We start from the raw sequence: 110,438 nt of genomic DNA, 5'->3' as shown, positions 1-110,438 counted from the left end.
CTTCCGCAAGATCACCGACGACGAGCGCGAAGACTGGCAGACCCGGTTTGCAGGCAAGCGGGACTGACGCGCCCCTTCAGCCAGACCAAGGCGGCGTCCCTAGGGGCGCCGCTTCACGTTTCAGACCATGGCAGGGGCCGCTCAACCGCCCTTCTTCTCTTTTCAAATACGCGGATTGCCACGTCTCGACCCTCGCGGCGCAGGGCAATTGACAAACAGCACCGCCCCGCGCTACCTCGCGCGCCTTATCACGAAAGAGGCATCAAGGCATGGCACGCAAGAAGGGCCGCGACATTTCCGGCTGGCTGATCGTCGACAAACCGGCGGGCATCACCTCGACCTCGGTGGTGAACAAGGTCCGCTGGGCGCTGAATGCGAAGAAGGCCGGCCATGCGGGCACGCTGGACCCCGACGCCACCGGCGTTCTGGCCGTGGCGCTTGGCGAGGCCACCAAGACCGTGCCTTACATCACCGACGCGCTGAAAGCTTACACTTTTACCGTCCGGCTCGGCCAGCGCACCAACACCGACGATGCCGAGGGCGAAGTCATCGCGAGTTCGGAAATCCGCCCCTCGGATGACGAGATCAAGGAAGCACTGCACCGCTTCGTCGGCAATATCGAACAAGTGCCGCCGCAGTTCTCAGCGGTGAAGATCGATGGCGAACGCGCGTACAAGCGCGCCCGCGACGGGGAAGAAATGGAGATCGCCGCCCGCCCGCTCTGGGTCGAGGAGCTGGTGCTGACCGGGCGCCCCGACGCCGACCACGTGGAACTCGAGATGACCTGCGGCAAGGGCGGCTACGTGCGCTCCATCGCGCGCGATCTTGGCGAGGCGCTTGGCTGCCACGGCCACGTGCGAGAGCTGCGGCGCATCTGGTCCGGGCCGTTCGATGCCGGCGACGGCATCAGCCTCGAGGAGATCGACGCGCTGGCCAAGACCCCCGAACTTGACTCGAAGCTCCTGCCGCTCGAGGTCGGGCTGTCCGAGGTGACCGAGCTCAGATGCACCCCTGAGGGCGCGGTGCGGCTGCGCAACGGCAATCCCGGCATGGTCATCCCCGGCGACGTGGAATACGGCGACGAAGCCTGGGCCTCGCTTGACGGTCGCGCGGTGGCGGTGGGCGTCTTCAAGGCAGGCGAGCTTCACCCGACCCGCGTCTTCGTGCCCTCGACCGACGGCTGAGCCGCCGCCCAATTTTCTTTTCAAGAAAATTGCCCCTGGGCGGGGCCGTCAGCGCAGCATCTTCAGCCAGCGCGTGAGGGCCCCGACCGAGGCAGGCTCGTCGAGGAACGGCACGTGCCCGCGTCCGGGCACTTCGGCGGCGATCATGTCGGGCCGCCGCACCTTCATCTGCGCGAAGGTTTCCGGCGACAGAAGGTCCGAATTCGCCCCCCGGATGGCGCAGAGCGGCAGTCCGCGCAGCGCGTCGAACAGTGGCCACATGTCGGCCACCGGCTGCGCGCCCGCATCGTCCCCGTCCCCGAGAACCGCCTCGCGCAGTTTCGGATCGTAGGTGATGACGAGGCCCTCTTCGGTCTCGCGGTAGAACTTGCCCACCTCATCGCGCCAGCGCGCCATGGGAACGTCCTCGAAGGCGGTCATCACCTCGGCCCGCCGCACCGCGGCCTCGTCCAGCGTCTTCACCGCCGGGTTGCGCCCGAGATAGCCCTTGATGACATCGAGCCCGGCATCGGCGATCTCGGGGCCGATGTCGTTGAGCGCAACGCCCAGCAGCCTGTCCTTGACCGTCGCCGCCAGCACCATGGCGATGAGCCCGCCCCGCGAGGTGCCAAGCACCGCCGCCTGTTTCAGCCCGAGGTGGTCCAGAAGCTCGACCGCGTCGCGGCCTTCCACGGGAATCGTATAGGTGGCGTGATCGCCCCACGCCGACTGCCCCCGCCCCCGGTAGTCGAGTCGGATAAGCCGCACCCCCTCCAGCAGTGGCGCCACGTAGTCGAAATCGCTGCCGTCACGGGTGAGACCCGCAAGGCATAGCAGCGGCAGGCCGGAGCCCTCGTCGGTGTAATGCAGCGCGAGGCCGTCGGAGGTGGTGAATGTCGGCATCAGAGAAGCTCCGGAATGGAGGTGAGATCGGTCAGTTCATGCTGTGGCCGGCCGGGAAGCCGGTCGCGCGGCAGGCCGTCGCGGTTGACCCAGGCTGTCGTGAAGCCATAGCCCGCCGCTCCCGCTGCATCCCAGCCGTTGGACGAGACAAACAGCACCTCGGAGGCTTCGGTTCCGTAACGTTGCCCCACGAGATCGTAGACCGCGCGGGCGGGTTTGAAGACCCCCACTTCCTCCACGGACAGGATTCCATCGAGAAACCCCGCAAGCCCCGCTGATTCTGCCGCCTCTGCCAGCATGTCCGGGCTGCCGTTCGACAGGATGGCGCAGCGCAGCCCGCGGGCCTTGAGGGTGGCCAGAAGCCTCGGGGCCTCCGGGTATGGCGACAGATGCCAGTAGAGCGCCAGGAGATCTTCGCGCAGGACCGGATCGGCAAGGCCGTGGCGCTCCATCGACCAGTCCAGAGCATCTTCCGTGACCTGCCAGAAATCTACATGATCCCCGGTGATGGCCCGCAGCCAGGTGTATTCCAGCTGCTTGCGGCGCCAGTCCCCGGACAGCGGCTCCCAGCAGGCAGCCAAGGCGTCCTGCCCCGGCTCGGTCGCCTTGCTGCGGGCGGCGGAATTCACGTCAAGCAAGGTGCCATACGCGTCGAAGATGCAGGTGGTGATGGTCATGAAATGGTCTCCTCGCGCGGAGCGTTGCACGTCTTTTGGGCCCGGGAAAGCCGGGTGTTTGCATTCCGCGGGCACAATCCCTAGGTTGGAGGGGATCAGATACGAGGACCCGCATGAGGCGGCCTCGTGAATTCACAACTCCCCACACAGATACAGACAACGGAGATCCCATGACCCAGGTCAAGAGCGGCGACACCGTACGCATCCACTACACCGGCACCCTCAACGACGGCACCACCTTCGATTCGAGCGCGGGCCGCGACCCGCTCGAGTTCGTGGTCGGTTCCGGCCAGATCATCCCGGGCCTCGACAAGGCTATTCCCGGCATGGAAGTCGGCGAGAAGAAGACCGTCGCGATCGAGCCCGAAGAAGCCTACGGCCCGGTCCACGCCGAAGCCAAGCAGAACGTGCCGCGCGGCGAAATCCCCGACCACATCCCGCTCGATCTCGGCACCCAGCTGCAGGTGCAGACCCCGAACGGCGAGACCATGCAGGTCACCGTCGCGGAAGTGACCGAGAACGAAGTGACCCTCGACGCCAACCACCCGCTGGCGGGCAAAGACCTGACCTTCGCCATCGAGCTGGTCGAGATCGCCTGATCCCTGGCGCCCGTGGCCGGAGGCAGGACGCCTCCGGCGGGCGTATTTGGAAAGAGAAGAAGACCCGGGGGCCGCCCATGCCTCCGGGTCTTCCTGTTTCAGCGCGTTGCTGTCCGCAGGTCTTCCTGTTTGCGGGAACGGCGCTGGTTGATAGGATGCCGCCAGAGCGCGAGACGAGGATTTCCATGCCGATTGCCGACCTTGGCGACATTCGCCTGAACTACAGCCTCGAGGGTCCCGAAGACGGGGAGCCGGTGGTCTTCGCCCATGCGCTGGGGACCGACCTGACGGTTTGGGACAAGATGGTGGCTCTGCTGCCGCCGGGGCTGCGTGTGCTGCGCTACGATCTGCGCGGGCACGGGCTGTCGGACGCACCCGGCGGGCCCTATGCCATGGGCACGCTGGTGCGCGACGCAGAGCGGCTGATGGAGCATTGCGGGATCAGCGACGCGGCCTTCGTGGGCCTGTCCATCGGCGGCATGGTGGCGCAGGGACTGGCGGCAAAGCGGCTCGACCTCGTGCGGGCGATGGTTCTGTCCAACACCGCCTGCAAGATCGCCACCCGCGAGGTCTGGGACAAGCGCATCGCCGCGGTCGAGGCAGGCGGCATCGCGGCGCTTTCGGAGGCGACTCTGGAGCGCTGGTTCTCGCCCGCCTTCCGCGCCACACCCGAGCTTTCGCGGTGGCGTGCGATCCTCGAGGGCACGTCAGTGCAGGGCTACCTTGGCTGCTGCCATGCCATCGCGGGCACCGATTTCATGACCCCAACATCGGGCCTGCGCCTTCCGGTGCTGGGCATTGCCGGCGGCCGGGACGGATCTACCCCGGCGGACCTCGTGCGTGAAACTGTTGAGCTGGTCCCCGGCGCGCGATTCGAGCTGATCCGCAAGGCAGGCCATTTGCCCCCGGTGGAGACGCCCGAGGCCATGGCGGCATTGCTGGCCGATTTCCTTGGTGCGCAGGGCCACCTGAAACAGCCGGGCAGCTGCGGCACGCCGGGGCACGTGCACTGATGGCGCGCTTCCTGCTGATCCATGGCTCCTGCCATGCCGCCTGGTGCTGGGACGCCACCATCGCGGCGCTCAAGGCGCTTGGCCATGAGGCCACGGCCATCGACCTGCCCGCCCACGGCGACGGCACGCCCCCCGAGGCCGTGACGCTTGCCGACTACGCGGACGCGATCCTCGGGGCGCTGGACGAGCCTGCCCTCGTCGTGGGGCATTCCATGGCCGGGGTGCCGCTGACCCTTGCCGCCGAGAGTGCGCCGGAACGGTTCGAACGGCTGGTCTATCTTTGTGCCTACCTGCCCGGGGATGGCGACAGCGTCGGCACCCTGCGGCGGGCGCAGGACAGCCAGCCGCTCCTGCCCGCCATCCGGCGCGAGCGTGGCAGCCCGGTGTTCGGCTTCGACCCGGAGCTGGGGCGGCAGATCTTTTACAACGATTGCTCCGATGCGGTGGCCGAGGCCGCAATCGCAAGGCTCTGCCCCGAGCCGATCGCCCCACAGGAAGAGCGTGTCACGCTGCATGGAAAGGCGCAGGCCCTGCCCCGCAGCTACATCCTGTGCAGCCGGGACGGGGCAATCCCGCCGGAGTTCCAGCGCCGCATGGCCGGAGCCTTGCCGCTTGCGGACCTGCATGAGCGGGATTGGTCGCATTCGCCGTTCCTGTCGGATCCGGAGGGCCTTGCCGCGCTGCTGGACAAGATCGCTGGCGCCACGCCCGCGCAGACCGTATAGCGGGCCATCCCAGCCACAGGACACCAGCATGACCGCCACGCCCCATGACAGCGCCGCCCTGCACAAGCTTTTCGCCCCGGGAGAGCTGAGCCGCCTGCTGTCGGACACTGCCGAGGTGCGCGCCGCGATGATCGTGCTGGGTGCGCTGGCCAAGGCGCAGGGCGCTGCGGGCGAGATCCCCGAGGTGGCGGGCAAGGCGATCCACCGCGCGTCCATGGAGCTGCAGATCGACCCCGGCGGCCTTGCCCTTGGTGCCGCACGCGAGGGCACCGCGATCCCGGCGCTCATCGACGCGTTCAAGGCCGAGATGATGGCCCCTGAATACGCTCAGCACCTCGGTCATGGCTGCACCTCGGACGAGATCGAGGACACCGCCCTCATGCTGCGGCTGCGGCAGGCCCTGTCGCGGCTGGGCACGCTGATGGCGCCGCTCCTCGAGCAGCTGGCCGATGCCGGTGCAGAGGAAATCGCCTGCGGCTGGCGGCTGCTTGCGCTGCGCGACGAGTTGCGGGCCATCGAGGCCGAGATGCTTTGCGTTGCCACCGGGGGCGAGGAGCTCGCACGGGCTCTGAACCTCGCGCCGCCGTCGGGTGAGGATGGCGCGCAGGCCATCGCCGACTGGGCCGCGCGGCTGACGCTGGCCCTTGCGCCGCTGGGCCTCGGGCGCAGCGCCCCGCGGGCAGCAGTGCTTGCCGCGCTGGGGGCGCAGGCCAGCGGCCTGTTGGTGACGCTGGATGCCGCCGCCCCCGCCACCGGGACTCCCGCCGCACGCCACACCCTGCGGCTGGTTATGGGTCAGGCTCTGCTGGGCGCCGAATCCGCTCTGATCCACGCATCTGCCCTGCCCGGAAGCCCCCTGCGTGCGGAACCGCACGAGGCAGCGCGCTTGCGCGAGGCGCTGAAGACAGGTCCGGCGACATTCAGCCAAAACGCGAAGTAACGCCATCTGAAGTCTCGATTTCCGCTACGGCGGTGATACATTATGACCAATACAAAAAAGGTCAGAGTCCGTGAACGATCAGCCGAAGTCCATGCTCCCCGACGAGATGGCTCAGAACGCGCGCAATGCCGCCGCGTTCCTGAAGACTCTTGCGCACGAGGGACGGCTTTTGATCCTGTGCCACCTTGGGTCCGGCGAGAAATCCGTGAGTGAGCTGGAACACCTGCTGGGCATGCGGCAGGCCGCCGTCAGCCAGATGCTCGCCCGGCTGCGCGAGGAAGATCTGGTCAGCACCCGGCGCGAAGGCAAGGCCATTTACTACAGCCTTGCCAGCGAGGATACCGGGCGGGTCATCGCCCTGCTCTACGACATGTTCTGCGCCGACAAGCCCGAGGACTGATCAGGTCCCGGCCGGCTCCCATGGCCGGGTGAAGGCCCCGAGACAGGCGGCGATCTGCGCTTTGTCCGCGCCGTTCGCCGTGACCTGTGCCACCAGTCCGCGCTTGCGGTCATCGATCACCTCAGTCACCCGCGCCTCCAGCCCCGCCTCTTCGAGCGCGCCATTGTAGACGCGGGTGATGGCCTGCTTGCGCAATTCCGGCTTGAAGACCTTGCCAACCGCGGTCTTGGGCAATTCGCTCAGGATCGCCAGATGCTTGGGACAGGCGGCACGTTCATGGATGTGGCGGCGCGCATGATCCATCAGCTCGGCCTCGGTGACCTCCGCGCCGTCCACCAGTTCGACGAAGGCGCAGGGCAATTCCCCAGCGTGGGCGTCGGGCTGACCGATGGCCCCGGCAAAGCAGACCGCCGGGTGGGCCAGCAGCGCCTCCTCGATCTCGGCAGGGTCGATGTTGTGGCCGCCCCGGATGATGAGATCCTTGGCACGGCCCGTAATCCACAGGTATCCGTCCTCGTCGATGCGCCCGAGATCTCCCGTGCGCAGGTAGATACCTTCGTGGAAGAGCTCGTGGTTCTTGTCTTCCTCGGTGTAGGTCGAGCCCGCGTAGACGCCGGGACTTGCCACGCAGATTTCACCCACTTCGTCGGGGGCGCATTCGCGGGGGCCGTCCGGGGACTGCTGCACGATCTTCACGTGGGTGTAGGGGAAGGGAATGCCGATCGAGCCGACCTTCTTGACCCCCTCGGGCGGGTTCACGGAGACAAGGCAGGTCGCCTCGGTCAGACCGTAGCCTTCACAGATGGTCACGCCGCAGGTCTGCTCGAACCGCTTAAAGAGCTCGAGCGGCATGGGCGCGGAGCCGGAGAACGCCACTTTCACAGTTGAGATGTCCGCGTCGACCTTGCGCTGCATCAGTGCCGAGACGGCAGTGGGCACGGTAATGACGAAGCTGATCTTCCAGCGCTCGCACAGCTTCCAGAAGTTGTCGAAGACCCCCTCGCCCCGGTAGCCTGCAGGCGTCGGGAAGACCACATGTGCGCCGGAACAGATCGCCGACATCAAGATCACGTGTACCGCGAAGACGTGGAACAGCGGCAGTGGGCAGATGATGTTGTCTTCCTCGGTGAACAGCAGCTTGTGTCCGAGCCATCCGTTGTAGAGCATCCCCGAATAGAGATGCTGCGCCACCTTGGGCATGCCGGTGGTGCCGCCGGTGTGGAAATAGGCGGCGACGCGGTCTTTGTCCGGGTCATCGAAGGCAAGCTGCGTCGGCTGTGCCTTAAGCGCCTTGTTGAAGCAGATGACATCTGCGTGGCGCGTGCCGTCGATCTTCGGGCGCAGCAAGGGCACCAGCCAAGATTTCGGCGGGGTGAGATAGCGGTTGAGGTCGATCTCAAGGACGGTTTGGACCTGCGGTGCGTGGCGGCAGGCCTCAGCCACCTTCTGGGCCACGTCCGTCTTGGGAAAGGGCTTGAGAGTCACAACGACCTTTGCCCCGGTTTCGCGCAGGATGGCGGCGATCTGTTCCGGCTCGAGCAGCGGATTGATCGGATTGACGATGCCCGCGACCATGCCGCCCAGCAGGGCATAGACCGTCTCGTTGCAGTTGGGCAGGATGTAGGCCACCGTGTCCGTCGGCCCCACCCCAAGGTTGCGAAAGAGGTTCGCGGCTTGCACTGTGCGGTCTTTCAGCTGGGACCATGTGACCGTCTCGGCCTTGTCTTTCGGCCCCGAGAGCAGCTGGTAGCTGATCGCCGGACGGTCCGGAAAGGCCGCGGCGGTGCGGCCAAGCTGGCCCAGCAGCGTTTTCGCGATGTCCTGGTCGGCCCAGGGCATTTGCGCTTCGATATTGTTCCTGTCGGCCACTGACGCAAAGGTCATGGTCGGTGCTCCTCCTCATGTGCCGGCGGATGCCGGTCCTCCCGCCCCGTAGTCTGGGAAGGAAGCCGCCGCCACGCAAGCCCGGGCAACGCGACGGCACCTGGCTTGCGACGCAACGTAGCGCGCCGTCACGATGCGACCTTGCCCGTTCTTCCTTTGCCCGTTCTTCCTTTGCCAGCCTTGAGCTGCGCCGCCTGCCTCAGCAGCCCCGAATAAAGCAGCAGACCCCATGGCGCCAGCGCCGCATCCACCTTGGCCCAGAGCGCACCGAAGCGCACGGGATCGAACCGGGTGGCTGCCGCGATGTCCGAAAGGCTGCGCCGTCCGTCGATGGCGGCAAGGATCGGCGCGGCCTCTGTCGGCAGGGAAATGCTGGTCGACACCTGCCCAAGCTTCAGCGGCAGAGCTTTGCCCTGCGCCACGGCCTGCGCCAGCGGGCGGGCCTGCACGCCGCGCAGATGGGGAATGTTGGAGCGGTCCGAGGCGCGCGCCACACCCTGCACCGTTTCACCTGCCGGGCTGGCATAGGCCACGTGCATACGCAGAGTGCCGCGCAGCTTTTCAGCCACCGCCATGCGTTGCGGCAGGGGCATGGTATCGGGGACCGGTGCCATGTGGCCGGGATCGTAGAGCGCAGGCGTGGTGAAGGAGGCAAGCTGCCAGCCGGTAGCATCGAGCGTGTCCAGCAGGTCCGGCACTGAAAAGGCCCGATCCTGCCCGTGCAGCAGCAGATCATAAAAGCCTGCGTCGCTGGCGTGGTGGTCGCCGAGGTTGAGGTTGGCCCTGAACGGATGACCCGCCGGCAGGGCCTCGACGATGGTTTTCGCCTGCGCAAGGCGCTTTCCGGGCGGCAGGCCCTCGAACAGCGCGGCAAAGGCCTCCTGCAGCTGGTAGACGCCGGAGCGGCCATAGGGGGCGTAGACCATGAAGCCCATGCCGCCACCTGGGGTGAGCGCGCCGCGCAGGGCGGTGAAGCCAGCGCCCGGGTCCGGCAGGTGGTGCAGCACACCGCAACAGTCGATGTAGTCGAAGCTGCCGTATTGCGCCGCATCCAGGAGGCTGCCGGTGTGGAAGGTGATGCTCGTGAGCCCGCGTACCTCGGCCCGCTTTTCTGCGATGGCGCGGGAGGCGGTCGACAGGTCAACGTAGGTGATCTCGGCAGGCAGGCCGAGCTGGTCCAAAACCGTGGCCAGCTGGATCAGCCCGTCGCCGGTGCCACCCCCGGCCACGAGCGCGCGCAGGGGCTGCGTCCAGTCGCGTTGCCCCTTCCACAGGAAGTGGTCCATCTCCAGCGGATGGGATGGCGAGCCCGCGATGAGGCGACTGCGTTCATCCTCGGGGTCGCGTTCCGGGTAGGGGAAGGCTTCGTACTGCTGCTTGACCGTGACCATCGTATTCCGCCTTCTGTGCGCCTTGTGGCAATCTGCACCGGACGGCGGGGAAGGGGAAGGCCCGGCGGGTCCTAGCCGCGTTTGCGGGCGATCTCGATGCGGGCCTCAGTGAGGGACATGTCCCTGATGATGCGGCGGCGTTCGGTGCGGTCGGCGGTCTCGTAGAGCTCCTCGCGCAGGCGGGCAAGTTCGCGCGAGAGCGAGACGAACTCGGGCACCGCGCCGTTGTCCTTGAGGATCCGTGTCATCACTGCCTTCTCGGGATCGTCGCAGGGCGGCAGGGGTTTGCCCGCGCCGGGCAGGTTGTCGAAGGCGCCATCCGCCTCGGCCTTTTCGATGCGGGCGTTGATGAGGTCGATGAGCGGATGATCCATCGGGGCACCTGGTGGCGGGGGCGGAAGGGAGGGGGCGCTGCCCCCCGTCCCTGCGGGACTCCCCCCGGCGTATTTGGAAAGAGAAGAAGGAGCGGGCTGCGTGCCCGAGCTGGGTGTCCCCCTGGTTTCAGGGTGATCGGGTTCTTTGTGAGGGAGGCCGGGGTCGCGCAGCATCCCTCATGCGTGTGGCTCGGGGCGGCGGGCCGGGCAGGCCGCCGCATGATGGCAGGCGGCGCGGGCCATTGGGGCCGCGCCGCCCTGTCCGGTTATTCCTTAACCGTGATGCGGCCGTCGGTATAGGGCTGGTAGGGCGCGTTTGCGGCGATGTACTCCGCCGTCACGTCCGCGAGGTCCGGGCCAAAGTCGTAGGGGTTTTGCGCGTCCACGAACATGGCGTAGCCATCGCCACCGTTGCGCATGTAGTCATGCGAGACAACGCCGTAGACCTTTTCCGGCTCGATCGGGGTATCACCCACCATCACATCGGAGATCCGGCTGCCCGGCTCCGCCGAGGGGGTGACCGTATAGCTCATGCCCGACACCTGCGCGAAGCGGCCAGCGCCTTCATCCATCTGGCTGGCACCGTTCTCAAGCGCCTCGACCAGCGTGGCGCCCGTGACCTCGAAGGTGGCGAGGGTGTTCTGGAACGGAAGCACGGTCAGCACCTCGCCCATGGTCACTTCGCCCTCATCGATGGAAGCGCGCAGGCCACCGCCGTTGGTGATGGCGACGTCGATGCCCTGGTCCTTCACCCGGTCGAGCATGGCATCGGCCACGAGGTTGCCCATGGAGCATTCCATCGCCCGGCAAACCTCGCGCGAGCCATCGATGGGGGCGGCGGCCTCGGCCACCACGGTCTGGCGCATTTCTTCGAGCGGGCCGGCAAGCTCGGTCACGCGGGCCTTGGTCGCCTCGTCCTCGGCCACGGAGGCATCGAGCAACATGGGTTGGCCGGACACCTCGGTCAGCGTGCCCTCGTCATCGAAGGTCAGGTCGAGCAGCCCGAGGTACTTGCCATAGGCATAGGCGGTCACCACGGGCACATCATTCGCCATGCTGGGATAGGGGCCTTCGGCACCGTCCATCTCGCCCAGAAGGGTGTGGCTGTGACCGCCGATGATGAGATCGACGCCCGTCAGCTCTCTGCCAAGCCGCAGGTCAGCCTTGTAGCCCACGTGGGTCAGCAGCACGATCTTGTCGACACCCTCTTCGGTCAGGCGGTCGATCTCGGCCTGAGCGGCGTCCACGATGGGCGAAAAGATCACGCCATTGCCGGGCGAAGAGGTCTCGGGCGTGTCCTCGGCCAGCACCGACACGATGCCGATCTTCTCGGAGCCGGGTTCGAGCACCACGGCCTTGGGCACGCGGCCCGACAGGCGCTCTTCACCGCTGACGTCGATGTTGGCCGACAGCACCGGGAATTCCACCTTGTCGAGGAAATCGGCCAGCCCGTCCGGGCCATTGTCGAACTCGTGGTTGCCCACGGCCATGGCGTCGTAGTCGAGCGCGGTCATGAACTCTGCCGCGAGATCACCACCGTACTGGGTGAAGAACAGCGAGCCCTGGAACTGGTCGCCCGCGTCGAGCAGCAGCAGATCGCCCTCAGCCTCGGATCGCTGGCCTTCCACGGCGGTCACGAGGCGGGCGATGCCGCCAAAGCACTCGCCGGCGTCGTTGTCCTCAGCCGAGCAGGTTGAGTTGTACTTGCTGATCGGCTCGAAACGATCGTGGAAGTCGTTGGTGAAGAGAATGGTCAGCGAGTAATCGGCGCTGGCGGCACCGGCGCTGAGCGCAAGCGCGGCGGCGCTTGTCATGAGACGAATGGACATGGGGACCTCTCTGTGGACGTTGTTCTTTGGCAAATCGTGCAACGCTTCCGAGAGCTTGTCAAAGCGCGGTATCACCTGACGTAAGGGCCGCCGTGGCCACAGACCCGATGTTGCCGCGATCTCGCCCAGAGCCCTGGACTTGCGGGGCCGCAGTCCCGGTGCCCCCGCCTTCCGAAGCCGCTGGCCATGATGGCGCCTACCCCGCCCTGCCGGGGATTGACCGGCACGGCGTTCCCCGGCATTGCAGGATCATGCTGATTTACAAGATCCTGAGGTCCGACGAATGGGCCGCCCTGAACGCGGCTTCGCAGACCGCCGGTGCGCCGGTGGACGTGGCCGATGGCTATATCCACTTCTCCACCGCCGAACAGGCGCGCGAGACAGCGGCCAAGCATTTCGCCGATGAGGACGGGCTTTATGTCCTTGCCTTCGACGCGGATGCGCTGGGGGAGGATTTGAAATGGGAGCCGTCCCGTGGCGGCGCGCTCTTCCCGCATCTCTACGGTCCGCTGAAGCTGGCGGATGTTGTCTGGTCGCGCCCGCTTCCGCTGGGCCTTGGCGGCCATGTGTTTCCGGATGACATGACATGACCCTGATCGAACGCGCGGGCCTCGCGGTCCTGCACCGCATGGATCCCGAAGCCGCCCATGGCCTTGCCCTGAAGGCGCTGCAGATGGGCCTCGCCCCCGCCCCCGGAGCGCTGACATCGGACCGGCTGGCATGCGATCTTGCGGGGCTGGCACTGCCCAACCCGCTGGGGCTGGCTGCTGGCTTCGACAAGAATGCCGAGGCGCTGGACGGGCTCGCGAAGGCGGGCTTTGGCTTTGTCGAGGTCGGGGCGGTGACCCCGCGCCCGCAGCCCGGCAACCCCAAGCCGCGTCTTTTCCGGCTGACCGAAGACAAGGGCGTCATCAACCGCTTCGGCTTCAACAACGACGGGGTCGAGGTGCTGGCCGGACGGCTGGCGCGGCGGCCGAAGGCCATGGTGCTGGGGCTCAACATCGGCGCCAACAAGGACAGCAGCGACCGCGCGGACGACTATGCGCGGATTATCCGCCGCTGCGGCGAAATGCTCGATTTCGCGACCATCAACGTCAGCTCACCCAACACCGAAAAGCTGCGCGACCTTCAGGGCAAGGACGCGCTGGCGGCGCTTCTGGTGGGCGCGATGGAGGCCCGCGCGGGCTTGGAAACGCATCTGCCGGTGTTTCTCAAGATCGCGCCGGATCTGGACGACGACGGCCTGCGCGACGTGGCCGAGGTGGCACAGGCGTCAGGCATCGACGGCGTGATCGCCACCAACACCACCCTCTCGCGCGAAGGACTGGCCTCGGGCCACAAGGGCGAGACGGGCGGGCTATCGGGCGCTCCCCTGTTCGACCGTTCGACACGGGTGCTGGCGCGGCTGTCGCAGCTGACCGAAGGCCGTCTGCCGCTGGTGGGCGTGGGCGGTGTCGGCTCGGCCGAGCAGGCCTATGCCAAGATCCGCGCCGGGGCCTCTGCGGTGCAGCTTTACTCCGCTCTGGTCTACGGCGGGCTGAGTCTCGTCCCGCAGATCGTGCGGGGGCTTGACGAGCTGCTGGCTCGCGACGGGTTCGCGACCGTCGCCGAAGCTGTCGGCACCGGGCGCGAGGACTGGCTTTGATCCTTTGGCACAACCCTCGCTGTTCCAAGTCCCGCGCGGCGATGGCCCTTCTGGAAGAGCGTGGCGTACCCGTGAAGGTCCGCCGCTATCTCGAGGACGCGCCGACGCTGGACGAGCTGACGGCCCTGCAGCAGCTGCTCGGCCTGCCCGCTATCGAGATGATGCGCACGGGCGAGGCGGTGTTCCGCGAAATGTCGCTGTCAAAGCACGATGATGACGCGACCCTGCTTGCCGCCATGGCGCAGGAGCCGAAGCTGATCGAACGTCCTGTGTTTATCGCAAGCGGCCGAGCGGTGATCGGCCGCCCACCGGAGCGGGTGCTGGAGCTGCTCTGAGCCGCCAGCCACGGGTGGCAAATTTCCTCGCAGGAAATTTGGCCCCGGCCCCGAGGATGCGCGCCCCTCAGTCGTAGCTGCGCGCGTCCTCGATCACCACGCCATCACGCGGCAACCCTCCGGGCGCGACCAGTTCCACTTCGCCCTTCAGCTTCAGCACATCCGCGATGCTCGCTGCATAAGCGCCGGGATCCTGCGCTTCGGTCTCGATGCGCACGGTCATCACGTCGCGCTCACCTTCGCGGCTGGCGACGACCCGCGCCCGAGCGATCTCGGGATGCTTGCCGACCAGCGCCGCCACCTGCTCGGGGCGCACGAACATGCCCTTGATCTTGGTGGTCTGGTCTGCGCGGCCCATCCATCCCTTGATGCGCATATTGGTCCGCCCGCAGGCGCTGACCCCGTCCATCATGGCGCTGAGATCGCCGGTACCGAAGCGGATCAGCGGGTAATCGGGGTTGAGTGTGGTCACCACCACCTCGCCCACCTCGCCGGGGGCCACAGGATCACCGGTGCCGGGGGTGACGATTTCGACGATGACCTGCTCGTCAACGATCATGCCGTCCATCGCCTCGCTCTCGTAGGCAACCATGCCCAGATCGGCGGTGGCATAGCACTGGCGGCAGGCGATACCGCGCCCTGTGTACCAATCGCGCAGGGAGGGGAACAGCGCCCCGCCCGACACCGCCGCCTTCGTGATCTTCAGCGGCAGACCAAGCTCGTCCGCCTTCTCGATGATCAACTTGAGGTAATCAGGCGTGCCCGCATAGGCCGTCACCCCCGCATCATGCGCCGCCCGCGCCTGCAGTTCGGTCTGACCGGTTCCCGCAGGCAGCACCCGCGCGCCCACCGCCCGCGCGCCATTCTCAAAAATCATGCCCGCGGGTGTCAGGTGATAGCCGAAGCAATTCTGCACGAGATCCCCCGCCCCGATGCCGCAGGCCTGCAGGAAGCGGCCCAGCCGCCACCAATCGTGAGAGGTCCCGCCCGGCTCGTAGATCGGCCCTGGTGACTGGAACACATGCGCGATGTCCCCCACCGGCACGCCGCCGAAAGGCGGGTTTTTGGCCTGCAGCGCCACGAGGTCCGCCTTGCGCAGCACCGGCAAGTCCTTCAGCTCGGACAGTGCGCCGAGCTCCGGCTTGCCCCAGAGCGCAAGCTGGGCGTTCAGTCGCTCCAGCTGCCCCGCCTCACGCGCATCCATGCTGCGAGTCTCGAGCGCGTCGTAATATTCGGTCATTGCAAAGCCTCCCTGCCCTGTCCTGTCACTTGCCCCAGCCGCTTTGCAGGCTGCTCTTCGGGCCCGGTCTCAGACCCAGTCTCAGGCCCCTCCGAGGATCCCTCGTCCGGCGCCGGCAGCACCCGGGCCGATAGCTTGCCGAATTGCGGCACCACCTGCACCGGCACCCCCGACACCTCAATGGCGTCAATGGCGTCCTGCGTGGCTGGCGCAAGCTCAGGTGCCGCATCGCGCAAAATCACCCCGCCGATGCGGCCCGGATGGCGGCTCACCACCCCGGCATAGACCTGCGCGTCCTTCTGCCCGGTGTCCCCCACCAGCCAGAACCGCAGGCAGGGGTTGCCCGCGAGGATGCGGTCGATGCTGCTGCCCTTGTGATCAAGATGCCCTGCCCCGATCAAACCGCGCTCGCTCACCCCAAGATCGCGCAGGAACATCGGCCCCGGTACCAGCCCGGCACGGGCGAACACCCTCTCGAGGAAGGAAAACAGGTTCCAGGGTGACGAGCTGACGTAGAACACCGGATTACGCCCGCCTTCGGACAGCCGCGCCATCAGCGCCACCGCATCGCCATACACCTGCCGGGTCATGGCGTTGCCACTGAACGTGGTCCAGAGATTGCGCCACAGCATATGCGCGCCAGTATGCAGCACCGTGTCGTCGATATCTGAAATCACTCCGAACCGCGCATCGGGGCCGGGCACCAGCACTGGCATGCACACCGGCGGATCCTCGGACCACGGCAGGTCTGCGGGCACCTCGATCCAGCCATGCACCCCCTCGGGGCGGGGCACCCGCAGGGTGACATAGCCCTCGGCATCCGATTGCACCGTCACGCCCGAGGCACGCACGGTCACGCCGTCCACCTCGGTGGTCACGAAGAGCGATACCATCTGCTTGATGTTGGTCCAGGCCGACTGCCCCGCCTGCGCCTCTCCGCGCCGGACCGAGCTCAGCACCCGGCCCTGAAGCACCAGCGCGCCCGGTTCGGCATAGCCCCGGTAAGCGCGCAGGATCGGCGGTCCATCCCGGCGCAAAACCCTCTCGATGCCCCTCTCGAACAGTCGGGCCAATCCATGCAATGCCATCCTCAGCCCTCCTTCAGGCCAGCCAGCGCTTGCGGCGGCGGTACGAGCGCACGTCGCGGAAGCTGCGCCGCCCCTCGTCCGACATGCCGAGGTAGAATTCCTTCACGTCCGGGTTCTCGCGCAGGTCGGCCGCCGGGCCGTCCATCACTACCCGCCCATTTTCGAGAATGTATCCCTGGTGCGCATAGCGCAGCGCCACGTTGGTGTTCTGTTCCGCCAGTAGGAAAGATACGCCCTCACCTTCATTCACCGCCCGCACGATCTCAAAGATCTGCTCCACCAGCTGCGGCGCGAGCCCCATGCTCGGCTCATCCAGCAGGATCATTTCCGGGCGGGACATGAGCGCGCGCCCGATGGCGCACATCTGCTGCTCGCCGCCCGAGGTGTAACCCGCCTGGGACTTCCGCCGTTCCCGCAGCCGGGGGAAATACTCGTAGACCATCTCCAGATCGCGCTCGACCGCCGCCTTGCCGTCGCGCCGCGTGAAGGCGCCGGTCATTAGGTTCTCCTCGACGGTGAGGTGCTCGAAGCAATGGCGCCCTTCCATCACCTGGATGACGCCCTTCTTCACCAGCGCCGCCGGATCGAGATCCTGCACCCGCTCGCCCTTGTAGACGATGGAGCCCTTGGTGACCTCGCCCCTCTCGGAATGCAGCAGGTTCGAGATCGCCTTGAGAGTGGTGGTCTTGCCTGCCCCGTTGCCTCCTAGCAAGGCGGTGATGCCACCCTTCGGCACCGACAGCGACACCCCCTTCAGCACGAGGATGACGTGGTTGTAGATCACCTCGATATTGTTGACCTCGAGAAGGGTCTCGGTACGTCCCGCGTCCAGCATCTTCTTCTCTTTCCAAATACGCAAAATCCCGGCGGCGACACCCGCGTCGCCGCCGGGGAGAATGGATCAGCCGTCACATTCCTGGGTCGGCCACGGCGCGTTGGCGTCGGCGTATTCCTTCGCCGCGGCCACCTCCATCTCGGCCAGCTCATCGGCGTCGGCCATGAGGTGATCGCTCGCCTTCACGAACTGCTCGCCGTCCCATTCAAGCAGCCAGCCGCCCGAATGGCCGGTGTGGTTGCTGCACGAGGTCGAGAAGGGCGCGACCATGCCGGTCATGCCCAGCTCGGCGATGCGCTCTTCGGTGAGGTCGATGTTCTCGAGGCCCCAGCGCAGCTGCTCGGCGTTTATCTCGCCGGTGCCGAACTCTTCCTGCGCCGCCGCGATCGCCTCGGCCAGCGCCGCCGACATCACGAGGCCGCGCTGGTAGAACACCTCCGACCGCTGCTCCTCATCCGATTCCGTCAGTCCCTTGTCCGCCACGTGGGTCTGGATATCGGCCATGACCTGCGCGTCACTCACCGGTGCGTTGAAGCTGATCGACCGGTAGCCGGCGCCGTCCGCGCCCACGACCTGAAGATCGTCGCTGTGGCCGGACCACCAGACGCCGACGAACTGGTCCATGGGATAGCGGGTCTTCACCGCCTCGGTGAGCGCGCCGATGTTCATCGCGCCCCAGCCCCACATGATGACGTAATCGGGACGCTCACGGCGGATCTGAAGCCACTGCGCCGACTGGTTTTGCATCTCCTTGAGGCCGACCGGGATCGGCACCAGTTCAAAGCCGATGTCCTCGGCCTTTTTCTCGAGATAGGGCAGAGGCTCCTTGCCGAACGGATGGTCGAGGTGAAGGAAGGCGATCTTCTTGCCCGACAGCTCGGACATGTCCTCACCGCCGATCCCCTTCAGGATCATCGACGCCGCATCCCAGTAGGACGACGGCAGGTTGAAGGCCCACTTGAACACCGACCCGTCCGCCATGGCCGAAAAGCCGTAGCCGGGCGCAAGGATCGGGATCTCATCCACGTTGGATTTCGGCAGCACCTGAAGCGTGATGCCGGTGGACCAGGGCTGCGTGACAACCGCGTCGCCCTTGGTCTTCTCGTAGCATTCCACACCCTTCTCGGTGTTGTAGCCGGTTTCGCATTCATAGAAGTTGATCTTCACCCCGCCGATGCCGCCATCGCGTTCGTTGAGCATGGTGAAATAGTCGATCTGCCCATTCATCACCGGAATGCCCGTGGCCGCAAACGGCCCGGTCCGGTAGCTGAGGTTGGGTGCCGAGATCTCCTGCGCAGCCGCTCCTCCGGCCAGCAGGGCACCAAGCGCCACGCCCGTGGCGATCCTCCTGAAGTTCCGCATCATGTCTCCTCCCTAGATGCTGTTGCGTGTTGGCCGGCCCTCAGTGCGGGAACGGCCAGATGATGAGCTTCTCCCGGATCAACGCCCAGAGCCGTGCCAGCCCGTGCGGTTCGATGATGAGGAAGAACAGAATGAGCGCGCCGACGATCATGACATTGAGATGCTCGACCGTGGCCGGGCTGATCGGCAGCCCAAACGCAGCGGGTAGCGTGTTGAGCACCACTGGCAGACCCACGATCAGGATCGCACCAAGGTAGTTGCCCATGATCGACCCAAGCCCCCCGATGATGGCGATGAACAGGATCCGGAAGCTGAGCGGGATGTCGAAGAGGTTCGGCTCGGCTGCGCCGCGCCACATGAAGACGAACAGCGCCCCGGCGACCCCCACCATGTAGGACGACACGGCAAAGGCGGTCAGCTTGGAGCGCATGAGGTTGATGCCGATAAGTTCGGCGGCGATGTCCATGTCCCGCGTCGCCTTCCATGTCCGCCCCAACGTGCCGCGTGTGAGGTTGATGCACACGATGGTCAGCAGCGTCACGATGCCCAGCACGACGTAATACTGCACCGTGGAGCTGGCCTGCGGCCCGGCGACGTAGACCCCGAACATCTCGAGGTTCGGCACCTGGATCGCGCCGGACGCGTTGTAATTGTAAAGCCAGCCCCATTTTTCGAAGAGCCACACCAAGAAGAACTGCGCCGCCAATGTTGCGATGGCGAGGTAGAACCCCTTGATCCGAAGGGAGGGGATGCCGAAGGCCACGCCCACCCCGGCGCTGAACACCCCCGACAGCAGGATCGCGACCAGCGGGTTCATCCACGGCATCAGGGTGATCATCTTGTAGCAGGCGTAGGCTCCCACCCCCATGAACGCCGCCGTCCCCAGCGACAGCTGGCCCGCGTAACCAGTCAGCAGATTGAGCCCCAGTGCCGCCAGCGAATAGATCAGGATCGGGATCAGCAGCGTCTGGAAGGTGAACTCGCTTGCCATGAGCGGAAAGACCACCCACGCCAGAATGAGGATCACCCCCAGCAGCACCGCGTCCTGCCGGACCGGGAACAGCGCCTGGTCGGCCTTGTAGCTTGTCTTGAACTGTCCTGCGGTGCGGTAGAGCATCCGTCGTCCTCCCATTCCGGCGCGCTGATGCGCTGCCCGTATTCCCTCAAATGCTGCCGTCGTGCAGCCGCATGTCCTCGTCCGGGTAGGCGCGTTTGGGCGCCTTGGCGTATCCTGTCGCCTCCGTGTGACGCACCAGCCAGAGCCACGCCCAGAGGCCCGCGCCCCCGCCAAGCCCCGCCAGCAGAACCGCCATCGCGGTGCTGCCGCCCCCCGTTCCCGCGCTCAGCGCGACGTAGCCGAAGGCCCAGAAGCTGGCCCAGGCCACCACGTTCAGGATCGCGACCAGCTTGGCCATTGTCGCCGTGCCTGCCTTCTTCGCCATGTCAGTCCCTCCCGTTGCGATACCGGATCTTTCCGGCGGTGCTTGCCGTGCCGTCCTGCAGAGCCGCCTCGACCACGATCGCCGCTCCTTGGAGCCTGCCTCTCCATTGGAGCGGGCGTCGCGGGTCAGACGTGTTCCAAGCGTTGTTCCCTCGATGCCGCGACGCCATGCCCCCTTTGGTCTCCTCCCGCCGCCTGGCCTTGCGCCATCCCGGGGCCTAGCCCGGACAGGCGACTTTCCGGGGCTCCGCCCTTTAGCGCCTCAAACCCTCCCCCGGAGGGTTTGCCGGGCCTAGCCCGGACAGGCGCTAAACCCTTTCGATGATGCGTTCTCCAAACAGGCCCTGCGGGCGGAACAGCAGCACGATCAGCGCCAGGACGAAGGCGAACCATGTCTCGGTGTTGCCGCCCAGAAGCGGCTGCCCCCAGTAGATCTCAAACAGCTTCTCAAGCATCCCGATGAGCAGCCCGCCGATGATCGCGCCGGTGATGCTTTCCAGCCCGCCCAGCATCAGCACCGGCAGCGCCTTGTAGGCGATGACCTCGAGAGCGAACGACACCCCGGCGCGCGCGCCCCAGGCGATGCCGGTCACCAGCGCGATGATCCCGGCGATGAACCACACCAGCACCCAGATCTGCTGAAGCGAGATGCCCACCGACAGCGCCGCCTGGTGATCGTCGCCCAGAGCCCGGATTGCCCGTCCCATGCGCGTCTTGTTGAGGAACGCCAGCAGCGCCACCACCAGAAGCGCCGCCACGACCACCGCCGTGATGTCCTTTTGTTCAAGGATCAGCAGGCCGCCGAAGGGCTCGAACACCACGCTGTCCGTGGGGATGCCCAGCTCTTCGGTGATCATCACCTTGTTCTCCCCGCCAAAGATGATCTCGCCGAAGCCGATCAGGAACAGCGTGATGCCGATGGTCGCCATGAAGAGAATGATGTCAGGCTGGCCCACCAGCGGGCGCAGCACCACCCGTTCGACAGTGACCGCAAGCACGAACATGACACCCAGTGTCAGGATCACGCAGATCCAAGCCGGCACGCCCATGGCATGCAGCCCCACCAGCGTCAGCGCGGCGAACACCACCATGATCCCTTGCGCGAAGTTGAAGATCCGGGAGGACCGGAAGATCAGCACGAAGCCCAGCGCGATCAGCGCGTAGAGGATGCCCGACACGAGCCCCTCCCACAGCACCTGCATCAGGAAGTCGGGCGCGGTGGCCATGTCCACGAACGGCGTGACGAAAATGTCCTTCAGCATGCTCTTGCTCCCTCAACCCCGTTAAAGCCCATGGCCCTACCGCGTTCCCCGGCGGCGCTGCCAACCCGTAAAGACCCTGCCTGTGACCACTCCGAGGCCGCGGCACAGGCCCGGAATGTTCCGATCCGGTCCATCCCCGCGCCCCTCAATGTGCCACCCCGAGATAGGCGTCGATCACGTCCTGGTTCTGGCGCACCTCGTCCGGCGGGCCATCCCCGATCTTCTTGCCGTAATCCATGACCACCACGCGATCCGAGAGATCCATGACCACGCCCATGTCATGCTCGATGAGCACGATGGTCGTCCCGAACTCGTCATTCACATCAAGGATGAAGCGGCTCATGTCCTCTTTTTCCTCGACGTTCATGCCTGCCATCGGCTCGTCGAGCAGCAGCACCTTGGGCTCGGCGGCAAGCGCGCGGGCCAGCTCAACCCGCTTCTTGAGCCCGTAGGGCAGCCGGCCTACCGGCGTCTTGCGGATGGCCTGAATCTCGAGGAAGTCGATGACTTTCTCGACCACCTCGCGGTTGGCGATCTCCTCGTCCCGAGCCTTGCCCCACCACAAAGCCTGGCTGGCAATCCCCGCCTTCATCTGTGTGAGCCGTCCGGTCATGACGTTGTCGAGCACCGACATCCCCTCGAAGAGCGCTATGTTCTGGAACGTCCGTGCCACCCCGTCACGGGCCACCTCGTAGGGCTTCATGGGCCGCCGCTTCGCGCCGCGATACCAGAGCTCGCCCTCGGATGGGGTGTAGAAACCGCTGATGATATTGAGCATCGAGGACTTGCCCGCCCCGTTCGGTCCGATGATGGCGCGGATCTCGCCCTCATGAATGTCGAACGAAATGTCCTTGATCGCCACCACCCCGCCAAAGCGCAGCGTGATGTTCTTCAGCTCCATCAGGGTGCCGCCGATCTGCCGACCGTCCGCAGTCACATACCCGGCGTCCATCACGGGCACCTCCCTTTCGTCCTTGCGATAGTCCGAACCGTCCATCAGATGCTCCCAATTCCGGAACGAGGCCCTGCGGGCTGGCGGGGGGCGCTCCGGGCCGCCATCGGCGTCAATCCGTCCATGAGACGGTTAGAGGCATGAACGGGCGAAGCCCGGCGACTTGTGCAGCAAGCGCGCCCGCCCCTCATTCCGCCGCCATCGCGGGCGCACCCGTGGGCACCACCTTTGCGTCCATCAGCGTAAGCGTCGCGCGGATGCGCCCCTTGCGGCCATCCTCGTAAGTCACTTCGGTTTCGGTGTAGATGCTCTCCGAGCCGTCGTAGAGCGCCGCGATCAGGTCGGCGAACTTCTCGGCGATGATCTTGCGGCGCACCTTGCGGGTGCGCGTCAGTTCCCCGTCGTCCGCATCAAGTTCCTTGTGAAGAACGAGGAAGCGGTGGATCTGGCATCCCGACAACATCGGATCCTCGGCCACGCTGGCGTTTACCGCCTCCACGTGATCCCGCAGCGTCTCGAGTACGCGAGGATGGCCCGCAAGCTCCTGGTAGGACGCATAGGCGATGTTGTTGCGCTCGGCCCAGTTGCCCACTGCCGTCAGGTCGATGTTGAGAAACGCGGTGCAGCGATCCCGGCCCGCGCCGAACACCACCGCCTCGAGGATGTCGGGATAGAACTTCAGCTTGTTCTCGACGTACTTCGGCGCGAACAGCGACCCGTCTGCCATCTTTCCCACGTCCTTGGCCCGGTCGATGATCCGCAGATGTCCGGTGTCTTCCTCAAAGAAGCCCGCGTCGCCGGTGGCCACCCAGCCCTCGGGGTCCTTGGTGTCCGCCGTGCTTTCAGGGTTCTGGTAATATTCCACGAAGGTGCCCGGCGAGCGGTAGAAGACCTCGCCGCTGTCCGCGATGCGAATTTCGACGCCAGGAGACGGCACGCCTACAGTATCGGGCCGCACCTCGTTGTCCGGCTGCTGGGTGATGAACACCGATGCCTCGGTCTGCCCATAGAGCTGCTTGAGGTTGATGCCCAGCGCCCGGTAGAAATCAAAGATCTCCGGCCCGATGGCCTCACCGGCGGTATAGCCCACCCGCACCCGGCTGAAGCCCATCGTGTTGCGCAAGGGGCCGTAGACCATCACCTGCCCCATGCCGTACCGCAGGCGGTCCAGCAGGCCGACACTCTTGCCATCAAGGATGCGCGGCCCAACCCGGCGGGCGATCTCCATGTAATGGCGGAACAGCCTGCGCTTGAGCGGGCTCGCATCCTCCATGCGGATCATGATCTGGGTCAGCTGGGTCTCGAACACCCGCGGCGGCGCGAAATAGTAGGACGGCGCGATCTCGCGCAGGTCCGACAGGGTCGTCGCATCCGACTCCGGGCAGTTCACGCAGAAGCCGGCCCAGTAGGCCTGCCCGATGGAAAAGATGAAATCCCCCACCCATGCCATGGGCAAGTAGGCCAGAACCTCCTCGCCCGGGCCAAGCCTGTCGAACTCGGACGAGTTCTTGGCCGTCTCGATGATGTTGCGGTTGGACAGCACCACGCCCTTGGGCTTGCCGGTGGTCCCAGAGGTATAGAGCATGACGCAGGTGTCGTCGTAGCCAAGACTGCCGGTGCGCAGCGTCAGTTCCCCGACAAGCTCGTCACGCGCGGCGCGGCCCTGCTCCTGAACGTGGGAAAACTCGTGCAACCGGCGGTGGTCATATTTCCGCAGACCGCGCGGGTCCACGTAGATCATGTGTTCGAACTGGTGAAGCTTGTCTTCGATGTCGATGACCTTGTCGACCTGCTCCTGGTCGGCGGCGATGACGAAGCGTGCGCCGCAATGGCCCAGCACGTATTCCATCTCGTCCGCCACTGCGTCCTGGTAGAGCGGCACCGGCACCGCGCCACACATCTGCGCCGCGACCATCGACCAGTAGAGCGTCGGGCGATTGCGCCCGATCACCGCCACATGATCTCCCCTTGCGACCCCGAGGTTCAGCAGGCCAAGCGCCAGCGCCTCGATCTCTTCGGCGGCTTCGGCCCAGGTCCAGCTTTGCCAGATGCCGTATTCCTTCTCGCGATAGGCCGGACGGCCCGCGAACCGCGATGCGTTGCGCTGCAACAGCGCAGGGATCGAGCGCAGACCTTCTGCGCCCTCGGACATGTAAGCCAAGCTGTCTCCTCCCGTGATGACCCGGCTCCTCAACCGGGTTGCCCTGCCGTGGCGGGGCAAATCGCCTCCTCAAACGATTCACGCCCCATTAAGGGTCACTGGAAGGCTGGCGGTCAATCTTTACGTGATGTTTTCCCAATCCTTACGAATTGTAACAGGCACCTGGGACGGCCATGAACGCCCCTCGGCCGCCGTTGCCAAGCCAAGGGCCATGGGGCCGGATCAGGGGGCCTCGAACGGCAGCGGTGCGCCCAGCTCAACAGCCTCGGGGGTGATCTCACAGCCGAAGGCCAGCACCTCCACCCCGCGCGCCACCGCGTCCGCGAAGGCCGCCGCATAGGCCGGGTCGATGTCGGCTGCCAGCGTCACGCGGCTGCAATCTGTGCGCTGCACGAGGTACAGCATCACCGCCCGGTGCCCTGCTTCGGCCATGAGCGCCAGTTCGGCCAGGTGCTTGGCACCGCGCTTGGTCACGCTGTCGGGAAACTCGGCAAGGCCGGGGGTGCGCTTCATGGTCACCGACTTCACCTCGACCCAGGCATCGGAACGCCCCTCACCGGTCAGCAGGAAGTCGATGCGGCTGTTCTCGCCGTACTTCACCTCGGGGCGCACGGCGTCATAACCGGCGAGCCCCGCAACCCGGCCTTCTTCCAGCGCCACCTTCAGCATCCGGTTGGGCAGGCTGGTGTCCACACCCGTGAAGGCGCCGCTATCATGTTCCACCAGCCGCCACGCGAACTTCAGCTTGCGCTTTGGGTCGTCGTTCGGCTCGAGCCAGATGCGCAGGCCCTCGTCCTTCGTGCCCAGCATGGCACCGGGGTTGGCCACATGGGCGGTGATCTCGCGCCCGTCCTCGAGCCGGGCATCGGCTAGGAAGCGTTTGTAACGGCGAAGAAGCACCGCAGGGACAAGGGGGGTTTGAAAGCGCATGGGGGTCGCCCTATACCAAACCACAAGACGCGCCAAGGAGAGCTCTGATGCCGAACCCCACCGCCGCCATGATCGTCATCGGTGACGAGATCCTGTCGGGCCGCACCCGCGATTCCAACATGAATTATCTGGCACGGGAACTGACCAAGGCGGGGATCGACCTGCGCGAGGCGCGAATGGTCTCGGACGACCGCGAGGCCATCATCGCAGCAATCAAGGCCTTGAGCGATGAGGTGGATCACGTCTTCACTTCGGGGGGCATCGGGCCGACCCATGACGACATCACCGCCGACTGCGTGGCCGAGGCCTTCGGCGTCGGCATCGACGTGCGCGACGATGCCCGCGCGCTGCTGGCCGCCCACTACGAACGGCAGGGGTCTGAGTTCAACGAGGCCCGCCAGCGCATGGCCCGCATCCCCGACACCGCCACGCTGATAGACAACCCGGTGTCCATCGCGCCGGGCTTCAGGATCGGCAACGTGCATGTCATGGCCGGGGTGCCGAGCGTCTTCGAGGCGATGGTCACCTCGGTGCTGCCGACGCTGACGGGGGGCGCACCGCTGCTGTCGCAAACCCTGCGGATCGAGCGCGGCGAGGGCGAAATCGCAGGCCCCCTGCGCCAGCTTGCCGAGGCCTTCCCGGAGCTGTCCATAGGCTCTTACCCCTACCAGAAGAACGGCGTTTTCGGTGCCAACATCGTGATCCGCGGACAGGATGGTGTGCAGGTGGATGCCGCCATGAGCAGGCTGGCCGAGCTGTTCCCCGCATGAGGCCGGATCTTCCCGCGCTCTATGCCGCGGTCGACGGCACTTGGCCTGCTGCGCGCATCGTCGAGGCCGGACCTTGGCTGCTGCGCGAAGGCGGTGGCGGCGGCAAGCGCGTGTCCTGCGCCAGCGCCGCAGGGGCATGGACCGCCGACGACATCCCCGCCGCCGCCAAGGCGATGCAGCTGCTGGGACAGGATCCACTGTTCATGATCCGCGTGGGCGACGATGCGCTGGATGCTGCACTGCAGGACGAAGGGTTCGATGTCATCGACCCTGTGAACCTCTGGCTGATCCCCGTGGAACGGCTGACCGACCTCAAGATCCCCCGCCTGACCACCTTTGCCTGCTGGGAGCCGCTGGCCATCCTGCGAGAGATCTGGGCCGAGGCGGGCATTGGCGAGGCCCGCCTGCGGGTCATGGCCCGCACGACGGGGCCGCGCACCGCCATCATGGGGCGGCTGTCGGACAGGCCCGCCGGAGCTGGCTTCTGTGCTGTCTACAACGGCATCGCCATGGTCCACGCGCTCGAGATCCGGGCTGAGCATCGTGGTCAGGGCCTTGGCAAATGGATGATGCGCCACGCCGCCCAATGGGCCGAAGCCGAAGGCGCCGCGTGGATGGCGGTGCTGTGCCTGAAGGACAACGGGCCGGCCAACGGGCTATATGCTTCCCTCGGGTTCGAATGCGTGGGACAGTACCATTACCGCATCAGGCAAGGGAACAGAGATGACTGATACGCCCCCCACCGCGCTCGACCTGCCCATGGCAGACCCGCTTCCCGAACGCACGGCGAAGTATTTTGCCATCTGCGAGGACAAGTTGGGGATGGTGCCCAACGTGCTCAGGGCCCATGCCTTCGACACCAACAAGCTTGACGCCTTCACCGGCCTCTACAACGAGTTGATGCTGGCGGACTCCGGGGTGACCAAGCTCGAACGCGAAATGATCGCTGTCGTGGTGTCGTCGGTGAACAAGTGCTTCTACTGCCTCACCGCCCATGGCGCCGCCGTGCGCGAGCTTTCGGGCGATCCGGTGCTGGGCGAGATGCTGGTGATGAACTGGCGCGTGGCCGAGCTGCCCGGCAAACAGGTGGCGATGCTGACCTTCGCCGAAAAGGTCACCCGCGCCAGCGCCGAGATCACCGAACCCGATCGCGCCGCCCTACGCGAAGCGGGCTGGACCGACCGCGACATCTGGGACATCGCCAACGTGGCTGCGTTCTTCAACATGACCAACCGGGTGGCCTCGGCCACAGACATGCGCCCGAATGCAGAGTATCATTCGCAGCATCGTTGAGGCCGGTGCCCTGCTGCTGGCCCTTGCCGGGCCTGCGGTGGCGATGGACCTGTCGTTGCCCGGCGGGGCGCGGCTGATGCTCGAACGCACCACCGACGCCGGCAGCTACGCCGTGCCGACGGGCCCCTGGACAAGGGACGGCGGCGTGCCCGTCACCCGGGTCGAGGGCGTGGTGGCGCGCGAGGCATGGCGCATTGACGGCAGCGAACTGACGACGCTGCAGGCGCTGGCACCGCTGCGCGACCAACTGCAGGACGCGGGCTACGAGGTGGTCTTCGACTGTGCATCGGCGCGCTGCGGCGGCTTTGATTTCCGTTTCGGCACCGAGGTGCTGCCCGGACCGCAGATGTACGTGGACCTGACGTCGTTCCGCTTCCTGGCGGCGCGCGGCCCTGAAGGCGACTACCTTACCCTGCTGGTCAGCCGCTCGAACGCCGCCGTCCACATCCAGGTGATCCGCGCCGGCGAGGCCCTCACCGGTGAAGAGCCTCTGCGCATCGAGGACAGTGCCCCCGCCATCGAGTCGCCCCTTGGCGACGTGGCGGCGCAGCTCGAGAAGCTGGGCCACCTCGTTCTGCGGGACGTGGCATTCCAGAGCGGATCTTCGGCGCTTGCGGAGGGGGCTGTTGCCTCGCTCGATGCGCTGGCGGACTACCTCATGGCCGATGAAACGCGACGGGTGATGTTCGTGGGACATACGGATGCGGTCGGCTCGCTCGAGACGAACATTGCCCTGTCGCGGGACCGGGCCACCGCAGCCGTCGGCTACCTGCGGGACCTCGGGGTCGGCGCGGGCCAGGTGGACGCGCGGGGTGTGGGGTTCCTTGCGCCAGTGGCGTCGAACCTGACGGAGACGGGCCGCGAAGAGAACCGCCGCGTCGAGGTGGTGCTGCTGCCGCCCCCGGGCTGAGGCCTAGCGATCCAGATCCTCGAGGTAGATGCGCACCGCCTCCTGAACGTGGCGAAAACGGTCACCGCCAAGGTGTTTGCCGCCATACCAGCGGGTGACGACGACGAGATGGTCGGTGAGCCCTTCGCGTTCGAGCATCCGCAGGATCACCATGCCCGCGCCGCTTTCGCCATCGTCGTTCTTAATCGGCGTGCCATCCGAGCCGAGAAGCCCCCAGGTATTGTGGGTGGCCTTGGCGAACTTCTTCTTGCGGCACAGTTCCTTGATGAGCGCCTTCGCCTCGTCCTCAGAGGCGCAGGGGGCGCCCGAGACGGCGTATTTCGAGCCACGGTCGCTGATGATGCTGTCGATGATGCGCAGGGTCATGGGCAAGGGTCTAGCCTGCGCCTTGCGCGGTCACAAGCGGTGCGCCGCGTGGCCAGTGCCGGACGCCTCCGGCGGGCGTACTTGGAAAGAAAAGAAGGGGCGGGCCGCGCCCCTGTCTCAACGTGTTGCCTGTCTGCCGAACCAGCGACTTTCGAAGGGTCAGGAGCGGTTTTCGAGCTGTTTCTCGATGGCGCGCAGGCGGTTCAGCACCTCGTCCCGGTAGGTGTCGGTGGCGGCGTTCGATTCCTCGGCATGGGCGTCCTGCATGGAGTTCACGATGAGACCGACCACGAGGTTCACCACCGCGAAGGTGGTGATGAGGATGAAGGGCACGAAGAAGATCCATGCCTCGGAGTGGACCTCCATCACCGGCCGGACGATGCCCATGGACCACGATTCCAGCGTCATGATCTGGAACAGCGAGTAGAGCGACGCCCCGAGCGTACCGAACCATTCGGGGAAGGTGGCGGCGAAGAGCTTGGTCGCGATCACCGCCGCGATGTAGAAGATCACCCCCATCAGCAAGAACACCGAAGCCATGCCCGGCAGCGCCGAGACGAACCCCTCGACCACACGGCGCAAGGTAGGCGCGACCGAGATCACCCGCAGCAGCCTCAGGATTCGCAGGGCCCGCAGCACCGACAGCGCGCCGGTGGCGGGGACAAGGGCGATGCCCACCACGAGGAAGTCGAAGATGTTCCACGCGTCACGAAAGAAGCGCAGGCCGCGGGCATATAGTTTCACCAACAGCTCGGCCACGAAGATCGCAAGGCAGGCGGTGTCCAGCGCGGTGATCAGCCCGCCGGCACGGGCCATCACCGGCTTCGAGGTCTCGAGCCCCAGAATCACGGCATTGAACAGGATCACCCCCATGATCGTGTAGCGCGTCGCGGGGCGGTCGAGGAACTGGCCAATGGTCTGGCGCATGGGTCTGGGATCTCCGGCTTGGACTTCAGGCATCTGGGGTCGATGGGTGCGATATTCCAGAGCGCTTTCCAAGCGGTAACCCCTCGTCAAAAAAAAGAAGCGCTCCGGGATCTTGTCCGGAGCGCAGGGGGCCTCGTGCCTGAACGAGACATGGGGAATGGGTGTTGCGGAATGAGACAGGCGGCCAGGGAAAGGCGTTCACCAGCCTTGCGGGCCGCGCTCCGCAAAGGAATGGACAAGGAAGTCGATGAAGGCGCGCACCTTGGGCTGGGTGAAGCGGCCCGGCGGGTAGACTGCGTAGATGCCTTGGGTCTCAACCGGCAGGTCGGGGATCGCATCCTCGACGAGACCCTGTTTCATGGCATCGGCATAAAGGTAGGACGGCAGGTAGGCGATGCCGAGACCCGCGATGCAGGCGTTGAGCAGCGATTGCCCGTCGTTCACGGACAGCCAGCCGGCGGTGCGGATCTGGCGTTTCTCGCCAGACGGCGCAGTGACCTTCCACACATTGCCCGACGATTGGTTCGAGTAATGCAACAGCTTGTGTTCGTTGAGATCGTCGATGCGCGCAGGCCGGCCGTATTTCTCGAAATAGGCGGGCGAGGCGATCATCCGTTTGGTGGTGTCAGTCAGCTTGCGGGCGCGCAGGGTGCTGTCCTCAAGCTCGCCGATGCGCACGGCCATGTCGAAGCCTTCCGAGATGAGCTCAACGTAGCGGTTGTTGAGCACCATGTTCACGGTGATGTCCGGGAATTCGGCAAGGAAGTCGCCCAGGACCGGCGACAGGTGGTTTACCCCGAAGTCGGTGGCCACCGAGATCCGCAGCAGCCCGGAGGGCGCAGACTGCATGGAAGTGACCAGTGCGTCCGCTTCGCCCGCGTCATTCAGCACCCGGCGCGCGCGGTCGTAATAGGCAAGGCCGATTTCCGTGGGCGACACGCGGCGGGTGGTCCGGTTCAGCAGGCGGGCACCGAGGCGGGCCTCAAGCGACGACACGTGCTTGGAGACGGCGGACTTCGAAATGCCCATTTTCTTCGCCGCATCCGTGAACCCACCTTGGTCCACAACGGTAGCGAAGGCCTCCATTTCGGTCAAACGATCCATACTCGCATCCTCGTCCAGTCACTTCGTCGAGGAAAACGTATCGTTCCCGAATGGGGCGCAACTTGGACAGGGGCGAGACAATACCGGGAAATCAAGTGGCACTGTCTGTGACGGCGAAACCTGCCGCCGGACATGACAGTGCCGCACCGGGGACGGTGCGGCACTGTGCGATACGCACAAATACAGGCTTATCGTAAGAGATGCTCAGCTCAGGCGGCCTTTTGGTTGTGGCGGCCTTCTTCGACCTCCTCGACGATTTTGGCCACAAAGGCCTTCAGATCGTCCGGGGTCCGGCTGGTGATGATCGCGCTGTCGCAAGCCACCGGCTCGTCCACCACGCGGCCACCTGCGTTGGCAAGGTCGGTGCGGATCGACGTGTAGCCGGTCACTTCGCGACCCGTAACGATCCCCGCTTCGATCAGCACCCAAGGACCGTGGCAGATTGCCGCGATGGCTTTGCCTTCCTTAGCGAACGCCTTGGTGAGCGCGATGACCTCGGGCTTGGTGCGCAGGATGTCGGGGTTGATCTGGCCGCCGGGGATGACCAGTGCGTCATATTGCGTCGGGTCTGCGTCGGCGATCTTCAGATCCGCCTCGGCGTCGCGGCCCCAATCGGTGCCTTCCCAACCCTTGATGGCCTTGCCATCGAGCGTGGCCACGTGGACTTTAGCGCCCTTGGCGCGCAGCTCGTCGCGGGGGAATTCGAGTTCGGATTGTTCAAAGCCGTCGGTGGCGATGATGAGGATCTTCGAGTTGGAAATATTGGGCATTGTGTAGCTCCTTTCCGTTTCCATTTGATGCTACAACGCCCTCCCCCCGGTGGGACGTTCCATGATCGTGGAAAACGGACATTCACAGCGCCGTGAGGCTTAAAGCCGGGCTGCCAGCCGCACCCCCTGGTCGATGGCCCGCTTTGCATCAAGCTCGGCGGCGACGTCGGCGCCGCCGATGACATGGACTTCGCCCGGCAGAGCGGCAAGGTCGCGCAGGCTGTCCTGTCCGGCGCAAAGCACGATGGTGTCGCAGGGGATCACCTCGGAGGTCTCGCCCCGGGTGATATGCAGGCCGGCGTCGTCGATACGGTCGTAAGTGACGCCCGAGAGCATCTTCACCCCCTTCATCTGAAGTCCCGCGCGGTGGATCCAGCCGGTGGTCTTGCCCAGCCGCTTGCCGGGTTTCTCGGCCTTGCGCTGCAGCAGGGTCACCTTGCGGAGCGGCGGTGCAGGCTGCGGGCCATCAGGGGCAAGGCCCGAGCGTGCATCCGACGGGTCAGCGACGCCCCATTCGCGCAGCCAGTCCGGCAGGTCGAGCGTGGGACTGTCATCGGTGACCAGGAACTCCGATACGTCGAAGCCGATGCCCCCGGCGCCGATCACGGCCACGGTCCGGCCAACCGTCGCCCCGCCGCGCAACACGTCCACGTAGGAGACCACCGAGGGGTGATCCTGCCCGGCGATCTGAGGGTCGCGCGGCAGCACACCGGTGGCGACCACCACTGCATCAAAGCCTCTCAGCATGGCGGCATCGGCGCGGGTGCTCAGGCGTTGCTCCACCCCGGTGTCCTCCAGCATTGCAGCGAACCAATCCACGAGGCCGTCAAATTCCTCCTTGCCGGGCACCTTGCGCGCCATGTTGAGCTGGCCGCCGATCTCGGGGGCCTGCTCGAACAGGGTCACTGAATGGCCACGCTGCGCGGCGGTGATGGCAGTGGAGAGCCCTGCCGGCCCGGCACCGACCACTGCGATGCGGCGTGGCTGGTCGGCGGGGGCGATGGTCAGCTCGGTCTCGTGCCCAGCCACGGGGTTCACGAGGCAGGACGACACCTTGCCCGCGAAAGTGTGGTCCAGGCAGGCTTGGTTGCAGGCGATGCAGGGCGCGATGAGATCGGCACGCCCATCCCTTGCCTTCGCCACGAAGTCGGGGTCGGCAAGGAAAGGCCGCGCGAGGCTCACCATGTCGGCGGCGCCACCTGCGAGCAGGTCTTCGGCCACCTGCGGCGTGTTGATGCGGTTCGAGGTGATGACCGGGACGCCCACCTTGCCCATGAGCTTGCGCGTCACCCACGCCCAGCCCGCGCGAGGCACGGAGGTGGCGATGGTCGGCACCCGCGCCTCGTGCCAGCCGATGCCGGTGTTGAGGATGCTCGCGCCCGCGCCTTCAATGGCATGGGCCAACTGCACCACCTCGTCAAATGTCGATCCGCCCGGCACAAGATCCAGCAGCGAGAGGCGGAAGATGACGATAAAATCATGCCCCACCGCCTGTCGCACCCGGCGCATGACCTCGACCGGAAAGCGCATGCGGTTCTCGTAGGATCCGCCCCAGTCGTCCTCACGCCGGTTGGTGCGGGCAGCAAGGAACTGGTTGAGCAGGTAACCTTCGGAGCCCATGACCTCGACCCCGTCATAGCCCGCCTCACGGGCGCGGGCGGCGGCGGTGGCCATGTCGGCGATCTGCTTTTCGATACCCGCCTCGTCCAGCGCCTTGGGCGGGAAGGGCGAAATGGGCGATTTCAGCGCCGAGGGGGCGACGCAATCGGGTCCGTAGGCATAGCGCCCCGCGTGCAGGATCTGCATGGCGATGCGGCCCCCTGCCCCGTGCACCGCATCGGTCACCCGGCGGTGATTGGCGATGTCCTGCGCCTCGAACAGCCCCGCTGCGCCGGGAAATACCCCGCCTTCGGCATTGGGCGCCATGCCTCCGGTCACGATCAGGCCAGCACCGCCCTTCGCCCGCGCCTCGTAGAAGGCAGCGACGCGTCCCCAGTCGCCCCGTTCCTCGAGGTTGGTGTGCATGGACCCCATGAGCACACGGTTGGGCAGCGTGACATGGCCCAGATCGAGCGGTGTGAACAGATGCGGGTAGCTGGTCATTGGCGTCCTCCTAGGGCCGGCAGACTGCCGCAGAGGGGCCGGGCTGTCCTCGGGAACGTGACGTCAAAGCAGCGGCGCCCCGGCGTCATGCAAGCGGCCAAGTGTCATGCGAGCGGCCTTGCACCCCCGATCGCTGCCCCACAGGCTTGGGCGACCATGAGCGCAACAGTGACGTGACCCAGCCCTTGCAGGACTTCACCAGCCTCCGCGTCCGGACAAGCCGCCTCCGCGTCCCATGAACGGGTTGGTCAGGTTGGACGGTCCAAGCAGTCCCGCCGGCGGGCCGGGCATGTCGGGTTGTGGCGCAAGGCGCGCATGATCAGGCGGGCCTTCCCGGACGCTGCCCCCAAAACCCTCATGAAAGGGCGGGCCAGTCACAGGTCGGCTGTGAGCCGCTCCACAGGCGGCGCTTCAGGTCTGCCGGTCGCGGTAGGCCTCCATGAGCGAGCCGAAGTCCTCGGGTTCAGGGAAGCGGTCGAAACGGTGCGCTGCCGGCGTGTTGGCCCAAGGGAGCTTTTCCTCGCACATGGTCTCGATGAAAGGCATTGCCCAGTCCGGCGCGTCGAACAGTGTCGGCCGGACGTTTACCAGACCGTCCATGCCGGTGATGCGGGTAAACAGCCAGCCATGGCAGACCGAGCAGCACATGTGGGTGCAGGGTTCTTCCCCGGCACCGCCGCGCACCGGGGCGACGCCCGACACCTCGAGCCCTTCCGCAGGCAGCATCATCGACAGGGAAAAGGCGCTGGCGCTCATCTTGCGGCAGCCGGTGCAATGGCAGGCGGCGGTCATCACGGGCAGAGCGGTCACAGTCAATGTCACCGCGCCGCAGCGGCACCGGCCGGTGGCGGGAAGCTGGGTCATCCGGTTTCGTCCATGACGCAGCCCACGCCGATCTCGCCCGAGGGAGCAAAGCTTGCCTCGTCACCCTTGGTCCAGAAATTCGCCGTCTCGCCCAGCCAGTCGCCCCTGTAGTGGACGCCGGAGGCCGCCGGCACCTGCGGCATGGTGATCACCCGCTCGCCCCAGTGAAGCACCGCCATCGGGTCATTGGTGTTGATGAAAACCGCCGAAATGGCACCTTCGACACCGTCACAGACATAGGCAAATGGCCCTGTGCTGGCGCCCTCATCGGCGCGGGCATCGGAATAGCCCTGCCGCAGATCGAAGATCCTCATGCCGTATTCAGCGGCAACACAGGATTCGAGACCGTCACCGTCTTTCCAGCACTCGTCGCGGCCCTTGATCCAGCCGCGCTGCATGGCCTTCAGCTCCGACAGCCGCTCCGGCGTCATGTTCGGCCCATTGGCGGCAGCGCTATAGAGCCGCGCCAGCTCGAGGTCCATGGAGGCAAGCGCATCGGAGGCGCAGACTGCCTCTTCGGCAGAGCCGCCCGCCTTGCTGCAATCGAAAGACGGCTCCAGCGCCACCGCAGCACCTGCGCCAAGCACCGGGGCCATGAGAGCAGTGAGACTAAAAGCACGTCGGGCAGAGCGCCCCCAAGAGCTTCGGGCAACAGGCCCACGAGCGCGTAGTGCACCGGCTACGTTGGCTGATTGGCCCGCAGGCGCGCTCACATCCCGCGCGGCAGGCCCGCTGGCGCGCACGGCGGTCATTCGGCCGCGTCGCGCTTGGGCAGCACCCAGCCGGGGCGCGGATAATGGCAGGTGTAGCCGTTGGGGTAGCGCTCGAGGTAATCCTGATGCTCGGGCTCGGCTTCCCAGAAATCGCCCACGGGCTCCACCTCGGTCACGACCTTGCCGGGCCAGAGGCCGCTGGCGTCCACGTCGGCGATGGTGTCCAGCGCCACCTGCTTTTGCGCATCATCGGTATAGTAGATGGCCGAGCGGTAGCTCATACCCACGTCATTGCCCTGGCGGTTCAGCGTGGTGGGATCGTGGATCTGGAAGAACACCTCAAGGATGCGTCGGTAGCTGATCCGCTCGGGGTCGAACAGGATCTCGATGCCCTCGGCGTGGGTGCCGTGGTTGCGATAGGTCGCGTTCGGCACATCGCCCCCGGTATAGCCGACGCGGGTGTCAGAAACGCCGGGCAGCTTGCGGATGAGATCCTCCATCCCCCAGAAACAGCCCCCGGCCAGTACGGCGCGTTCGGTACTCATGCCACGTCCTCCACTTGGTTCAGATACTGGCCGTAACCTTCGGCCTCCATGTCATCGCGGTGCACGAAGCGCAGCGAGGCCGAGTTGATGCAGTAGCGCAGCCCGCCCCGGTCCGTCGGCCCATCCGGGAACACGTGGCCAAGGTGGCTGTCGCCATGAGTCGAGCGGACCTCGGTGCGGACCATGCCGTGGGTCGTGTCACGCAGCTCGGACACATGCGAGGGCTCCAGCGGCTTGACGAAGCTGGGCCAGCCGCAGCCGCTCTCGTACTTGTCAGCCGACGCGAACAGCGGTTCGCCCGAGACCACGTCAACGTAGATGCCCGGCTCCTTGTTCGACAGGTAGGCACCGGTGCCGGGACGCTCGGTCCCGTTCTCCTGCGTGACGCGGTACTGCTCGGGATCGAGCGCCGCGATCACGTCGGGGTTTCGGTCATAGGTGGCCATGGGGATCCTCCTTGATGTCGTCTTGCACTGAAGATGGGGGCATGGGGCGATTTTTCAAAGCCTCTATCGCATTCCCGTGTCGTCACCGCCACCGGTACAGGGATCCTTGCGTGCCGAGGGAACCGGCGATTCCCCGCCTTGCCACGCGCGGCATTCGGCAACGGCCCGCCGCCGCCGGACCAATCGCCGCAACGAAGGGATCCCTATCGCCACCCGCCGACTTATCTAAGCGAAAAGCGCGGTCCCAGCGCAGAAACCCAATGGATCACAGGAGGCTCCAAGATGACCATCCAATCCAACCGCCCGACCCGCCTAATCCTCGCCGCCCTCCTGGGCGCCAGCCTAGGCGGCACCGCGGCCGTCGCACAGGAGGCCAGCGACACCGATCTCACCGCCCAGGTGCAGGAAATGCAGCCTGAGATCGACCCTGCGCCCGAGAACATCTCGGACCTCGTTTCCGACCTGTCTGGCCCCGGCGTTGCGATCCCCATCGAAGGCCTGCCAGAGGATGCCAGCTTCGAGACCCGAACCGTGAGCGAGCTCGCCGAATCCGGAGACGGCTCGGACAATACGCTCGCGCTCGACAGCGCACTGGCGCGGTCTCAAACGCGGCTCGACATGCTGCAGACACAGATCAGCGGCGTGGATGCGATCAACAAGGTACTTTCGGACGCAGGCTACAGCGCCGACGAGGTGATCGGCGTCTACCAGACCGACAAAGGCAGCTTCACCGTACTGATCGACGATCGGGTTTGAGGCGGCCGAATCCCGGAAGTCCGCGGCTTGAACGTCAGAGCTTGGCGACAAGCCGCATCTACTGAAAGGAACAGGCGCACCACGGTTGCCCCAAGGGGCGCTCCTCACGATAACCGGTGCGTCTTGGCCCGGCCCTGCGGCGGGGTCGGGCCATTTTACACAGTATGCTGCGGCCGCCCCGGCTCTCTGCCCTGACTGCACCGGCACCACCGTTGTCGATGAAAGAGCAGGCAGCAGTGTGGCCAAGACCCTGCTTCGGCGCGGGCGATCAGGACAACCGCGCCACTGCCCAGCGCGCCGCGTCCGCCAGCGCCTCGTCCGGCTCGTCTAGCAGCGCCGCCGCCGACGCCTTCAGCGCGGCGTCCCCGGAATTCCCAATGGCATAGCAGACGTTGCGCAGGAACCGGTTCCGCCCGATGCGCTTGATCGGCGAACCCGAGAACCTCTTTCGGAAGGCCGCATCGTCCAGCATTGCAAGCTCCGAGAGCGGCGGAGCCACCAGCCCGTCCCGAGCGTGGTATTTTACCTCCGACGCCTCGCGGGCGAACTTGTTCCACGGACACACCGCCAGGCAATCGTCGCAGCCGTAGATCCGGTTGCCAAGCAGTGGCCGCAGATCTTCGTCCACCGGACCGTGATGCTCGATGGTCAAATAGGAAATACAGCGCCGCGCATCGAGCTTGTAGGGTTCGGGAAACGCCGAGGTCGGGCAGACATCAAGGCACGCGCGGCACGATCCGCAATGATCCACCTCCGGACCGTCGGGCTCCAGCTCGGCGGTGGTGAAGATCGCCCCGAGAAAGAACCACGAGCCCAGCTGCCGGCTCACGAGGTTGGTGTGCTTGCCCTGCCAGCCCAGCCCCGCCGCCTGCCCCAATGGTTTTTCCATCACCGGAGCAGTGTCCACGAAGACCTTGATCTGCGGCGCCTCGCCCTCGCGCCCAGCAGCGTCGATCAGCCATCGGCCCAGCCGCTTCAGCCGCTTCTTGACCACGTCGTGGTAATCGCGCCCCTGCGCGTAGACGGAAATCGCGGCCCGGTCCCGCCGTTCGAGAACCTCAAGCGGATCATGGGCCGGCCCGTAGTTGTCGGCCAGCATGATGACCGACCGCGCCTCGGGCCAGAGCGCCTGCGGATCGCCCCGCCAGCCAGTGCGCTCGGCCATCCAGCCCATCTGGCCATAGTACCCTGCGTCAAGGAACGCCGCCAGCCGCTCGGCGGCCAGAGGAATGTCCCCCGGACGGCACACCCGCACGCCCGAAAAGCCGACCTCCGCAGCCTCTTCCAGAACCCGCGCCTTCAGGTCCATGGCATGGGCGGGGCGCCCGCCCCTTCTTCTCTTGGGACGATACGCCGGGGGGGAATTTGCGTCCCGCGCAAAGGGGAGGCAGCTCCCCCCGCCACGGCCGGCTCAGAAATCGAGATCGGCATAATGCGGCGGCGGCGGGAATCCCGGCACCTGGTCGGCAAGGATCGACCGGAAAGCCGGGCGCGACTTGATCTTGGCATACCAGTCCTTGACCGATGCGCTGCGGTTCCAGTCCACATCCGAGATGTAATCCAGCGCCGAGAGGTGCGCCGCGGCGGCGAAATCCGCCAGCGTCATCACATCACCGGCCAGCCAGCGGCGGTGGTCCAGCAGCCAGCTCATGTACTCAAGATGGTACTTGATCGCCTTGGCCCCGGATTTCACATTGGAGCTGTCGGGGAAACCGGCCTTCATGATCTTCTTGTTGACCCGCTCGTAGAGCAGCTTCGACGTCACCTCGTGGTGAAACTTGTCGTCGAACCACGACACCAGCCGCCGCACCTCGAACCGGGCATCGGCAGAGCGGGGCATCAGCGCGGGCTCGGGGTACTTTTCTTCGATCCACTCGCAGATGGCAGCGCTTTCGGCCATGGTCTTGCCGTCGATCCTCAGCACCGGAACCTTGCCCGCCGGATTGCGGCGCATGAAATCCGCATCCTTTTCCCAGTATCGCTCTTCGATCAGCTCGCATTCGATCTTCTTCTCGGCAAGGCTGAGACGAACCTTGCGGCTGAACGGGGAGAGCGGCACGTGGTAGAGCTTGGCCATGGAGGTGATACGGTTCCAATGTGCGTGAGACGTTGCAAGGGCCTGTTTGCCCCCAATCCTTGAGGGATACAATGGTCCGCAATGCCGCGCTGGCAAGGGGCCGCGCGTTCAGACCACCTCGATTACGGTCTTGTCGATGGCCAGCACATAGCCCTTGCGGGCGATGGTCTTGACCAGAAGCTCGCTCACCAGCTGGTTGCCAAGGCCGTCGCGCAGCCGCTTGATCCGGGTCGCGCCGGCGGCTTCCTCGCAATCGGAGGCATCGCGCCCCGAGATCATCGCCTCGATCTGGGCACCGGACAGCAGCTCGTCATCCATGCGCGCCTCGGCCAGAACCGCCAGCGTCTCGATCATCGCCTCGGTCAGCTTGAAGCCCATGGTGTTGAGATAGACGGTGTTCTCCTCGCGCGACACGACAAGCGAGCTTACCTGGATCCCCGATCGCTCGATCTGCGCCATGCGCCGGTTGAGCACCACCAGCATGACAAGGAAAACCAGCGCCGCCAGCAGAAGAGCGGTGGCAAAGACGAGCAGCACGAAGATCACCATACGGTAGCTGGCAAGCGTGTCGGAAAAGGCGGTGCCCGACTGGGCGAGGATCTCGAGCAGCCGGATCTCGGCCTGCCCCGCAAGGTTGTCGTTCTCGACAAAGATCCGCTCCACCTGCGCGTTGAAGGCGTTGGCGTCGGGCAGGGTCCACATCAGCAGAACACCGGCGCCGGCCAGCAGCACGACGATGGCGGCGATTCCCACACCCACGAGCCGGACCCCGGCCCGGCGCGCGTCAGTAGCGGAGGTAATAGGCACCTGCGTCAGCCCTCTTCTTCTGCCCCGGTTCCTCGGTGGAGGTAGCAACCACGCCGAGCAGCGTCCAGCCGTCCTGCGCAAGGCTCCCACTCAGGGCCTCGGCGGCCTCGCCGCGCGGCGGGCAGGTCACCCCCGGCAGGCGCGAGATGCCGTAGTGCAGCCGCAGGGGATCGTCCTGCTTGGCCTTGTATTCGACATAGCAGTCGGCCCGGGCAAGGCCGGGAACGGCAAGCGCGACGCAAAGCGTGAAAAAAAGCTGTTTCATCCGGCAAAGACTGCGCAAACCCCTGCTGCAATTCAATAGCAGACCAGCGATGCCCTGCCTGTTATGCGATGACAAACGACCGATATTGCCTGAACCCGGCCGCTGGAGGAGTATATCTGCAACACGTCCGTCGCTGCCGCCACCCGCTGCACAATGCCGGACCCGACCGCCAGTCCACGAAGGAGACCGCCCATGTCCGCCAGGTTCATCGCCATCGTTCTTGCCGTATCCGTCACCATCACCGGCTTTGCCGCCGCCCCGGCAAAGGCCGATGACACTGATATTGCCCACGCGCTCGGCACCAGCGTCGCCGCCGCCATCATCGGCCAGAAGCTCCGGGATCACGACGGCGGGCTGGCTGGCGTACGGCGGGTGGACAGCGTGCCCCGTGTCGTCGATCCGCGCCGGGATTACGACAAGCGCCGGGAACTGAGCCTTGTGCTGCCCCGTCACTGCGTGGTCGAGCTGCGCGGCGGACGAGAACGCTTCGCGGTATCGAACCGGTGCCTCAAGCAGGTCAACTGGCGCGGTGCGCGGCTTCCCGACCGCTGCGAATTCAAGATCCGCAACGGCAAATATGAGGAGAAGGCTCTCAGCCTGCGCTGCCTGCAAAGCGAGGGGTTCCGGATCGGCAACCGCCGCCACCCGGGCTGGGGCCGCAATTTTGACCCGCGCTGGCAGGATGGCCGTGGGAATTTTGGTCAGGGGAACTTTGGCCGGGGCAACCGCGGGGACGGCACCTTCGGTCAGGGCTGGGGCCATCGCGGCAACGGCGGAACCTTCTGGCGCCGCGACTGAGACATACCGAGGTCCGACAGGGACCGGGAGGCGGCGGCTCTGACCCGTCGTCCGTCTTCCGAAGGCACGCGTTGGGACCTGAGCGCCCGGCGCGTGCCGCATTTTTGCAAGACCAGCCTTCAGGTCGTGGTTGCAAAATCCGCGCTCGGGCGGCGGATGCACTGTCTTCCTTCAGGCGGTGACGGTCACCGGCTCGGGCAGCCAGTATTCCTCCAAGTTCGGCGTGTCGCCGATACGGTCCACCACCGCGAACATCCCCGGCGCATGCAGGGGCGTCAGCACCCCATGCCACGTGCCGCGATGGAAGTTGATCCCCTGCCCCGGCCCGGCAAGGAAGGCGCGGATCTCGCCTGGCACGTCACCAGCGCCCGCGACGATCACCAGCCACGGGTTCCGGTGCATGGGTATGAAGGCCTGGCTCCCCTCGGGGTGGCGTTCGACCAGTTCAAGCCGGTAGGGCAGCGCCCTCGGCTCTGCATCGAACAGGCTGATGCCCGCCCGCCCCTCGGGGCCGAAATCCAGCGCCGCACGGTCGTGGAACCGCCCGCAAAGGCCCTGATTGATGATCTTGTCCGCCTCCCCGGCCAGCTCGAGCACGTTGCCATAGGGCGCGAAGCCTGCGGCGGTCAGAGGGGCGGCATGGACGGCAGCGCTCATGCGCCGCCGCCGAGGGTCAGGAGCGGATGGCGGTTCACGTCCTTGTAAAGCAGGTAGCGGAAGGTTTCGTCCCCCGTGGCGATGCAGGCCTGCGGGCAGAAGGCGCGCAGCCACATGAAATCGCCGGGGCCAACGTTGACCCAGTCCTTGTTGAGCAGATAGCGCGCAGAGCCCGACAGCACGTAAAGGCCGTGTTCCATCACGTGGGTTTCCGCGAAGGGAATGCGCCCGGCGCTTTCGATGTTCACGATGTTCACGTGCATGTCGTGCCGGATGTCGAGCGGGTCGGCAAAGCGCTGCGTGGCCCAGACACCGTCGCAATCGGGCATGGCAACACGGGTCACGTCGGTTTCGTGGGTGACGATGGCCTCTGGCGGCTTGATGCCCGGCGCCGGTGTCCAGCGCTTGCGCACCCAATGGAAGCCGCAGGGCACGTCACCGTGGTTCCACAGCGTCCAGACCGAGCTTGCCGGAAGATAGGCATAGCTGCCCGCCCGCAGATCATAGGTGTCGCGCCCGAGTGTCAGCTTCGCCTCGCCATGGGCGACGAAGATCACCGCCTGCGCATCATGGTCCGGTTCGGGTTCGTTGCTGCCGCCGCCGGGCGCCAGTTCCACCGCGTATTGCGCGAAGGTTTCGGCAAAGCCCGACAGGGGCCGCGCGAGAATCCAGGCCCGCGTTCCCACCCAGCCGGGCAGGAACGAGGTGACGATGTCGCGCATCACGTTGGACGGGATCACCGCGTAGGCATCGCTGAAAATCGCAGAGCCTTCGGGGTTGCCGGACTGGCCGGGCAGGCCGCCGGGAGGGAAGGCATAGGTGACGATTGGGTCGTGTTTCAAAGCATGGTCTCCAGCCGCAGACGTGCGATCCGTTCGACCTGACGACAGGCTTCGAGAAACTCGGTTTCGGTGTCGTTCTCGATCCGGCGTTCGAACGCCGCGAGGATTCCGGCCTTGTCGTGATCGCGCACGGCAATGATGAAGGGGAATTCGTGCTTGTCCATATAGGCAGTGTTGAGCTGCGTAAAGCGGTCTCTCTCCTCATCGGTAAGCGCGTCGAGCCCCGCACTCGCCTGTTCGTCGCTGCTGCCCGGGGTCAGCTGCTTCGCCGCCGCAAGTTTTCCCGCGAGGTCCGGGTGGGCGCGCAGCACGGCCATCCGCTCCTCGCGCGAGGCGCGGCGCAGGATGCGGGCAAAGGCGTTGGCCAGCCCCGCGGGGGTGTCGTGGGCCGCCCCTAGCTCCAGCGCCCAAGCGCGTTCGGGCACCCACGGGGAATGCTCCACCACGTCCCTGAACCGATCTATGAAGGCGTCCTTGTCCATCAGGCTCGGGCGGTCCTTGCGGACCGGGGGATGGGCGGCGGCCCAGTGCTGCGCGATCTCGATGCGGCGGGGGCACCACACGCCGTCAAACCCTGCGATATAATCGAGGAACCGCATCAGCCCGGCAATCTTACCCGGCCGCCCAATCAGGCGGTTGTGCAGACCGATCGACATCATTGCCGCCTTCCCCTGCTGCCCTTCGGCATAGAGGATATCGAACGTGTCTTTCAGGTAGGTGAAGAACTGCTCGCCCTCGATCCAGCCGGGGCTGACCGAGAAGCGCATGTCGTTGGCCTCGAGCGTGTAGGGGATGATGAGGTGATCCTTGCCCCCGTGCTCGAGCCAGTAGGGCAGATCGTCGTCATAGGTGTCCGAGATGTAGTCGAACTGGCCGGTCTCCGCGACCAGCCGCACGGTGTTCTCGGAACAGCGCCCGGTGTACCAGCCGCGAGGGGCCTGGCCCACGACCTCGGTGTGCAGGGCGATGGCGTCAGCGATGGCCTGCCGTTCGTCCGCCTCGGGCATGTCCTTGTGTTCGACCCACTTGTAACCGTGGCTGGCGATCTCCCAGCCGGCTTCCTTCATCGCCTCCACCTGCTCGGGGTTGCGGGCCAGCGCGGTGGCGACGCCGTAGATGGTCAGAGGAATGCCGCGCCCGGTGAACAGGCGATGCAGCCGCCAGAACCCGGCCCGCGCGCCGTATTCATAGATCGATTCCATGTTCCAGTGGCGCTGACCGGGCCATTGCGCCGCGCCGGGAATGTCCGACAGGAACGCCTCGGAGGCGGCATCCCCGTGCAGGACGTTGTTCTCGCCGCCCTCTTCGTAGTTCAGCACGAACTGCACCGCGATCTTCGCGCCGCCCGGCCAGCCTGCGTCCGGACGGTTCGGGCCGTGGCCGATCATGTTGCGGGGATAACGATGCATTGTCCGCTCCTGCCTCTTGGGGTCGTTGTCTTATTCGGATAATCGCGCTCTAGTCGGGGTGGAACCGCAAAGCACTTCAAGATCGGCGCTTTTATCAGCACTGCCGCGAAAAGGAGCAAGAGAAATGGCCGAAGGCTACCTGACCACCCATGTGCTCGACACCGCCAAGGGGGTGCCCGCCAAAGGGGTGAAGATCGCGCTCTATGCCATCGACGGCGACACGCGCGAGAAGATCGCCGAGACCGTCACCAACGACGATGGCCGCACCGACAGCCCGATCCTGCCCACCGCCGGTTTCGCCACCGGCACCTATGAGCTGGTGTTCTTCGCCGGGGATTACCTGCGCGATACAGGGCAATCGGGGGACGATCCGCTGTTCCTGGACCAGATCCCGCTGCGCTTCGGCATGGCCGACCCCGAGGCGCATTACCACGTGCCGTTGCTGCTGTCGGCCTACGGCTATTCCACCTACCGGGGCAGCTGAGGCCGTCATGCGGGTGCTGATCGTCGAGGATGACGAGGTGCTGTCGGACGGGCTGACCGTCGGACTGCGGCTGCAGGGCTTTTCGCCCGAGGCGGTCGCCACCTGCGCCGATGCGGGTCACGCGCTCGGGGCGGACCGCTTCGAGGCGATGGTGCTCGACCTCATGCTGCCCGACGGATCGGGGCTCGATCTGCTGCGCGACCTGCGAGACCGGGGCAGCGATCTGCCGGTGCTGATGCTCACCGCCCGCGACGGGCTGGGTGACAGGGTGGCGGGGCTGGACGCTGGGGCGGACGACTACCTTGGCAAACCCTTCGAGCTGCCCGAACTGTCCGCCCGCCTGCGCGCCCTGCTGCGCCGGGCGCAGGGCCGGGCCGTCAGTGACATGGCCTGGAACGGGCTGAGGGTTGATCCGGCGCGCATGACCGGGCAGCTGGAGGGGCGCGAGATCGCCTTCTCCCGCCGCGAATTCGGTGTGCTGGCCGCGCTGATGGAACGCCCCGGCGCGATCCTTGGCAAGCAGGCGCTGGAGGAACGGCTTTACGGCTGGCAGGAGGACGTGGGCAGCAACACTGTCGAGGTCCACATCCACCACCTGCGCGCCAAGCTGGGCAGCGCCTTCATCCAGACCGTGCGCGGCGCGGGCTACCGGCTGGCCCCGGAGGCAACATGAACTCGATCCGTGGCCGCCTTCTGCTGATTTTGCTGACCGCCACGGGACTTGTCTGGCTCACGGCGGTGCTGTGGATCCAGCACGCCACCCGGGCCGAGGTGATCCACGTGCTCGACCGCAGGCTCGAGGAGTCGGCGCGCATGGTCGCGTCACTCATGGGCTCGGGCGGGCTCGCACCGGACGACCCTCTCGATGTACCGCTGGGCAGCACGCATCCGATGGAAAAGCGCCACCAGCTGTCCTGCCAGGTCTGGGGTCTCGACGGGCGGTTCATCAGCGGGTCTGCCGCCGCGCCCGAAGGCAGCCTGTCCGACGGCACAGCCGGCTTCAGCGAGAACGAGGTCGGAGGCGAGCGCTGGCGCGTCTTCACCCATATCGACGAAGAGTCGGGGGTGCGGGTCATGGTCGGCGACGCGCAGGCCATGCGTGATCACCTCGTGCGCGGCGTGACGTTGGCTTTGTTGGTGCCCGCGCTGCTGTTGTTGCCGCTGCTGGGCGGTCTGATCTGGTGGACCGTGGGCCGCGGGCTGCGCCCACTCGACCGGCTGGGCGAGGCACTGCACGCCCGGCCCGCCGACGACCTCAGCCCGATCCGCGCCCCCGACATGCCGCGCGAGCTGGCCCCCATGGTCGGCGCGCTCAACGCCCTGCTGCGCCGTGTCGGCCTTGCGCGCGAACATGAACGCAGCTTCACCGCCTTCGCGGCGCATGAGCTCAAGACGCCTCTGGCAGGGCTGAAGACGCAGGCCGAGATCGCCTCGCTCGCGCCCGACGCGCCGACACGCCAGCATGCACTCGACCAGATTGCCCGCGGGGTGCAGCGGACCGACCGCATGGTGAAACAGCTGCTCGAGATGACATCCGTGGAAACCGCCCCCTCCGCCAGCGACGCCCCCCGAGACGGCGCGCTGCTGCTGTCCGAGGTGGTGGCCGACCTTGCCGCGCTGGCCGGGCCGCGTGGCGTCAGCGTCCGAATGCAGGCACAGGAGGGGCTCTGGCAGACCCAAAGCCCGACCCTGCTGCGCGCGGCCCTGCGCAACCTCGTGGAAAACGCCATACAGGTGTCCCCCGCCGGGGCAAGCGTGGACGTGTCGCTGCATAAGGACGGCGAACAGGTACGCTATCGCGTCGCGGATCGTGGCCCCGGCATCCTGCCGCAGGACCGTGCCCACGTCACCCAGCGCTTCTACCGCAGCACCGCCAGCACCGGCGACGGCAGCGGGCTGGGCCTGTCCATCGTCGCGGTGGCCATGGAACGCATGGGCGGTACGCTGGTGCTGTCGCCCCAAAACGGTGGCGGCGAATGCGCAGAACTGGTGCTGCCGTCTTCCTGATATGGACAGGCGGCCCCTGCCGCATTACATGCACGCAATGGCCAAACCGAAGACAGACCCGAACTACAAGGTGATCGCCGAAAACCGGCGTGCCCGTTTCGATTACGCGATCGAGGACGATCTCGAGTGCGGGATCATCCTCACGGGCTCGGAGGTGAAGTCGCTGCGCGAGAACACCTCGAACGTCGCCGAAAGCTATGCCGCGGTGGAAAATGGCGAGTTGTGGCTGGTGAACAGCTACATCGCGCCCTACGAGCGCGCCATGTTCGGTCACGAGGAACGCCGCCGCCGCAAGCTACTGGCCTCGAAGAAGGAGCTTGCCCGCCTGTGGAACGAGACCCAGCGCAAGGGCATGACCCTCGTGCCGCTGGTGCTGTACTTCAACCACAAGGGCATAGCGAAGCTGAAGATCGGCATCGCCAAGGGTAAGAAGAACCACGACAAGCGTGAAACCGAAGCCAAGCGCGACTGGAACCGCCAGAAGCAGCGGCTCCTCAAACAAAGCTGAGGCTCAGGCAAGGGTCACGTTGGGATAGGATCAGGCGGGCGCAAAACCCGCCTGACGCGCCGCGTGAATGAAGGCGCTGCGCGCATCTTCGACCGGGCTCATGCAATCCATCGCCGATTCGACCTGCGCAAGCGCGCGGTCCCTCATGCGACCTGACACCGGCCAGCGGCGACGCAGCCAGTAACGGGCCTTTTCGATCGTGCTGAAGCGTTCGATGTCATCACCCTCGGGCGTGACAAGGGCGATCGGTTCGCCCCAATGTATTTCCATCATTCTGATATCTTTCAATGTTCTGTCGATCCACGCCCCACGCATTGCAGGGCGGTCGCTCCGGCAGATGTGCCAGGCGTCCGGATCGTTCGGGCGGAGCCCCTGCCCCGGGCCCGAGATCAGTGCCACCCGCCGGTCTGGCGGGCGCTGTCGGTCACGCGGACCGACCGTTCGTGTGGCGGACCCGGATGGCCCACCCTTGGTGACGGGCGAAGGCCGTCAGTCGGTTTTGGGGTCCGGTGTCTTGAAATCGGCCTCGGTGGCCGGCTTCACCGGGTTCGTCGGGAACTTGCGATAGCCGAAGCCCTTGGCGCCGGATCGTTTCTTCGCCGGCTTGCTCAGGAAATCCTTGAGGTCCAGCTGCTTCTTGGGGGGCGAATAGCCCATGTCTGTCTCCTCGAGACAATTTCGGGGAACGGATACGGAACACGACAGGGCTCGGCCCGTCGCGGAGGGTCCTGCAGGCACGATGAAAGTGGCGCGCCCCGCAAGGGGCGGCACCGCTGTACGCGCTTGTCTGGATTTTAAGGTATCCTGTGCCCGGTACGGACGAGACTGGACGATTACGCCGTCTTGTCCCGTGCTTCGCGGGCGGCCTTCAGGCGTGCCATCTTCTCGGCGCGCTCCTCGGCTTCCTCCTCCAACACCTGCTTGGCGTTGGCGGACGTTTTTTCGAGCGTGGTCAGCGGCTTTGACGCCTTCTGGGTGGAGGAACCGCGGGGTGTCCCGCCGTTCCCCTCTTGCGCCGGAACACCGCTCAGGAGGTCTTCCAGCGACGGCTTCAAGCGAGGGCCAGGTTGCTGGCGGACTCGCGGCCATCACGGCCGGTCTCGATGTCGAAGGTCACAGCCTGGCCGTCTTCGATGCGGCTGAGGCCAGCGCGCTCAACAGCGGAGATGTGCAGGAAGATGTCCTTGCTGCCGCTTTCCGGTTGAATGAAGCCGAAGCCTTTGGTTGCGTTGAACCATTTCACGGTGCCATTGGCCATATCCGTGTCTCCTTAGTAAATGCTGCCCGCAAAATCGCGGCAGCCCGGCGAAAGTCGATCAAAGCCGATCAACCGAAACCGGGTAAGCGGTAGCAGCATTTCGAAAGAGAAGAACGTTAGCCCCCTCTCTATGAAGCAGTCCGCGAAGTTTTGCAATGATTCTCCGCTGGGTGGTGCGGAAAAGACCTCGCGCCCCTTTTGGTCGAAGACGCGCGGGGGCCGCAGTGGCATGTCGGCGGCCCCCGCGGACACTCAGGCTTTTGACGACAGAAGGCTGCGCAGCTGGCTGGGGAAGAGCTGCATCAGCCACGTTTCGGTCCCCGCGCGGCCATCCACGTCCACGTACATGCGCAGGTCGATGGGATCATCGTCGTCCTCTGGAATCTCCGAGAAGTCGAGATCGAAGATCGCGCGCCAGTAATCCTCGCCCACCACCGGATAGGCGGTCTCGCCCGAGATCTCGCCGCGCGAGGTGGTGACCACCGGGGTGATACCGTCGTCACGGCCAAGCCCGGCAAAACCCATGTCGTCGAAATCGCAGACGATCTTGACCACGCCTTCGGGGCGCGGCTGGCCGGGAACGCCGCCTGCCCCCATCCGTGTGGAGATGAAGCGCGCCGCATTGGGCGGCACCGGTGCGTCCTCGAACCAGGTCAGGCGGTAGCCGAAGTGATGCTCGGCCCCCCGTTCGGCACCCGCGTCGGGAGTCCACATGGCGACGATGTTGTCGTGGATCTCATCATCGGTACGCAGCTCGATCAGCGTCACCGCGCCATCGCCCCAATCGTAGCTGGGCTCGATCCAGGCCGAGGCGCGTTTTTCGTAGAACACGCCGTCGTCCTGATATTCGTCGAACGCGCGCTCGCGCTGCATGAGGCCGAAGCCTTTCACACCGGGCGCGACAAAGCTGTTGGCGGTGGTGCGCGGCGGGTTGTTGAGCGGGCGCCAGATACGCTCGCCGCTGGCCATGTGGATTTCCAGCCCGTCGCTGTCATGCACCTCGGGCCGCCAGTCTGCGGCCACGTGGGCATTGGGCTTGCCGTACCAGTACATCGACGTCAGCGGCGCGAGGCCAAGCCGCTCGACCCCGCTGCGCAGGAAGACATGTGCCTCCACGTCCTGAAGCACGCCGCGCTCCTCGCGCAGGGACGAGATCTTGTAGGCCCCCGTGGCGCTGGGGCTTTCCAACAGCGCATAGGCGGTTAGCTCGCCCGTGCCATGCTCATCGAGCCAGAAGCGGGTGAAGCGCGGGAATTCCTCGGGACCGTCCGGGATCGCGGTATCAAGTGCAAGGCCCCGGACCGACAGGCCGAACTGCCCCGAATAGCCCGAGGTACGCCAGTACGACGCCCCGAGGAAGGCCATCCAGTCGTTGCCGCCCGGTTCGTCCTGCACCCGGAAGCCCGCGAAGCCTTCGGTCTGGGTCAGACGGCGGGCCGGGTTGTCGTCGGGGATGTCGAACAGCTCGGTCGAAAACGGCACCTCGCGGGCGATGCCATCATCCAGCGCGTAGATGTGGACCGGCTCCCGGAAATAGCGGCCCGGGAAGAAGAACTGCACCGGCGAGCGGTTCTCGTCGTTCCACAGCGTCTGGTCAGCACGGTAGCGGATCTGGTTGTGGTAGTCGTAATCCACCTGTTCGAGGATGTCCGCGTCGGCCACCTCCATGGGGAAGTACTCTCCCTCTGCCAAGGCCTTGGCCAGATCCTGAAGCCCTTCGAAGGAAAACTCGCGACCGGGGCCGAGGGCCATGCCCTCTTCGCTCATCTGCTGTTGGGCCCGCGCCACCTCGGGCAGCAGGAAGAACGCCCCGGCACCAAGGCCGGAGGCAAGCATCTGTCGTCGGTTCAATATCGAACGGGTCATCGGCACCACTCTGGCTACATGCATACTTTGGTCTGCATTTGGGTGCCGCCGGGGAAAGGACAAATTCCGATCCCGAGACGTGGCAGTTTCCCGCGCAAGGAACGTGGCGCGACCAGAGCATGAAGCCGCCTCGGCGCATCGCTCACTGCCCCGGCAGCGGACGATACCCCGTTCAGATCCGCCCTCGGCCAGTCATGCGCGGCCCGGTCCCGCGATATGCTGAGGCCGGCCCCGGACGATCCGGGCAATGCGGCGGAAAGCCGCCAGATACCCCTTTGCGGTGAGCCTGTCAGGGTGAATTTTCCAATTTGAAGCAAAGCATCGGCTCAATTCTGACGCAGTCCCGGTGGATTGTGCGGTTAGCGCAGCCTTATGGATGAAAGGTCCCGGCATTGTACGTGTTTGTTCAACGGCCCCGGTTCGCCAGTATGTCGGCAACTGACGGGATTGCAGCCTCCTGCCGCCCCCCATGCGAAACCATGCAAAACGCGGCGCGGTGCGTTCTGAGCAGGCGTTTTGGCAACCTGTTCGCTAGAAACATCGGAACATCCGCATGAGCCAGTCTGGTTCGACCATACACCGCGCCTCCCTGTCCGGTCGGTCACGGTTGTCACGGGCCCTTTGCTTGCGCCCCGTTGGGTTCGCAGCCCTCATGCTGATCTGCCTCGTCGCAATCCTGATTGCCTCTGCGGGGAACTTGTCGGACCCAATGGTTCGCTACGACGATTTTCCTGCGCTGTTCGCCGAACCAGAAGGGTTCTGGGGCAAGACCCTCTCGGAAGGACGCTGGCTGAACTATGCGTGGCACCTGCGAGGCATCGTCACCCCCTCGTGGCTGAACTTCGCCGCCTTCCAGGCATGCTGGGCGGTGCTATGCGCAGCCACCGCGGCTCTTGCATTTCCGGGAACGGATCGACGCTGGTTCGCGGGCGTCGCCGCCCTCACGATGCTGGTGTCACCTCCGACCATGCTGATCGCACCGTGGTTCAACACGCTGATGCCGGGGCTGGCCGTGGTGACGCTCTACGCGGTGCTGGCGCTCTACCTGCCGCAGCGCAGCATATGGCTGCTGCTGCCGCCCTTTACGGTCGCGGGGCTGATGGCCTACACCACGCTTCCGATCATTCTTCTGATCACCTGTATCCTCGCAACCCCGAAGCGCAGCCTGCTCAACCTTGCCGGGCTTGCGGGCCTGTTCGTCGCGAGCATCGGACTGTCACTGCTTTGCATCTATGCCCTGAACTGGCAGGCACATGGCGTTTTCGGGGTGGTGGCCGACATGTCGCGCGCGCCCGAGCCGGCACGTGGTCTGGCCGGCCTGCTGGCCAATCTCGACCGGGCTGGCCAGACATTCTCGTCGTTCCTGCTGCGCACCAGTTACGAATTCCGTCCCCTGGTGTGGTTCCACGTTGCGATGCTGGGCGGGTCTATCATCGTGATGGCCCGGCATGGCCGCGACAGCCGCCTCGAGATGCTCTACCTCGTGACCGCTCTTGCCATCGGCCTTGCACTCGGAGTGGCGCCGTCCCTGAAATACGGCATCTACATCGCCGCTCGGGCCTTCATCTTCGCGTGGCTGATCTACGCGATCCTCATTGTGCGGGCGGCCGAGATCCTGTCCACGACACCCACGCTTGCAGGCCGACTGGCCCGCAATGCCGTCCTTCTCATCACGCTCAGCTATCTCGTGCAGCTGGGTTTCCAGTGGAGCCTTTTTCGCGGCTGGCAGGCAGAAACCCGTGCAATCGCGCAACAGATCGGTGCCGGGCCAGAGCCTGTCTTCGTGATCGGCGATATCATGACCTACCCCGGGGCAGAGGGCGCGGGCATTCAGCACCCGCTGGGGCTGTCAGGACGGCTGCGGCAACTTACAGGCAGGCCGGTTGTATTGTGCGACATCGCCCCCCAAGCCTGCGAGGCGGAGGGTCTTGGTAACGTCCCGCAACCACGGCCCGGCGCCATGCAGGTCGTTCAACATGGCCGCCATCCGGTTGTGCTGATCCCGCTCACCCCAACGCAGTAACCTGAAGGAGAGCTGCGTGGAGCGCGCAGTTCCGTCCGGCCTGTGCCCCGCCCATCCGGTCCTCGGCGCGATCATCCCCCCGAGGGCTTGCGGCGCACATAAAGTTCCAGCCGGTGGCGCACGATCTCGTAGCCCATGGCAGCGGCGATCTCGGCCTGAAGCGCTTCGATCCGTTCGCTGCGGAACTCCACCACCTCGCCGGTTTCGACGTCGATCATGTGGTCGTGGTGGTCGGTCTCGGTGTGTTCGAACCGGGCCGCCTCACCCTCAAACTGCAGGCGCTGGATGACGCCTTGCGCCTCGAGCTCGGTAAGGGTGCGATAGACCGTGGACAGCGAAATGCCCGGCATTTTCTCGACCGCGCGGCGGTGCAGTTCGACCGCGTCAGGATGATCCTCTGCCCCGGCCACGACCTCGAGCAGCGCCTTACGCTGCCGCGTGATCCGCACGCCCGCGGTGCGCAGGGCCTGGGTCAGTTCCTCTGTTCGCTGATCGATCGCCGCCATGCCGTTTTCTTGCGCGAAACCCCCGCCCACGCAAGCCCTTTCCTGCAAATCATTCGCAACTGGCTTGACTGTTGCAAATCATTCCTACATGCATCTGGTGACTGGAGGACTTATGCACACACGTCGTACGATCCTTGCCGCGCTGCTTGCAGCGGGCGTTTTCGCCGGACCTGCCGCCGCGCAGGACCGCATCAAGGTTGCCACGACCTTCACGGTGATCGCCGACATGGCGCGCAACGTGGCCGGCGACGCGGCAGAGGTGGTGTCGATCACCCGTCCCGGAGCCGAGATCCACGGCTACCAGCCCACCCCCCGCGATCTCGTCGGCGCGATGGATGCGGACCTCGTGCTGTGGAACGGGCTGAACCTCGAACGCTGGTTCGAACAGTTCTTCGGCAACCTCGAAGGTGTGCCCTCGGCGGTGGTGTCAGACGGTGTCGAGCCGATCTCGATCTCGGGGGGCGAGTATGACGGCAGGCCCAACCCCCACGCTTGGATGGCGCTGTCCTCAGCCGAAATCTACGTGGACAACATCCGCGATGCGCTGACCGAGGTCGATCCGGACAATGCCGAGACCTATGCCGCCAACGCCGAACGCTACAAGACCGAGATCGCGGACACCATTGGCCCGCTGCGCGACGCGGCGCTGGCCCTGCCCGACGATCGCCGCTGGCTGGTGACATCGGAGGGCGCGTTTTCCTACCTTGCCCGCGATTTCGGCCTGACCGAGCTGTATCTCTGGCCGATCAACGCCGACGCGCAGGGCACCCCATCCCAGGTGCGGGCGGTGATCGACGGGGTGCGGGACAACGACATCCCGGCGGTGTTCTCGGAATCCACTGTGTCTGACCGCCCGGCGAAACAGGTCGCGCGGGAAACCGGCGCGGCCTATGGCGGGGTGCTTTACGTCGACTCCCTGTCCGAAGAGGGCGGGCCGGTGCCCACCTATCTCGACCTGCTGCGGGTGACGTCGGAAACCATCGTAAAAGGTCTGTCGCAATGACCCCCGGCATCCGCGCAGAAGGAGTTACCGTCACCTACCGCAACGGTCACACCGCCCTGCGCGATGCCAGCTTTGCCATCCCCACCGGAACCATCACCGCCCTCGTGGGGGTGAACGGCGCCGGCAAGTCAACGCTGTTCAAGGCGCTCATGGGCTTCGTGCCGGTGTCGAAGGGCACGGTCGAGATCCTCGGACGCCCGGTTGCCGAGATGATGAAACAGCAGGCGCTGGCTTATGTCCCGCAGGCCGAAGAGGTGGACTGGTCCTTCCCGGTGCTTGTCGAAGACGTGGTGATGATGGGGCGCTATGGCCACATGGGCCTCTTCCGCCGCCCCCGCGCCGCCGACCGCGAGGCCGTGGCCAGCGCGCTGGCGCGGGTCAACATGACCGAGTTCCGCCACCGCCAGATCGGTGAGCTTTCGGGCGGCCAGAAAAAGCGCGTCTTCCTTGCCCGCGCGCTGGCGCAGGACGCAAAGGTGATCCTGCTCGACGAACCCTTCACCGGCGTCGACGTGAAGACCGAAGAGCAGATCATCGCCCTTCTGCGCGCCCTGCGGGATGAAGGTCGGGTGATGCTGGTCGCCACGCACAATCTTGGCTCCGTGCCGGAATTCTGCGACCGGGTGGTGCTGGTCAAGGGCACGGTGCTGGCCCACGGCCCGACCCCCGATGTGTTCACTGCGGACAACCTGCGCGAAGCCTTCGGCGGTGTGCTGCGCCACTTCATGCTGGGCGGTGAGCGCCTCCACGACGACGAGGATCCCCGCCAGCTGGGGATCTATACGGACGACGAGCGCCCGCTGGTGGTCTACGACGACCGGGTGCGCACGGTGGCGCCGCGAGGCCGGGCCGCAAAGATCGATGAAACCGGCGCGCCGCCCGCCAAGGCACCGCCTCATGCAACTGCAGGCTCGGCGACGAGCTCCGACCCGACCGATGGCCTTGCGGCCCGACCGGACGGTGCAGCCGAGCCTTCCGGTACCGGCGACATGACCGACCCCACCCCCTCGACAACCGACCGGCCCGTCTCTCCGACCGGTGCGCGGCCGGTTTCTGATGACCCCGACCGACGGCCCTCCTCCGCCGACCAGACCGACCAGAAAACTCGGCAATGATCCTGTTTGAGCCCTTCGCCTACGGCTACATGACCAACGCCATCTGGGTCTCGGCCCTCGTGGGCGGGGTCTGCGCCTTCCTGTCGGCCTATCTCGTGCTCAAGGGCTGGTCCCTGATCGGCGACGCGCTGTCGCATTCGGTGGTGCCGGGGGTGGCGGGGGCCTACATGCTTGGCCTGCCCTTCGCACTCGGCGCATTCCTCTCGGGGGGCCTCGCGGCGCTGGCGATGCTGTTCCTGCGCAGCCGCTCGGGGCTGAAGGAGGACGTGGTGATCGGCCTCATCTTCTCGGCCTTCTTCGGGCTGGGGCTGTTCATGGTCTCGCTCAACCCCATGGCGGTGTCGATCCAGACCATCACCATGGGCAACATCCTTGCCATCTCTCCAGGGGACACGATGCAGCTGGTGATCATCGGCGGCGTGTCCACCGCCCTCTTGCTGGCGAAATGGCGCGACCTGCTGGCGGTCTTCTTCGACGAGGCGCATGCGCGCTCCATCGGGCTGCCGGTGACGCGTCTCAAGCTGCTGTTCTTCACGCTGCTGTCGGCCTCGACCGTGGCGGCCATGCAGACCGTGGGGGCGTTCCTCGTCATCGCGCTGGTGGTGACGCCGGGGGCGACGGCCTACCTGCTCACCGACCGCTTCGGTCGGATGCTGGCACTGTCGGTGGCCATCGGCACCCTCAGCTGCGCAGTGGGGGCGTACCTCAGCTACTTTCTCGACGGGGCGACGGGCGGCATCATCGTCTGCCTGCAGACCCTGCTGTTCCTTGCCGCCTTCGTCTTCGCCCCGACCCATGGCACGCTTGCCGCCCGCCGCCGGGCCCGCGAAGCGCTGGAGGATGCATGACCGACCTGCTCATCCCCTTCCAGTTCCCGTTCATGCAGAACGGCTTTCTCATCGTCACCCTGATCGCCCCCGCCGCCGCGCTGCTGAGCTGTTTTCTGGTGCTCAAGGGCTGGGCGCTGCTGGGGGATGCCACCTCGCACGCGGTGCTGCCGGGGGTGGTGTTGGCCTACATGGCGGGCATTCCGCTGCTGATTGGCGCATTTCTTGCGGGACTGGTCTGCGCCCTCGCCACCGGCGTCATCGGAGACAATTCACGGGTCAAGCGCGACACCGTCATGGGGGTCGTGTTCTCGGGGATGTTCGGGGTTGGGATCGTGCTTTACACCCAGATCGACAGCGCGCTGCACCTTGACCACATCCTGTTCGGCGACATGCTGGGCGTGCAATCCGCCGACCTCTGGACTGCGGGGGCCATCTCTGGCGCGGTGACGCTGGGGCTGATGGCCTTCTGGCGCGACATCCTCGCCCATGCGTTCGACCCGGTGCAGGCGCGGATGATCGGGCTGCGGGTGGGGCTGATCCACTACGGGCTGCTGGTGGCGCTGTCGGCGACAGTGGTCGCGATGCTGTCCTCGGTGGGGATCATCCTCGCGGTGGCCTATCTCATTGCGCCGGGGGCCATCGCCTTCCTGCTGGTACGCAGCTTCGGCGCGATGCTGGTGGCTTCGGTGGTGGTGGCGCTCTTGGCGGGGCTGACGGGCACCTACGCGGCCTTCTGGCTTGACGCGGCGCCCGCCCCCACCATCGTTCTGGTATTGACGGGAATGTTCCTGCTGGCCCTTGCAGGCCGCCGCATCAGGCAGCCCGGCTGACCCGGCACCGGACGGACTTGCCTGTCAGAACGAGCTGCTGGTCATCCGGTCCATGACCCGCCGCCCGAACAGGCTCGCCGTCAGATCGCACAGCAGCTTGGCCGTCTTGCCCCGCTCGTCGAGGAAGGGGTTCAGCTCAACGAGATCGAGCGAAGTCACCAGATCGCTGTCGCAGAGCTCTTCCATGATGAGATGCGCCTCGCGGAAGGTGGCCCCGCCGGGGACGGTGGTGCCCACGGCGGGGGCGATGCCCGGCTCGAGAAAATCCACGTCGAAGGACAGGTGCAGCATGCCGCCCGCCGCCTTCACCCGCGCGAGGAAGGCGCGCAGAGGCGCCAGAACGCCGGTCTCGTCGATGGAACGCATGTCGTGCACCTCGATCCCGATGTCGCGGATGCGGGTGCGCTCGGCCGCATCCACGGACCTGATGCCCATCATGCAGACGTTTCGCGGGTCCACTGGCACGACAAGCGGCGGATAGGCATCAAAGCCCTCCTGCCCGGTGAAATAGGCCACGGGGGTGCCGTGAAGGTTGCCGCTTTGCGAAGTGTGCAGCGTGTGCAGGTCCGGGTGCGCGTCAAGCCAGAGCACGAAGAGCGGCTTGCCCGCCTCCTGCGCCCGGCGGGCCATTGCCGGAACCGTGCCCGCCGACAGCGAATGATCGCCACCCATGAAGATCGGCAGATCCGCCACCTGCCCCGCCTCATGCGCGCGCGCCCCCAGTGCCGCGATCCAGGCCGAGGTTTCTGCGAGGTGGTGCAGCGCCGGGTTGGCGTGCGGCATGGGCGCCTGAGGCGGGATGGTCACATCGCCAAGGTCAGTCACCTCCCAGCCGAGCGAGGCAAGCTCTTCGTCCAGCCCGGCAGTGCGCAGGCTGGCAGGGCCCATGAGGCAGCCCCGTTGCGAGGCCCCGGTTTCGATCGGAGCGCCGAGAAGCGCGCAGGTGTCGGCCATCTGTGGTCATCCTTCGTGGTCGTGGGTCTTTCAAAGCCTAGCACGGCCATCGCGATTGTCAGGGTGGTGATTGCCGCTGCCCGGCCTGCCCCCGACCGGCGTTCAACCGGCGTTAGACGCCAGCCAATCGGCCCTCGCCCTTGTAAAGCGTTCCTGCGCGGCATAGGAAAAGGTCCGACCGATATCGCACGGGAGGACACCACAGGATGCAAGACGACCCCAAGACGCTGGTCTCGACAGACTGGTTGGCGCAGCACCTGAAGGATCCCGACCTGCGCATCCTCGATGCCAGCTGGCACATGCCCGGCTCGGGGCGCGACCCCAAGGCCGAGTACGAGGCCGCCCACATCCCCGGTGCCCGCTTCTTCGACATCGACGAAATCAGCGACCAGCGCTCGGAGCTGCCGCACATGGTGCCCCCGGTCGAGAAGTTCATGTCCCGCTGCCGCGCCATGGGCGTGGGTGACGGCCACCAGATCGTGGTCTACGACAGCACCGGTATCTTTTCCGCCGCGCGGGTGTGGTGGCTGTTCCGGCTCATGGGCCAGTTTGACATCGCCGTGCTGGATGGCGGGCTGCCCAAATGGCAGGCCGAGGGGCGCGAGACCGAAGACATGCCCCCGGTGATCCGCGACCGCCACATGACCGTGCGCCGCCAGAACCAGATGGTGCGGGACGTCACGCAAGTGTCCTCGGCCTCGAAGCTCAAAGACACGGAAATCATCGACGCCCGCGCCGCCGAGCGCTTTGCCGGCGCGGTCCCCGAACCGCGTCCCGGCCTCAGGGCAGGCCACATTCCGGGATCGCGCAACGTGCCCTTCGGCACGCTGCTGCAGGCGGATGGTACGATGAAGCCGGTGGACGAATTGCGCGCCACGTTCGGGGCCGCGGGCGTGGACCTGTCGCGCCCCGCGATCACCACATGCGGATCGGGCGTCACCGCCGCGATCCTCAACCTTGCCATGGAACGCTTGGGCAAGGCCGACCATTCCCTCTATGACGGATCCTGGACCGAGTGGGGGCAATTCCCCACCCTTCCCGTCGCGACCGGAGACAGCTGATGTTCGAGAACCTCAAGGAACAACCCGCCGACAAGATCCTGGAGCTGATGCAGCTCTACAAGGAGGATCCTCGGAGCGACAAGATCGACCTCGGCGTCGGCGTCTACAAGGATGCCAGCGGCAATACCCCCATCATGCGCGCTATCAAGGCCGCCGAGAAACAGCTGTGGGAGGACGAGACCACCAAGAGCTACACCGGCCTTGCGGGCGATCCCGGCTTTGCCGATGCCATGGTGAAGCTCGTTCTGGGCGATACGGTCCCGCGCGAGGCGGTGGCCGCGGCGGCAACGCCGGGCGGCACGGGCGCGGTGCGACAGGCGTTCGATCTGGCCAAGATGGCCAACCCCGATGTGCGCGTCTGGGTGTCCGACCCCACCTGGCCGAACCACCTGTCGATCCTCAAGCACATGGGGATCCCCTTCACCCCCTACCGCTATTTCGACAGTGAAACGCGCGGCGTCGATTTCGTCCACATGATCGCGGACCTCACCGCCGTCATGCCCGGTGACATCGTCCTGCTGCACGGCTGCTGCCACAACCCCACCGGCGCGAACCTGACGCAGGCGCAATGGAAGGCCGTGATCGAATTGCTTCTAGAGAAGGAAGCGGTGCCGATGATCGACATCGCCTACCAGGGCTTCGGCGACGGGCTGGACGCGGACGCCTTCGGCGTGCGCCTCGTGGCCGAGAAGATGCCCGAGGTGATCATCGCGGCGTCCTGCTCGAAGAATTTCGGCATCTACCGCGAGCGTACCGGCCTGCTGATGACCGTGTCCAAGAACACGTCGCGGACCAAGCTGAACCAGCAGTCTCTGGCCTATCTCAACCGCCAGAACTTCAGCTTCCCGCCGGATCACGGCGCGCGGCTGGTGACGATGGTGCTGAACGATGCCGAACTGCGCGCCGACTGGGCCGCCGAGCTGGAAGAGGTTCGTAACTCCATGCTGGGCCTGCGCGAGCAACTGGCCGGCGAGTTGCGCCAGCTTACCAACTCGGACAAGTTCGATTTCATCGCGCAGCACCGTGGCATGTTCTCGCGCCTTGGTGCCACGCCGGAGCAGGTGGCCCAGTTGCGCAAGGACCACGGCATCTACATGGTCGGAGATTCGCGGCTGAACATCGCCGGCCTGAACAAGACCAGCGTACCGGTCCTGGCCCAGGCGATTGCCAAGGTCGGGATCTGATCCCGGAAAGCGGGGCCGGTTTCAGGCCCCGCTTTCCGGACATCCAGCTGCGGTCCTGACGCGGCCAGTGTTGCGAGCTTGGCCGGGGCCTCGAGCCTTGAGAACGGCGCCCCCTGCGGGGCGCCGCTTTCGTTTCTCAGCCATGTTCGGCGAGGCTGTCCCCCGGCGCCTCGGCCCGGTCGGTCATACCGTAGTCGCGCAGAACCTGGCAGACTCTGAGCCGATAGTCCGCAAAGATCCCCTCGCGCCCGGCCCGCTGAGCCCCCCTGTGGGCCGAGAGTGTGCGCCAGCGCTCCACCGCCGCCTCGTCCTCGAAAAAGCTGATCGACAGGAGCTTTTCAGGGTTGGTCAGGCTCTGGAACCGCTCGACCGAAAGGAAACCTTCGACCTCGTGGACCATGGGGCGCATGGCGGCGGCGATGTCGAGATACTCGTCCTTGCACCCCTCTGCGGGGATGACTTCGAATATGATGGCAATCATGTGGGCTCCTCCTTTCTGGGGAGTTTGGTGGGGCCGGCGCGGCCTGCCAAGCGCCGGGTTCGTGTCAGCGCCGGGAGTCTTGCGTATTTTCAAAGAGAAGAAGATACGGTGCGCGCCCGGAATGGACGAAGCCGCAAGGGTGTTCGCCGCGTCAAGAGAAAGCCATGACCGGCAGGTCAGACCCGCCAAAACGGCGTCGCGGGCGGAGCTGGCTCGGCGGGGCAGTGCCACGATACAACCGGCAGCCTTGCAGGTGGGATGGGAGCGCGCCCTGGGGTCAGCCCGCGCAGGCGGCAGCGGATTTACAGGCGCGGCGGGGCGGCGTATCCCGAGGGCTATGGAACAGGAGCCTGTGATGGACGGCAAGACAACACGCGGCGTGGTCTATGTGGCCTGGGGACGCGAGCACGTGGAGGTGGCCCGGCGGTCGGCGGCGACGGTAAAGCGCTGGAACCCCGCCCTTGGGACCGCGATCTGGTGCAAGGACGGCGATGACACCGCGGGCTTCGACCAGGCGTTCTACATTCCCGAAGGGCTTAAACGGCCAAAGGTCAATGTGCTGGGCGAGAGCCCGTTTGACGAAACGCTGTTTCTCGACAATGACACGGTGGTGCGGGCGGATCTGTCGAGCCTGTTCGACCTGCTGCGCAAATACGAGATGTGCGGCACGCAGGTGATCCTGTGGCATCGCAAGCGCCACCAGAAGCCCATCGCACTGGACCTTCCCGACAGTTTCCCCGAGATCAACACCGGCGTGCTTTTGTACCGTAAAACCTCTGGGGTGCTGGCGTTTTTCGAGGACTGGGCAGAGACCTTCGCAGCCTCGGGCATGGGGATCGACCAGCCGTCGTTCCGCGAGGTGCTGTGGCGGTCGCAGATCCAGTTCTACGTCTTCCCACCGCAGTTCAACAAGCGCGTCTTCGAGGCGTCCGAGCTGATCTGGTCTGACGCGCCGCGCCCGCGCATCCTGCATCTCGAGCTGCTGCGGCCCCAGAAGAACCCGGTGATGCGCTGGATTTCCAACCGCATCCGCTGACGCGCCGTTTCTCTTGCCCCTGCCCGGGGCGCATGCCAGCCTTGGCGCGACTTCAGGAGCCTGCCCCATGACCGACACCACGCTTGCCCCCGTCTCACACCTGCTGCCGCAGGTGGCCGAGCCGCGCAATCCAGGTATGGCGCTGGACCTCGATCTGGTGATGCGCTGCACCGCCAACCGCTCCGCCATCGAGCGGCGGGTGGCGGCGCTTCCGGGGCGGCGGTCGGTCAAGAAGGACCACCAGGCAGCGTGGCTGGCACGGGCAATCACCTGCATCGACCTCACTACCCTTGCAGGCGACGACACACCGGGGCGCGTGGCACGGCTTTGCGCCAAGGCGCGTCAGCCGGTACGGGCGGACCTGCTCGAGGCCCTGGAGCTGCCGGGGCTGACCGTGGGCGCGGTCTGCGTCTACCACGACATGATCTCTCCCGCCGTCTCTTCGCTGAAGGGCAGCGGCATTCCGGTGGCCGCGGTGTCCACCGGCTTTCCGGCGGGGCTGTCGCCGTTCCACCTGCGCGTGGCCGAGATCGAGGAAAGCGTCAAGGCAGGCGCCCACGAGATCGACATCGTGATCTCGCGCCGCAAGGTGCTGACCGGCGACTGGCAGGGGCTTTATGACGAGATGCGCGCCTTCCGCGCCGCCTGTGGCGAGGCCCACGTCAAGGCCATCCTTGCCACCGGGGAATTGGGCACGCTGCAGAACGTCGCCAAGGCCTCCATGGTCTGCATGATGGCGGGCGCCGATTTCATCAAGACCTCCACCGGCAAGGAATCCGTCAACGCCACCCTGCCTGTCAGCCTGACCATGATCCGGGCCATCCGCGACTACCACCAGCTGACCGGCTACCGGGTGGGCTACAAGCCTGCGGGCGGCATTTCCAAGGCGAAGGACGCGCTGGTCTACCTGTCGCTCATGAAGGACGAGCTTGGGGACCGCTGGCTGCGGCCCGATCTCTTCCGATTTGGTGCTTCGTCTCTGCTGGGCGACATCGAACGGCAGCTGGAGCATCACGTCACCGGCGCCTATTCGGCCGGATGGCGGCACGCCTCGGGCTAAGCCCCCGGGCACGCTGCCTGTTTCCTGTGCGGATACCCGGCTGCCGTTCGTGGACAAACGGGGGCCAGTGCTGATTTTCTTTGCCAGGCGCGAGGAAACCCTTACCAATTGGTAAAAAATTGGCCACAGGGGGACCACCATGACCAGCCACCGTACCGACGGGCTCAGCCGCCGCGCCCTGCTTATGAGCAGCGCCGGCCTTGCCGCCACCGCCAGCCTGATGCCCGTGCGGCTGATGGCGCAGGAGCCGATCTCGGTCGCAGGGATCTACACCGTGCCGGTGGAACAGCAGTGGGCGGGCCGCATTCACGAGGCCGCCGTCGCCGCCGCCGAAGAGGGGCTGATCACCTACACCTACTCCGAAAACACCGCCAACACCGACTACCCGCGCGTCATGCGCGAATACGCGGAACAGGGCGTGCAGCTGATCCTCGGCGAGATCTTCGGGGTTGAGCAGGAAGCCCGCGAGGTGGTGCTCGATTACCCCGACACCGCCTTCCTCATGGGCTCGTCCTTCATGCCCGATCCCGAGTATTCGAACCTCGCGGTCTTCGACAACTACATCCAGGACGCGTCCTACCTTTCGGGCATCATCGCCGGTGCCATGTCCGAGACCGGCAACATCGGCATGGTTGGCGGCTTCCCGATCCCCGAGGTCAACCGCCTCATGCATGCCTTTATGGCGGGCGTGCGCGAAGTGAAGCCCGAGGCGGAATTCCAGGTGAGCTTCATCGGATCGTGGTTTGATCCTCCCAAGGCCAAGGAAACCGCCTTCGCGATGATCGAGAACGGCGCGGACATGCTCTATGCCGAACGCTTCGGCGTCTCGGATGCGGCGCAGGAGAAGGGCGTGCTGGCCATTGGCAACGTCATCGACACGCAGGCCGATTACCCCGACACGGTCGTCGCATCGGCGCTCTGGGACTTCGGCCCGACGCTGGCCGCGGCCATCGAGGCCATCAACGCGGGCAACTTCGAAGCGGCGAACTACGGGCTTTACAGCTTCATGAAGGAAGGCGGCGCGTCGCTGGCCCCCTTGGGCTCGTTCGATGGCAAGATCCCGCAGGACGCGCTCGACCTCGTGGCCGAGAAGGAAGCCGCCATCAAGGCCGGCGAGTTCGAGGTCGAGATCGACGACAGCGAGCCCACGTCCTCCTGATGACACCCAAGACCCCGGCGCAGGGGCCCGTCCTGCGCCTTTCCGGCATAACCAAGCGCTTCGGCAACCTCACCGCGAACGACGGGATATCCCTGTCGCTTGCACGCGGGGAGGTCGTGGCGCTTCTGGGCGAGAACGGCGCGGGCAAGACCACGCTGATGAACATCCTCTTCGGCCATTATACCGCCGATGAGGGCACCGTGCAGGTGATGGGCCGCGACCTGCCCCCCGGCCAGCCGGGAGCCGCTTTGAAGGCGGGCGTCGGGATGGTGCATCAGCATTTCACGCTGGCGGGCAACCTCACCGTGCTCGACAATGTTCTGCTGGGCACAAGGCCACTGCTGTCGCTGTCCTCGGGCCGCGCCGAGGCCCGCGCCCGCCTTGCCCAGCTGGCGCGGGACTTTGGCCTTGCGGTCGATCCCGATGCGCGGGTGGCGACGCTGTCGGTGGGCGAACGCCAACGGGTAGAGATCCTCAAGGCGCTCTACCGCGATGCCCGCGTCCTGATCCTCGATGAGCCGACCGCCGTGCTCACCCCGCAAGAGGCGGACGCGCTGTTCGAGACGCTGCGCAAGATGACCGCGCAGGGCCTGTCGGTGATCTTCATCAGCCACAAGCTGCACGAGGTGATGGCGATCTCGTCCCGCGTGCTGGTCCTGCGCCACGGCAAGCTGGTCGGAGAAGTTGCCACCACGGACACCGACCGCCACCAATTGGCCACCATGATGGTCGGCGCCGAGATCACCACCCCCGCACCCGCCAAGGCCCGCCCCGGCGCGCCCCTCCTGACGCTGGAGCAGGTCTCCACCGCCCGCCATGGCGAACGCCCCGGCCTCACCGCCGTGGACCTCGAGCTTTGCGCGGGCCAGATTACCGGCCTTGCGGGCGTTTCGGGCAACGGGCAGGGCGCGCTCGCGGACCTGATCTCGGGGCTGGAGACCCCCACCGGAGGCCGCATCCTCCTCGCCGGAGAACCTGTTGCCGACTGGACCCCGCGCGCCGCCCTCGACGGGCGCATCGGCCGCATTCCCGAAGACCGGCACAAAACCGGCACCATCGCCGATTTCACCCTCACCGAAAACGCGGTGCTCGAAAGCTACGCCACTACGGCAACACGAGGCTGGATGAACTGGCGCGACGCCCGGACCTCCACTGAAACCATCATCGACAAGTATGACGTGCGCTGCCCCGGCCCAGACACCCGCATCCGCCTACTGTCAGGCGGTAACATGCAAAAGCTGATCCTCGGCCGCGTGCTCGAGGCCGCCCCCCGCATCATCCTCGCCAACCAGCCGGTCCGCGGCCTCGACATCGGCGCGGTCACCTACGTGCAGGAGCAGCTCATCGCCGCCCGCGACGCAGGTGCCGCGATCCTGCTGATCTCCGAGGACCTCGACGAGATCCTCACCCTCTCGGACAGCATCCGCGTCATCTCCGGCGGCCGCCTCTCGCCCGCCTTCCCGCGCGGCTCGAAAACGCCCGCCGAGCTGGGCCAGTGGATGGCGGGACAAGGCTTCAACCATGCCGCCTGACCCCATGGTTTCCTTTGACCTCAAATATCCCGGGGGAGTCCCGCAGGGACGGGGGCAGAGCCCCCTCCCCCGCCTGTCACACGCACAGCGCAAACCAAGACCAAGAGGCCCCCATGCGCCTTGAACCCATCGCCGCCCCCGGCCCCATGCGCCGCATCGGTCTTCCCGCGCTGGCCCTTGCCGCCACGGTGGTCGTCGCCTGCGCCCTCTCGGCCCTCGCAGGCGCAAATCCCGCCCGCACCTTGGGTCTCATGATTACCGGCGCCTTTGGCTCGAAGTTCGCTCTGCTGGAAACGCTGAACCGCGCCACGCCGCTGATCTTCACCGGCCTCGCCATCGCCGTCGCCTTCAAGGCGAAGCTCTGGAACATCGGCGCTGAGGCGCAGCTCTACGCGGGTGCGCTTCTCACCGTCCTCATCGGCACCCAGCTTGGCCTGCCTGGCCCGCTGGCGATCCCGCTCATGGCGCTTGGTGCCATCGCTGCCGGTGCCCTTGTGCTGCTCGGCCCGGCGCTGCTCAAGACCCGGCTCGGCGTCGACGAGGTGGTGACCACCCTGCTGCTGAACTTCGTCATGGCGCTCTTCATCTCCTACCTGCTCGAAGGTCCGCTCAAGGACCCCATGGGCATGGGCTGGCCCAAATCCCCCTCGATCCCGCGCGATGCCCGCCTGCCGCGCATCGTCGACGGGCTGCGGCTGCACTGGGGCTTTGCCCTCGCGCTGCTCTGCGCGGCGGGGGTCTGGGTCATCCAGACCCGCACCACGCTTGGCTACGAGATCCGCGCCACCGGCCAGAACCCCGAGGCCGCACGCTTTGCGGGCATTCCGGTCACCCGCGTCATCGTCAAGACGGCGCTGCTGTCGGGCGGGCTCGCCGCGCTTGCGGGCTTTTCCGAGGTGGCGGGGCTCGAGGGCAACCTCACCACGGACCTCTCTGCCAGCTTCGGCTATACCGGCATCGTGGTCGCGATGCTGGCGCTGCTGCATCCGCTGGGCGTGGTGGTCTCGGCGCTTTTCGTGGCGGGGATCTTCGTGGGCGCGGACAGCATGTCCCGCGCCGCAGAGGTGCCCACCTACATCGCCGACATCCTGCTCGCCACGGCGCTGCTGTTCATGGTGCTGGCAATCCTTCTGACGAAATTCCGGGTGGTGCGCGGATGACCGAAATCGTCGACATTCTTCTGTCAGCCAGCTTTTGGGCGGCGATCCTGCGCATTGCCTCGCCGCTGATCTTCGCCACGATGGGCGAGCTGATCTGCGAACGCGCGGGCGTGCTCAACCTCGGGATCGAGGGCATCATGGTCGCGGGCGCCTTCGCCGGGTGGATGGCCGTCTACGCGGGCGCGCCGCTCTGGGTCGGGGTCGCCGCCGCCATGTGCGCTGGCATGGGCTTTGGCGCGATGCACGCGCTGCTCACCGTGCCCTTTGGCCTGTCGCAGCACGTCGTCGGCCTTGGCATCACCATGCTGGCCACGGCGGCGGCCTATTACGCCTACCGCCTCGCCCTGCCCGAGGTCACCAACCCGCCGCGCATCACCCCCTTCCAGCCGCTGCACATCCCGGTGCTGTCGGACATTTCGTGGCTGGGGCAGGCGCTGTTCTCGCAGACCGCGCTGACCTGGGCCGGCTTTGCCACCTGCGGGATCACCGCCTTCGTGCTCTCCCGCACGCCACTGGGCCTTGCGGTCCGCGCCGCCGGGGAAAACCCGCAGGCGGTCGAGGCGCAGGGCCTGTCGGTGGGCGCGATCCGCATGGGGGCTGTCATCGTCGGATCAGGCCTCATGGCAGTGGGCGGCGCGTTCCTCACCATGTCGGCCTTCTCGAGCTTCTTCTTCGAGATGGTCAACGGGCGCGGCTGGATCTGCATTGCCCTCGTGGTCTTCGGCACATGGAAGCCGGGCAAGGCGCTTCTGGGCGCGCTGCTTTTCGCGGGCTTCGACGCCCTTCAGATCCGCCTGCAACAGACCGGCCTCGGGCAGATCGTGCCCTATCAGGTCTTCCTGATGATCCCCTACCTTCTGTCGATCCTCGCGCTGGTGCTCATGTCGCGCCGGGCCGAGGTTCCGGCAGCGCTCATGACCCCCTTCAACCGAGGAGACCGCTGATGGCCACCTTTGACATCCTTGTAAAAGGCGGCACGCTGCCCGATGGCACCGTCAAGGACATCGGCATCACCGGCGGGCTGATCGCCGCCATGGGCGATCTCACCGGCTCGGACGCGGGCGAGGTGATCGACGCCGCCGGAGACCTCGTGTCCCCGCCCTTCGTCGACCCTCATTTCCACATGGATGCGACGCTCAGCTACGGCACCCCGAGAATCAACGCCTCGGGCACCCTGCTCGAGGGCATCGCACTCTGGGGCGAGCTGAAGCAGCAGGCCACCGTGGACGAGATGGTGGACCGCGCGCTGGCCTATTGCGACTGGGCGGTGAGCATGGGCCTTCTGGCGGTGCGCAGCCACGTGGACACCTGCGACGACACGCTTAAGGGTGTCGAGGCGATGCTGCAGGTGCGCGAGGCGGTCAAACCCTACCTCGACCTGCAACTGGTGGCCTTCCCACAGGACGGCTTCTACCGCGACCCCACGGCAAAGGCGAACACGCTCCGCGCCCTCGACATGGGCGTCGACATCGTCGGCGGCATCCCTCATTTCGAGCGCACCATGGCCGACGGCGCCGCCTCGGTCCGCGAGCTGTGCGAGATCGCCGCAGACCGTGGCCTGCTTGTGGACCTGCACTGCGACGAGACCGACGATCCCCACTCACGCCACATCGAAAGCCTCGCCTACGAGACCCAGCGCCTGGGCCTTCAGGGTCGCGTGGCAGGATCGCACCTGACCTCGATGCACTCGATGGACAACTACTATGTCTCGAAGCTGCTGCCCCTGATCGCCGAGGCCGAGATCGCTGCCATCCCCAATCCTCTCATCAACATCACCCTGCAGGGCCGCCATGACAGCTATCCCAAGCGGCGCGGCCTCACCCGGGTGAAGGAGATGCAGGCCCAAGGCATCACCGTCGGCTGGGGGCAGGATTGCGTGCGCGACCCGTGGTATTCGCTCGGCACTGCCGACATGCTCGACGTGGCCTTCATGGGGCTGCACGTGGCGCAGATGACCTCCCCCGCGGAAATGCAGCGCTGCTTCACAATGGTCACCGAGGAGAACGCGAAGATCATGCACCTCACGGGCTACGGCCTTGCCCCCGGCAATACCGCGTCTCTGGTGGTGCTGGATGCTGGCTCAGCCATCGAGGCGCTGCGCCTGCGCCCCGACAGGCTCTGCGTGATTTCCAAGGGCAAGGTGGTTTCGCGGCAGGCCCGCAACGACGCACGGCTAACTCTGGCGGGGCGTCCCGGCTCCGTCCGCAGGCGCCACAAGATTTCGGAAGGCTGAAAGCGTCGGATCTCTGGAGAAAAGCGCCAGACAGGTCCGGCCTGCCAAAATGGGCAAGGCATCTTTCATCCGTGGGAGCCCAGATTTCCCTTAAGCTGTGAGTCCCTTTAGAGCAGAGGCTTCGCAAGCAATTAGCAACGGGCAGCACATTTCTCGGTTCCTGAAAGGGCTCCGCGCCTGCCACAAAGGGGCCCCGCCTGAGCATGGAAAGAGGGGGCTCCGCCCCCGGCCTTCGGTCCCCCCCCGGCGCATTTTGAAAGAGACGAAGGGGCGGCGCCGCGCGATGACGGTGCCGCCCCTCATGTTTCCTTTGACCCCAAATATCCCGGTGGGGTGAGGCCGCAGGCCGAGGGGGGCAGCGCCCCCCTTCCCCCGTTCCACCTTACTCGGCGGCGCGGATCGGCGTGTCGTCGGTCACCGGAAGCGACGGATCGCCATGCTCACCGGTTTCGAGCGCGCGGCGCACACCGGCCTCGTAGTCGGGATGCACCTTTTTCAGGACCGTGAGCCAGCGCTCCTTCACGCCGTCAGTGCAGGGCGCCATGCCCCCTGCCATGTTCCTGTGGAGGCGATCCCGCTCCTCGTCGCTGAGCACCCGCTCGTAAAGAGCGCGCGGCTGGACGTAGTCGATGTCGCTTTCTTCCTGGTCGAAGCGGGCGGCAACGGCCTCGGGATCGATGCGCATCGGCGGCTCCTGCAGGCTTTCATCCGCCACGGGGCCATCATACTGGTTCGGCTCGTAATAGGCGTCGGGATTGCCGAAATCGTTCGAGAAGAACCGCATGGCTCCGTCCTTGTGGTAATGCTGCACCTTCGACGCCTTGGGCTGGTTGGCGGGCAGCATCTCGTAGTGGGTGCCAAGGCGGTAGCGGTGCGCATCCGCGTAGGCGAATATGCGGGCCTGAAGCATCTTGTCCGGGCTGAAACCGATTCCGGGCACCACGTTGTTCACGTTGAAGGCCGCGTTCTCGATCATCTGGAAGTAGTTCTCGGGGAAGGTGTCCATCACCAGCTCGCCCACTTCGATCAGCGGGTAATCGCCCTGCGGCCATACCTTGGTCAGATCGAACGGGTTGAAGTCGGTCTCAAGCGCTTCTTCTTCCTTCATCACCTGGATGTACATGGTCCACTTGGGGAACTTGCCCTGTTCGATCATATTCCACAGCGCTTCCTGATAGCTTTCGCGCGTCTGGCCGATGATCTCGGCGGCCTTGGCATCGGACAGCCAGTCATGGCCCTGCTGAGTCTTGAAGTGGAACTTCACCCAGTGGCGTTCACCCTTGGCATTCCACATGGAGAAGGTGTGCGAGCCATAGCCGTTCATGTGCGCGGGCGTCTCGGGGATGCCGCGGTCCGACATCAGGATCGTCACCTGGTGCACCGACTCCGGCTGCCCGGCCCAGAAGTCGAACATCGCTTCGGGCGAACGCATATTGGTCTTGGGATGGCGCTTCTGCGTGTGAATGAAATCCGGGAACTTGTAGGCATCACGCACAAAGAAAATGGGGGTATTGTTGCCCACCATGTCCCAGTTGCCTTGCTCGGTGTAAAACTTCAGGGCAAAGCCGCGCACGTCGCGTTCGGCATCCGCCGCGCCACGTTCACCGGCCACGGTGGACCAGCGCGACAGGACTTCGGTGGTCTTGCCCACTTGCGAAAACAGGTCTGCGCAAGTGTATTGCGAGATATCATGCGTTACGGTGAAATGGCCCTGAAGCCCCCAGCCCTTGGCGTGCACCGTCCGCTCAGGGATGCGCTCGCGGTTTTGGTGGGCAAGCTTCTCCAGGAGCTGGTGATCCTGCATCAGCACTGGCCCGCGGCTGCCGGCGGTCTGCGAGGTGCGGTTCGTAGGGGCCGGAGCGCCAGACGTGGAGGTGAGGGTCGGTTTGGTGGACATGGAGGCCTCGCGTGTCGGGAATTCGGAAAAAGGGGCGTGGCGACGCGATGGGCCGCCTCTGTCACCTCAACACGTCGCTCCGCGCGAAGTTCCGAAGGCATGTTCTTGCCGATCCTACGGGAAAACCCGATCTCGTGATCGCCTGCGGCCAAGTTGCACATTGCTTGCGGAAACACAGGATATATATGCCCCCTATCCGTTGCATGTGCGGTTTCACATGCACCTCCCTGTTGGACTTGGCCGGGCTTCGTGCCCGGCCTTTTTTTCCGCCCCGCTGAAATCCCCCCCCCGAAAGCTGTCTCACGCCGCAAGCTGCGCCGATTTTAGCGCAATGCGCCGCGTTTGCCGTGCTGTTGCACCTGTCAAGCCGTATGCGCACGTGATAAGGGGCGCCGATGTACAAAGACCCCGAAGACCATTTCGAGCCCGCCGTGCCGCGCAGGCTCGAGCATCCGTTCGAGAACGTGCCGATCCTCGACTGGTGGCGCTACGACTACGATCACGTCTTCATCGTGCTCAACCCGTTCTTCCGGGTGCCGGGCTATACCCCCGAAAGCGCGGCGTGGTCCCCGATGCGGCTCTCCGTCGATCCGTCCGAGCTGATGGATGCCAGCATGCCAGAACGCGAGAACGCGGCGCCTCCGGGGTTCGGCGATCTCATCAAGCAGACCGGAAGCCCGGTGTCCTGGACCCGCGTCGCGCAGGAGATCGGCGCCTTCGATTTTCACCAATTCGCACGCACCGTCTGGCGCGAGGTCACGGCGCAAGAACTCGACCCCGACGATACCGACATCGCCGACCGTCTGGTGGCTCATTGCGCCACCTCCGGCCTCTACATGCCAGAAGAGGACGTGCTGCCGCCGATCTACGAGCCGAACGTTGAACGTTATCTCCGGGCGCTCGGCATCAGCAACGTCACGCTCTGGAGCGAATGGCGCGATCTGTCGCGGCCCTGCCCGGTGTCGTCGTTCTCGCGGCTGAACCCGGCAACGGAGCTGCCCGGAGAAAAGCTGTCGGCAGTCAGTGCGCCTGGGATGATGATGAGCTGGGCCTATGATGACGTGGCGGGTCTTCTGGCCCTCACGGACGAGATGCGCGAACGGGTAGATCCGGCGGAGTTCTTCGAAGGTTTCTGGGCCGATGCGGCCACCACCTCGGTAGTTTTCGCCCCCGAGGGCGCGCCGCCACCGCTGGCCCGGAACTGACCGGGCCCGCAACCGCCGCATCTCGCGCGCCGCAGCGCACAGGCCACATGAAAACGCCCCGACCGACTGGCCGGGGCGTTTCGCATTTCAACAGGGTGAGACGCCTTAGTCGGCGGTCTCTTCCTTGTTGCCGACGGATTCTTCGCCGGTTTCCTGGTCGACCATCTTCATGGCAAGACGAACCTTGCCGCGATCGTCGAAGCCCAGCAGCTTCACGAAGACTTCCTGGCCTTCCTTCAGCACGTCGCTGGGGTGGTTCAGGCGACGGTTCTCGATCTGCGACACGTGCACGAGGCCGTCCCGCTTGCCGAAGAAGTTCACGAAGGCGCCGAAATCGACGATCTTCACGACCTTGCCCTTGTACACCTTGCCCTCTTCCGGCTCTGCAACGATCGAGTAGATCATGTCATAGGCCTTCTGGATGGCCTCGCCGTTGGCGGATGCGATCTTGATGATGCCTTCGTCGTTGATGTCGACCTTGGCACCCGACACTTCGACGATCTCGCGGATCACCTTGCCGCCCGAGCCGATCACTTCACGGATCTTGTCAGTCGGGATCTGCATGGTCTCGATGCGCGGAGCGTGGACCGAGAATTCGCCGGCCTCGGTCAGCGCCTTCGACATCTCTTCGAGGATGTGCAGACGGCCTGCCTTCGCCTGGGCGAGGGCTTGCTTCATGATCTCGGGGGTGATGCCCGCGACCTTGATGTCCATCTGCAGCGACGTGATGCCGTTCTCGGTGCCTGCGACCTTGAAGTCCATGTCGCCGAGGTGATCCTCGTCGCCGAGAATGTCGGTAAGGACTGCGTATTCGCCGTCATCTTCCAGCACGAGGCCCATGGCCACACCGGCCACCGGCGCCTTCAGCGGAACGCCCGCGTCCATCATGGACAGCGAACCACCGCAGACCGACGCCATCGAGGACGAGCCGTTCGATTCGGTGATCTCGGACACGACGCGGATGGTGTAGGGGAAGTCGGTTGCCGCAGGCAGCACGGCCTGAAGCGCACGCCATGCCAACTTGCCGTGGCCGATCTCGCGGCGGCCCGGGGAGCCGACGCGGCCCACTTCACCAACCGAGTACGGCGGGAAGTTGTAGTGCAGCAGGAAGTTGCTACGCGAGTTGCCGTGCAGGGCGTCGATGATCTGTTCGTCATCGCCGGTGCCAAGCGTGGTCACCACGAGGCCCTGAGTTTCACCGCGGGTAAACAGCGACGAACCGTGGGTCCGCGGCAGCACCTTGGTTTCGGCGACGATCGGTCGGACCTGATCAAGTGCACGTCCGTCGATGCGGCGCTTGTTGCGGACCACGTCGGCACGAAGCACGGTCGATTCGAGCTTCTTCAACGCCGGGCCGAGGTTCGCATCCGCAAGCTGCTCTTCGCTCAGCTGGGCCTTGATCGCCTCTTTCGCGGCGGAGACGGCGGCAACGCGCTGCTGCTTGTCGGTGATGGCATAGGCATCGCGCATCTGCGCTTCGCCAAGGCCCTTCACCACGCCGTAAAGCTCGGAATAATCCGGGGGCTGGAAGTCGAACGGCTCTTTCGCGGCATCTTCGGCCAGCGAGATGATGAGGTCGATGACCGGCTGGATCTGCTCGTGCGCGAAGGTCACGGCGCCCAGCATCTCGTCTTCGGTCAGCTCGTAGGCTTCCGATTCGACCATCATCACGGCGTCCTTGGTGCCGGCGACCACGAGGTCGAGACGCTGGTCGGGGTTGTTGCGCAGCCCCTGCATGTCGTCGACGGTCGGGTTCAGCACGTATTCGCCATCCTCGTAGCCGACGCGGGCACCGGCGATCGGGCCCATGAAGGGCACACCGGAAATGGTCAGCGCTGCGGAGGCTGCGATCATCGCGACGATGTCGGGATCGTTGACAAGGTCGTGGGACAGCACCGTGCACATGACCAGCACTTCATGCTTGAAGCCGGACACGAACAGCGGGCGGATCGGACGGTCGATCAGGCGTGCGGTCAGCGTCTCTTTTTCAGTCGGACGCGCCTCGCGCTTGAAGAAGCCGCCGGGCACTTTACCCGCGGCGTAGTATTTTTCCTGGTAGTGGACGGTCAGCGGAAAGAAATCCTGACCGGGCTTGGGTTCCTTAGCGAACGTCACGTTCGCCATGACCGAGGTCTCGCCAAGAGTGGCGATGACCGAACCGTCGGCCTGACGGGCAACCTTGCCCGTTTCAAGAGTGAGGGTTTCTTCGCCCCACTGCATGCTTTTCTTCGAGATGTTGAACATATGCGTATCCTGTGAGGGAGCGCTCGCGGGCCCTCCCGCGTCTCCCGTGTGTCGTGGCGACCCCATTGTCGCCGCCCCCTCATCCTCTTGCACGCGCCCGGGGGCTGGAGGCGTCACGTCTCAGATGAGGGCGCGATACAGTGTTTTGAAGGCGATTGAAAGAAAAACCGCCCCGAACGGCCTCTACAGCGCAGCGTCGCGGGCGAGCAGCGCGGCTTCGGCACGATCCAGCCGATCCAGCGCTTCACGGTGGCTCGCACCCTCCTTCAGAGCGCGCTGCCACAGCGCGAGGCAGGACCGCGCCGACCATGGTAGCGCGGCGGTGGCCATCCACCCACGCAACGGCGGTGGCAGCCGGTCGTAGCCTTGCATTGGGCACCCCGCCCGGCGACTGCGCTTCAGCCTGGTGGTGCCGCGGTTGTGCCCTGTGCTCATAGCCGCCTCTCTCGCAAATAAGTTATGATATAACGTATCAAAAAGAGGGTGATCAAGCCCCGATACCTTGGTCTGTGACGACGAGGTGATGGCCCCGTGCGAGACTTGGCACATGCGAAAGAAGACCCTCATGCGTTCATGGATGTGCCTGCTCATGGCAGCCTCCGGCCCGGCAATCGCCGATCCAATACCGGTGGCCGTCTTTGACCTGAGTTTCATCAATTTCAGCCAGGAGGTGGACTACGGTGCCCGCAACGAGGTTGAACACACCCGCATCGCCATGCTGTCGGATCATTTGCGCCAGCGCCTGGTGAACAGCGGGCGCTATCGCCTTGTGGATCTGTCGCAGCTCGGGCCCGAGCTGCGGATGCATGGCGAGGTCTTCACCTGCAACGCCTGCGAAGCCAGGCTGACCCGCGCTGTGGGGGCCGAGCGGTCTTTCAGCGGCGCCGTTCAGAAACTGTCAGTGCTGGTACAGACCGTGATCCTGCGGGAACGCGATGCCGCGACCGGCGAGGTCATCGCCCTCTACCAGACCGACATCAGGGGCAATACCGACATCGCGTGGGTCCGGGGGATGGACTTCCTGATCGACAACCGGGTGCTGGCCGGCACTCCCTGAGCGGCCCCCGAAACGCAAAACGCCCGCTCCTGAGGAGCGGGCGTTCCGTATTCCGAAAACCGGACGAGATCAGCGGCGGATGCCGAGGCTCGCGATCAGCTTCTGGTAGCGGCCTTCATCGTTGGACTTGAGGTAGTCCAGCAGTTTGCGGCGCTGTGCGACCAGCTTCAGAAGGCCACGACGGGAGTGGTTGTCCTTCTTGTGGGTCTTGAAGTGCTCGGTCAGGGTGGTGATACGGCTGGTGAGGATTGCCACCTGGACTTCGGGCGAACCGGTGTCGCCTTCCTTGGTAGCGTATTCCTTCATCAGGCGGTTTTTTTCTTCGACGGTGATCGACATCGGGGTCTCCTTCGTAAGGTTTGTGTGGATGGCGCAAGCCGGGATGTCGTCCAGCAGGGCCCGTGGAGAGCTCCGTCCATGACGGACGGATAGGCGCCTATAAGGCGATTCCGGTCAGGAAGAAAGAAAAACCTGCGGTCGGCTGCTTGTTCGGCGGGCAAGCAAAGTTTGCACTCAGGATACGGGGCCGGCTGAGACTGAGACTGAGACTGAGACTGAGACTGAGACTGAGACTGAGACTGAGACTGAGACTGAGACTGAGACTGAGACTGAGACTGAGACTGAGACTGAGACTGAGACTGAAGTCAGCATCACCGCCATTGAATGGCAACAGGCGTAGCGGCAGACCCCAATGCCCAGGCCTCCCGCGGGCGAACCTGACGCCCCCCTCTCCGGCAGTGCTATGTCGCTCAGCCCTCAGCGCAGAAGGGCCGCGGTTCCGCAAGACCTCCGGTTCGGAAAGACGTCAGCTTTTCAATCTCTCCATTCCCCGAGGCCGTCCCCCCGACAGGCCCCACATCAGATAACGGCATGTCAGGCGGCGGCCAGGTCGGGCAGCAACCATATAGAGCAGCCCGCCTTCAGGCCGCCCCAAGCTCCGATGCGGCGCTCTGACCGATCAGGGCGATCTGTTCAAGCGGCGGGGCATCTTCGGCGGGCATCATGGCAATCACGTCGCCATCAAGAAGCAGCTCGGCCATGCCCTCGTGCGCGTCGCTGGAGCGTATGTCGAGTTCTGGCGCGGCGTCGCCACCGCTGTCGTCGAAAATGACAACGATCTGATCCTCGGCCCCGTCGTAATCCATCAACGTCGCTGCATCACCTCCGGCCGCCTCATGCGCCAGTGCAAAGAGGTCCGCCCCCGCGCCACCAGTGGCAATGTCACCGGCCCCGATCAGAAGCGTATCGTCCCCGTCTCCGGCGTTGAGAAAATCGAGCGCGGCTGCATCGGTTGCAGGCCCCGAGCCGGACAAAAGATCATCGCCCACGCCTCCGAAAAGCGTGTCGCTCCCCGCCCCCCCGTTCAGCGTGTCAGCGCCCTCGCGGCCATGAAGGGCATCGTTTCCCACGCCGCCGGTCAGCTCGTCATCGCCCAGCCCGCCCTGCAGCTCGTCCGCGCCGTCGCCACCGTCGAGACGATCGCCACCGTCATGTGCGAAAAGATGGTCATCCCCGGCCTGCCCTTGCAGCAGGTCGCTTCCTGCACCGCCGTGCAGGGTGTCCGCACCGGAGCCGCCGATCAGCGTATCAGCACCGTCACCTCCATGAATCTCATCATCACCGCCCAGTCCGTCGATCAGATCGTCGCCCTCGGCGCCCGCAATCACGTCCGTGCGGTCGCTGCCGACAATCTGCTCCGCGCCATCACTTCCGCCGAAGATCTGCCCCGTGGGCCCGGTCGTCGCCGCGTCCCCCACTGGTCCGTCTGGCCCGTCCCGGTCGGCACCGGGATCCTCGTCCAGATCGCCGCCGGCCGACACGTCCTGTGTGCCGATGACCGCAACCGATCCCAGCACCATCATCCCCATCAAACCGGCAAGCCACAGCATCGGCCAATCCCACCACGTAACGCGAAAGCCGGATGGTCGCCCGGGCGTCCTATCCGTTCAAGGGTTATCACCCTGAAAGGTTAACTCCGGGCCAAGGCCGGCGGGGCGCAATTGATCGAATTGTTACCGTCGACCGGCAGTTCCCAGGGGACCGGGCGCGTGGCATAGGGCACGTAAAGCGGATGGCGCGGGTGGCCTCCTTGGGTCAGGCCGAGGTGATGCAGCGGGCCGGGCAAAGTTTGCGTCATCTGCGGGCCGCGCCCCATGTGGGCCCCGTGCACGCCCCATGCGGCCAGCGTCATGTCCGCAGAGCAGTGCCAGTCAAGCAACAAGGCATCGTTGTCTTTACCGACGGGGGCATCCGTGCGGCGCAGGTCCTCGGGCCTCGTGGCGCGCCAGGCAAAGAGGTTGGCGATGCGCAGCGCTCCGAAGCCCAGCTGCACCGCCCGGCGCTGGCAGCGCTCGATGGTGGGATCGTTGCGAAGCTCATCGGCGGTGGAAGGGTTGAGCATGACGTACAGCAGCAGCCGCCCATCACTCCATCGCCGCTCCAATCCGTAGCGATAGCGTTCGCACGGGGAATAAAGGGCGCGTGACAGGATGCCGTCCGACTGGTGGCTGCGTTCGATCATGGGCCGCCATTCTGCCGTCTTGGCGCGCCGGCTTCAAGGTGGCCAAGCGGATGCCGCAGATTGACACCCCCCTGCCAGTGGCGCACGTTCCCGCCAGTTTTCGCTCCTACCGCCGGAAGGACCCGCCCCAATGGATATCGCCAGCATCAAAGCCGCCGCAGGGCGGCTGGCCGGCCACGCCCGCCGCACGCCCTTGCTGTCCTCACCTTTCCTCGACGAGATTGCAGGCCGCCGCGTGCTGGTCAAATCCGAGTGCCTGCAGCACACCGGCAGCTTCAAGTTCCGGGGCGCCTACAACGCGGTGGCCGCGCTTGATCCCGACACCCGCGCGCGCGGTGTGATCGCGTTCTCCTCGGGCAACCACGCACAGGGCATCGCTGCCGCCGCAAGGCTGCACGGGGTACCCGCCGTCATCGTCATGCCCGCAGACGCGCCACAGGCGAAGGTGGATGGCACCCTTGGCCTCGGGGCCGAGGTGGTGCCCTATGATCGCGCCACCGAGGACCGCGATGCCATCGGCGCGCGCATCGCCGCAGAGCGTGGCCTGACCCTCATCAAGCCCTTCGACGAGCCTATGGTGATCGCCGGGCAAGGCACCTGCGGGCTCGAGATCGCCGAGCAGGCGGCCGAGCTTGGCGTCACCACAGCGGACGTGCTGGTCTGCTGCGGCGGCGGCGGGCTGACCTCGGGGATCGCGCTGGCGCTCGAGGCGACGGCACCGGGCCTGCGGGCGCGCCCGGCCGAACCGGAGGGTTTCGACGACGTGCGCCGCTCGCTTGCCTCGGGCGAGATCGAGCGCAACCCGGCCCTGTCGGGCAGCCTTTGCGATGCCATCGTGACACCTCAGCCGGGCAACCTGACCTTCCCGATCATGAAGCGCCTCTGCGGTCCGGGCCTTGCCGTGTCCGAGGACGAGGCGCTGCGGGCCATGGGCCTCGCGCTGAAGCATCTCAAGGTGGTGGCCGAACCGGGCGGCGCGGTGGCGCTGGCCGCGGCCCTCTTCCGCGGCAACGAGATCGAGGGCGACGCGGTGATCTGCACTATATCTGGCGGTAACGTGGACCCGGCGGTGCTCGCTCGCGCCATCGGCGCTTGAGCCCAAGGCGCAGGATAAGCGCAGGGTCATGCAAGAACGCCCCCGGCAGACCATCCTGCCGGGGGCGTTTTCATTTGGCGCGCAGACGACGAACTGCTGCCCATCAAGTGCTAACGACCGCGTGATTTCGGGCGTCAGTCCTCGAGGCGGCGGGCTTCGTCCATGAGCATCACCGGGATGCCATCGCGGATCGGGTAGGCCACGCCCGCCGACGCGCTGATCAGCTCCTGCCGGTCGGCATCGTAGTCCAGCGTTCCCTGCGAGGCGGGGCACACGAGGATCTCGAGCATGCGGCGGTCGAAGGCGACGGGCGCCACGGGCGAGGTATCGGTGTCGGTCATTGTATCCTGTCCTCCGAGCCACCGCCTCCGCGCATGGCGTATTCCATCAGGGTCATCAGCGTCTCGCGCCGTGTCTGCAGCGACGGCGCCTCGAGCAGCGCCTGCTTGTCCTCGGGGTCGAACTCCAGAAGCATCGACAGCGAGTTGATGAGCAACTCGTCATCCGCATCCTTCAGCGTCGACCAGTCCGCGGACAGGTCCTTGGTGGCGAAGAACCGGTCGAGCATGGCCATGAAACGGTCGCGGTCGAACAGATCGTCACTTTCGGCACCGTCGAGATCACACTCGAACCCGGCCCATGACACGTTGCAGCGCCGGTAGGGGCTGAAGCTCTCGACCTCGCTCTCGATGCGGTACCGGGACAGCCCGGTGAGGGTGACCATGTATCGGCCATCCTCGGTCTCCGAGAACTGCGTCACCCGCCCGGCGCAGCCGATGCGGTGCAGGCCCTTGTCGCTGCCCGACAGCGGGTCGGGCTGGATCATGCCTATGATCCGCGTCTCGGTCTTGAGCGCGTCTTCGAGCATCGCAAGATAGCGAGGCTCGAAGATATGAAGCGGCAGCCGGGAGCGTGGCAAAAGCAACGCGCCGGGCAGGGGGAAAACCGGGATCAGGCCGGGCAGATCAAAGCGTCTGGACATGACCACCGAGTTAGCCCGCCGCAGCCGTCAGGCAAATATCATCGAGCTGAGTTTCCGGCGACCGTTCAGCACCACCGGATCGTTCGGCTTGAGCGCCTCGAAGACGGTGATAAGCTGGGTCTTGGCGGCCCCGTCGTTCCATTCGCGATCGCGGCGGAAAAGCTCAAGCAACTGCGCCACGGCACCTTCTGCATCGCCCTTGGCATGCAGCGCCAGGGCAAGGTCAAAGCGCGCCTGATGATCGTCGGGATTGGCCTCGACTGCGGAGGTCAGCTCGGCCACGGGGCCGGCGTCCGCCGCCTGCTTGGCCAGCTCCAGCTGAGCGTGGGCCGCATCCAGTTCGGGGCTTTTCGAGATCGCCTCGGGGGCGCCGTTCAGGATTGCCTCGGCTTGGTCGAGATCACCCAGCGCCACCTGTGCCCGCACGAGGCCCGCGTAGGCCCCCGCGTGCTCGGGCGCTTCCTCGAGGATGGCGGCGTAGGTCTGCAGTGCATCGTCCGCGGCGCCGGCCTCGAGCATCTCGTCGGCAGCGGCGACCGCCTCTTCGAGGCCGCCGTCACCGGCTGCTTCGCCGCCCGCCTGCTGGACCAACCGGTCCACGAAAGCCTTGATCTCGGACGCCGGAAGCGCGCCCTGGAAGCCGTCCACCGGTTGGCCCTTGTAGAAGGCGTAGACCGTGGGGATCGACTGCACGCGCATTTGACCGGCGATCATCTGGTTCTCGTCAACGTTGACCTTCGCCATGACGACTGCGCCGCCCGCCTCGTTCACCGCCTTCTCGAGCGCCGGGCCCAGCGTCTTGCAGGGGCCGCACCAAGGCGCCCAGAAATCGACGATGACGGGAACCTGCTGCGAGCGGTCCACCACCTCGGCCATGAAATCGGCCTCGCTCACGTCCTTGACATAGTCGCCCTTCGGCGCCGTGTTCGTACTACCCAGTTCCAGCATATCGTCCTCCGCTGCCTTGCGGTCACATCAGCCTGACAGATGGCCCATGGTTGCCGGTCTTGCAAGGGCCGAGGGCGCCGGGAAGGAGCGGAAACCCAAGTCAGGAGCGGGTGATATCGGCCCAGATCGGCAGATGGTCCGACGCGACACGCGCCTTGCCGGTCCGCCACACCCCCATGTCGTCGATGCGCAGCCCCTGTCCGTGGGCGATCCCGTCCAGCGCAACGAAGGGCCGGCGGGCGTGAAAGCTCGGCCCCGGCAGGTGCAGGGTGAAGTCCTTCTCCCACGGCTCGTAACCGCGCACGTCGGACCATTCGTTGAAGTCGCCTGCGATCAGAGAGGTCGCCTCGCAGCCCTTCAGATGTTCGCGGATGGCGGTCATCTGCAACAGCCGGAACCGCCGCATAAGGCCCAGGTGAGCCCCCACGAAGCACACGCCCCCCGCCTCGACCAACACGGCGCCGCGCGGCTCCAGCCCCGGAAGCGGGATGCGTTCGGTGCGCGTCACCTTCATCCCCTTGCGCAGGAAAATGGCGTTGCCGTGCCAGCCAATGCTGACCTCGTTGATCGCCACGTCCGCGACCTCGTAATCGGTTTCCTGCTCGATGAGAAACCTCGGGATCGCCGTGGGGCGCGGGCCAAGGCGCAGGTCCGCCTCCTGCAGCAGCACCACGTCGGCGCCGATTTCGTTCAGCACCCGCAGGATGCGCGCGGGATCGCGGCGGCGGTCCGTGCCCATGGCCTTGCGGATGTTGTAACTTGCCACCTTCATGCGCGCACCCTTCAGAGGATCGGCGCGAGAAGGCGCGACACCGCTGCTCCGCCGCGCAGCAACAGAGGCTCGTCGGGCAGGTCCGTTTCCAGCAGCCGGGACCGGGTGAAATCAAGCTCGAGCATATGTTCGACCTTTTCCGCAAAACGACTGTCGAACACCGCCACCATGGTTTCGAAATTGAGCCGGAACGACCGGTTGTCGAGGTTCGCCGTCCCAATGCCTACGAAGTCATCATCCACGAGGATGACTTTCTGATGCATGAAGCCGGGCTGGTAGCGCCAGATCTGCACCCCGGTGCGCCGTGCTTCGGGGAAATGCGAGAAGGCGGCCAGCCAAGTCAGCCAGTGATCGCGCCCCTCGGGCAGCAGAACCCGCACGTCGCAGCCCCGCAGCGCCGCCGACTGAAGCGACGCCATCACCTCGCCGTCGGGAACGAAATAAGGCGTGGCGATCCACACACGGGACCGCGCCGCGTTGATCGCGGTGCAGTAGAACAGCGCGCCGCTGTCCAGCTCGTCCACCGGCCCGGAGGGCACGACAACCGCGTCGGCCCCGTTCTCGACCGGCTCGGGCATCCAGAACAGCTTGGCGCCCAGCGCCTCGTCCGTGGCCCAGTGCCAATCTTCGACATAGGCCAGCTGAAGCTGCGCCACGGCAGGGCCGGTCAGCTCCACATGGGTGTCGCGCCAGTGGTCGAAGGTCTCCCCGAGCCCGCGATAGGTGTCGGACATGTTCAGCCCACCGGTAAAGCCCAGCTTGCCGTCGATGATGACCGTCTTGCGGTGATTGCGGAAGTTGATCTGCAGCCGCGAGGTCGGCCCGGCGGTGCTGCCGGGATCGAGTATCCGCACACCCGCCTTCAGTAGCCGGTCGCGGTACGCGGAGGACAGCCCGTAGCTGCCCACCCCGTCATAGAGCATCCGCACCTCGACCCCCCGCTCCGCGGCGGCCATCAAACGGTCCGCCAAGCCGCGGCCGGTGTCGTCGTCGACCACTGTGTAATACTGGACAAGGACATAATCCTCGGCCCTGTCGATGGCGTCGAAGATGGTGGGAAAGGTCTCGTCCCCGTTGACCAGCAGACGAAAGCCGTTGCCCCCGGTGACTGGCATCTCGGCCAGCCGGGCGAAGGCCTTGTGCACCGGCAGCGGCGTTGCCGGTTCCACGGTGCGGGCGTAGCTTCCAAAGGTCTTCATGACCTTGTGGCTGATGCGGCGGCGTTTCTTGAAACCGTGCAGCTTGTGGTGACCGAAGAACAGGTAGGCCGGCAGTGCGAACCACGGCGCTGCGAGCAAAAACACCACCCATGCAACCGAGCCCTGCGGTGTGCGCGCGTTGGTCACGACCCGCCAGATCGCCACAGCGACGCCCAATGGCAGCAGGATGGCGATCGCGACGGACCAGAGGACATGAAGATCTTGGGACATGTGCTGCTTTCGTATTGGCCGGCCCCCAACGACCTCAAGGCCTTGCGGGTTCCGGTCAGAGGTCGAAGGTGGCAAAGACCGGGGCGTGATCCGACGGTTTCTCCCACCCGCGCGCATCGCGCAGCACGCGGCTGCCGTGGGCGGCGTTCGAGATGTCCGGCGTGGCCCAAACGTGGTCGAGCCTGCGGCCCTTGTCTGCTGCATTCCAGTCCCGTGCGCGGTAGGACCACCAGCTGTAGAGCTGCCCCTCGGGGATATCCTGCCGGGTGACATCGACCCAGCTGCCCGCCGCCTGCGTCTCGGCCAGGGCCGCGACCTCGACGGGGGTGTGCGAGACGACCTTCAGCAGCGCCTTGTGGGACCACACATCATCCTCGCGCGGGGCGATGTTCAGATCGCCCACAAGGATCGCCTTGCTCGGCGCCTCATCGCGAAAATAGTCGCGCATCCCCGCAAGGTAGTCGAGCTTCTGGCCGAACTTCTCGTTTACTTCACGGTCGGGCACATCGCCGCCCGCGGGGACGTAGAAGTTGTGGATGGTGACGCCGTTCTCGAGCTCTGCCGCCACGTGGCGGGCATGGCCAAGCTCGGCGAAATCACGGTCGCCCACATCCCGCAGCGGCAGCTTCGACAGGATGGCAACGCCGTTGTAGCCCTTCTGCCCGCGCGCCACGATGTGGTGGTAACCCAGCTCGCGGAAGCGCTCCATGGGGATCTTGTCCACCGGGCTCTTGCATTCCTGGAGGCACAGCACGTCGGGCGCGTCCTGCTCGAGCAGCTGGCAGACCAGCGGCTCACGAAGACGGACCGAGTTGATGTTCCAGGTGGCAAGGGTGAAGGGCATGGGCTTTGGTCTCCTGACTGCCCTTCCTGATCGCACCCGGAGCGCCCGGGCGCAAGGTTCAGAGCACGAGCACCAATGCGAGGATCGACAGGGTCAGAAAGCCGATGCCCAGAAGCTCGCGCCGGCTGATGCGCTCGTGGAAGAACAGGACCGAGGCGGCAAGTGAGAACAGCAGCTCCACCTGCCCCAGCGCCTGCACATAGGCGGCTGTCTGCAGCGTGAAGGCGGTGAACCACGACAGGCTGCCCGCCATGGAGGTGAGGCCCAGCCACACCGCCACCTTGCGCGCGCCCCAGACTGCCGCGATCTGTCCCGGCTCCCGTGCCCTCAGCCACAGCGCCATGGCGATGACCTGGCTCACGACGACACAGACATAGGTCACCGAAGCCCGCAGGATCGGATCTTCGGCGGCAATCTCGAGCGATGCGGCGCGGTAGCCCACCGCCGAGAAAGCGAAGAAGAAGCCCGATGCAAGCCCCAGCAGCACCGCCCGGCTGGCGATGCGGCGCAGGAAGGAACCGGTGATCTCGGGCGTGTCCGACAGCAGCAGCACGCCGACAAGGCCGATCAGGATCGCGCCCCAACCCGCGGGGGAGATCGCCTCACCGAGGACGATCACACCAAGAATGGCGGTTTGGATCACTTCGGTCTTCTTGAAGGTGATGCCCACGGCGAAATTGCGCTGCCGGAACAACGCGACGACGCAGATCGTGGCAAGGATCTGCCCCAGCGCCCCGATCCACGCGTAAAGCCAGAAGGCAAGGCTGAGGCCCGGCCAGCCCTGCCCGGTGCTGCCCATGTAAAGGCTGGTGAACAGCAGCGCGGGCGGCATGGCATAGGCAAAGCGGGCGAAGGTGGAGCCGGTCGAGGTCAGCGCGCCCATGCTCAGCACCTTGTGCAGCATGAAGCGCAAGGTCTGGAAGAAGGCGGCAGAGAGGGTGACGGCGATCCACAGGTCCATGCAAATCGCTATGCCCCGTTCGTACAGAAATGACCATAGCACAGCGCCGATGGGGGCTTTGCCCCGCCCCTGCGGGGCTCCCCCGGCGTTTTTTTTTCCGAAGAGTTTTTTTCCGAAGAGAAGAAAGCATCAGCGCTAAAATGGAAGAAGAGCGCGGCGCGAACGGCAACCGTGGCGTGGCGTGGCGTGGCGAACAGGCGCAGCTGGACGCGCCATCGCGCAAGGCCGTTCCCTCAACGAAAGCGCGGCATCGACCTTGCGCCCATCCCTTCTTCTCTTTCCAAATACGCCCGCCGGAGGCAGGCCGTCCCACGCGACATCCGTAGTGGAGCGCCACGCAGGCCCCTGGCGGGCTGCCAAAAACAGTCAGGCATCACCATTTCGACGCGAAATTGCGTTACATCTTGGTCCCTCTTATCGAGCTGATGCAAATGCGGCGCATCGGGGGCTGACGAGCGGGAAAGAGATGCGCAGTTCTCGCACCTTTTCCAGCAGCCGGCCAAGGGCGGCGCACGACGCGGGCACCTTGGGGCTCGGAGCATTTCGCACGGCGACGAGGACCTAGTGCTTCACACCGAGGCGCACCCTTAACACGTCCACAGGACGACTGTGTCAGACCGCCCGCCACTCCCCCGGCGCGATGCCGTCCAGCGACCACTCACCGATGGACCAGCGCACGAGGCGCAGCGTTGGAAGGCCCACGTGGGCTGTCATGCGGCGCACCTGACGGTTGCGCCCTTCGGTGATGGTGATCTCGATCCAGGCATCCGGCACCGACTTGCGGTAGCGCACCGGGGGCACCCGGGGCCAGAGGTCGGGCGGCGGGATGCGGCGTGCCTTGGCGGGGCGGGTCGGGCCGTCCTTGAGGGTCACGCCCCGGCGCAGGTCTTCGAGCTGGGCGTCGCTGGGCTCGCCCTCCACCTGAACGAGATAGGTCTTGGGCTTGCGGAACTTCGGGTGGGCGATGCGCGCCTGCAGCCGCCCGTCATCGGTCAGCAGGAGCAGCCCCTCGCTGTCCTTGTCGAGCCGACCTGCCGGGTAGACCCCCGGCACGTCGATGAAGCCCGAAAGCGTGGGGCGCTCGCTGCCCGCGTTACCCTTGTCGGTGAACTGGGTGAGCACGCCGAAGGGCTTGTTGAAAAGGATCAGCATCCTAGCGCCTTTCGCGGAAGAAATCGCGCAGCAAGGCCTCGGAGGGGGCGGCATTGATGCCGTCGTAGACCTCGGGCGCGTGGTGGCATTGGGCATGGGAATAGAGGCGCGGCCCCTGCGCCACGCCGCCGGACTTAGGGTCCGCCGCACCGTAATAAAGCCGCGCGATCCGGGCAAAGGATATGGCGGCGGCACACATGGGGCACGGCTCGAGCGTCACGTAGAGGTCACAGCCCGGCAACCGCTCGGCCCCGAGCGCCGCGCAGGCGGCGCGGATCGCCAGTACTTCGGCATGGGCGGTGGGGTCATTCAGCTCGCGCGTGCGGTTGCCCGCAGTCGCCAGCACCGCGCCATCCGGGCCGACCACCACTGCGCCCACGGGCACCTCGCCGCGGGAGGCGGCGGCGCGGGCCTCGGACAGGGCCTCGTGCATGTGACTGCGAAAGCTCATGGACCCGCTGATACCGCGTGCGGCAAGCCTTGGCGAGCCGCCTTTCGAGACGCTTCCCAGCGCGAGGGCCTTGCTGTATGAGGCGGCCATGACAAAGCCCCCCTCCCCCTCCGCTTCTTCCCCCGTTCCCGGCGACCGCATCGCCAAGGTGCTCGCCCGTGCCGGCGTTGCCAGCCGCCGCGAGGTGGAAAAGATGATCGAGGAAGGACGGGTCGCGGTAAACGGCAAGCTCATCGAGAGCCCGGCCCTCAACGTGACCGACAAGGACCGGATCACCGTCGACGGCCAGCCCGTGGACAAGCCCGAGGCCCCGCGCATGTGGCTCTATCACAAGCCCGTCGGCCTCGTGACCACCACGAAGGACGAACAGGGGCGAGAGACAATCTTCGACAAGCTGCCCGAGGATCTGCCCCGGGTGATGACCGTGGGGCGGCTCGACCTCAACTCAGAGGGGCTTTTGCTTCTCACCAACGACGGCGGCATCAAGCGCAAGCTTGAGCTGCCGTCCACTGGTTGGCTGCGGCGCTACCGGGTGCGGGTGAACGGGCGGCCCACCGACGATATGTTCGCGCCGCTGCGCGCGGGGCTCGTGGTCGAAGGGCAGGCGTTCCAGCCCATGGAGGTCATCCTTGACCGTCAGCAGGGCGCGAACGCCTGGCTGACCGTGGGCCTGCGCGAAGGCAAGAACCGCGAGATCCGCCGCGCCATGACCGACATCGGCTTGTCGGTGAACCGGCTGATCCGGGTGTCCTACGGCCCCTTCCAGCTGGGCGACCTGAAATCCGGCGAAGTGGTGGAGCTGCGTCCGAAGGTGGTGCGCGACCAGCTTGGCCTTGAAGGTGCAAAGACCGAGCGCCCAGAATCGCAGCGCCGGCGCAAGCCGAACCAGGCACCCGGCCCCAAAAGCGGGTCTAAAACTGGTCCAAAAGCCGGGGCGAACTCGGTTCCGAAAAGCGGCCCCAAGCCCGGAGGCCGCCCCGCACCTGCATCGGCGAGCGCACCGGGTGGCCGGACCTTCGGGGCCAAGGTGTCCGGTGGCAAGACGTTCGGCGCGAAGGTGCCGTCTGATGCGCCGGCATCGCCGTCGCGACCAGGAAGCGCCCGCACCGGCAAGCCCAAGGCCGGCGGCAAGCCGTGGAATGGCGGGCCGGACCGAGGCGCCTTCTCTTCGGGCGGCGGCGCGGGGCGTGGCGGATCCGGGTCCTCTTCGGGGCCGAAGAGCGGCCCGAAAGCAGGTGCAAAAGCAGGTCCCCAGGCTAGTCCCAAGTCCGGCCCCAAATCTGGCCCGCGCAGTGGCGGCGGTGGACAGCCCTTCGGCCGCTCCGGTCCGAACACACGTGGCAACAAACCCGGCGTTGCACCACGCGGCGGTCGGGACGGCGGTGGCGGCAAGCGCGGCCGCTAACTACAGCACCGGGATGCAGAAATGCCTCCCGGACCCCAATCCGACAAGGCCTAAACATCGGTTAACCATTGGGAAACAATCTTTGTTTCTCCCGAGGTCTGCCGCTTTTTCGCCCGGTTTCGCCGTCAGCTTCAGACCCATGATGACGACGATCCTGGCCCTTTCGATTCTCTGCCTGACCACCTTCCTGGTTATTGGGAACCTGCGCATGGTGGCTCAGGATACCTTTGACGCGCTGTCCTCTGCTGCGTCGAAGCTGCGCCAAGGCAACAACCCTGGCGGCAAGCTGGCGTTTGCCACCCTCTGGGTCCTGATCTTCGCCCTCAGCTACTTTCTCTGACCAGTCACCCTGACTGGCGGGACGCAACCGGTTCGCATGGGGGATGTGCGATGGAACAGTCGAAGACCAAGTCGAACTCTGCCACCCGGCGGAACCAAGACACCAATCTTGCCCTGCTTGATTCAGGACTGGGGGTCCTGTTCCTGTCAGCCTTCCCGATGATCCTGCTTCTGTTCAAGGGTAGCGGCCTGTCCGCCTTTGCTGCGCTGCTGCAACTGGCGCTGTTCCTTGCCGGCCTGCGCCTCATCCATCGCGGCCAGCAGATCCAGAACGAATACCACGCCGCTGAACATGCCCGCGCCCCGCGCCCGCCGCGCAAGATCCTTGGTGCGATGCTGATCGGCATCATGGTGACGCTGCTGGCGGGGCATCATTTCACCGAACTCTACATGCCCATTGGCTTTGGCGTGCTGGCAACGGCGCTCAGCATCGTCGCCTTCGGCATGGACCCGCTCAAGGACAAGGGGTTTCCCTACAAGCACGTCTCCGAGGCCACCGGCCCGAACGGCCTGCCGGAAAGCGTCCTTGCCTCTCTCAACCGCATCGACGAGCGGCTTGATGAGATGGTCCTTGATATCGCCGACCTTGGCGATGCCGATTTGACCCGCGATGTCGAGGCGCTGAAATGTGGCGTCATGGGCCTGATCCGGGCGCTGTGCCGCGATGCGGACGGGATCCGACGCCTGCGAAAGCCGGTTATCAAGCTTGTCGAGCTGCTTCAGCGCGAAAACGACCGGCTGATCACCTCTTGGGATGACGTGGACCAGCCCCTGGCCCGGCGCCGCTATATCGCTCGAATCCACGCCCTTGGCGACACGTTCGAGGATCGCGCCCGCAAGACCATTGCCAAGACCGGCGGCGATGCCTTCGAGCTCGAGGCCGACCTGCTGTGGAACCGTATGCCCCTGCAACAGGCCGGGTGAGGCCGGGTAGGCTTTTCCCGACCTGCTTTGCACTGGTAAGTTACCGTCGCAGTGCCTAGGTTTCCCCTCGAAAGACCGAGGAAACGACAGGAAACCGGAGACGTCATGGCTGGCAGCACCCTTCAGAAGGTGGCATATGTTCTGCTTATCGTGCTGCTGTTCGGAGTAAGCTCCGGCACGCTCGGAGGGCTCTGATCATGGCACAGCGCTATGGCGGCAAGTACAGCCCCGACACGTCCGACCTTCTTGACGACGCACCCAGCGAACGCATCCGCCCAAGCCATTATCGCGGGGCCAAGGTCGATCCGGTAGGGGCGCGATCCAACCTGATGTTCGTGCCGCCGATCGTGTTGGCGGCGACCTCCCTCAATGACGGGGCCGCTGGCCTCGCCATGGGGCTGGTCGGCGCAGGGGCGCTGGTGCTTGGCGCCTGGCTCCTGCGAGACGGGCTGCGGGCGCAGGCCGCCTTCGACGAACGCCGCGTGGCGCGCCGACCGGCAATCCCGCGCAAGATCTTTGCCGCTGCCGCCACCGGCGTCGGGGTCGCCATCGCCACCTTCAAGACCGAACCGGGCGCCATTGCGCCTCTGATCTGGGGCGCCTGCGCCGGTGCGCTGCACCTTGCCGCCTTCGGAATTGACCCGCTGAAAAGCAAGGGGCTCGGCGGCGTCGACAGCTTCCAGAAGGATCGCGTCTCCCGGGTTGTGGACGAGGCCCAGACCTACCTTGCCGAGATGAAACAAGCCGTCCACCGCGCCGAGGACCGCGAGGTCGAGGCCCGGGTTGAACGGTTCTCGGTCAAGGTCACCGAACTGATCCGCACCGTTGAAGAAGATCCGCGCGATCTCAGTGCGGCGCGCAAGTATCTTGGCGTCTATCTCATGGGCGCAAGGGATGCCTCCGTGCGGTTCGCCGACATCTACAGCCGCAGCCGCGACCGCAATGCCCGCAGCGCCTACATGGCCCTGCTCACCGATCTCGAAGAGAGCTTCGGCAATAAGACGCATGCGCTGCTGCTCGACAACAACGCCGACCTGAACGTCGAAATCGACGTCCTGCGCGAGCGTCTGCAACGCGAAGGCGTCCGGCTCGGCTGAGGCCGCGGCGCGCACACACCGAAAATTAGGGAAGCACAATGTCCGACAAAGTGAAGTCCGAAGCGCAGATGACCGAGACCATGGTGGACGAGGTTAACGCCGTCGTCCTGCCCGAACCCGGAGAGGCCAGTGCCGTGGTGCCGCTGGAAACCGCCTCCCCCGAGGTCCGCGAGGAGATTCGGTCGCGCATGGACGAGATCGATATGTCCGACACCAACTCCATCGTGTCCTTCGGTTCTGCCGCGCAGGGGGAGTTGCAGGAGATCAGCCAAGCCATGCTGACCGGCGTGCGCAACAAGGACGTGGGCCCCGCAGGCGACGGGCTGCGTGACATCGTGGCGACGATCCGGGGCTTTTCGATTTCAGAACTCGACGTGCGCCGTGATCGCAGCTGGTGGGAAAAGTTGCTCGGAAAAACTGCTCCCTTCGCCAAGTTCACCGCCCGCTATGAAGAGGTGCAGGCCCAGATCGACCGCATCACCGACAACCTGCTCAAGCACGAGCATGTCCTTCTGAAGGACATCAAGTCGCTGGACCTGCTCTATGACAAGACGCTGCAGTTCTACGACGAACTCGCGCTTTATATCGCGGCGGGCGAGGAAAAGCTGAAGCAGCTCGACACCGTCGACATCCCCGCCAAGGACACGCAAGTGCAGGCCGCAGACGAAAACGACCAGGTAATGCGCGCCCAAGAGCTGCGCGACCTGCGCGCCGCCCGCGACGACCTCGAACGCCGGGTGCACGACCTGAAGCTGACGCGGCAGGTGACGATGCAGTCGCTGCCGTCGATCCGGCTGGTGCAGGAAAACGACAAGTCACTGGTGACCAAGATCAACTCGACTCTCGTGAACACCGTGCCACTTTGGGAAACCCAACTGGCGCAGGCGGTCACGCTTCAGCGTTCGGCCGAGGCAGCCGCCGCCGTGCGTGATGCAAATGACCTCACCAACGATCTTCTTACGGCCAACGCGAAGAATCTGCGTGACAGCAACACCATGATCCGGAACGAGATGGAGCGTGGCGTGTTTGATATCGAAGCCGTAAAGCAGGCCAACGCCGACCTTGTCGCGACGATTCAGGAAAGCCTGCAGATAGCCGACGAGGGAAAGGCCCGCCGCGCCGCCGCCGAAACGGAGCTGAAGAAGATGGAAAACGAACTTCGCGATACCCTGGCGTCAGCCAAGTCCCGTGGCGATGGCCGTGGCGACACCACTGGCACGTCCGTGCCGAAAAGCGCCTGACATGGGCGCGGGGCTGCGCCGTCTGGGATGTGCCCTCGGGCTGCTTGCGGGCCTTGCGGCCTGCGAGACCTCTGACCTTGCCCCGCGCAACACCGACGTCGCCCCGCACCAGCGACCCGATGGGCTCAAGCCCGAGCCGCCCGCCGTTGCGCCGCCCAAGCGCCGGTCGCTGGCAAGCCTCGACCTCGAACGCTTTTATGCCCAGTTCGAAACCGACTCGCTGGCGCGCGGTCTGCTGCGCACCGATGGCGGCGGCCCGGACACCCCGTTCACCGACACCATGCTGGCGCGCAATTTTGAACGCATCGCATTAGCGGAGGAATACGAACGCGGCGAAGGGCTGCGCCCGTCTCGTGGCGGCTATGGTGCGATCAAGAAATGGACTCAGCCGGTGCGTGTCGCCGTGGAATTCGGCGATCTCGTTCCCGAGGATCAGCGTGTGCAGGACACCAACATGGTGACCCAATACGTCGACCGCCTGTCTCGCATCACCGGCCATCCCATTACGATGACCGGGGGCGTTTCGAATTTCCACGTGTTGTTCATGTCCGAAGACGACAAGGCCATGATCGCCCCACGCATCCGCGAGATCGTTCCGAACGTCACTCCGTCGGCGCTTGATCTGTTCGACGACCTGCCGCGCTCGATTCACTGCCTTGTCATGGCATTCTCGGCGACCCCCGGCGGCAGCGATTACAATCAGGCGATCGCCGTCATCCGATCGGAACACCCTGACCTGTTGCGCCGGTCCTGTATCCATGAAGAGGTGGCCCAGGGCCTCGGCCTCGGCAACGATCACCCGAGGGCGCGGCCGTCGATCTTCAACGACGATGACGAGTTTGCCCTGCTCACCACGCATGACGAGCTGCTGTTGCAGATGCTTTACGACCCGGCCCTGCGCCCCGGCATGACCGCCGACGAAGCCCGCCCGATCTATACCGCCAAGGCATCGACGCTGCTGGGTGGTCAAAGCTAAGGCCTCAGGGCTGACGCGGGCTTGATAGCCGGCGCTTAACTGCACCTTCATTCCCGTCCGGTATGGCATATGCCACACAGCAGGGCGGGGCCATGTTTTCACCAGAGATGAAATCACAGATCGTTTCCACGGTTTTCCGGCTTCGGACGAAAACCTCGGCTCTTACGGTGGATTTCTACAACCGGCTGTTCCGGGCCGCCCCTGATCTGCGGCTGCTCTTTCGCGATGACATGCAGGCGCAAGCTGACAAACTTTACGACATGATCCTTACCCTTGTGCAGGCGCTCGACGACATGCAGCCCCTCGTGCCCGAGCTCGAGATGCTGGGGTGTCGCCACGCCGGCTACGGCGTCAAGGACGAGCATTATCCGATCTTGACCGAACAGCTGATTGCAACGCTGGCCGACAACGTCGACGGCTGGAATGACCGCGACCGAGAGGCATGGGAAGAGCTGATCGGCTTCGTCGCCGACCTGATGATCACCGGCGCCCGCGACGTTCAGGCCACCGGCAGCTGAGGCCATTCGCACACCGACGGGAGGGCAAGGTCCGGCAAGCGCGGCTGCGTGGCAAGGTTTGCTGGCAAGGGGCGGCTCATACCGGACCGTTCACCCCCGACATATGGCAACGGGCCGGTCACACGGGGCTGAACGCTCAAGGCCAATGATACCGCTCTGATAATACAGGAGCGGTGAGGGAAACTCCCGATCCGGACGGGCGGTAACCAGCAGGAGCTGACCGTCAAGCGACCGACGGCCCGGCGCCGCAACCGGCCATAGCGGCCAATTGCTTGTTTCCCGGCAAAGGGTGGTTAGATTGCCCCTGTCAGCACAATTGCGGGGACCACCATGGGCATTCTCGACTTCCTCTCGGGCCAGTTCATCGACGTCATTCACTGGACCGACGACACACGGGACACCATGGTGTCCCGCTTCGAACGCTACGGTCACGAGATCAAGTACGGCGCAAAGCTGACCGTTCGCGAAGGACAAGCGGCAATCTTCGTCCACGAAGGCCAGTTGGCGGACGTGTTCACCCCCGGTCTCTACATGCTCGAGACCAACAACATGCCGATCATGACCTCGCTGCAGCACTGGGATCACGGTTTCAAGTCGCCCTTCAAGTCCGAGATCTACTTCGTCAACACGACGCGGTTCAACGGGCTGAAATGGGGCACCAAGAACCCTATCATGTGCCGCGATCCCGAATTCGGCCCGGTGCGCCTGCGCGCCTTCGGCACTTATTCCACCAAGGTCAGCGATCCGGCGAAGTTCCTGTCCGAGATCGTCGGCACCGATGGTGAGTTCACCGCCGACGAGATCAGCTTCCAGATACGCAACATCATCGTGCAGGAGTTCTCGCGGCTGATTGCCGGGTCCGGCATCCCCGTGCTCGACATGGCGGCGAACACACAGGAGCTGGGCAAGATGCTGGCCGAGGGGATCTCGGGCACCATCGCCGACTACGGCCTCTCCCTGCCCGAGCTTTACATCGAGAACATCTCGCTGCCCGCAGCGGTTGAGGCGGCACTGGACAAGCGCACCTCGATGGGAGTTATCGGCAACCTCGACGCCTACACGAAATTCCAGGCCGCCGAGGCGCTGGGGGCCGAAGGCTCGGCCGCCGCGCAATCCATGGGCATGGGCTACGGCGCTGCCATGGGCATGGCCATGGGCCAGCAGGCCGCAGGTCAGGCCACCCAACCCGGCCCGTGGGGCGCGCGCCCCGCGCCTGCGGCCTCTGCTCCGCCCCCGCCTCCGCCGCCCCCGGTGGAACATGTCTGGCACTTGGCCGAGAACGGCCAGACCTCGGGTCCCTTCTCAAAGGCCCGTCTGGGCCGCATGGTCACCGAAGGCGGGCTGACGCGCGAAACCTTCGTCTGGACCCAAGGACAAGATGGCTGGAAGAAGGCCGAGGATGTCGCCGAGCTGGCGCAGCTGTTCACGGTAATGCCGCCGCCGCCGCCGGGCGCGTAAACCGGCGTCGCGCTCAAGGCCCCTCGAGGCGGCTCATGAGCATCGGGCCGATGCAGGCGTCGGGGGGAAACGCGACATCGTCGTCGCGAACGGCCGGGAACGGCTGGTCGGGCGGCACCTGCGACGGCACCACCAGCGCCCCGTCGATGCACAGGTCCTGCGCCGCGTTGCCGATGTTGAAACCAAAGCCTCCCGCCCCGCAATCGGTGCCGAACCCGTCCATGTTCCACGCCTGCGGCATCGGGTAACGCGGACCAAAGACGGCAAACTCCGATTGCTGCGGCAGGAAGGTCATGTGCCACGTGGTGTCCTCGGTCCGCATCCCTAGGGCCCAGCGTCCTACCGACGCGCCGCCTTGCGTGCCTTCCGCGACAAAGCAGGTGAGATCCCCCTCGCGCACTTCTCCGCGCTCCAGTAGAGCAGAGTCGAAGGACAGGGCACCGGTCATCTCATAGCCGTTGCCGCCCTCCCAAGTGAAACGGAAGGCCACGTCCTCGGCCCCTGCCGCGCCGCCAAGCAGCGGCAGCAGGATCATCGCCCATATGCCTGATCTCACCACGTTTCCTCCAATGCTGCGCCGCTTCGCGCCACCCTAGCCAGCCTCGGGGCAAAGGAAAACCGGGTTCCATCCCCCCGCGCCCGCGCCTAGGATCTGGCGGCAAACCTATGCTCACGCGACGGGGCCCTGATGACCGAAGAACACCGCTTTCCCTGCGAGCAATGCGGCGCCGACTACCGCTTTGATCCCGACAAGGGCCAGCTGGTCTGCGACCATTGCGGCCACACCGAACCCATGGCCGAAGCCGGCCCCTGGGGTGGCAGCATCCGCGAGCTCGATTTCCGGCAGGCCATCGACAATCTGCTGCCCCTGCAGGAGATGGAAGACCTGCGCGTCACCCGCTGCCCCAACTGCGGTGCCGAAGTCGAATTCCAGCCCGATACCCACGCCACGGAATGCCCGTTCTGCGCCACTCCGGTGGTGACCGACACCGGCATCCACCGACAGATCAAACCGCGGGGCCTTTTGCCCTTTGCCCTTGACGAGACGGCCGCGCACAAGGCCATGGGCGACTGGATGGGAGGCCTGTGGTTCGCGCCGAACGGGCTGAAGGAATACGCGCGCAAGGGGCGGCGGATGCAGGGCATATATGTGCCCTACTGGACCTTCGATGCCCAGACCGCCTCGCAGTATCGCGGCCAGCGCGGCACAGCCCACCGCACCACCCGACGCGTCATGCGCGACGGAAAGATGCAGACGGTCAGCCACACGGAAATCCGCTGGCGGCCCGTATCGGGGCGGGTGTCGCGGTTCTTCGACGATGTGCTGGTGCTGGCCTCCCGTTCGCTGCCGAAGAAATTCACCGACGCCCTGCAGCCTTGGGATCTCAGCCGGCTCGAGCCCTACCGGCCCGAGTTCCTTGCCGGGTTCCGGTCCGAGGGCTACCAGGTCGACCTCGACGAGGGCTTCGTCGAGGCCCGCGCCATCATGGACCGCCAGATCGAGCGGGATGTGAAATTCGACATCGGCGGCGACCGCCAGCGCATCCAGCACGTGGACACGTCCGTGTCTGCGGTGACCTTCAAGCATGTGCTGCTGCCGGTCTGGCTGGCCGCCTACAAGTACCGGGGCGAAACCTACCGGTTCGTGGTGAACGGCACCACTGGACGGGTGCAGGGCGAACGGCCGTGGTCCGCGTGGAAAATCGCCATCGCGGTCATCATCGGCGCGATCCTGGCCGGCGGTCTTGGCTATGTCTTCGCGCAATCGCAGTAAGGCGTCACGGGGTGGGTCCGCAAAGACCACCCCGGCCTGACGGCGATCGCTGGGACAAGAACGAGACCGGGATCTCCCCTCCTTGGCCCCCCGGCGCGTCACGTTCTGTATCCCGATGAACCGGGACTGCCTTCGGTGGATGACCAAAGCGCTCCCTCATGCCGTCAGAATGGCATGGCGGGCCAGCGGGCTCCTTGAATTTGGTGCAAATCCGGCCAGCGACTCTGGCCTTGTGCGCCACGGGCCCGGCAGGGTAGTTTCGGCGCTAACATCTAGGAGGAGTTCCCATGATCCTGTGCTGCGGCGAATCGCTGATCGACATGCTGCCCCGGACCGCATCCACCGGAGAGCCGGCGTTTTCACCAGTTGCGGGCGGCGCGGTCTTCAACACCGCCATTGCGCTGGGACGCCTTGGCGCGCCGGCGGGGTATTTCGGCGGCATCTCGACCGATCTCTTCGGGGCGATCCTGTCCGAGGCGCTGACCGCAAGCCGCGTCGATGCCTCGCTTGCGCCGCGGTCGGACCGGCCCACGACACTGGCCTTCGTCACCCTGACCGACGGCCACGCGCAATACGCCTTCTACGATGAGAACACCGCCGGGCGGATGCTGACGGACGCCAACCTGCCGGAGCTTGGCGCGGACATCGACGCGCTGTTCTTCGGCGGCATCAGCCTCGTGTCGGAACCCGGGGCCGACGCCTATGCCGCGCTTTGTGCGCAGGCCGGGGACCGGGTGGTGATGATTGACCCGAACATCCGCCCCAGCTTCATTCGTGACGAGGCCCGCTATCGTGCCCGCCTCGACGCGATGCTCGGCCGTGCCGACATCGTGAAGGTGTCGGACGAGGACATGGCGTGGCTGGGCACCGCCCCCGCTGAGCTTCTGCAGGGCGGGGTGACACTGGTTCTGGAGACCCGGGGCGCCGAGGGCGTGGTGGCCTACACCGCCGGTGGCCAGCGGCAGGTGCCCGCCGAGGTGGCCGAGGTGATCGACACCGTCGGCGCCGGTGACACGTTCAACGCTGGGCTTCTGGCCGGGCTGCACCGCGCCGGGCTGCTGTCGCGCACCCTGCTGAAGGACGCGTCGCTGGACGACATCACCCCCGCCGTGGCGCTTGGCGCGAAGGCGGCGGCGGTTACCGTGTCCCGCGCCGGAGCCAATCCGCCTTGGGTCGAGGAGCTGGAGGCAGACGCATGAGGGCGCTTGTCCAGCGCGTCACGGAGGCCCGCGTCATCGTCGAGGACGCGGTGATCGGAGAGGTCGGTCCAGGCCTTCTGGTGCTGGTCTGCGCCATGCAGGGCGACACCGAGGCGCAGGCGGACAAGCTGGCCGCCAAGATCGCCAAGCTGCGCATCTTCCGCGATGACGCGGACCGCATGAACCTGTCGGTGCGCGACACCGGCGGCGCGGCCCTCGTGGTGAGCCAATTCACCCTAGCCGCCGAGACGCGGGGCAACCGTCCCGGCTTTTCCACCGCTGCGCCGCCAGACGACGGCAACCGCCTTTATGAATACTTCGCCGCAAAGCTTCAGGCCGAGGGAGTGCCCGTGGCCACGGGGCGCTTCGGCGCGGACATGCAGGTGGCGCTGGTCAATGACGGGCCGGTGACCATCTGGATGGACACCGACACGCTTTAGGTCTCACCTGTGAGGTCTGTCAGTCCAGATCTCACAGGACTCTCACTTGGGGTCAGCCGACTTTGCAGGCCAGTTCCTCGCCCGCGAAGAAGGCGCGGATGTTGTCCACCGCCATGCGCCCCATGTCCTCGCGCACCTCGAGGGTCGAGGTGCCGAGGTGGGGCAGCAGCGTGACGTTGTCGAGGGCACGCAGCGCCTCGGGGACATGCGGTTCGTGTTCGTAGACATCAAGGCCCGCCCCCGCGATGCGCTTGGCCTTCAGCGCCTCGATCAGCGCAATTTCGTCAACGATGTCGCCCCGGGCGATGTTCACCAGATGCGCGGTGGGCTTCATCGCGCCCAGCACCGAGGCATCGACCATGTGGTGGGTCTCGGGCGAGGCCGGGACGGAGACCACCAGCACGTCCACCTCGGCGGCAAGCGCCTGCGGGGTGTCGTAGCGGGTCGCAGGGTAGTCCAGCGCCTTTTCGGAACGACTGGCATAGGCCACATCCATGCCGAAACCGTAATGGCAACGCCGCGCAATGGCCTGACCGATGCGGCCCATACCCAGGATGCCGACCTTCTTGCCGGTGACATGCTGGCCTAGCATCTGTACAGGGTGCCAGCCCTGCCAGTCGCCGGAGCGCACCAGCCGCTCGCCTTCCGCTGCGCGGCGGCAGGTCATCAGCAGCAGCGTCATGGCGATGTCTGCGGTGGCATCCGTGACGGCCCCGGGCGTGTTGGTCACCGTGACCCCGGCGGCACCCGCGGCGGCCACGTCGATGTGGTTGAAGCCAACGCCGAAGTTCGACAGCAGCTTGGCGCGGGGCGTGCCCACCGCCTCGAAGACCGATGCGTCAAAGCGGTCGCCCAGCGTCATCAGGATGGCGTCATAGGCACCCAGCGCCTCGACCATCTCGTCCTTGCTCAGGGCGCCGGGCTCGTCCCGGTAGGTGACGTCGAACAGCTGCCGCGCTTCGGCGACGACCCTGTCCGGCAGGTTGCGGCCAATGAGGACCTTGCTCAGCATAGTCTTGCTCCTTCTGGGACGTCCGCATCCGGGGCCGCGAGAACGATGGCGCCCGCCTCGTCGGCGTAGCCGAGCACGAGGCATTCCGACATGACCGGCCCGATCTGGCGGGGCGGGAAGTTCACCACCGCCATGACCAAGCGGCCCACCAGCGCCTCGGGGGTGTAGTGGACGGTGATCTGGGCCGAGCTCTTTTTCTCGCCGATCTCGGGGCCGAAATCGATCCACAGCTTGATGGCGGGCTTGCGCGCCTCGGGGAAGGGCTCGGCCCGGATCACCCGGCCCGCGCGGATGTCGACCTTGAGGAAATCCTCGATGCCGATCTGCGGCGCGGGGCCGTCATCCATTGGCCAGCTCGCGCGAGCGGCCCGCAGCGGCAGCCACGGTGGCCCTGACCAGCGGCGGCAGGCCGTTACCCTCGTCCATCAGCACCTCGAGCCCCGCCTGAGTGGTTCCGTTGGGCGAGGTCACGTTGCGGCGCAGCTGTGCGGGATCCTCGGACGCCTGCATCGCCAGCGCACCTGCACCCGCCACGGTAGCCTTGGCCAGTTGCATCGCCAGCTCGGGGGCCAGCCCCTCGGCCTCTCCGGCGGCGGCGAGGCATTCGATCATGTGGAAGACATAAGCCGGGCCGGAGCCGCTCACCCCGGTGACCGCATCCATCTGCGCCTCGCCCTCGAGGCGGACCACTTCGCCCACGGCGGACAGGAGCTCCTCGGCCTGGTCCATGTGGGTGGCGCTGGCATTGGCATTGCCCACGATGGCGGTGATGCCCTGCCCCACCGCTGCGGGGGTGTTTGGCATGGCGCGAACGATGGGCGTGTCCGGGCCAAGCGCCGTCTCAAAGCTGGAGATCAGCGTGCCTGCGGCCACCGACAGGAACATGGTTGACCCGTTGCCCAGCGGCACCAGCACTGGAAGCGCATCGCCCATCATCTGCGGCTTGACCGCCACCAGCACGATGGCGGGGTCTTCGGGCAGCTCTTCGTTGATCGCCACCCCGGTGCCCCTGAGCCAGTCCGACGGGTTCGGGTCCATCACCCACACCGAACTGGTGGGGAGGCCGCGTTTCAGCCAGCCCTCGAGCATGGCCGATCCCATCTTGCCGCAGCCCAGAAGAACCAGGCCCCGCGCTGCGATTTCTCCATTCTGCATGGCACTCTCTCTCCGTGTTTCAGCGCCAATCTGTCGCGCCACATTCCTGAGTGCAAGGCGGAGGACAGAAGTCCCCCGCCAAATGCGCATCAATCGGCGACCGGCGCGTCCTCGGTGGTCTCGGACGGCGCTTCGACCGGCGCGCCCATCGGCGAGCGCGCCATGATCGAAGTCGGGGGGACGTCCTCGTTCAACCACGCCTCGAGCGGGGTCATGGGATCGAGCGCATCGGCCCCGATCCCATTCGCTCCCGGCAGAATGCCGCAATGGTCGAGGCCCGGCACCATGAACAGTGCCACGTTCTCCGACAGGTTGTCGGCCCCACCCGCAAGGCGGCCTGCGTGTTCGAACCATTCGACAGTCTTGTAGGGCGTCACGATGGCATCGGCCCAGCCCTGCCAGACGATCATCTTGCCACCACGGTTGCGGAAGGCGGACAGGTCCGGGCTGTCGGCATTATAGGTCCAGGCCGCGTCGTTCATGGCCGCCGGGTCGGTTTCAAAATCGAAATCAAGCGGCGTCCAGCTGCTGCCGGGATCATTCGCAAAGGCCATGTAGCGCCCGAAGTTCTCGGCAAAGGCGGGACCGACGCGGCCCGCGCCCTGCTCGTTGCCGGTCAGCCAAAGCCACCAGAACGGCTCCGAGCCCTCGGGAATGCCGCCGGGATACAGCTGCTCTCCGGCCTTGTTCTGCGGCCCCTGCCGCCACTTCGCCAGCGTTTCGAACTGCGCATCGGTCAGGCAGGCGTTCTGGTTGTCGCTGCCGCATTCCAGGACGGAATAGTCAATCTCGCAGGCGCGCGGGTCAGCGATAACACCGTCAGTCGAGCCGTCGACATCATCGCACTGCGCTATGACCTCGGCCCCGATGATGTCGGCTTGTTTGTGGCCGATGATCTGTTTGCCCTCGTCATCGGTGTTGGCCTGCACCATCCAGGACATGGCCGTGCCCACAAGCCCGGTGTAATCCAGCGCCGGCGCGCCCGCGATGATGCCGTCGAAGAGGTCAGGATAACGGTGCGCCGCCTTCACTGCCATACGCCCGCCGGTGGAGCAGCCCTGGAAGATCGACTGGTCCGACGCGCCGTCATAGAACTCGCCGATCAGCGCCTGCGCCACGCGGTGGGTTTCCCCGATGGAGCGCCAGCCCCAGTCGCGCTCGGCGGCGGGGTTGCTCATGGCCCAGGTGCCGTCAGTCACGCCAAGCGCATGGTGGCCGCTGTCGGAGGTCGCCGTGGCATAGCCGCGCTCGAGCCCGGGACGCATGGCATTGACCCAGCCACCGCCCGCATCGGCCCGCCCGAGGATGCCGCAGAAGCCGCCGCAGCCGGCCTGGTAGTACTTGCCGTTCCAGCCCGCCATCGGCAGCCGCACCTCGATCGAGATCGCCGGCCGCGCCGAGACGCGCACTTCGCAATAGGAAGGCAGCGTGTCCGCAGCGGGCATGACCCGGGCCGAGGTGACATAGGCCGCGTCCATCACCGTGTTGCGCAGCGCACTGCACTGGCCTTCGGAGCGCTCTGCCCCCTCTTGCGCCTGTGCCGGAACGGCAGCGGCCATGGCAAGCGCCATGGCCGGTACGATCGCTTTCATTTCTGGACCTCCCGGAGCCTTCAATCCTGTCCCCCCCAGAATTGGCCCGTTCGGCGCCAAGAGCAAGGCTCGGATGGTGTCAGCCGCGACTTGTCTTCAGATCGTCGTCAGGCGCGGCCGTAGGCTTCGGCGATTGCGATCTGAAGCGCCTCGTTCGGGGTCTTGCCCGCCCAGGCGATCAGCTGGAACGCCGGGTAGTAGCGTTCGGATGCGGTGACCGCGGCCCCGATCATGGTGTCGATCTGCTCGGGCGAGGCGATCTGTCCGCCGCTCAGCACCAGCCCATAGCGGTAGACCATGAGCTTGGGCTCGGCCCAGTAGGAAAAGCTGCCCGCCCAACACTGGTCATTGATCGAGTTGAGCCCCTCGTAGAGATCGGGCATGGAGTGCTCGGGCGGCTCCATCTCGAAGGTGCAGATCAGGCGCAGCGTCTCGTCGTAGGGCGACCAGGCGAGGGTGATGGAATAGGTACGCCACTGGCCCTCGACCGCCATGGCGATCTGGTCCTCGGCAATGCGGTCGAAATCCCACTCGTGGCGTTCGGCCAGCGTCTCGACAATGTCGATGGGGTGAATGTCGTCGCTCAGATAGTCTTCGGACAGTGCCATGCGCCACCTCTTATGATTGTAGCACCTTGGGTTTGGCAGCGCCCCAAGCGCTAGATGACTGCTCAAGCATGTGGGATTATTCTCACTCTGCTCACCACATATCGTGCCTGTGGCAGTGACTCTCTGTAAAGCGAAATATTTGTGGACAACGCAATAAGTTGTGGACAGAGGGTGATTCTGCCCACGACGTCTGCTGTGGATATGTGGATGGAACCGCGTGAATCCTGTGGGGCGTCAGGACACGAAATCCTGCCCGTAACAGACCGACAGAACCGCGGGGGCCGCCAGTTCAGACACCACTTCGAAGGACTGCTCGAGCACGCGCTCACCATCCAGTTCAAGCGCCATGACCCAGGGGCCGGGCACCATCTCGTAGGGGAATTCGAAGGTGAAGAGGTTCAGGCTCGGGCTGAACTCGTCCACCGTCGACAGCCATGTCTCGCGCGTAATGCCCGCCTCACCCATGGGCGGGTGGGTGACGATCACCGTGGCCTCGCGCGTCCCCGCGCCGGGCGCCAGCATGAACTTGATGCCAAAGCTGATCCCGGCCGTCGCGGGCACCAGCTGCGTGGTGACGTCCAGGTCGCGGGTCTGTTCGATCAGGTTGATCTGACCCACCATGGTGTCCGGCGCCGGGCGCGAGCCTTCGGACGAGATCTGGCAGATCACCCCGTGATCGATAAGCACCGCAGGATCGCGCACGAAATCCTCTGCCATCGCGCCATGGGCCGGCCCCATCGCAAGCGACAGGCCAAGGAGGACAGACAGGACAAGGCGGGTACGGGGCATGGAACGGAGCTCCTCGGGGGACCCTTGCGGCTTACGGCATGGCCCTGTCCTGCGAAAGCCCCCTGCCCCGAAACCCGGTGTTTCCGGCAGCAAGACGCCCGCCGGATGGGGCGGGCGTCTCTTTAAACATCATCGCGGGCGGGTTCAGCCGATGGCGGCGGCGCGCACGTCCTCGTCGATGTAGGGCAGGTACTGTTCGAAGTTGTCCGAGAACATCTTGACCAGCTTCTCGGCCTGCACGTCGAACGCGGCCTTGTCGTCCCAGGTCTTGCGCGGGTCCAGAAGCAGGGTCGGCACGCCCTCGACGTTCACCGGGACATCGAAGCCGAAGTTGGGGTCCTTGCGGAAGTCGACCTTCGACAGAGACCCGTTGAGCGCAGCGTGCAACAGCGCACGGGTGGCCTTGATGGGCATGCGGTTGCCAGTACCGTAGGCGCCGCCGGTCCAGCCGGTGTTCACCAACCAGCAGGTGGCACCGTGCTTGGCGATCTTGTCGCGCAGCAGGTTGCCGTATTTCTCGGGACGCAGCGGCATGAAGGGCGCGCCGAAGCAGGTCGAGAAGGTCGGCTGCGGTTCGGTGATGCCCCGCTCGGTGCCGGCCACCTTCGAGGTGAAGCCCGACAGGAAGTGGTACATCGCCTGCGCCGGGGTCAGCCGCGCGATGGGCGGCAGAACGCCGAAGGCATCGCAGGTCAGCATGATGATGTTCTTCGGGTGCCCGCCAAGCGCCGTGCTCGAGGCGTTCGAGATGTACTCGAGCGGGTAGGCGCAGCGCATGTTGGCGGTCAGGCTGTCATCGTCGAAATCGAGATCGAAGGTCTCGGGGTCGAAGATCATGTTCTCGATCACCGTGCCGAACTTCGACGTGGTGGCGTAGATTTCGGGTTCGGCCTCGGGCGAGAGGTTGATGGTCTTGGCATAGCAGCCGCCTTCGAAGTTGAAGGTGCCGCGATCCGACCAGCCGTGTTCGTCGTCGCCGATCAGCACGCGCTCGGGGTCCGCGGACAGCGTGGTCTTGCCGGTGCCGGAGAGGCCGAAGAACACCGCGGTGTCGACCGGGTTGTTCGGCGCGTGGTTGGCCGAGCAGTGCATCGCCATGATGCCCTTGAGCGGCAGCATGTAGTTGAGCAAGGTAAAGACCGACTTCTTGTTCTCGCCCGCGTATTCGGTGCCGCCGATAAGGATGGTCTTCTTGTCGAAGTTCATCGCGATCACGGTTTCGCTGCGGCAGCCGTGCTTGGCGGGATCCGCCTGGAAGCTGGGGCAGTTGATGACCGTGAAATCGGCGATAAAATCATCCAGCTGGTCCCGGTCGGGACGGCGCAGCATGTGGCGGATGAAGAGGCCGTGCCAGGCCAGTTCAGTCACCATGCGGACCTTGATCGAGTAGGCCGGATCAGCCCCGCCGATGAGATCCTGCACGTAGTAGTCGCCGCCCTTCATGTGCTCGAGCATGTCGGCATGCAGCGCGTCGAAGCCCTCGGGGGTCATCGGGCGGTTGTTTTCCCACCAGATGTTGTCTTCGACCGATGGGGTGCGCACGACGTGCTTGTCCTGCGGCGACCGCCCGGTGAACTTGCCCGTGGTGACGTAGAAGGCGCCCCCCTTGCCAAGCGTGCCTTCGCCGCGTTTGAGGGCGGCCTCGATCAGCGCGGGCTCCGTCAGGTTGTAATAGACATTGCCCAGCTCTGCGATCCCCTGATCTTCCAGCCGGTATGCCGGGTTCACCCGTCCAAATGTCATCTTCCAAGCTCCTGGTAGCCGCGCGTGGTGCGGCAGTTCCTTCGGGGCGGCAAGGCTGCCGTCCGCCGGTGTTGTCGCCACCGGCATCAGCGGGCTTAGCACGGTAAATCAGGGCTGGAACAGGACACAAATCAACGTTAGCGCAACCAAATTTCGTTTAGCGTTAGCATTTGGGTAACATTGCACAAGCCTGATCCGTCATGGTGGTGTGCTGAGACATTTTAGCCATTCCTTTCCGAATTTCGTCTGGAATGAGGCAGGACTAAGGCGTGATTCGCTATTAAGAGTTGTTGGTGCGGCTGTAGTCCAGCATACTGGGGCAAAAAGTCGGTCAATAACGAGCAGTAAAGGTAACAAGCATGTCGAAGATCGCCCTTGTGGACGATGACAGGAATATCCTGACGTCCGTTTCGATGACCCTGGAGGCCGAAGGCTTCGAGGTCGAGACCTACAATGATGGCCAGGCCGCGCTTGACGCGTTCAACAAGAAGATGCCCGACATGGCCGTCTTCGACATCAAGATGCCGCGCATGGACGGCATGGACCTGCTGCAGCGCGTGCGCCAGAAATCCAAGATGCCGGTCATTTTCCTGACCTCCAAGGACGACGAGATCGACGAGGTCCTCGGCCTGCGCATGGGCGCCGACGATTACGTCAAGAAGCCGTTCTCGCAGCGCCTTCTGGTGGAGCGCATCCGCGCCCTGCTGCGCCGCCAGGAAGCGGTAGCCGGTGACGTCGTGGGTGACACCGAAGAAACCAAGCTGATGACCCGCGGGTCCCTGACCATGGACCCGCTGCGCCATGCCGTGACCTGGAAGGGCGCGGACGTGTCGCTGACAGTGACCGAATTCTTGCTGCTTCAGGCGCTCGCCCAGCGTCCCGGCTTCGTCAAATCGCGCGACCAGCTGATGGACGTGGCCTACGACGATCAGGTCTACGTGGACGACCGTACCATCGACAGCCACATCAAGCGCCTTCGCAAGAAGATGCGCACCGTGGACGCGGATTTCTCGGCGATCGAGACGCTCTACGGAATCGGGTATCGGTACAACGAAGAGTAACCCATGGCTCTCGCCGAAAGGATCCCCATGCGAGACGAGCCGTCGGACGGTGATCGGCGCGATGCCGATGTCGTTCTGGGCGATGATTGGGTCGCCCCCGACAGTATGGTCGACAAGGAACTGCGTGACAGCCGTGCGCAGCGCGGCCTTTTTTCGCTCAATCGCTCGCCTCTGACCCGCAAGATCATCACCTTCAACCTGATCGCGCTCAACGTACTGGTGGCGGGGATCCTGTGGCTCAACTCGTCCCGCGACACGCTTATGCTTCAGCGGGCCAACGCGATCCTGTCCGAGGTGGAACTGGTCGCGGACGCCATCGAAACCGGTTTGCCCAACGGCGCGACGGCCCGCATCGGCACCGCCGACGGCATCGACGTGCAGGGCACCCTTGCCGGGCTCGACCTGCGCCAAGGCGTTGATGTGCTGGTCTTCGATGTCGGCAATTTCCTCGTGGGGGAAACCTCGGGGACCATGCCGCAGCACTCTCCGGTCGAGCTTACCGAAGATGACAATCCCACGGTGATCTCGGATTTCCTCGACACGATCTGGCGCGGGGTGTCCAGCCTCTTCGCCTATTTCGAGGACGCGCCGGTTCTCGACCTCGAGGACAAGCTGCGCCGCGACATCGAAGGCGGTGATCCCACCATCACCCGGGTCGAGGCCAGCAAGTCCCCCACCGGCGAGACGCTGTTCACCGGCTTCTCGCCGATCCGGCAGGGTGATGCCGTGGTCGGCACCGTGGCCATGCTGTCCACCGCCGACGAGATCGACGCCGCCGTCAGCGCCGAACGCGAGCGGGTGCTGCAGATGTTCGTGATCGCCACGCTGGTGTCCATCGGCCTCAGCCTTGTTCTGGCGTCGACCATCGCCAACCCGATCTCGGACCTTGCCGATGCCGCCGAGATTGGCCGTGACCGCAACAACCGGCACCGCAACAACGCCTCGCGCCGAATCCGCATTCCCGACCTGACCGCCCGCCCCGACGAGATCGGGCGCCTGTCGGGTGCGCTGCGGGGCATGGTCTCGGCGCTCTACGACCGCATCGAAAGCAACGAACAGTTCGCCGCCGACGTGGCGCACGAGATCAAGAACCCTCTGGCCAGCCTGCGGTCGGCCATCGGCAGCCTGCGCATCGTCAAGAAGGAAGAGCACCGGGGCAAGCTGCTCGATGTGATCGAGCACGACGTGCGCCGCCTTGATCGCCTGGTGAGCGACATCTCCAACGCCTCTCGGCTCGATTCCGAGTTGGTCAAGGAAGAGGAACAGGAGTTCGACCTGCTCGAGATGATCGGCAACATCACCCAGTTCCTCGGCGAGGATGCAGGGCGCAAGGGGGTGGAATTCATCACGGACCTGCCCGGCAAGCCGATCCGCATCAACGGGCTGGAGCCGCGGCTGGCACAGGTCTTCGTCAACCTCATCACCAACGCCATCTCGTTCTGCGAGGACGGCGATGCGATCCGTGTCTGGGCGCGCCGCCGGGACAACCGCGTGCTGGTGGTGGTCGAGGATACCGGCCCCGGCATCCCCGAAGAGGCCCTGATGAAGATCTTCAAGCGCTTCTACACCTCGCGCCCGCAATCAGATTTCGGCAACAACTCCGGGCTGGGCCTCGCCATCTCCAAGCAGATCGTCGAAGCCCATGGCGGCGTGATCTGGGCCGAGAACATCCGCCCCACCGAAGCCGATGTCACCTCCGAGCCGCTCGGCGCCCGCTTCGTCGTCGGCCTGCCCGTCTGATCCCATGCCGGATGCCCCCTCCCCTGCCCTGCACGCCACCGCGGTGGCTCTGCACGGGCGGGGGCTGCTGATCCAGGGCGCGTCGGGGAGCGGCAAGTCGTCCCTCGCACTCGACCTCATGGCGATGGGAGCCCGCCTCGTGGCGGACGACCGCGTCATCGTTACCGAGCGCGACGGCGCGCTTTGGCTATCCTGCCCCTCCCCGCTGCGCGGCCTGATCGAGGCCCGGGGCCTCGGCCTGCTACGGGCAGACCCCATCGAAACCGTTGCCCTGCATACGATCGTCGATCTCGACCACCCCGAGACGGAGCGGATGCCGCACTGCCGCGAAATCATGTTGCAGGGCCACAGAATCCCCTTGCTTCAACGGCCCTCTCATACGAGTTTTCCCGCAGCCCTGATCCAGTACCTCAAGGGCGGACGCGGAGACCCGAGCCACATGAACGATCAGCGGACAGGCAGCCAGCGCGTGGTCCTCGTGACGGGGCCCTCCGGTGCGGGCCGCTCCACCGCGATCAACGCGCTCGAGGACATCGGCTTCGAAGCGATCGACAACATCCCCCTCAGCCTCATCCCCCGCCTGATCGAAGGCGGCGCACTTGACCGACCCGTGGCGCTTGGCATCGACATCCGCAACCGGGATTTCTCGGTCAGCGGGCTGCTCGACCTGCATCGCGGCCTTGGCGCGCAGCCGCAGCTCGAGGTGCAACTGCTCTACGTGGATTGCAGCCCGGACGTGCTTGCCCGCCGCTACAGCGAGACCCGCCGCCGCCATCCCATGGCCCCGGACGAAAGCTACACGCAAGGCATCGCGCGCGAGCTTGAACTGCTCGGCGATGCCCGCAGCAGCGCGGACCTGCTCATCGACACCAGCGAGCTGTCACCGCACGATCTGCGCGCCCAGCTCGAGACATGGTTTGCCGATGCCACCGGCCAGCGCATGGCGATCTCGCTGCATTCGTTTTCCTACAAGCGGGGGATTCCGCAGGGGCTCGACTGGGTGTTCGACTGCCGCTTTCTCGACAATCCGCACTGGGAGCCGGCGCTGCGAGGCCTCACCGGCCTTGATGCGCCGGTGACCGAGTATATCGGCAAAGACACCCGCTTTGCCCCCTTCATCGCCAAGCTGACCGAGCTGGCGCTTTTCGTGCTGCCCGCCTGCAAGGACGAGGGCAAGGCCCATTTGTCCTTCGGCTTTGGCTGTACCGGGGGGCAGCATCGGTCTGTTGCCGTGACGGAAACAGTCTCGGCAGCCCTTGCAGAGCAGGGGTGGCAGGTATCATCTAGGCACCGAGAGCTTGAACGGCGGGGGCTTTCCGCCCACGCCCGTGACGGCAAAGGCACTGGAGGTAAGACGGCGTGATCGGGATCGTGATCGTGGCTCATGGTGGACTGGCGCGGGAGTATCTTGCGGCGGTCGAACATGTCGTGGGCATTCAGCCCGGCGTCGTGGCCGTGTCGATCGAGGACAATCACGACCGTGGCAGCAAGCAGGCCGAAATCTGCACCGCTGCCGATGACGTGGACAAGGGCGATGGCGTCGTCGTCGTGACCGACCTCTTCGGCGGATCGCCGTCCAACCTGTCGCTGCTGGCCTGCCAACCCGAGAACCGCCGCATCCTCTACGGCATGAACCTGCCCATGCTGATCAAGCTGGCGAAAAGCCGGCAGCTTGCAGTGCCGGATGCGGTAAAGGGGGCGCTCGAGGCCGGGCGGAAATATATTGACAGCGTCAACGTCAGGCCTGATCCGGGATAAGCCAACCGAAGGCCTCCCCCGGGGCCGCCTGAAGGAAAGACTGACCAATGAGCGAAACCGTGCGTCGCGTGCTCGACATCGTGAACGAGAAGGGCCTGCATGCCCGCGCCTCCGCCAAGCTCGTGGAGGTGGTAGAGGGCTTCGATGCCCGCGCCGAGGTGTCCCGGGACGGCATGAGCGCCGGGGGCGACAGCATCATGGGGCTTTTGATGTTGGCAGCTTCCAAGGGAAGCTCTATTGAGGTCGAAACCTCGGGGCCGGACGCGCTGGCGCTGGCCGATGCGGTGGAAGCATTGGTCGCCAACCGCTTCGGGGAAGACAACTGAGCGCAGGGCGACGCCCCGCGCAAGATGACGGGAAACGGGGCGATCAGATGTTGGACGGCTTCGATGCGGCTGCCGATAAGGGCAAGGCGGCGCCACGGCGCCTCGAAGCGCCCTATGACAAGCGCAACCTGAGCTACGCCAACACCTTCACCAATCCGTTCAAGGCCAACACCATCCGCGCCCTCGAATGGGCCACGGGCAAGATCCCTTTGATCCGCCTCGTGCGCCGGGTCGAGCGAGATGGCGTGCCCGACGGCCAGGGTTTCTGGCCCCATGCGCTGGGGCACATGGGCATCCGGCTCGACACCCCCGAGGAGCAGATCCGCAACATTCCGAAGACCGGCCCGGTGGTCGTGGTCGCCAACCATCCGCACGGGCTGGTGGACGGGATGATCCTTGCCGAGCTGATCGGGCGGGTGCGCACCGATTACAAGATCCTCACCCGGTCGCTGCTGACCGGCGTGAAGGAGATTGAAGACTTCATGATCCCGGTGCCGTTCCCTCACGAAGAGGATGCGCGGACCCTGAGCCTCGAGATGCGGGCCAGCGCCATGGACCACCTCAGGAAGGGGGGCGTGATCGCGCTGTTCCCATCGGGCGCGGTGGCGGCGTCGCAAACCCTGTTCGGCCCCGCGATCGAACAGGTGTGGAACCCGTTCACCGCCAAGATGATCCAGCGCTCGGGTGCGTCGGTGGTGCCGATCCACTTCCCCGGCCAGAACAGCCGCGCCTACCAGATCGCCAACCGTCTGTCCCCAACTCTGCGGCAGGGGCTGCTGATCCACGAGGTGATGCACGCCTGCGGCAAGCCGCAAAAACCCGTGGTCGGGGAGGCCATCGGCCCTGACGAGGTGCAGGCCTGGTCGGGCAAGCAGCGCGAATTCATGGCATGGCTGCGCGACAGGACACTGGCCTTGGGCAGGTAGCCGGAAGGGGGGGCTCTGCCCCCTTGGCCTGCGGCCAATTCCCTCGGGATATTTCGGGTCAAAGGAAGCCGGGAGCCGTGCTCAGCGGGTCGGGACGGGTTCGTCCCCGCGGTAGTCGTAGAAGCCGCGCTTGGTCTTGCGGCCCAGCCAGCCGGCCTCGACATACTTGGTCAGCAGCGGACAGGGACGGTATTTCGTGTCCGCGAGGCCGTCATGCAGCACGTTCATGATGGCAAGGCAGGTGTCGAGGCCGATGAAGTCGGCCAGTTCCAGCGGGCCCATCGGGTGATTGGCGCCAAGCTTCATGGCCAAGTCGATGGAGCGCACGTTGCCCACACCCTCGTAGAGCGTGTAGACCGCTTCATTGATCATTGGCACGAGGATGCGGTTGACGATGAAGGCGGGGAAATCCTCGGCAGAGGCGGCGGTCTTGCCGAGGCGGTCGACCACGGCCATGCAGGCTTCGTAGGTTTCCTTGTCGGTGGCGATGCCCCGGATCAGCTCGACCAGCTGCATGACCGGTACCGGGTTCATGAAGTGGAAACCGAGAAATTTCTCGGGGCGATCCGTGCGCGAGGCAAGGCGCGTGATCGAGATCGACGAGGTGTTCGACGTGAGGATCGTGTGCGGCAGCAGATGCGGCGCGAGGCTTTCGAAGATCTTGTGCTTGACCGCTTCCTGTTCGGTGGCGGCCTCGATCACCAGATCGGTGGCTCCGGCCTTTGCGATATCGAGCGTCGCAGTGATGCGCGAGAGCGCACTGTCGCGTTCCTCGGCGCTGATCTTCTCACGGCTGACCTGCCGGTCGAGGTTCTTCTCAATCAGCGCCACGGCCTTGTCGAGCGCATCCTGATCCACGTCCGAAAGGGTCACGCTGTAGCCCGCCAGCGCCATCACGTGGGCGATGCCGTTGCCCATCTGGCCTGCGCCAACGAT

The 110,438-nt window shown here is 65.6% G+C and carries 117 protein-coding genes and 2 pseudogenes (2 of these 119 running past the window's edge); 55 read left to right on the top strand and 64 right to left on the bottom strand.

Annotation, left to right across the window (positions count from 1 at the left end; genetic code table 11):
• On the top strand, positions 1-67 hold the 3' end of the coding sequence (gene metG, locus IEX41_RS06490) for a methionine--tRNA ligase (protein ID WP_188789425.1). Its footprint begins 1,646 nt before the window's first position; 67 of the gene's 1,713 nt are visible here — the last part of the coding sequence; its start codon lies off the left edge, out of view; it ends in the stop codon at positions 65-67.
• A 202-nt stretch (positions 68-269) separates the two neighbouring features.
• Positions 270-1,184, top strand: a complete 915-nt coding sequence (truB, locus tag IEX41_RS06485) for a tRNA pseudouridine(55) synthase TruB (protein ID WP_188789424.1) — start codon at positions 270-272, stop codon at positions 1,182-1,184.
• 48 nt (positions 1,185-1,232) lie between these two features.
• On the opposite strand, the gene IEX41_RS06480 is transcribed toward truB, so the two are convergent.
• A complete protein-coding gene (locus tag IEX41_RS06480) occupies positions 1,233-2,066 on the bottom strand; it encodes an alpha/beta fold hydrolase (protein WP_188789423.1) in 834 nt (277 codons plus the stop codon).
• The gene (locus tag IEX41_RS06475; RefSeq protein WP_188789422.1) at positions 2,066-2,743 is read right to left on the bottom strand and encodes a haloacid dehalogenase type II; all 678 of its coding nucleotides are present in this window, start codon (positions 2,741-2,743) and stop codon (positions 2,066-2,068) included. The genes IEX41_RS06480 and IEX41_RS06475 overlap by 1 nt, the downstream gene beginning before the upstream one ends.
• A gap of 170 nt (positions 2,744-2,913) precedes the next feature.
• Here IEX41_RS06475 and IEX41_RS06470 point away from each other — a divergent pair, with 170 nt between their 5' ends.
• The 5 genes from IEX41_RS06470 (at position 2,914) to IEX41_RS06450 (ending at position 6,420) form a co-directional block, all read left to right on the top strand.
• On the top strand, positions 2,914-3,342 hold the full coding sequence (locus IEX41_RS06470; protein WP_188789421.1) for an FKBP-type peptidyl-prolyl cis-trans isomerase: 429 nt from the start codon (positions 2,914-2,916) through the stop codon (positions 3,340-3,342).
• A gap of 185 nt (positions 3,343-3,527) precedes the next feature.
• Positions 3,528-4,355, top strand: coding sequence for a 3-oxoadipate enol-lactonase (pcaD, locus tag IEX41_RS06465; RefSeq protein WP_188789420.1), 828 nt, complete (start codon positions 3,528-3,530; stop codon positions 4,353-4,355).
• A complete protein-coding gene (locus IEX41_RS06460) occupies positions 4,355-5,080 on the top strand; it encodes an alpha/beta fold hydrolase (RefSeq protein WP_188789419.1) in 726 nt (241 codons plus the stop codon). The genes pcaD and IEX41_RS06460 overlap by 1 nt, the downstream gene beginning before the upstream one ends.
• A gap of 28 nt (positions 5,081-5,108) precedes the next feature.
• Complete coding sequence (locus tag IEX41_RS06455; RefSeq protein WP_188789418.1) at positions 5,109-6,020, top strand: lyase family protein; 912 nt, start codon at positions 5,109-5,111, stop codon at positions 6,018-6,020.
• 106 nt (positions 6,021-6,126) lie between these two features.
• Positions 6,127-6,420, top strand: coding sequence for an ArsR/SmtB family transcription factor (locus IEX41_RS06450; protein ID WP_188789700.1), 294 nt, complete (start codon positions 6,127-6,129; stop codon positions 6,418-6,420).
• Here IEX41_RS06450 and IEX41_RS06445 read toward each other — a convergent pair whose 3' ends face one another.
• The 4 genes from IEX41_RS06445 to IEX41_RS06430 all read right to left on the bottom strand — a co-directional run bounded on the left by IEX41_RS06445 (position 6,421) and on the right by IEX41_RS06430 (position 11,898).
• Positions 6,421-8,304 carry an acyl-CoA synthetase gene (locus tag IEX41_RS06445; RefSeq protein ID WP_188789417.1) on the bottom strand — a complete coding sequence of 628 codons (1,884 nt, stop codon included), beginning with the start codon at positions 8,302-8,304 and terminating at the stop codon, positions 6,421-6,423.
• 128 nt (positions 8,305-8,432) lie between these two features.
• Positions 8,433-9,695, bottom strand: coding sequence for a class I SAM-dependent methyltransferase (locus tag IEX41_RS06440; RefSeq protein ID WP_188789416.1), 1,263 nt, complete (start codon positions 9,693-9,695; stop codon positions 8,433-8,435).
• A 71-nt stretch (positions 9,696-9,766) separates the two neighbouring features.
• Positions 9,767-10,069, bottom strand: coding sequence for a DnaJ family domain-containing protein (locus tag IEX41_RS06435; protein WP_188789415.1), 303 nt, complete (start codon positions 10,067-10,069; stop codon positions 9,767-9,769).
• 266 nt (positions 10,070-10,335) lie between these two features.
• Positions 10,336-11,898, bottom strand: coding sequence for a bifunctional metallophosphatase/5'-nucleotidase (locus IEX41_RS06430; RefSeq protein ID WP_188789414.1), 1,563 nt, complete (start codon positions 11,896-11,898; stop codon positions 10,336-10,338).
• Positions 11,899-12,149: 251 nt separating this feature from the next.
• Between IEX41_RS06430 and IEX41_RS06425 the strand changes: the two genes are divergently transcribed.
• Genes IEX41_RS06425 through arsC form a run of 3 tightly spaced genes read left to right on the top strand, consistent with a single transcriptional unit; the run spans position 12,150 to position 13,878 of the window.
• Positions 12,150-12,488, top strand: a complete 339-nt coding sequence (locus IEX41_RS06425; RefSeq protein WP_188789413.1) for a DUF952 domain-containing protein — start codon at positions 12,150-12,152, stop codon at positions 12,486-12,488.
• On the top strand, positions 12,485-13,543 hold the full coding sequence (locus IEX41_RS06420; RefSeq protein ID WP_188789412.1) for a quinone-dependent dihydroorotate dehydrogenase: 1,059 nt from the start codon (positions 12,485-12,487) through the stop codon (positions 13,541-13,543). Before IEX41_RS06425 ends, IEX41_RS06420 begins: the two co-directional genes overlap by 4 nt.
• The gene (gene arsC / locus IEX41_RS06415; protein WP_188789411.1) at positions 13,540-13,878 is read left to right on the top strand and encodes an arsenate reductase (glutaredoxin); all 339 of its coding nucleotides are present in this window, start codon (positions 13,540-13,542) and stop codon (positions 13,876-13,878) included. The genes IEX41_RS06420 and arsC overlap by 4 nt, the downstream gene beginning before the upstream one ends.
• A gap of 67 nt (positions 13,879-13,945) precedes the next feature.
• On the opposite strand, the gene IEX41_RS06410 is transcribed toward arsC, so the two are convergent.
• From IEX41_RS06410 to sfsA, 10 genes are all read right to left on the bottom strand, one after another.
• Positions 13,946-15,118 (bottom strand): phenylacetate--CoA ligase family protein, encoded by a 1,173-nt coding sequence (locus tag IEX41_RS06410; RefSeq protein WP_188789410.1) that lies wholly within the window; start codon positions 15,116-15,118, stop codon positions 13,946-13,948.
• Positions 15,115-16,206, bottom strand: a complete 1,092-nt coding sequence (locus IEX41_RS06405) for a phosphatase domain-containing protein (RefSeq protein WP_188789409.1) — start codon at positions 16,204-16,206, stop codon at positions 15,115-15,117. Before IEX41_RS06405 ends, IEX41_RS06410 begins: the two co-directional genes overlap by 4 nt.
• A 13-nt stretch (positions 16,207-16,219) precedes the next feature.
• Positions 16,220-17,041 (bottom strand): ABC transporter ATP-binding protein, encoded by an 822-nt coding sequence (locus IEX41_RS06400; RefSeq protein WP_188789408.1) that lies wholly within the window; start codon positions 17,039-17,041, stop codon positions 16,220-16,222.
• 66 nt (positions 17,042-17,107) lie between these two features.
• Positions 17,108-18,406, bottom strand: coding sequence for an ABC transporter substrate-binding protein (locus IEX41_RS06395; RefSeq protein WP_308421496.1), 1,299 nt, complete (start codon positions 18,404-18,406; stop codon positions 17,108-17,110).
• Between the two features lie 37 nt (positions 18,407-18,443).
• The gene (locus tag IEX41_RS06390; protein ID WP_188789407.1) at positions 18,444-19,520 is read right to left on the bottom strand and encodes a branched-chain amino acid ABC transporter permease; all 1,077 of its coding nucleotides are present in this window, start codon (positions 19,518-19,520) and stop codon (positions 18,444-18,446) included.
• 46 nt (positions 19,521-19,566) lie between these two features.
• Positions 19,567-19,818 carry a hypothetical protein gene (locus IEX41_RS06385; RefSeq protein ID WP_188789698.1) on the bottom strand — a complete coding sequence of 84 codons (252 nt, stop codon included), beginning with the start codon at positions 19,816-19,818 and terminating at the stop codon, positions 19,567-19,569.
• Between the two features lie 334 nt (positions 19,819-20,152).
• A complete protein-coding gene (locus IEX41_RS06380; protein ID WP_188789406.1) occupies positions 20,153-21,106 on the bottom strand; it encodes a branched-chain amino acid ABC transporter permease in 954 nt (317 codons plus the stop codon).
• Between the two features lie 145 nt (positions 21,107-21,251).
• Positions 21,252-22,103: an ABC transporter ATP-binding protein gene (locus tag IEX41_RS06375; RefSeq protein WP_373285615.1), complete on the bottom strand. Its 852-nt coding sequence runs from the start codon at positions 22,101-22,103 to the stop codon at positions 21,252-21,254.
• A gap of 142 nt (positions 22,104-22,245) precedes the next feature.
• A complete protein-coding gene (locus IEX41_RS06370) occupies positions 22,246-24,210 on the bottom strand; it encodes an AMP-binding protein (RefSeq protein ID WP_188789696.1) in 1,965 nt (654 codons plus the stop codon).
• A gap of 231 nt (positions 24,211-24,441) precedes the next feature.
• Positions 24,442-25,149: a DNA/RNA nuclease SfsA gene (gene sfsA, locus IEX41_RS06365; protein ID WP_188789405.1), complete on the bottom strand. Its 708-nt coding sequence runs from the start codon at positions 25,147-25,149 to the stop codon at positions 24,442-24,444.
• Positions 25,150-25,196: 47 nt separating this feature from the next.
• Here sfsA and IEX41_RS06360 point away from each other — a divergent pair, with 47 nt between their 5' ends.
• The 4 genes from IEX41_RS06360 to IEX41_RS06345 are packed head-to-tail and all read left to right on the top strand — an operon-like array spanning position 25,197 to position 28,122.
• Positions 25,197-25,919 (top strand): competence/damage-inducible protein A, encoded by a 723-nt coding sequence (locus tag IEX41_RS06360; protein WP_188789404.1) that lies wholly within the window; start codon positions 25,197-25,199, stop codon positions 25,917-25,919.
• Positions 25,916-26,650, top strand: a complete 735-nt coding sequence (locus tag IEX41_RS06355; protein ID WP_188789403.1) for a GNAT family N-acetyltransferase — start codon at positions 25,916-25,918, stop codon at positions 26,648-26,650. Before IEX41_RS06360 ends, IEX41_RS06355 begins: the two co-directional genes overlap by 4 nt.
• A complete protein-coding gene (locus tag IEX41_RS06350) occupies positions 26,643-27,212 on the top strand; it encodes a peroxidase-related enzyme (protein ID WP_188789402.1) in 570 nt (189 codons plus the stop codon). The genes IEX41_RS06355 and IEX41_RS06350 overlap by 8 nt, the downstream gene beginning before the upstream one ends.
• Positions 27,184-28,122 carry an OmpA family protein gene (locus tag IEX41_RS06345; RefSeq protein ID WP_188789401.1) on the top strand — a complete coding sequence of 313 codons (939 nt, stop codon included), beginning with the start codon at positions 27,184-27,186 and terminating at the stop codon, positions 28,120-28,122. The genes IEX41_RS06350 and IEX41_RS06345 overlap by 29 nt, the downstream gene beginning before the upstream one ends.
• A gap of 3 nt (positions 28,123-28,125) precedes the next feature.
• Here the strand turns inward: IEX41_RS06345 and IEX41_RS06340 are convergent, their stop codons facing one another.
• The 9 genes from IEX41_RS06340 to msrB form a co-directional block, all read right to left on the bottom strand.
• The gene (locus IEX41_RS06340; protein ID WP_373285614.1) at positions 28,126-28,488 is read right to left on the bottom strand and encodes a YigZ family protein; all 363 of its coding nucleotides are present in this window, start codon (positions 28,486-28,488) and stop codon (positions 28,126-28,128) included.
• 159 nt (positions 28,489-28,647) lie between these two features.
• Positions 28,648-29,415 (bottom strand): ion transporter, encoded by a 768-nt coding sequence (locus tag IEX41_RS06335; protein WP_188789400.1) that lies wholly within the window; start codon positions 29,413-29,415, stop codon positions 28,648-28,650.
• A gap of 198 nt (positions 29,416-29,613) precedes the next feature.
• Complete coding sequence (locus IEX41_RS06330; protein ID WP_188789399.1) at positions 29,614-30,519, bottom strand: LysR family transcriptional regulator; 906 nt, start codon at positions 30,517-30,519, stop codon at positions 29,614-29,616.
• 209 nt (positions 30,520-30,728) lie between these two features.
• On the bottom strand, positions 30,729-31,289 hold the full coding sequence (locus tag IEX41_RS06325) for a type 1 glutamine amidotransferase domain-containing protein (protein ID WP_188789398.1): 561 nt from the start codon (positions 31,287-31,289) through the stop codon (positions 30,729-30,731).
• 99 nt (positions 31,290-31,388) lie between these two features.
• Entirely contained in the window at positions 31,389-33,392 is a 2,004-nt protein-coding gene (locus IEX41_RS06320) for an NADPH-dependent 2,4-dienoyl-CoA reductase (RefSeq protein ID WP_188789397.1), read from the bottom strand.
• A 411-nt stretch (positions 33,393-33,803) separates the two neighbouring features.
• Complete coding sequence (locus tag IEX41_RS06315) at positions 33,804-34,256, bottom strand: GFA family protein (RefSeq protein WP_188789396.1); 453 nt, start codon at positions 34,254-34,256, stop codon at positions 33,804-33,806.
• Entirely contained in the window at positions 34,253-34,852 is a 600-nt protein-coding gene (locus IEX41_RS06310) for an MliC family protein (RefSeq protein ID WP_188789395.1), read from the bottom strand. The genes IEX41_RS06315 and IEX41_RS06310 overlap by 4 nt, the downstream gene beginning before the upstream one ends.
• A 152-nt stretch (positions 34,853-35,004) precedes the next feature.
• On the bottom strand, positions 35,005-35,514 hold the full coding sequence (msrA, locus tag IEX41_RS06305; RefSeq protein WP_188789394.1) for a peptide-methionine (S)-S-oxide reductase MsrA: 510 nt from the start codon (positions 35,512-35,514) through the stop codon (positions 35,005-35,007).
• Entirely contained in the window at positions 35,511-35,960 is a 450-nt protein-coding gene (gene msrB / locus IEX41_RS06300) for a peptide-methionine (R)-S-oxide reductase MsrB (protein WP_188789393.1), read from the bottom strand. Before msrB ends, msrA begins: the two co-directional genes overlap by 4 nt.
• 282 nt (positions 35,961-36,242) lie before the next feature.
• Between msrB and IEX41_RS06295 the strand changes: the two genes are divergently transcribed.
• The gene (locus IEX41_RS06295) at positions 36,243-36,716 is read left to right on the top strand and encodes a hypothetical protein (RefSeq protein WP_188789392.1); all 474 of its coding nucleotides are present in this window, start codon (positions 36,243-36,245) and stop codon (positions 36,714-36,716) included.
• A gap of 268 nt (positions 36,717-36,984) precedes the next feature.
• Here the strand turns inward: IEX41_RS06295 and queG are convergent, their stop codons facing one another.
• From queG to IEX41_RS06275, 4 genes are all read right to left on the bottom strand, one after another.
• The gene (queG, locus tag IEX41_RS06290) at positions 36,985-38,025 is read right to left on the bottom strand and encodes a tRNA epoxyqueuosine(34) reductase QueG (protein WP_188789391.1); all 1,041 of its coding nucleotides are present in this window, start codon (positions 38,023-38,025) and stop codon (positions 36,985-36,987) included.
• A gap of 102 nt (positions 38,026-38,127) precedes the next feature.
• Positions 38,128-38,793: an FtsZ-binding protein FzlA gene (gene fzlA / locus IEX41_RS06285; protein ID WP_188789390.1), complete on the bottom strand. Its 666-nt coding sequence runs from the start codon at positions 38,791-38,793 to the stop codon at positions 38,128-38,130.
• Between the two features lie 108 nt (positions 38,794-38,901).
• Positions 38,902-39,552, bottom strand: a complete 651-nt coding sequence (locus IEX41_RS06280) for a hypothetical protein (RefSeq protein WP_188789694.1) — start codon at positions 39,550-39,552, stop codon at positions 38,902-38,904.
• Between the two features lie 25 nt (positions 39,553-39,577).
• Complete coding sequence (locus IEX41_RS06275; protein ID WP_188789389.1) at positions 39,578-39,865, bottom strand: hypothetical protein; 288 nt, start codon at positions 39,863-39,865, stop codon at positions 39,578-39,580.
• Between the two features lie 192 nt (positions 39,866-40,057).
• Between IEX41_RS06275 and IEX41_RS06270 the strand changes: the two genes are divergently transcribed.
• A complete protein-coding gene (locus IEX41_RS06270) occupies positions 40,058-40,663 on the top strand; it encodes a hypothetical protein (RefSeq protein WP_188789388.1) in 606 nt (201 codons plus the stop codon).
• A gap of 171 nt (positions 40,664-40,834) precedes the next feature.
• Here IEX41_RS06270 and IEX41_RS06265 read toward each other — a convergent pair whose 3' ends face one another.
• Genes IEX41_RS06265 through puuE form a run of 3 tightly spaced genes read right to left on the bottom strand, consistent with a single transcriptional unit; the run spans position 40,835 to position 43,571 of the window.
• Complete coding sequence (locus IEX41_RS06265; RefSeq protein ID WP_188789387.1) at positions 40,835-41,320, bottom strand: ureidoglycolate lyase; 486 nt, start codon at positions 41,318-41,320, stop codon at positions 40,835-40,837.
• Positions 41,317-42,162, bottom strand: coding sequence for a bifunctional allantoicase/(S)-ureidoglycine aminohydrolase (locus IEX41_RS06260; protein WP_188789386.1), 846 nt, complete (start codon positions 42,160-42,162; stop codon positions 41,317-41,319). Before IEX41_RS06260 ends, IEX41_RS06265 begins: the two co-directional genes overlap by 4 nt.
• On the bottom strand, positions 42,159-43,571 hold the full coding sequence (gene puuE, locus IEX41_RS06255; RefSeq protein WP_188789385.1) for an allantoinase PuuE: 1,413 nt from the start codon (positions 43,569-43,571) through the stop codon (positions 42,159-42,161). The genes IEX41_RS06260 and puuE overlap by 4 nt, the downstream gene beginning before the upstream one ends.
• Positions 43,572-43,695: 124 nt before the next feature.
• Here puuE and uraH point away from each other — a divergent pair, with 124 nt between their 5' ends.
• Genes uraH through smpB form a run of 4 tightly spaced genes read left to right on the top strand, consistent with a single transcriptional unit; the run spans position 43,696 to position 46,570 of the window.
• A complete protein-coding gene (uraH, locus tag IEX41_RS06250) occupies positions 43,696-44,055 on the top strand; it encodes a hydroxyisourate hydrolase (RefSeq protein WP_188789384.1) in 360 nt (119 codons plus the stop codon).
• Positions 44,056-44,062: 7 nt separating this feature from the next.
• Positions 44,063-44,728: a response regulator gene (locus IEX41_RS06245; protein ID WP_188789383.1), complete on the top strand. Its 666-nt coding sequence runs from the start codon at positions 44,063-44,065 to the stop codon at positions 44,726-44,728.
• On the top strand, positions 44,725-46,062 hold the full coding sequence (locus IEX41_RS06240) for a sensor histidine kinase (RefSeq protein ID WP_188789382.1): 1,338 nt from the start codon (positions 44,725-44,727) through the stop codon (positions 46,060-46,062). The genes IEX41_RS06245 and IEX41_RS06240 overlap by 4 nt, the downstream gene beginning before the upstream one ends.
• Positions 46,063-46,099: 37 nt before the next feature.
• Positions 46,100-46,570: an SsrA-binding protein SmpB gene (gene smpB / locus IEX41_RS06235; protein WP_188789381.1), complete on the top strand. Its 471-nt coding sequence runs from the start codon at positions 46,100-46,102 to the stop codon at positions 46,568-46,570.
• Positions 46,571-46,600: 30 nt separating this feature from the next.
• Here smpB and IEX41_RS06230 read toward each other — a convergent pair whose 3' ends face one another.
• The 5 genes from IEX41_RS06230 to IEX41_RS06210 all read right to left on the bottom strand — a co-directional run bounded on the left by IEX41_RS06230 (position 46,601) and on the right by IEX41_RS06210 (position 49,694).
• Positions 46,601-46,843 carry a DUF982 domain-containing protein gene (locus tag IEX41_RS06230; RefSeq protein ID WP_188789380.1) on the bottom strand — a complete coding sequence of 81 codons (243 nt, stop codon included), beginning with the start codon at positions 46,841-46,843 and terminating at the stop codon, positions 46,601-46,603.
• A 216-nt stretch (positions 46,844-47,059) separates the two neighbouring features.
• Entirely contained in the window at positions 47,060-47,227 is a 168-nt protein-coding gene (locus IEX41_RS06225) for a hypothetical protein (protein ID WP_188789379.1), read from the bottom strand.
• 176 nt (positions 47,228-47,403) lie between these two features.
• Positions 47,404-47,625: a hypothetical protein gene (locus IEX41_RS06220; protein WP_188789378.1), complete on the bottom strand. Its 222-nt coding sequence runs from the start codon at positions 47,623-47,625 to the stop codon at positions 47,404-47,406.
• Positions 47,622-47,828, bottom strand: a complete 207-nt coding sequence (locus tag IEX41_RS06215) for a cold-shock protein (protein ID WP_188789377.1) — start codon at positions 47,826-47,828, stop codon at positions 47,622-47,624. Before IEX41_RS06215 ends, IEX41_RS06220 begins: the two co-directional genes overlap by 4 nt.
• 252 nt (positions 47,829-48,080) lie before the next feature.
• On the bottom strand, positions 48,081-49,694 hold the full coding sequence (locus IEX41_RS06210; protein WP_188789376.1) for an OpgD/OpgG family glucan biosynthesis protein: 1,614 nt from the start codon (positions 49,692-49,694) through the stop codon (positions 48,081-48,083).
• A gap of 652 nt (positions 49,695-50,346) precedes the next feature.
• Between IEX41_RS06210 and IEX41_RS06205 the strand changes: the two genes are divergently transcribed.
• The gene (locus tag IEX41_RS06205; RefSeq protein WP_188789375.1) at positions 50,347-51,717 is read left to right on the top strand and encodes a hypothetical protein; all 1,371 of its coding nucleotides are present in this window, start codon (positions 50,347-50,349) and stop codon (positions 51,715-51,717) included.
• A gap of 71 nt (positions 51,718-51,788) precedes the next feature.
• On the opposite strand, the gene IEX41_RS06200 is transcribed toward IEX41_RS06205, so the two are convergent.
• Positions 51,789-52,223 carry a Fur family transcriptional regulator gene (locus IEX41_RS06200; protein WP_188789374.1) on the bottom strand — a complete coding sequence of 145 codons (435 nt, stop codon included), beginning with the start codon at positions 52,221-52,223 and terminating at the stop codon, positions 51,789-51,791.
• A gap of 112 nt (positions 52,224-52,335) precedes the next feature.
• Between IEX41_RS06200 and IEX41_RS06195 the strand changes: the two genes are divergently transcribed.
• The 4 genes and pseudogenes from IEX41_RS06195 to IEX41_RS06180 all read left to right on the top strand — a co-directional run bounded on the left by IEX41_RS06195 (position 52,336) and on the right by IEX41_RS06180 (position 56,001).
• Positions 52,336-53,226 (top strand): metal ABC transporter substrate-binding protein, encoded by an 891-nt coding sequence (locus IEX41_RS06195; RefSeq protein ID WP_188789373.1) that lies wholly within the window; start codon positions 52,336-52,338, stop codon positions 53,224-53,226.
• Positions 53,223-54,056: pseudogene (locus IEX41_RS06190) on the top strand (manganese/iron ABC transporter ATP-binding protein); the annotation flags it as partial. The gene IEX41_RS06195 and the pseudogene IEX41_RS06190, both read left to right, overlap by 4 nt.
• 281 nt (positions 54,057-54,337) lie before the next feature.
• A complete protein-coding gene (locus IEX41_RS06185; RefSeq protein WP_188789372.1) occupies positions 54,338-55,189 on the top strand; it encodes a metal ABC transporter permease in 852 nt (283 codons plus the stop codon).
• The gene (locus IEX41_RS06180; RefSeq protein WP_188789371.1) at positions 55,186-56,001 is read left to right on the top strand and encodes a metal ABC transporter permease; all 816 of its coding nucleotides are present in this window, start codon (positions 55,186-55,188) and stop codon (positions 55,999-56,001) included. The genes IEX41_RS06185 and IEX41_RS06180 overlap by 4 nt, the downstream gene beginning before the upstream one ends.
• 24 nt (positions 56,002-56,025) lie before the next feature.
• Here IEX41_RS06180 and rocF read toward each other — a convergent pair whose 3' ends face one another.
• Entirely contained in the window at positions 56,026-56,955 is a 930-nt protein-coding gene (gene rocF, locus IEX41_RS06175; RefSeq protein WP_188789370.1) for an arginase, read from the bottom strand.
• Between the two features lie 206 nt (positions 56,956-57,161).
• On the opposite strand from rocF, the gene sseA reads away from it, so the two are divergent.
• Together sseA and IEX41_RS06165 are read left to right on the top strand one after the other, a co-directional pair.
• Positions 57,162-58,016 (top strand): 3-mercaptopyruvate sulfurtransferase, encoded by an 855-nt coding sequence (gene sseA, locus IEX41_RS06170; protein ID WP_188789369.1) that lies wholly within the window; start codon positions 57,162-57,164, stop codon positions 58,014-58,016.
• A complete protein-coding gene (locus IEX41_RS06165; RefSeq protein WP_188789368.1) occupies positions 58,016-59,200 on the top strand; it encodes an amino acid aminotransferase in 1,185 nt (394 codons plus the stop codon). Before sseA ends, IEX41_RS06165 begins: the two co-directional genes overlap by 1 nt.
• A 136-nt stretch (positions 59,201-59,336) precedes the next feature.
• On the opposite strand, the gene IEX41_RS06160 is transcribed toward IEX41_RS06165, so the two are convergent.
• Positions 59,337-59,681: an antibiotic biosynthesis monooxygenase family protein gene (locus IEX41_RS06160; RefSeq protein ID WP_188789367.1), complete on the bottom strand. Its 345-nt coding sequence runs from the start codon at positions 59,679-59,681 to the stop codon at positions 59,337-59,339.
• Between the two features lie 355 nt (positions 59,682-60,036).
• Between IEX41_RS06160 and IEX41_RS06155 the strand changes: the two genes are divergently transcribed.
• The 7 genes from IEX41_RS06155 to IEX41_RS06125 all read left to right on the top strand — a co-directional run bounded on the left by IEX41_RS06155 (position 60,037) and on the right by IEX41_RS06125 (position 67,861).
• Complete coding sequence (locus IEX41_RS06155; RefSeq protein WP_188789366.1) at positions 60,037-60,717, top strand: putative nucleotide-diphospho-sugar transferase; 681 nt, start codon at positions 60,037-60,039, stop codon at positions 60,715-60,717.
• Positions 60,718-60,784: 67 nt separating this feature from the next.
• Positions 60,785-61,777, top strand: coding sequence for a deoxyribose-phosphate aldolase (gene deoC, locus IEX41_RS06150; RefSeq protein WP_188789365.1), 993 nt, complete (start codon positions 60,785-60,787; stop codon positions 61,775-61,777).
• A 139-nt stretch (positions 61,778-61,916) separates the two neighbouring features.
• Positions 61,917-62,936, top strand: a complete 1,020-nt coding sequence (locus tag IEX41_RS06145) for a BMP family protein (RefSeq protein ID WP_188789364.1) — start codon at positions 61,917-61,919, stop codon at positions 62,934-62,936.
• Positions 62,936-64,468, top strand: coding sequence for an ABC transporter ATP-binding protein (locus IEX41_RS06140; protein ID WP_188789363.1), 1,533 nt, complete (start codon positions 62,936-62,938; stop codon positions 64,466-64,468). The genes IEX41_RS06145 and IEX41_RS06140 overlap by 1 nt, the downstream gene beginning before the upstream one ends.
• A gap of 113 nt (positions 64,469-64,581) precedes the next feature.
• Entirely contained in the window at positions 64,582-65,628 is a 1,047-nt protein-coding gene (locus IEX41_RS06135) for an ABC transporter permease (RefSeq protein WP_188789362.1), read from the top strand.
• Complete coding sequence (locus IEX41_RS06130; protein WP_188789361.1) at positions 65,625-66,572, top strand: ABC transporter permease; 948 nt, start codon at positions 65,625-65,627, stop codon at positions 66,570-66,572. Before IEX41_RS06135 ends, IEX41_RS06130 begins: the two co-directional genes overlap by 4 nt.
• Entirely contained in the window at positions 66,572-67,861 is a 1,290-nt protein-coding gene (locus tag IEX41_RS06125; RefSeq protein ID WP_188789360.1) for an amidohydrolase family protein, read from the top strand. Before IEX41_RS06130 ends, IEX41_RS06125 begins: the two co-directional genes overlap by 1 nt.
• Before the next feature lie 382 nt (positions 67,862-68,243).
• Here IEX41_RS06125 and IEX41_RS06120 read toward each other — a convergent pair whose 3' ends face one another.
• Positions 68,244-69,758: a catalase gene (locus IEX41_RS06120; RefSeq protein ID WP_188789359.1), complete on the bottom strand. Its 1,515-nt coding sequence runs from the start codon at positions 69,756-69,758 to the stop codon at positions 68,244-68,246.
• A gap of 395 nt (positions 69,759-70,153) precedes the next feature.
• Between IEX41_RS06120 and IEX41_RS06115 the strand changes: the two genes are divergently transcribed.
• Positions 70,154-70,963: a DUF2711 family protein gene (locus IEX41_RS06115; RefSeq protein ID WP_188789358.1), complete on the top strand. Its 810-nt coding sequence runs from the start codon at positions 70,154-70,156 to the stop codon at positions 70,961-70,963.
• Positions 70,964-71,068: 105 nt separating this feature from the next.
• Here the strand turns inward: IEX41_RS06115 and pnp are convergent, their stop codons facing one another.
• Complete coding sequence (gene pnp, locus IEX41_RS06110) at positions 71,069-73,207, bottom strand: polyribonucleotide nucleotidyltransferase (RefSeq protein WP_188789357.1); 2,139 nt, start codon at positions 73,205-73,207, stop codon at positions 71,069-71,071.
• A 183-nt stretch (positions 73,208-73,390) separates the two neighbouring features.
• Positions 73,391-73,642 (bottom strand): DUF6525 family protein, encoded by a 252-nt coding sequence (locus IEX41_RS06105; RefSeq protein ID WP_188789356.1) that lies wholly within the window; start codon positions 73,640-73,642, stop codon positions 73,391-73,393.
• 112 nt (positions 73,643-73,754) lie between these two features.
• On the opposite strand from IEX41_RS06105, the gene IEX41_RS06100 reads away from it, so the two are divergent.
• Positions 73,755-74,264, top strand: coding sequence for a DUF3280 domain-containing protein (locus IEX41_RS06100; RefSeq protein ID WP_188789355.1), 510 nt, complete (start codon positions 73,755-73,757; stop codon positions 74,262-74,264).
• A gap of 69 nt (positions 74,265-74,333) precedes the next feature.
• Here IEX41_RS06100 and rpsO read toward each other — a convergent pair whose 3' ends face one another.
• The 3 genes from rpsO to IEX41_RS06085 form a co-directional block, all read right to left on the bottom strand.
• Positions 74,334-74,603, bottom strand: coding sequence for a 30S ribosomal protein S15 (rpsO, locus tag IEX41_RS06095; RefSeq protein ID WP_188789354.1), 270 nt, complete (start codon positions 74,601-74,603; stop codon positions 74,334-74,336).
• Positions 74,604-75,184: 581 nt separating this feature from the next.
• Complete coding sequence (locus IEX41_RS06090) at positions 75,185-76,153, bottom strand: calcium-binding protein (protein WP_188789353.1); 969 nt, start codon at positions 76,151-76,153, stop codon at positions 75,185-75,187.
• An 80-nt stretch (positions 76,154-76,233) separates the two neighbouring features.
• The gene (locus IEX41_RS06085) at positions 76,234-76,785 is read right to left on the bottom strand and encodes a DUF1643 domain-containing protein (protein WP_188789352.1); all 552 of its coding nucleotides are present in this window, start codon (positions 76,783-76,785) and stop codon (positions 76,234-76,236) included.
• 130 nt (positions 76,786-76,915) lie between these two features.
• On the opposite strand from IEX41_RS06085, the gene IEX41_RS06080 reads away from it, so the two are divergent.
• A complete protein-coding gene (locus IEX41_RS06080) occupies positions 76,916-77,881 on the top strand; it encodes a threonine ammonia-lyase (RefSeq protein ID WP_188789351.1) in 966 nt (321 codons plus the stop codon).
• Positions 77,882-78,015: 134 nt separating this feature from the next.
• On the opposite strand, the gene IEX41_RS06075 is transcribed toward IEX41_RS06080, so the two are convergent.
• The 9 genes from IEX41_RS06075 to IEX41_RS06035 all read right to left on the bottom strand — a co-directional run bounded on the left by IEX41_RS06075 (position 78,016) and on the right by IEX41_RS06035 (position 85,421).
• Complete coding sequence (locus IEX41_RS06075; protein ID WP_188789350.1) at positions 78,016-78,222, bottom strand: Trm112 family protein; 207 nt, start codon at positions 78,220-78,222, stop codon at positions 78,016-78,018.
• Positions 78,219-78,863 carry an LON peptidase substrate-binding domain-containing protein gene (locus IEX41_RS06070; protein ID WP_188789349.1) on the bottom strand — a complete coding sequence of 215 codons (645 nt, stop codon included), beginning with the start codon at positions 78,861-78,863 and terminating at the stop codon, positions 78,219-78,221. Before IEX41_RS06070 ends, IEX41_RS06075 begins: the two co-directional genes overlap by 4 nt.
• A gap of 27 nt (positions 78,864-78,890) precedes the next feature.
• The gene (gene trxA, locus IEX41_RS06065; protein WP_188789348.1) at positions 78,891-79,811 is read right to left on the bottom strand and encodes a thioredoxin; all 921 of its coding nucleotides are present in this window, start codon (positions 79,809-79,811) and stop codon (positions 78,891-78,893) included.
• 100 nt (positions 79,812-79,911) lie between these two features.
• Entirely contained in the window at positions 79,912-80,583 is a 672-nt protein-coding gene (locus IEX41_RS06060; RefSeq protein ID WP_188789347.1) for an endonuclease/exonuclease/phosphatase family protein, read from the bottom strand.
• Between the two features lie 11 nt (positions 80,584-80,594).
• Positions 80,595-82,013, bottom strand: a complete 1,419-nt coding sequence (gene cls, locus IEX41_RS06055; protein WP_188789346.1) for a cardiolipin synthase — start codon at positions 82,011-82,013, stop codon at positions 80,595-80,597.
• Positions 82,014-82,068: 55 nt separating this feature from the next.
• Positions 82,069-82,857, bottom strand: coding sequence for an exodeoxyribonuclease III (locus IEX41_RS06050; protein ID WP_188789345.1), 789 nt, complete (start codon positions 82,855-82,857; stop codon positions 82,069-82,071).
• A gap of 58 nt (positions 82,858-82,915) precedes the next feature.
• A complete protein-coding gene (locus IEX41_RS06045; RefSeq protein WP_188789344.1) occupies positions 82,916-83,818 on the bottom strand; it encodes an EamA family transporter in 903 nt (300 codons plus the stop codon).
• 612 nt (positions 83,819-84,430) lie between these two features.
• Complete coding sequence (locus IEX41_RS06040; protein ID WP_188789343.1) at positions 84,431-84,970, bottom strand: pseudouridine synthase; 540 nt, start codon at positions 84,968-84,970, stop codon at positions 84,431-84,433.
• A gap of 1 nt (position 84,971) precedes the next feature.
• Complete coding sequence (locus tag IEX41_RS06035) at positions 84,972-85,421, bottom strand: nucleoside deaminase (RefSeq protein WP_188789693.1); 450 nt, start codon at positions 85,419-85,421, stop codon at positions 84,972-84,974.
• An 88-nt stretch (positions 85,422-85,509) separates the two neighbouring features.
• Here IEX41_RS06035 and IEX41_RS06030 point away from each other — a divergent pair, with 88 nt between their 5' ends.
• From IEX41_RS06030 to IEX41_RS05995, 8 genes are all read left to right on the top strand, one after another.
• Positions 85,510-86,826 carry a pseudouridine synthase gene (locus tag IEX41_RS06030; protein WP_188789342.1) on the top strand — a complete coding sequence of 439 codons (1,317 nt, stop codon included), beginning with the start codon at positions 85,510-85,512 and terminating at the stop codon, positions 86,824-86,826.
• A gap of 142 nt (positions 86,827-86,968) precedes the next feature.
• Complete coding sequence (locus IEX41_RS06025) at positions 86,969-87,166, top strand: hypothetical protein (protein WP_229672968.1); 198 nt, start codon at positions 86,969-86,971, stop codon at positions 87,164-87,166.
• A gap of 50 nt (positions 87,167-87,216) precedes the next feature.
• Positions 87,217-88,089 (top strand): hypothetical protein, encoded by an 873-nt coding sequence (locus tag IEX41_RS06020; protein WP_229672967.1) that lies wholly within the window; start codon positions 87,217-87,219, stop codon positions 88,087-88,089.
• Between the two features lie 197 nt (positions 88,090-88,286).
• A complete protein-coding gene (locus IEX41_RS06015; protein WP_188789340.1) occupies positions 88,287-89,186 on the top strand; it encodes a 5-bromo-4-chloroindolyl phosphate hydrolysis family protein in 900 nt (299 codons plus the stop codon).
• Positions 89,187-89,224: 38 nt separating this feature from the next.
• Positions 89,225-90,427, top strand: a complete 1,203-nt coding sequence (locus IEX41_RS06010) for a toxic anion resistance protein (protein WP_188789339.1) — start codon at positions 89,225-89,227, stop codon at positions 90,425-90,427.
• Between the two features lies 1 nt (position 90,428).
• Positions 90,429-91,403: a DUF2927 domain-containing protein gene (locus IEX41_RS06005; protein ID WP_188789338.1), complete on the top strand. Its 975-nt coding sequence runs from the start codon at positions 90,429-90,431 to the stop codon at positions 91,401-91,403.
• 92 nt (positions 91,404-91,495) lie between these two features.
• Positions 91,496-91,921 (top strand): globin domain-containing protein, encoded by a 426-nt coding sequence (locus tag IEX41_RS06000; protein WP_188789337.1) that lies wholly within the window; start codon positions 91,496-91,498, stop codon positions 91,919-91,921.
• A 330-nt stretch (positions 91,922-92,251) separates the two neighbouring features.
• Positions 92,252-93,379, top strand: a complete 1,128-nt coding sequence (locus tag IEX41_RS05995) for an SPFH domain-containing protein (RefSeq protein ID WP_188789336.1) — start codon at positions 92,252-92,254, stop codon at positions 93,377-93,379.
• Between the two features lie 13 nt (positions 93,380-93,392).
• On the opposite strand, the gene IEX41_RS05990 is transcribed toward IEX41_RS05995, so the two are convergent.
• Positions 93,393-93,935: a hypothetical protein gene (locus IEX41_RS05990; RefSeq protein WP_229672966.1), complete on the bottom strand. Its 543-nt coding sequence runs from the start codon at positions 93,933-93,935 to the stop codon at positions 93,393-93,395.
• Between the two features lie 132 nt (positions 93,936-94,067).
• On the opposite strand from IEX41_RS05990, the gene IEX41_RS05985 reads away from it, so the two are divergent.
• The 3 genes from IEX41_RS05985 (at position 94,068) to dtd (ending at position 96,792) form a co-directional block, all read left to right on the top strand.
• A complete protein-coding gene (locus IEX41_RS05985) occupies positions 94,068-95,153 on the top strand; it encodes a TFIIB-type zinc finger domain-containing protein (RefSeq protein ID WP_188789335.1) in 1,086 nt (361 codons plus the stop codon).
• A gap of 287 nt (positions 95,154-95,440) precedes the next feature.
• Positions 95,441-96,352, top strand: a complete 912-nt coding sequence (locus tag IEX41_RS05980; protein WP_188789334.1) for a carbohydrate kinase family protein — start codon at positions 95,441-95,443, stop codon at positions 96,350-96,352.
• Positions 96,349-96,792 (top strand): D-aminoacyl-tRNA deacylase, encoded by a 444-nt coding sequence (gene dtd / locus IEX41_RS05975; RefSeq protein ID WP_188789333.1) that lies wholly within the window; start codon positions 96,349-96,351, stop codon positions 96,790-96,792. Before IEX41_RS05980 ends, dtd begins: the two co-directional genes overlap by 4 nt.
• A gap of 52 nt (positions 96,793-96,844) precedes the next feature.
• Here the strand turns inward: dtd and IEX41_RS05970 are convergent, their stop codons facing one another.
• From IEX41_RS05970 to IEX41_RS05940, 7 genes are all read right to left on the bottom strand, one after another.
• A complete protein-coding gene (locus IEX41_RS05970) occupies positions 96,845-97,801 on the bottom strand; it encodes a 2-hydroxyacid dehydrogenase (RefSeq protein ID WP_229673029.1) in 957 nt (318 codons plus the stop codon).
• Positions 97,798-98,151, bottom strand: a complete 354-nt coding sequence (locus tag IEX41_RS05965; RefSeq protein WP_188789331.1) for a tRNA-binding protein — start codon at positions 98,149-98,151, stop codon at positions 97,798-97,800. Before IEX41_RS05965 ends, IEX41_RS05970 begins: the two co-directional genes overlap by 4 nt.
• Positions 98,144-98,959 (bottom strand): pyrroline-5-carboxylate reductase, encoded by an 816-nt coding sequence (gene proC / locus IEX41_RS05960; protein ID WP_188789330.1) that lies wholly within the window; start codon positions 98,957-98,959, stop codon positions 98,144-98,146. Before proC ends, IEX41_RS05965 begins: the two co-directional genes overlap by 8 nt.
• An 89-nt stretch (positions 98,960-99,048) precedes the next feature.
• Positions 99,049-100,551, bottom strand: coding sequence for a tannase/feruloyl esterase family alpha/beta hydrolase (locus tag IEX41_RS05955; RefSeq protein ID WP_188789329.1), 1,503 nt, complete (start codon positions 100,549-100,551; stop codon positions 99,049-99,051).
• Between the two features lie 107 nt (positions 100,552-100,658).
• Positions 100,659-101,159 (bottom strand): type III secretion system chaperone family protein, encoded by a 501-nt coding sequence (locus IEX41_RS05950; protein ID WP_188789328.1) that lies wholly within the window; start codon positions 101,157-101,159, stop codon positions 100,659-100,661.
• Between the two features lie 234 nt (positions 101,160-101,393).
• Positions 101,394-101,948, bottom strand: a complete 555-nt coding sequence (locus IEX41_RS05945; protein WP_229672964.1) for a DUF3859 domain-containing protein — start codon at positions 101,946-101,948, stop codon at positions 101,394-101,396.
• Between the two features lie 144 nt (positions 101,949-102,092).
• Positions 102,093-103,691, bottom strand: coding sequence for a phosphoenolpyruvate carboxykinase (locus tag IEX41_RS05940; RefSeq protein ID WP_188789327.1), 1,599 nt, complete (start codon positions 103,689-103,691; stop codon positions 102,093-102,095).
• Positions 103,692-104,050: 359 nt separating this feature from the next.
• Between IEX41_RS05940 and IEX41_RS05935 the strand changes: the two genes are divergently transcribed.
• From IEX41_RS05935 to IEX41_RS05910, 7 genes and pseudogenes are all read left to right on the top strand, one after another.
• A complete protein-coding gene (locus tag IEX41_RS05935; protein WP_188789326.1) occupies positions 104,051-104,752 on the top strand; it encodes a response regulator transcription factor in 702 nt (233 codons plus the stop codon).
• 3 nt (positions 104,753-104,755) lie between these two features.
• Positions 104,756-106,492, top strand: a complete 1,737-nt coding sequence (locus IEX41_RS05930; RefSeq protein WP_188789325.1) for a sensor histidine kinase — start codon at positions 104,756-104,758, stop codon at positions 106,490-106,492.
• Positions 106,440-106,727, top strand: a pseudogene (locus IEX41_RS21440) (HPr kinase/phosphorylase); the annotation flags it as partial. The gene IEX41_RS05930 and the pseudogene IEX41_RS21440, both read left to right, overlap by 53 nt.
• Positions 106,728-106,931: 204 nt before the next feature.
• On the top strand, positions 106,932-107,855 hold the full coding sequence (gene rapZ, locus IEX41_RS05925) for an RNase adapter RapZ (protein ID WP_229673027.1): 924 nt from the start codon (positions 106,932-106,934) through the stop codon (positions 107,853-107,855).
• Positions 107,852-108,250: a PTS sugar transporter subunit IIA gene (locus tag IEX41_RS05920; protein ID WP_188789323.1), complete on the top strand. Its 399-nt coding sequence runs from the start codon at positions 107,852-107,854 to the stop codon at positions 108,248-108,250. Before rapZ ends, IEX41_RS05920 begins: the two co-directional genes overlap by 4 nt.
• Before the next feature lie 47 nt (positions 108,251-108,297).
• Positions 108,298-108,576 carry an HPr family phosphocarrier protein gene (locus tag IEX41_RS05915; protein ID WP_188789322.1) on the top strand — a complete coding sequence of 93 codons (279 nt, stop codon included), beginning with the start codon at positions 108,298-108,300 and terminating at the stop codon, positions 108,574-108,576.
• Between the two features lie 47 nt (positions 108,577-108,623).
• Positions 108,624-109,502 (top strand): lysophospholipid acyltransferase family protein, encoded by an 879-nt coding sequence (locus IEX41_RS05910; protein ID WP_188789321.1) that lies wholly within the window; start codon positions 108,624-108,626, stop codon positions 109,500-109,502.
• 81 nt (positions 109,503-109,583) lie between these two features.
• On the opposite strand, the gene IEX41_RS05905 is transcribed toward IEX41_RS05910, so the two are convergent.
• A protein-coding gene (locus IEX41_RS05905; RefSeq protein WP_188789320.1) for a 3-hydroxybutyryl-CoA dehydrogenase crosses the window boundary here: on the bottom strand, positions 109,584-110,438 show its 3' portion. Its footprint extends 21 nt past the window's final position; the window shows 855 of its 876 coding nt (coding positions 22-876); its start codon lies beyond the right edge, outside the window; its stop codon occupies positions 109,584-109,586.

The organism is Salipiger pallidus, assembly GCF_014643635.1.
In the GTDB taxonomy this organism is placed as follows: domain Bacteria; phylum Pseudomonadota; class Alphaproteobacteria; order Rhodobacterales; family Rhodobacteraceae; genus Salipiger; species Salipiger pallidus.
This window is presented reverse-complemented; position numbering and strand designations above follow the sequence as displayed.

Coding starts and splice junctions, on each gene's coding strand:
- truB (WP_188789424.1), top strand. CDS start 270: ATGGCACGCAAGAAGGGCCGCGACATTTCCGGCTGGCTGATCGTCGAC.
- IEX41_RS06480 (WP_188789423.1), bottom strand. CDS start 2,066: ATGCCGACATTCACCACCTCCGACGGCCTCGCGCTGCATTACACCGAC.
- IEX41_RS06475 (WP_188789422.1), bottom strand. CDS start 2,743: ATGACCATCACCACCTGCATCTTCGACGCGTATGGCACCTTGCTTGAC.
- IEX41_RS06470 (WP_188789421.1), top strand. CDS start 2,914: ATGACCCAGGTCAAGAGCGGCGACACCGTACGCATCCACTACACCGGC.
- pcaD (WP_188789420.1), top strand. CDS start 3,528: ATGCCGATTGCCGACCTTGGCGACATTCGCCTGAACTACAGCCTCGAG.
- IEX41_RS06460 (WP_188789419.1), top strand. CDS start 4,355: ATGGCGCGCTTCCTGCTGATCCATGGCTCCTGCCATGCCGCCTGGTGC.
- IEX41_RS06455 (WP_188789418.1), top strand. CDS start 5,109: ATGACCGCCACGCCCCATGACAGCGCCGCCCTGCACAAGCTTTTCGCC.
- IEX41_RS06450 (WP_188789700.1), top strand. CDS start 6,127: ATGGCTCAGAACGCGCGCAATGCCGCCGCGTTCCTGAAGACTCTTGCG.
- IEX41_RS06445 (WP_188789417.1), bottom strand. CDS start 8,304: ATGACCTTTGCGTCAGTGGCCGACAGGAACAATATCGAAGCGCAAATG.
- IEX41_RS06440 (WP_188789416.1), bottom strand. CDS start 9,695: ATGGTCACGGTCAAGCAGCAGTACGAAGCCTTCCCCTACCCGGAACGC.
- IEX41_RS06435 (WP_188789415.1), bottom strand. CDS start 10,069: ATGGATCATCCGCTCATCGACCTCATCAACGCCCGCATCGAAAAGGCC.
- IEX41_RS06430 (WP_188789414.1), bottom strand. CDS start 11,898: ATGTCCATTCGTCTCATGACAAGCGCCGCCGCGCTTGCGCTCAGCGCC.
- IEX41_RS06425 (WP_188789413.1), top strand. CDS start 12,150: ATGCTGATTTACAAGATCCTGAGGTCCGACGAATGGGCCGCCCTGAAC.
- IEX41_RS06420 (WP_188789412.1), top strand. CDS start 12,485: ATGACCCTGATCGAACGCGCGGGCCTCGCGGTCCTGCACCGCATGGAT.
- IEX41_RS06410 (WP_188789410.1), bottom strand. CDS start 15,118: ATGACCGAATATTACGACGCGCTCGAGACTCGCAGCATGGATGCGCGT.
- IEX41_RS06405 (WP_188789409.1), bottom strand. CDS start 16,206: ATGGCATTGCATGGATTGGCCCGACTGTTCGAGAGGGGCATCGAGAGG.
- IEX41_RS06400 (WP_188789408.1), bottom strand. CDS start 17,041: ATGCTGGACGCGGGACGTACCGAGACCCTTCTCGAGGTCAACAATATC.
- IEX41_RS06395 (WP_308421496.1), bottom strand. CDS start 18,406: ATGATGCGGAACTTCAGGAGGATCGCCACGGGCGTGGCGCTTGGTGCC.
- IEX41_RS06390 (WP_188789407.1), bottom strand. CDS start 19,520: ATGCTCTACCGCACCGCAGGACAGTTCAAGACAAGCTACAAGGCCGAC.
- IEX41_RS06385 (WP_188789698.1), bottom strand. CDS start 19,818: ATGGCCAAGCTGGTCGCGATCCTGAACGTGGTGGCCTGGGCCAGCTTC.
- IEX41_RS06380 (WP_188789406.1), bottom strand. CDS start 21,106: ATGCTGAAGGACATTTTCGTCACGCCGTTCGTGGACATGGCCACCGCG.
- IEX41_RS06375 (WP_373285615.1), bottom strand. CDS start 22,103: ATGGACGGTTCGGACTATCGCAAGGACGAAAGGGAGGTGCCCGTGATG.
- IEX41_RS06370 (WP_188789696.1), bottom strand. CDS start 24,210: ATGTCCGAGGGCGCAGAAGGTCTGCGCTCGATCCCTGCGCTGTTGCAG.
- sfsA (WP_188789405.1), bottom strand. CDS start 25,149: ATGCGCTTTCAAACCCCCCTTGTCCCTGCGGTGCTTCTTCGCCGTTAC.
- IEX41_RS06360 (WP_188789404.1), top strand. CDS start 25,197: ATGCCGAACCCCACCGCCGCCATGATCGTCATCGGTGACGAGATCCTG.
- IEX41_RS06355 (WP_188789403.1), top strand. CDS start 25,916: ATGAGGCCGGATCTTCCCGCGCTCTATGCCGCGGTCGACGGCACTTGG.
- IEX41_RS06350 (WP_188789402.1), top strand. CDS start 26,643: ATGACTGATACGCCCCCCACCGCGCTCGACCTGCCCATGGCAGACCCG.
- IEX41_RS06345 (WP_188789401.1), top strand. CDS start 27,184: ATGCAGAGTATCATTCGCAGCATCGTTGAGGCCGGTGCCCTGCTGCTG.
- IEX41_RS06340 (WP_373285614.1), bottom strand. CDS start 28,488: ATGACCCTGCGCATCATCGACAGCATCATCAGCGACCGTGGCTCGAAA.
- IEX41_RS06335 (WP_188789400.1), bottom strand. CDS start 29,415: ATGCGCCAGACCATTGGCCAGTTCCTCGACCGCCCCGCGACGCGCTAC.
- IEX41_RS06330 (WP_188789399.1), bottom strand. CDS start 30,519: ATGGATCGTTTGACCGAAATGGAGGCCTTCGCTACCGTTGTGGACCAA.
- IEX41_RS06325 (WP_188789398.1), bottom strand. CDS start 31,289: ATGCCCAATATTTCCAACTCGAAGATCCTCATCATCGCCACCGACGGC.
- IEX41_RS06320 (WP_188789397.1), bottom strand. CDS start 33,392: ATGACCAGCTACCCGCATCTGTTCACACCGCTCGATCTGGGCCATGTC.
- IEX41_RS06315 (WP_188789396.1), bottom strand. CDS start 34,256: ATGACCCAGCTTCCCGCCACCGGCCGGTGCCGCTGCGGCGCGGTGACA.
- IEX41_RS06310 (WP_188789395.1), bottom strand. CDS start 34,852: ATGGCCCCGGTGCTTGGCGCAGGTGCTGCGGTGGCGCTGGAGCCGTCT.
- msrA (WP_188789394.1), bottom strand. CDS start 35,514: ATGAGTACCGAACGCGCCGTACTGGCCGGGGGCTGTTTCTGGGGGATG.
- msrB (WP_188789393.1), bottom strand. CDS start 35,960: ATGGCCACCTATGACCGAAACCCCGACGTGATCGCGGCGCTCGATCCC.
- IEX41_RS06295 (WP_188789392.1), top strand. CDS start 36,243: ATGACCATCCAATCCAACCGCCCGACCCGCCTAATCCTCGCCGCCCTC.
- queG (WP_188789391.1), bottom strand. CDS start 38,025: ATGGACCTGAAGGCGCGGGTTCTGGAAGAGGCTGCGGAGGTCGGCTTT.
- fzlA (WP_188789390.1), bottom strand. CDS start 38,793: ATGGCCAAGCTCTACCACGTGCCGCTCTCCCCGTTCAGCCGCAAGGTT.
- IEX41_RS06275 (WP_188789389.1), bottom strand. CDS start 39,865: ATGAAACAGCTTTTTTTCACGCTTTGCGTCGCGCTTGCCGTTCCCGGC.
- IEX41_RS06270 (WP_188789388.1), top strand. CDS start 40,058: ATGTCCGCCAGGTTCATCGCCATCGTTCTTGCCGTATCCGTCACCATC.
- IEX41_RS06265 (WP_188789387.1), bottom strand. CDS start 41,320: ATGAGCGCTGCCGTCCATGCCGCCCCTCTGACCGCCGCAGGCTTCGCG.
- puuE (WP_188789385.1), bottom strand. CDS start 43,571: ATGCATCGTTATCCCCGCAACATGATCGGCCACGGCCCGAACCGTCCG.
- uraH (WP_188789384.1), top strand. CDS start 43,696: ATGGCCGAAGGCTACCTGACCACCCATGTGCTCGACACCGCCAAGGGG.
- IEX41_RS06245 (WP_188789383.1), top strand. CDS start 44,063: ATGCGGGTGCTGATCGTCGAGGATGACGAGGTGCTGTCGGACGGGCTG.
- IEX41_RS06240 (WP_188789382.1), top strand. CDS start 44,725: ATGAACTCGATCCGTGGCCGCCTTCTGCTGATTTTGCTGACCGCCACG.
- smpB (WP_188789381.1), top strand. CDS start 46,100: ATGGCCAAACCGAAGACAGACCCGAACTACAAGGTGATCGCCGAAAAC.
- IEX41_RS06230 (WP_188789380.1), bottom strand. CDS start 46,843: ATGATGGAAATACATTGGGGCGAACCGATCGCCCTTGTCACGCCCGAG.
- IEX41_RS06225 (WP_188789379.1), bottom strand. CDS start 47,227: ATGGGCTATTCGCCCCCCAAGAAGCAGCTGGACCTCAAGGATTTCCTG.
- IEX41_RS06215 (WP_188789377.1), bottom strand. CDS start 47,828: ATGGCCAATGGCACCGTGAAATGGTTCAACGCAACCAAAGGCTTCGGC.
- IEX41_RS06210 (WP_188789376.1), bottom strand. CDS start 49,694: ATGACCCGTTCGATATTGAACCGACGACAGATGCTTGCCTCCGGCCTT.
- IEX41_RS06205 (WP_188789375.1), top strand. CDS start 50,347: ATGCTGATCTGCCTCGTCGCAATCCTGATTGCCTCTGCGGGGAACTTG.
- IEX41_RS06200 (WP_188789374.1), bottom strand. CDS start 52,223: ATGGCGGCGATCGATCAGCGAACAGAGGAACTGACCCAGGCCCTGCGC.
- IEX41_RS06195 (WP_188789373.1), top strand. CDS start 52,336: ATGCACACACGTCGTACGATCCTTGCCGCGCTGCTTGCAGCGGGCGTT.
- IEX41_RS06185 (WP_188789372.1), top strand. CDS start 54,338: ATGATCCTGTTTGAGCCCTTCGCCTACGGCTACATGACCAACGCCATC.
- IEX41_RS06180 (WP_188789371.1), top strand. CDS start 55,186: ATGACCGACCTGCTCATCCCCTTCCAGTTCCCGTTCATGCAGAACGGC.
- rocF (WP_188789370.1), bottom strand. CDS start 56,955: ATGGCCGACACCTGCGCGCTTCTCGGCGCTCCGATCGAAACCGGGGCC.
- sseA (WP_188789369.1), top strand. CDS start 57,162: ATGCAAGACGACCCCAAGACGCTGGTCTCGACAGACTGGTTGGCGCAG.
- IEX41_RS06165 (WP_188789368.1), top strand. CDS start 58,016: ATGTTCGAGAACCTCAAGGAACAACCCGCCGACAAGATCCTGGAGCTG.
- IEX41_RS06160 (WP_188789367.1), bottom strand. CDS start 59,681: ATGATTGCCATCATATTCGAAGTCATCCCCGCAGAGGGGTGCAAGGAC.
- IEX41_RS06155 (WP_188789366.1), top strand. CDS start 60,037: ATGGACGGCAAGACAACACGCGGCGTGGTCTATGTGGCCTGGGGACGC.
- deoC (WP_188789365.1), top strand. CDS start 60,785: ATGACCGACACCACGCTTGCCCCCGTCTCACACCTGCTGCCGCAGGTG.
- IEX41_RS06145 (WP_188789364.1), top strand. CDS start 61,917: ATGACCAGCCACCGTACCGACGGGCTCAGCCGCCGCGCCCTGCTTATG.
- IEX41_RS06140 (WP_188789363.1), top strand. CDS start 62,936: ATGACACCCAAGACCCCGGCGCAGGGGCCCGTCCTGCGCCTTTCCGGC.
- IEX41_RS06135 (WP_188789362.1), top strand. CDS start 64,582: ATGCGCCTTGAACCCATCGCCGCCCCCGGCCCCATGCGCCGCATCGGT.
- IEX41_RS06130 (WP_188789361.1), top strand. CDS start 65,625: ATGACCGAAATCGTCGACATTCTTCTGTCAGCCAGCTTTTGGGCGGCG.
- IEX41_RS06125 (WP_188789360.1), top strand. CDS start 66,572: ATGGCCACCTTTGACATCCTTGTAAAAGGCGGCACGCTGCCCGATGGC.
- IEX41_RS06120 (WP_188789359.1), bottom strand. CDS start 69,758: ATGTCCACCAAACCGACCCTCACCTCCACGTCTGGCGCTCCGGCCCCT.
- IEX41_RS06115 (WP_188789358.1), top strand. CDS start 70,154: ATGTACAAAGACCCCGAAGACCATTTCGAGCCCGCCGTGCCGCGCAGG.
- pnp (WP_188789357.1), bottom strand. CDS start 73,207: ATGTTCAACATCTCGAAGAAAAGCATGCAGTGGGGCGAAGAAACCCTC.
- IEX41_RS06105 (WP_188789356.1), bottom strand. CDS start 73,642: ATGAGCACAGGGCACAACCGCGGCACCACCAGGCTGAAGCGCAGTCGC.
- IEX41_RS06100 (WP_188789355.1), top strand. CDS start 73,755: ATGCGAAAGAAGACCCTCATGCGTTCATGGATGTGCCTGCTCATGGCA.
- rpsO (WP_188789354.1), bottom strand. CDS start 74,603: ATGTCGATCACCGTCGAAGAAAAAAACCGCCTGATGAAGGAATACGCT.
- IEX41_RS06090 (WP_188789353.1), bottom strand. CDS start 76,153: ATGCTGTGGCTTGCCGGTTTGATGGGGATGATGGTGCTGGGATCGGTT.
- IEX41_RS06085 (WP_188789352.1), bottom strand. CDS start 76,785: ATGATCGAACGCAGCCACCAGTCGGACGGCATCCTGTCACGCGCCCTT.
- IEX41_RS06080 (WP_188789351.1), top strand. CDS start 76,916: ATGGATATCGCCAGCATCAAAGCCGCCGCAGGGCGGCTGGCCGGCCAC.
- IEX41_RS06075 (WP_188789350.1), bottom strand. CDS start 78,222: ATGACCGACACCGATACCTCGCCCGTGGCGCCCGTCGCCTTCGACCGC.
- IEX41_RS06070 (WP_188789349.1), bottom strand. CDS start 78,863: ATGTCCAGACGCTTTGATCTGCCCGGCCTGATCCCGGTTTTCCCCCTG.
- trxA (WP_188789348.1), bottom strand. CDS start 79,811: ATGCTGGAACTGGGTAGTACGAACACGGCGCCGAAGGGCGACTATGTC.
- IEX41_RS06060 (WP_188789347.1), bottom strand. CDS start 80,583: ATGAAGGTGGCAAGTTACAACATCCGCAAGGCCATGGGCACGGACCGC.
- cls (WP_188789346.1), bottom strand. CDS start 82,013: ATGTCCCAAGATCTTCATGTCCTCTGGTCCGTCGCGATCGCCATCCTG.
- IEX41_RS06050 (WP_188789345.1), bottom strand. CDS start 82,857: ATGCCCTTCACCCTTGCCACCTGGAACATCAACTCGGTCCGTCTTCGT.
- IEX41_RS06045 (WP_188789344.1), bottom strand. CDS start 83,818: ATGGACCTGTGGATCGCCGTCACCCTCTCTGCCGCCTTCTTCCAGACC.
- IEX41_RS06040 (WP_188789343.1), bottom strand. CDS start 84,970: ATGCTGATCCTTTTCAACAAGCCCTTCGGCGTGCTCACCCAGTTCACC.
- IEX41_RS06035 (WP_188789693.1), bottom strand. CDS start 85,421: ATGAGCTTTCGCAGTCACATGCACGAGGCCCTGTCCGAGGCCCGCGCC.
- IEX41_RS06030 (WP_188789342.1), top strand. CDS start 85,510: ATGACAAAGCCCCCCTCCCCCTCCGCTTCTTCCCCCGTTCCCGGCGAC.
- IEX41_RS06025 (WP_229672968.1), top strand. CDS start 86,969: ATGACGACGATCCTGGCCCTTTCGATTCTCTGCCTGACCACCTTCCTG.
- IEX41_RS06020 (WP_229672967.1), top strand. CDS start 87,217: ATGGAACAGTCGAAGACCAAGTCGAACTCTGCCACCCGGCGGAACCAA.
- IEX41_RS06015 (WP_188789340.1), top strand. CDS start 88,287: ATGGCACAGCGCTATGGCGGCAAGTACAGCCCCGACACGTCCGACCTT.
- IEX41_RS06010 (WP_188789339.1), top strand. CDS start 89,225: ATGTCCGACAAAGTGAAGTCCGAAGCGCAGATGACCGAGACCATGGTG.
- IEX41_RS06005 (WP_188789338.1), top strand. CDS start 90,429: ATGGGCGCGGGGCTGCGCCGTCTGGGATGTGCCCTCGGGCTGCTTGCG.
- IEX41_RS06000 (WP_188789337.1), top strand. CDS start 91,496: ATGTTTTCACCAGAGATGAAATCACAGATCGTTTCCACGGTTTTCCGG.
- IEX41_RS05995 (WP_188789336.1), top strand. CDS start 92,252: ATGGGCATTCTCGACTTCCTCTCGGGCCAGTTCATCGACGTCATTCAC.
- IEX41_RS05985 (WP_188789335.1), top strand. CDS start 94,068: ATGACCGAAGAACACCGCTTTCCCTGCGAGCAATGCGGCGCCGACTAC.
- IEX41_RS05980 (WP_188789334.1), top strand. CDS start 95,441: ATGATCCTGTGCTGCGGCGAATCGCTGATCGACATGCTGCCCCGGACC.
- dtd (WP_188789333.1), top strand. CDS start 96,349: ATGAGGGCGCTTGTCCAGCGCGTCACGGAGGCCCGCGTCATCGTCGAG.
- IEX41_RS05965 (WP_188789331.1), bottom strand. CDS start 98,151: ATGGATGACGGCCCCGCGCCGCAGATCGGCATCGAGGATTTCCTCAAG.
- proC (WP_188789330.1), bottom strand. CDS start 98,959: ATGCAGAATGGAGAAATCGCAGCGCGGGGCCTGGTTCTTCTGGGCTGC.
- IEX41_RS05955 (WP_188789329.1), bottom strand. CDS start 100,551: ATGAAAGCGATCGTACCGGCCATGGCGCTTGCCATGGCCGCTGCCGTT.
- IEX41_RS05950 (WP_188789328.1), bottom strand. CDS start 101,159: ATGGCACTGTCCGAAGACTATCTGAGCGACGACATTCACCCCATCGAC.
- IEX41_RS05945 (WP_229672964.1), bottom strand. CDS start 101,948: ATGCCCCGTACCCGCCTTGTCCTGTCTGTCCTCCTTGGCCTGTCGCTT.
- IEX41_RS05940 (WP_188789327.1), bottom strand. CDS start 103,691: ATGACATTTGGACGGGTGAACCCGGCATACCGGCTGGAAGATCAGGGG.
- IEX41_RS05935 (WP_188789326.1), top strand. CDS start 104,051: ATGTCGAAGATCGCCCTTGTGGACGATGACAGGAATATCCTGACGTCC.
- IEX41_RS05930 (WP_188789325.1), top strand. CDS start 104,756: ATGGCTCTCGCCGAAAGGATCCCCATGCGAGACGAGCCGTCGGACGGT.
- rapZ (WP_229673027.1), top strand. CDS start 106,932: ATGAACGATCAGCGGACAGGCAGCCAGCGCGTGGTCCTCGTGACGGGG.
- IEX41_RS05915 (WP_188789322.1), top strand. CDS start 108,298: ATGAGCGAAACCGTGCGTCGCGTGCTCGACATCGTGAACGAGAAGGGC.
- IEX41_RS05910 (WP_188789321.1), top strand. CDS start 108,624: ATGTTGGACGGCTTCGATGCGGCTGCCGATAAGGGCAAGGCGGCGCCA.